General features: G+C 62.1%; 94 protein-coding genes and 1 pseudogene (2 of these 95 cut by a window edge). 50 read left to right on the forward strand and 45 right to left on the reverse strand.

The genetic code is table 11. From position 1 onward, the window contains the following. From MKD38_RS06000 to MKD38_RS06025, 6 genes are all read left to right on the forward strand, one after another. Positions 1-611 carry the 3' end of a TonB-dependent siderophore receptor gene (locus MKD38_RS06000; protein ID WP_252675217.1) on the forward strand. It extends 1,552 nt beyond the left edge of the window, so 611 of the gene's 2,163 nt are visible here — the last part of the coding sequence; the start codon falls outside the window, past its left edge; it ends in the stop codon at positions 609-611. 769 nt (positions 612-1,380) lie between these two features. Beyond that, complete coding sequence (locus MKD38_RS06005; protein ID WP_252675218.1) at positions 1,381-2,904, forward strand: NCS1 family nucleobase:cation symporter-1; 1,524 nt, start codon at positions 1,381-1,383, stop codon at positions 2,902-2,904. 56 nt (positions 2,905-2,960) lie between these two features. Then, the gene (locus MKD38_RS06010) at positions 2,961-3,695 is read left to right on the forward strand and encodes an aspartate/glutamate racemase family protein (protein WP_252675219.1); all 735 of its coding nucleotides are present in this window, start codon (positions 2,961-2,963) and stop codon (positions 3,693-3,695) included. A gap of 38 nt (positions 3,696-3,733) precedes the next feature. Beyond that, positions 3,734-4,723 carry an allantoinase PuuE gene (gene puuE, locus MKD38_RS06015; protein ID WP_252675336.1) on the forward strand — a complete coding sequence of 330 codons (990 nt, stop codon included), beginning with the start codon at positions 3,734-3,736 and terminating at the stop codon, positions 4,721-4,723. A 90-nt stretch (positions 4,724-4,813) separates the two neighbouring features. Next, the gene (locus tag MKD38_RS06020; RefSeq protein ID WP_256504690.1) at positions 4,814-5,632 is read left to right on the forward strand and encodes a GntR family transcriptional regulator; all 819 of its coding nucleotides are present in this window, start codon (positions 4,814-4,816) and stop codon (positions 5,630-5,632) included. Positions 5,633-5,677: 45 nt separating this feature from the next. Beyond that, positions 5,678-6,055 carry a hypothetical protein gene (locus MKD38_RS06025; RefSeq protein ID WP_252675220.1) on the forward strand — a complete coding sequence of 126 codons (378 nt, stop codon included), beginning with the start codon at positions 5,678-5,680 and terminating at the stop codon, positions 6,053-6,055. Here MKD38_RS06025 and MKD38_RS06030 read toward each other — a convergent pair. The 4 genes from MKD38_RS06030 to MKD38_RS06045 all read right to left on the reverse strand — a co-directional run bounded on the left by MKD38_RS06030 (position 6,052) and on the right by MKD38_RS06045 (position 9,682). After that, positions 6,052-6,432, reverse strand: coding sequence for a DUF427 domain-containing protein (locus MKD38_RS06030; protein WP_252675221.1), 381 nt, complete (start codon positions 6,430-6,432; stop codon positions 6,052-6,054). The genes MKD38_RS06025 and MKD38_RS06030 overlap by 4 nt on opposite strands. A 77-nt stretch (positions 6,433-6,509) precedes the next feature. Continuing rightward, positions 6,510-7,499: a tripartite tricarboxylate transporter substrate binding protein gene (locus tag MKD38_RS06035; protein ID WP_252675222.1), complete on the reverse strand. Its 990-nt coding sequence runs from the start codon at positions 7,497-7,499 to the stop codon at positions 6,510-6,512. Positions 7,500-7,559: 60 nt separating this feature from the next. Further along, positions 7,560-8,726, reverse strand: a complete 1,167-nt coding sequence (locus MKD38_RS06040) for a CaiB/BaiF CoA transferase family protein (RefSeq protein WP_252675223.1) — start codon at positions 8,724-8,726, stop codon at positions 7,560-7,562. A gap of 8 nt (positions 8,727-8,734) precedes the next feature. Further along, the gene (locus MKD38_RS06045; RefSeq protein ID WP_252675224.1) at positions 8,735-9,682 is read right to left on the reverse strand and encodes a hydroxymethylglutaryl-CoA lyase; all 948 of its coding nucleotides are present in this window, start codon (positions 9,680-9,682) and stop codon (positions 8,735-8,737) included. Positions 9,683-9,899: 217 nt separating this feature from the next. Here MKD38_RS06045 and MKD38_RS06050 point away from each other — a divergent pair, with 217 nt between their 5' ends. Both MKD38_RS06050 and MKD38_RS06055 read left to right on the forward strand, forming a co-directional pair. Further along, positions 9,900-10,850, forward strand: a complete 951-nt coding sequence (locus MKD38_RS06050; protein WP_252675225.1) for a LysR family transcriptional regulator — start codon at positions 9,900-9,902, stop codon at positions 10,848-10,850. Positions 10,851-11,031: 181 nt separating this feature from the next. Further along, entirely contained in the window at positions 11,032-11,724 is a 693-nt protein-coding gene (locus MKD38_RS06055) for an SDR family NAD(P)-dependent oxidoreductase (RefSeq protein WP_252675226.1), read from the forward strand. On the opposite strand, the gene MKD38_RS06060 is transcribed toward MKD38_RS06055, so the two are convergent. Continuing rightward, on the reverse strand, positions 11,711-12,685 hold the full coding sequence (locus tag MKD38_RS06060) for a LysR family transcriptional regulator (RefSeq protein ID WP_252675227.1): 975 nt from the start codon (positions 12,683-12,685) through the stop codon (positions 11,711-11,713). The two genes, MKD38_RS06055 and MKD38_RS06060, sit on opposite strands and share 14 nt — an antisense overlap. A gap of 97 nt (positions 12,686-12,782) precedes the next feature. Between MKD38_RS06060 and MKD38_RS06065 the strand changes: the two genes are divergently transcribed. Next, the gene (locus MKD38_RS06065) at positions 12,783-13,460 is read left to right on the forward strand and encodes a type 1 glutamine amidotransferase domain-containing protein (RefSeq protein WP_252675228.1); all 678 of its coding nucleotides are present in this window, start codon (positions 12,783-12,785) and stop codon (positions 13,458-13,460) included. A gap of 219 nt (positions 13,461-13,679) precedes the next feature. On the opposite strand, the gene MKD38_RS06070 is transcribed toward MKD38_RS06065, so the two are convergent. The 6 genes from MKD38_RS06070 to MKD38_RS06095 all read right to left on the reverse strand — a co-directional run bounded on the left by MKD38_RS06070 (position 13,680) and on the right by MKD38_RS06095 (position 20,951). Then, the gene (locus MKD38_RS06070; protein ID WP_252675229.1) at positions 13,680-16,103 is read right to left on the reverse strand and encodes a penicillin acylase family protein; all 2,424 of its coding nucleotides are present in this window, start codon (positions 16,101-16,103) and stop codon (positions 13,680-13,682) included. A 135-nt stretch (positions 16,104-16,238) separates the two neighbouring features. Continuing rightward, a complete protein-coding gene (locus tag MKD38_RS06075; protein ID WP_252675230.1) occupies positions 16,239-17,837 on the reverse strand; it encodes a sulfite reductase subunit alpha in 1,599 nt (532 codons plus the stop codon). Further along, the gene (locus MKD38_RS06080; RefSeq protein WP_252675231.1) at positions 17,834-18,841 is read right to left on the reverse strand and encodes an FAD:protein FMN transferase; all 1,008 of its coding nucleotides are present in this window, start codon (positions 18,839-18,841) and stop codon (positions 17,834-17,836) included. Before MKD38_RS06080 ends, MKD38_RS06075 begins: the two co-directional genes overlap by 4 nt. A 14-nt stretch (positions 18,842-18,855) precedes the next feature. After that, on the reverse strand, positions 18,856-19,695 hold the full coding sequence (locus MKD38_RS06085; protein WP_252675232.1) for a DUF4198 domain-containing protein: 840 nt from the start codon (positions 19,693-19,695) through the stop codon (positions 18,856-18,858). An 18-nt stretch (positions 19,696-19,713) separates the two neighbouring features. Then, entirely contained in the window at positions 19,714-20,238 is a 525-nt protein-coding gene (locus tag MKD38_RS06090; RefSeq protein WP_252675233.1) for a DUF2271 domain-containing protein, read from the reverse strand. A 56-nt stretch (positions 20,239-20,294) separates the two neighbouring features. After that, positions 20,295-20,951: a PepSY-associated TM helix domain-containing protein gene (locus tag MKD38_RS06095; RefSeq protein WP_252675234.1), complete on the reverse strand. Its 657-nt coding sequence runs from the start codon at positions 20,949-20,951 to the stop codon at positions 20,295-20,297. A gap of 572 nt (positions 20,952-21,523) precedes the next feature. Here MKD38_RS06095 and MKD38_RS06100 point away from each other — a divergent pair. The 5 genes from MKD38_RS06100 (at position 21,524) to MKD38_RS06120 (ending at position 29,065) form a co-directional block, all read left to right on the forward strand. Next, on the forward strand, positions 21,524-22,387 hold the full coding sequence (locus MKD38_RS06100; protein WP_252675235.1) for a metallophosphoesterase: 864 nt from the start codon (positions 21,524-21,526) through the stop codon (positions 22,385-22,387). Between the two features lie 88 nt (positions 22,388-22,475). Continuing rightward, positions 22,476-23,480 carry a TnsA endonuclease N-terminal domain-containing protein gene (locus MKD38_RS06105; RefSeq protein ID WP_252675236.1) on the forward strand — a complete coding sequence of 335 codons (1,005 nt, stop codon included), beginning with the start codon at positions 22,476-22,478 and terminating at the stop codon, positions 23,478-23,480. Continuing rightward, the gene (locus MKD38_RS06110; protein WP_252675237.1) at positions 23,480-25,738 is read left to right on the forward strand and encodes a TnsB C-terminal domain-containing protein; all 2,259 of its coding nucleotides are present in this window, start codon (positions 23,480-23,482) and stop codon (positions 25,736-25,738) included. Before MKD38_RS06105 ends, MKD38_RS06110 begins: the two co-directional genes overlap by 1 nt. Beyond that, positions 25,725-27,386, forward strand: a complete 1,662-nt coding sequence (locus tag MKD38_RS06115) for an ATP-binding protein (RefSeq protein ID WP_252675238.1) — start codon at positions 25,725-25,727, stop codon at positions 27,384-27,386. Before MKD38_RS06110 ends, MKD38_RS06115 begins: the two co-directional genes overlap by 14 nt. An 8-nt stretch (positions 27,387-27,394) precedes the next feature. After that, positions 27,395-29,065 (forward strand): TnsD family Tn7-like transposition protein, encoded by a 1,671-nt coding sequence (locus tag MKD38_RS06120; RefSeq protein WP_252675239.1) that lies wholly within the window; start codon positions 27,395-27,397, stop codon positions 29,063-29,065. A gap of 34 nt (positions 29,066-29,099) precedes the next feature. Here the strand turns inward: MKD38_RS06120 and MKD38_RS31100 are convergent, their stop codons facing one another. Then, positions 29,100-29,600: an HAD domain-containing protein gene (locus tag MKD38_RS31100; RefSeq protein ID WP_371925635.1), complete on the reverse strand. Its 501-nt coding sequence runs from the start codon at positions 29,598-29,600 to the stop codon at positions 29,100-29,102. Between the two features lie 32 nt (positions 29,601-29,632). Then, positions 29,633-30,175 (reverse strand): HAD domain-containing protein, encoded by a 543-nt coding sequence (locus MKD38_RS31105; protein ID WP_371925636.1) that lies wholly within the window; start codon positions 30,173-30,175, stop codon positions 29,633-29,635. A 156-nt stretch (positions 30,176-30,331) separates the two neighbouring features. Between MKD38_RS31105 and MKD38_RS06125 the strand changes: the two genes are divergently transcribed. Further along, positions 30,332-30,871, forward strand: a complete 540-nt coding sequence (locus MKD38_RS06125; RefSeq protein WP_252675240.1) for a DUF6471 domain-containing protein — start codon at positions 30,332-30,334, stop codon at positions 30,869-30,871. A gap of 532 nt (positions 30,872-31,403) precedes the next feature. Here MKD38_RS06125 and MKD38_RS06130 read toward each other — a convergent pair. From MKD38_RS06130 to MKD38_RS06150, 4 genes are all read right to left on the reverse strand, one after another. Continuing rightward, the gene (locus MKD38_RS06130; RefSeq protein WP_252675241.1) at positions 31,404-32,222 is read right to left on the reverse strand and encodes a hypothetical protein; all 819 of its coding nucleotides are present in this window, start codon (positions 32,220-32,222) and stop codon (positions 31,404-31,406) included. Continuing rightward, positions 32,223-35,876: a DEAD/DEAH box helicase gene (locus tag MKD38_RS31110; protein ID WP_371925637.1), complete on the reverse strand. Its 3,654-nt coding sequence runs from the start codon at positions 35,874-35,876 to the stop codon at positions 32,223-32,225. Positions 35,877-35,984: 108 nt separating this feature from the next. Beyond that, on the reverse strand, positions 35,985-37,682 hold the full coding sequence (locus MKD38_RS06145; RefSeq protein ID WP_252675242.1) for a hypothetical protein: 1,698 nt from the start codon (positions 37,680-37,682) through the stop codon (positions 35,985-35,987). Positions 37,683-37,686: 4 nt separating this feature from the next. Continuing rightward, positions 37,687-40,233 carry a phospholipase D-like domain-containing protein gene (locus MKD38_RS06150; protein WP_252675243.1) on the reverse strand — a complete coding sequence of 849 codons (2,547 nt, stop codon included), beginning with the start codon at positions 40,231-40,233 and terminating at the stop codon, positions 37,687-37,689. 212 nt (positions 40,234-40,445) lie between these two features. Between MKD38_RS06150 and MKD38_RS06155 the strand changes: the two genes are divergently transcribed. The 7 genes and pseudogenes from MKD38_RS06155 to MKD38_RS06185 all read left to right on the forward strand — a co-directional run bounded on the left by MKD38_RS06155 (position 40,446) and on the right by MKD38_RS06185 (position 43,716). Next, positions 40,446-40,805 carry an H-NS histone family protein gene (locus tag MKD38_RS06155; RefSeq protein ID WP_252675244.1) on the forward strand — a complete coding sequence of 120 codons (360 nt, stop codon included), beginning with the start codon at positions 40,446-40,448 and terminating at the stop codon, positions 40,803-40,805. Between the two features lie 667 nt (positions 40,806-41,472). Next, positions 41,473-42,153 carry a hypothetical protein gene (locus tag MKD38_RS06160; RefSeq protein ID WP_252675245.1) on the forward strand — a complete coding sequence of 227 codons (681 nt, stop codon included), beginning with the start codon at positions 41,473-41,475 and terminating at the stop codon, positions 42,151-42,153. Positions 42,154-42,155: 2 nt separating this feature from the next. Next, entirely contained in the window at positions 42,156-42,470 is a 315-nt protein-coding gene (locus MKD38_RS06165; RefSeq protein WP_252675246.1) for a hypothetical protein, read from the forward strand. Positions 42,471-42,538: 68 nt separating this feature from the next. Continuing rightward, positions 42,539-42,883, forward strand: a complete 345-nt coding sequence (locus MKD38_RS06170; RefSeq protein WP_252675247.1) for a hypothetical protein — start codon at positions 42,539-42,541, stop codon at positions 42,881-42,883. Positions 42,884-43,028: 145 nt separating this feature from the next. Then, positions 43,029-43,140 (forward strand): annotated as a pseudogene (locus tag MKD38_RS06175) (H-NS family nucleoid-associated regulatory protein); the annotation flags it as partial. A 74-nt stretch (positions 43,141-43,214) separates the two neighbouring features. Then, on the forward strand, positions 43,215-43,556 hold the full coding sequence (locus tag MKD38_RS06180; protein WP_252675248.1) for a tripartite tricarboxylate transporter substrate-binding protein: 342 nt from the start codon (positions 43,215-43,217) through the stop codon (positions 43,554-43,556). Next, positions 43,507-43,716: a tripartite tricarboxylate transporter substrate-binding protein gene (locus MKD38_RS06185; protein WP_252675337.1), complete on the forward strand. Its 210-nt coding sequence runs from the start codon at positions 43,507-43,509 to the stop codon at positions 43,714-43,716. Before MKD38_RS06180 ends, MKD38_RS06185 begins: the two co-directional genes overlap by 50 nt. Positions 43,717-45,257: 1,541 nt before the next feature. On the opposite strand, the gene MKD38_RS06190 is transcribed toward MKD38_RS06185, so the two are convergent. The 3 genes from MKD38_RS06190 to MKD38_RS06200 all read right to left on the reverse strand — a co-directional run bounded on the left by MKD38_RS06190 (position 45,258) and on the right by MKD38_RS06200 (position 50,059). Beyond that, entirely contained in the window at positions 45,258-45,602 is a 345-nt protein-coding gene (locus tag MKD38_RS06190; RefSeq protein WP_252675249.1) for a hypothetical protein, read from the reverse strand. Between the two features lie 1,054 nt (positions 45,603-46,656). Beyond that, positions 46,657-49,212, reverse strand: a complete 2,556-nt coding sequence (locus MKD38_RS06195; RefSeq protein WP_252675250.1) for a DEAD/DEAH box helicase — start codon at positions 49,210-49,212, stop codon at positions 46,657-46,659. After that, positions 49,205-50,059 carry a HamA C-terminal domain-containing protein gene (locus MKD38_RS06200; protein ID WP_252675251.1) on the reverse strand — a complete coding sequence of 285 codons (855 nt, stop codon included), beginning with the start codon at positions 50,057-50,059 and terminating at the stop codon, positions 49,205-49,207. The genes MKD38_RS06195 and MKD38_RS06200 overlap by 8 nt, the downstream gene beginning before the upstream one ends. A 1,627-nt stretch (positions 50,060-51,686) precedes the next feature. Here MKD38_RS06200 and MKD38_RS06205 point away from each other — a divergent pair. From MKD38_RS06205 to MKD38_RS31115, 5 genes are all read left to right on the forward strand, one after another. Beyond that, a complete protein-coding gene (locus MKD38_RS06205) occupies positions 51,687-53,204 on the forward strand; it encodes a hypothetical protein (protein ID WP_252675252.1) in 1,518 nt (505 codons plus the stop codon). 3 nt (positions 53,205-53,207) lie between these two features. Beyond that, positions 53,208-54,014: a hypothetical protein gene (locus MKD38_RS06210; protein ID WP_252675253.1), complete on the forward strand. Its 807-nt coding sequence runs from the start codon at positions 53,208-53,210 to the stop codon at positions 54,012-54,014. A 3-nt stretch (positions 54,015-54,017) separates the two neighbouring features. Then, a complete protein-coding gene (locus MKD38_RS06215) occupies positions 54,018-55,646 on the forward strand; it encodes a hypothetical protein (RefSeq protein WP_252675254.1) in 1,629 nt (542 codons plus the stop codon). Next, on the forward strand, positions 55,643-56,740 hold the full coding sequence (locus tag MKD38_RS06220; RefSeq protein WP_252675255.1) for a hypothetical protein: 1,098 nt from the start codon (positions 55,643-55,645) through the stop codon (positions 56,738-56,740). The genes MKD38_RS06215 and MKD38_RS06220 overlap by 4 nt, the downstream gene beginning before the upstream one ends. 83 nt (positions 56,741-56,823) lie before the next feature. After that, positions 56,824-57,267 (forward strand): thermonuclease family protein, encoded by a 444-nt coding sequence (locus MKD38_RS31115; protein ID WP_371925645.1) that lies wholly within the window; start codon positions 56,824-56,826, stop codon positions 57,265-57,267. Between the two features lie 46 nt (positions 57,268-57,313). Here MKD38_RS31115 and MKD38_RS06225 read toward each other — a convergent pair whose 3' ends face one another. From MKD38_RS06225 to MKD38_RS06250, 6 genes are all read right to left on the reverse strand, one after another. Then, on the reverse strand, positions 57,314-57,982 hold the full coding sequence (locus MKD38_RS06225; RefSeq protein WP_252675256.1) for a DUF429 domain-containing protein: 669 nt from the start codon (positions 57,980-57,982) through the stop codon (positions 57,314-57,316). Positions 57,983-58,224: 242 nt separating this feature from the next. Then, the gene (locus tag MKD38_RS06230; protein ID WP_252675257.1) at positions 58,225-61,350 is read right to left on the reverse strand and encodes an AAA family ATPase; all 3,126 of its coding nucleotides are present in this window, start codon (positions 61,348-61,350) and stop codon (positions 58,225-58,227) included. Between the two features lie 12 nt (positions 61,351-61,362). Continuing rightward, positions 61,363-63,108 carry a hypothetical protein gene (locus MKD38_RS06235; RefSeq protein ID WP_252675258.1) on the reverse strand — a complete coding sequence of 582 codons (1,746 nt, stop codon included), beginning with the start codon at positions 63,106-63,108 and terminating at the stop codon, positions 61,363-61,365. A gap of 183 nt (positions 63,109-63,291) precedes the next feature. Further along, positions 63,292-66,378: a type I restriction endonuclease subunit R gene (locus MKD38_RS06240; RefSeq protein ID WP_252675259.1), complete on the reverse strand. Its 3,087-nt coding sequence runs from the start codon at positions 66,376-66,378 to the stop codon at positions 63,292-63,294. A gap of 7 nt (positions 66,379-66,385) precedes the next feature. Then, entirely contained in the window at positions 66,386-67,648 is a 1,263-nt protein-coding gene (locus tag MKD38_RS06245) for a restriction endonuclease subunit S (RefSeq protein WP_252675260.1), read from the reverse strand. Beyond that, positions 67,638-69,197, reverse strand: coding sequence for a class I SAM-dependent DNA methyltransferase (locus MKD38_RS06250; protein WP_252675261.1), 1,560 nt, complete (start codon positions 69,195-69,197; stop codon positions 67,638-67,640). Before MKD38_RS06250 ends, MKD38_RS06245 begins: the two co-directional genes overlap by 11 nt. Before the next feature lie 153 nt (positions 69,198-69,350). Here MKD38_RS06250 and MKD38_RS31120 point away from each other — a divergent pair, with 153 nt between their 5' ends. The 3 genes from MKD38_RS31120 (at position 69,351) to MKD38_RS06260 (ending at position 71,502) form a co-directional block, all read left to right on the forward strand. Next, the gene (locus tag MKD38_RS31120; protein WP_371925646.1) at positions 69,351-69,575 is read left to right on the forward strand and encodes a helix-turn-helix domain-containing protein; all 225 of its coding nucleotides are present in this window, start codon (positions 69,351-69,353) and stop codon (positions 69,573-69,575) included. A 487-nt stretch (positions 69,576-70,062) separates the two neighbouring features. Further along, on the forward strand, positions 70,063-70,752 hold the full coding sequence (locus MKD38_RS06255) for a hypothetical protein (protein ID WP_252675262.1): 690 nt from the start codon (positions 70,063-70,065) through the stop codon (positions 70,750-70,752). 45 nt (positions 70,753-70,797) lie between these two features. Then, positions 70,798-71,502, forward strand: coding sequence for a hypothetical protein (locus tag MKD38_RS06260; protein ID WP_252675263.1), 705 nt, complete (start codon positions 70,798-70,800; stop codon positions 71,500-71,502). Positions 71,503-72,080: 578 nt separating this feature from the next. Here MKD38_RS06260 and MKD38_RS06265 read toward each other — a convergent pair. Both MKD38_RS06265 and MKD38_RS06270 read right to left on the reverse strand, forming a co-directional pair. Continuing rightward, positions 72,081-73,298, reverse strand: a complete 1,218-nt coding sequence (locus MKD38_RS06265; protein ID WP_252675264.1) for a hypothetical protein — start codon at positions 73,296-73,298, stop codon at positions 72,081-72,083. 574 nt (positions 73,299-73,872) lie between these two features. Beyond that, positions 73,873-74,751 (reverse strand): OST-HTH/LOTUS domain-containing protein, encoded by an 879-nt coding sequence (locus MKD38_RS06270; RefSeq protein ID WP_252675265.1) that lies wholly within the window; start codon positions 74,749-74,751, stop codon positions 73,873-73,875. A 682-nt stretch (positions 74,752-75,433) separates the two neighbouring features. Between MKD38_RS06270 and MKD38_RS06275 the strand changes: the two genes are divergently transcribed. The 8 genes from MKD38_RS06275 to MKD38_RS06310 all read left to right on the forward strand — a co-directional run bounded on the left by MKD38_RS06275 (position 75,434) and on the right by MKD38_RS06310 (position 83,169). Then, positions 75,434-76,123: a TetR/AcrR family transcriptional regulator gene (locus tag MKD38_RS06275; protein WP_252675266.1), complete on the forward strand. Its 690-nt coding sequence runs from the start codon at positions 75,434-75,436 to the stop codon at positions 76,121-76,123. 95 nt (positions 76,124-76,218) lie between these two features. Beyond that, positions 76,219-76,623 carry a hypothetical protein gene (locus tag MKD38_RS06280; RefSeq protein ID WP_252675267.1) on the forward strand — a complete coding sequence of 135 codons (405 nt, stop codon included), beginning with the start codon at positions 76,219-76,221 and terminating at the stop codon, positions 76,621-76,623. After that, positions 76,620-77,765, forward strand: a complete 1,146-nt coding sequence (locus MKD38_RS06285) for a thiolase family protein (protein WP_252675268.1) — start codon at positions 76,620-76,622, stop codon at positions 77,763-77,765. Before MKD38_RS06280 ends, MKD38_RS06285 begins: the two co-directional genes overlap by 4 nt. Positions 77,766-77,791: 26 nt before the next feature. Further along, positions 77,792-78,583, forward strand: a complete 792-nt coding sequence (locus tag MKD38_RS06290; protein WP_252675269.1) for an enoyl-CoA hydratase/isomerase family protein — start codon at positions 77,792-77,794, stop codon at positions 78,581-78,583. 50 nt (positions 78,584-78,633) lie between these two features. Beyond that, positions 78,634-79,446, forward strand: a complete 813-nt coding sequence (locus tag MKD38_RS06295; protein ID WP_252675270.1) for an SDR family NAD(P)-dependent oxidoreductase — start codon at positions 78,634-78,636, stop codon at positions 79,444-79,446. Positions 79,447-79,499: 53 nt separating this feature from the next. Further along, positions 79,500-80,537: an NAD(P)H-dependent flavin oxidoreductase gene (locus MKD38_RS06300; protein WP_371925638.1), complete on the forward strand. Its 1,038-nt coding sequence runs from the start codon at positions 79,500-79,502 to the stop codon at positions 80,535-80,537. Beyond that, complete coding sequence (locus MKD38_RS06305) at positions 80,534-82,072, forward strand: AMP-binding protein (protein WP_252675272.1); 1,539 nt, start codon at positions 80,534-80,536, stop codon at positions 82,070-82,072. Before MKD38_RS06300 ends, MKD38_RS06305 begins: the two co-directional genes overlap by 4 nt. 131 nt (positions 82,073-82,203) lie before the next feature. After that, on the forward strand, positions 82,204-83,169 hold the full coding sequence (locus tag MKD38_RS06310; RefSeq protein ID WP_252675273.1) for a Bug family tripartite tricarboxylate transporter substrate binding protein: 966 nt from the start codon (positions 82,204-82,206) through the stop codon (positions 83,167-83,169). Here the strand turns inward: MKD38_RS06310 and chrA are convergent. Then, on the reverse strand, positions 83,156-84,373 hold the full coding sequence (chrA, locus tag MKD38_RS06315) for a chromate efflux transporter (RefSeq protein ID WP_252675274.1): 1,218 nt from the start codon (positions 84,371-84,373) through the stop codon (positions 83,156-83,158). The two genes, MKD38_RS06310 and chrA, sit on opposite strands and share 14 nt — an antisense overlap. A gap of 367 nt (positions 84,374-84,740) precedes the next feature. Between chrA and MKD38_RS06320 the strand changes: the two genes are divergently transcribed. Together MKD38_RS06320 and MKD38_RS06325 are read left to right on the forward strand one after the other, a co-directional pair. Beyond that, positions 84,741-86,294 (forward strand): methyl-accepting chemotaxis protein, encoded by a 1,554-nt coding sequence (locus MKD38_RS06320; protein ID WP_252675275.1) that lies wholly within the window; start codon positions 84,741-84,743, stop codon positions 86,292-86,294. 133 nt (positions 86,295-86,427) lie between these two features. Further along, positions 86,428-86,679: a GlsB/YeaQ/YmgE family stress response membrane protein gene (locus MKD38_RS06325; RefSeq protein WP_092315066.1), complete on the forward strand. Its 252-nt coding sequence runs from the start codon at positions 86,428-86,430 to the stop codon at positions 86,677-86,679. On the opposite strand, the gene MKD38_RS06330 is transcribed toward MKD38_RS06325, so the two are convergent. From MKD38_RS06330 to cyoA, 7 genes are all read right to left on the reverse strand, one after another. Next, positions 86,652-89,927 (reverse strand): transglycosylase domain-containing protein, encoded by a 3,276-nt coding sequence (locus tag MKD38_RS06330; RefSeq protein WP_252675276.1) that lies wholly within the window; start codon positions 89,925-89,927, stop codon positions 86,652-86,654. The two genes, MKD38_RS06325 and MKD38_RS06330, sit on opposite strands and share 28 nt — an antisense overlap. Before the next feature lie 227 nt (positions 89,928-90,154). Further along, positions 90,155-91,192 carry an aldo/keto reductase gene (locus MKD38_RS06335; RefSeq protein ID WP_252675277.1) on the reverse strand — a complete coding sequence of 346 codons (1,038 nt, stop codon included), beginning with the start codon at positions 91,190-91,192 and terminating at the stop codon, positions 90,155-90,157. A 64-nt stretch (positions 91,193-91,256) separates the two neighbouring features. Then, positions 91,257-92,111, reverse strand: a complete 855-nt coding sequence (locus MKD38_RS06340) for an SURF1 family protein (RefSeq protein WP_252675278.1) — start codon at positions 92,109-92,111, stop codon at positions 91,257-91,259. Further along, positions 92,108-92,503 carry a cytochrome o ubiquinol oxidase subunit IV gene (cyoD, locus tag MKD38_RS06345; RefSeq protein ID WP_252675279.1) on the reverse strand — a complete coding sequence of 132 codons (396 nt, stop codon included), beginning with the start codon at positions 92,501-92,503 and terminating at the stop codon, positions 92,108-92,110. The genes MKD38_RS06340 and cyoD overlap by 4 nt, the downstream gene beginning before the upstream one ends. Next, the gene (gene cyoC, locus MKD38_RS06350) at positions 92,500-93,180 is read right to left on the reverse strand and encodes a cytochrome o ubiquinol oxidase subunit III (RefSeq protein ID WP_371925639.1); all 681 of its coding nucleotides are present in this window, start codon (positions 93,178-93,180) and stop codon (positions 92,500-92,502) included. The genes cyoD and cyoC overlap by 4 nt, the downstream gene beginning before the upstream one ends. Beyond that, entirely contained in the window at positions 93,173-95,176 is a 2,004-nt protein-coding gene (gene cyoB / locus MKD38_RS06355; RefSeq protein ID WP_252675280.1) for a cytochrome o ubiquinol oxidase subunit I, read from the reverse strand. The genes cyoC and cyoB overlap by 8 nt, the downstream gene beginning before the upstream one ends. A gap of 93 nt (positions 95,177-95,269) precedes the next feature. Further along, positions 95,270-96,274: a ubiquinol oxidase subunit II gene (gene cyoA, locus MKD38_RS06360; RefSeq protein ID WP_252675281.1), complete on the reverse strand. Its 1,005-nt coding sequence runs from the start codon at positions 96,272-96,274 to the stop codon at positions 95,270-95,272. A 163-nt stretch (positions 96,275-96,437) separates the two neighbouring features. On the opposite strand from cyoA, the gene MKD38_RS06365 reads away from it, so the two are divergent. The 3 genes from MKD38_RS06365 to fabG all read left to right on the forward strand — a co-directional run bounded on the left by MKD38_RS06365 (position 96,438) and on the right by fabG (position 99,917). Then, positions 96,438-97,754 carry an MFS transporter gene (locus MKD38_RS06365; RefSeq protein WP_252675282.1) on the forward strand — a complete coding sequence of 439 codons (1,317 nt, stop codon included), beginning with the start codon at positions 96,438-96,440 and terminating at the stop codon, positions 97,752-97,754. Between the two features lie 143 nt (positions 97,755-97,897). After that, positions 97,898-99,127 (forward strand): NAD(P)/FAD-dependent oxidoreductase, encoded by a 1,230-nt coding sequence (locus MKD38_RS06370; RefSeq protein WP_252675283.1) that lies wholly within the window; start codon positions 97,898-97,900, stop codon positions 99,125-99,127. Positions 99,128-99,185: 58 nt separating this feature from the next. Beyond that, positions 99,186-99,917 (forward strand): 3-oxoacyl-ACP reductase FabG, encoded by a 732-nt coding sequence (gene fabG, locus MKD38_RS06375; RefSeq protein WP_252675284.1) that lies wholly within the window; start codon positions 99,186-99,188, stop codon positions 99,915-99,917. 43 nt (positions 99,918-99,960) lie between these two features. Here the strand turns inward: fabG and MKD38_RS06380 are convergent, their stop codons facing one another. Beyond that, positions 99,961-100,866 (reverse strand): LysR family transcriptional regulator, encoded by a 906-nt coding sequence (locus tag MKD38_RS06380; RefSeq protein WP_252675285.1) that lies wholly within the window; start codon positions 100,864-100,866, stop codon positions 99,961-99,963. A 133-nt stretch (positions 100,867-100,999) separates the two neighbouring features. On the opposite strand from MKD38_RS06380, the gene MKD38_RS06385 reads away from it, so the two are divergent. Then, the gene (locus tag MKD38_RS06385; protein ID WP_252675286.1) at positions 101,000-102,316 is read left to right on the forward strand and encodes an SGNH/GDSL hydrolase family protein; all 1,317 of its coding nucleotides are present in this window, start codon (positions 101,000-101,002) and stop codon (positions 102,314-102,316) included. On the opposite strand, the gene MKD38_RS06390 is transcribed toward MKD38_RS06385, so the two are convergent. The 3 genes from MKD38_RS06390 to MKD38_RS06400 all read right to left on the reverse strand — a co-directional run bounded on the left by MKD38_RS06390 (position 102,274) and on the right by MKD38_RS06400 (position 104,867). Further along, positions 102,274-102,927: a glutathione S-transferase family protein gene (locus MKD38_RS06390; RefSeq protein ID WP_252675287.1), complete on the reverse strand. Its 654-nt coding sequence runs from the start codon at positions 102,925-102,927 to the stop codon at positions 102,274-102,276. The two genes, MKD38_RS06385 and MKD38_RS06390, sit on opposite strands and share 43 nt — an antisense overlap. 30 nt (positions 102,928-102,957) lie before the next feature. Beyond that, positions 102,958-103,914, reverse strand: coding sequence for a prolyl aminopeptidase (gene pip, locus MKD38_RS06395; RefSeq protein WP_252675288.1), 957 nt, complete (start codon positions 103,912-103,914; stop codon positions 102,958-102,960). A gap of 65 nt (positions 103,915-103,979) precedes the next feature. Continuing rightward, entirely contained in the window at positions 103,980-104,867 is an 888-nt protein-coding gene (locus MKD38_RS06400; RefSeq protein WP_252675289.1) for a LysR substrate-binding domain-containing protein, read from the reverse strand. Positions 104,868-105,021: 154 nt separating this feature from the next. On the opposite strand from MKD38_RS06400, the gene MKD38_RS06405 reads away from it, so the two are divergent. Together MKD38_RS06405 and MKD38_RS06410 are read left to right on the forward strand one after the other, a co-directional pair. Further along, positions 105,022-105,420, forward strand: coding sequence for a RidA family protein (locus MKD38_RS06405; RefSeq protein ID WP_116297100.1), 399 nt, complete (start codon positions 105,022-105,024; stop codon positions 105,418-105,420). Continuing rightward, positions 105,417-106,547, forward strand: coding sequence for an oxidoreductase (locus MKD38_RS06410; protein ID WP_252675290.1), 1,131 nt, complete (start codon positions 105,417-105,419; stop codon positions 106,545-106,547). Before MKD38_RS06405 ends, MKD38_RS06410 begins: the two co-directional genes overlap by 4 nt. A 12-nt stretch (positions 106,548-106,559) precedes the next feature. On the opposite strand, the gene MKD38_RS06415 is transcribed toward MKD38_RS06410, so the two are convergent. After that, complete coding sequence (locus MKD38_RS06415) at positions 106,560-107,558, reverse strand: AraC family transcriptional regulator (protein ID WP_252675291.1); 999 nt, start codon at positions 107,556-107,558, stop codon at positions 106,560-106,562. Between the two features lie 202 nt (positions 107,559-107,760). Between MKD38_RS06415 and MKD38_RS06420 the strand changes: the two genes are divergently transcribed. Genes MKD38_RS06420 through MKD38_RS06430 form a run of 3 tightly spaced genes read left to right on the forward strand, consistent with a single transcriptional unit; the run spans position 107,761 to position 111,278 of the window. Further along, entirely contained in the window at positions 107,761-108,741 is a 981-nt protein-coding gene (locus tag MKD38_RS06420) for a quinone oxidoreductase family protein (RefSeq protein WP_252675292.1), read from the forward strand. A 26-nt stretch (positions 108,742-108,767) separates the two neighbouring features. Further along, positions 108,768-109,616, forward strand: a complete 849-nt coding sequence (locus MKD38_RS06425; RefSeq protein WP_012357038.1) for a TauD/TfdA dioxygenase family protein — start codon at positions 108,768-108,770, stop codon at positions 109,614-109,616. Positions 109,617-109,631: 15 nt separating this feature from the next. Further along, on the forward strand, positions 109,632-111,278 hold the full coding sequence (locus tag MKD38_RS06430; protein ID WP_252675293.1) for a fatty acid--CoA ligase: 1,647 nt from the start codon (positions 109,632-109,634) through the stop codon (positions 111,276-111,278). Between the two features lie 69 nt (positions 111,279-111,347). Here MKD38_RS06430 and MKD38_RS06435 read toward each other — a convergent pair whose 3' ends face one another. From MKD38_RS06435 to MKD38_RS06445, 3 genes are read right to left on the reverse strand one after another with little or no spacing between them, the layout of a single operon-like run. Continuing rightward, a complete protein-coding gene (locus tag MKD38_RS06435) occupies positions 111,348-112,322 on the reverse strand; it encodes a tripartite tricarboxylate transporter substrate binding protein (protein WP_252675294.1) in 975 nt (324 codons plus the stop codon). Between the two features lie 10 nt (positions 112,323-112,332). Then, entirely contained in the window at positions 112,333-112,524 is a 192-nt protein-coding gene (locus tag MKD38_RS06440) for a DUF1289 domain-containing protein (protein WP_252675295.1), read from the reverse strand. A gap of 56 nt (positions 112,525-112,580) precedes the next feature. Beyond that, on the reverse strand, positions 112,581-113,639 hold the full coding sequence (locus MKD38_RS06445) for a beta-keto acid cleavage family enzyme (protein ID WP_252675296.1): 1,059 nt from the start codon (positions 113,637-113,639) through the stop codon (positions 112,581-112,583). Positions 113,640-113,756: 117 nt separating this feature from the next. Here MKD38_RS06445 and MKD38_RS06450 point away from each other — a divergent pair, with 117 nt between their 5' ends. Beyond that, the gene (locus MKD38_RS06450) at positions 113,757-114,761 is read left to right on the forward strand and encodes an AraC family transcriptional regulator (RefSeq protein ID WP_252675297.1); all 1,005 of its coding nucleotides are present in this window, start codon (positions 113,757-113,759) and stop codon (positions 114,759-114,761) included. A 65-nt stretch (positions 114,762-114,826) separates the two neighbouring features. Here MKD38_RS06450 and MKD38_RS06455 read toward each other — a convergent pair whose 3' ends face one another. After that, positions 114,827-115,343, reverse strand: the 3' portion of a protein-coding gene (locus MKD38_RS06455; protein WP_252675298.1) for a porin. 647 nt of this gene lie beyond the right edge of the window; the window shows 517 of its 1,164 coding nt (coding positions 648-1,164); the start codon falls outside the window, past its right edge; its stop codon occupies positions 114,827-114,829.

The raw sequence follows: 115,343 nt of genomic DNA on the forward strand, positions 1-115,343 counted from the left end.
ACACCAACGCGCGTCAGCTGCTCAGCCCGATCCGCAGCAAGCAGTATGAGATCGGCGTGAAGGCCGACCAGGCTGCGTGGAGCGCGACCGCGGCCGCCTTCCGCATCGAGCGTGGCGCGGAGTACGACAGCATCAGCGGCGGCGTGCCGACGCGCCAGCAGGATGGCACCTCGATCTACCAGGGCCTGGAACTGGCGGGCGTGTACCGCCTGGGCTCGCAATGGGAGTTCGGCGCCAGCGCGATGTATCTGGATTCGTACTACGACAAGGGCGTGGCCAACAGCGGCAACCGCGTCGCCGGCGCGCCCGGCTTCATCATGGCCGGCCGCGTCAGCTACCGCGTGCCGTTCGTGCCCGGCCTGCGCCTTGGCGTCGATGGCAAATACACCGGCAGCACCAAGCTCAATGCCGGCAATACGCTCGACGCCGGCGGCTACACGGTATTCAATCTCGGCGCCAGCTACAGCACCCGTGTCGCCGGCAAGGACCTGACACTGCGCGCCGCGCTGAACAACGTGACCAACAAGCGCTACTGGGGCTTCCAGTACGAGAACTACATCCAGCCGGCGGACCCGCGCAGCATCAGTTTGACGGCGAAGATCGCGTATTGAAGTTTGCCGCACGCGCGCAATGACACCCGCTCTCTGGAGCGGGTTTTTTGTTGGTTCATGCTGTGCTTGGGGTGCGACGGTTGGTTGGTTTGTCGTGCTTGGCGGGCGTGGCTGTTTCGCCGGCGCAGCCGGCGACCTACTTCTTGGCCGAGCGCCAAGAAGTAGGCAAGAAACGCGTCGCCTATGCGGCTGGCAATCCATTCCGCGGCGTGGGTGGTTCAGGGGGTGGTGATTTCCGTTTGGCGTGGGTGCCCGTTCGAACCTGCTAACGCTATGTGAGTCAGGGGCGGTGCCTTCGATCACCCACTTTTGAACGATCCCAACAGGGTGTAGGCAGCCTGCTGCTGGCGCTATTGGTGGGACGCCTTCGGCTGCGCTGCGCGCGCTCCCTATCTCAGGTCTATTGCTCGGGCACGGAGTGCGTCGCTGCGCTCGCACGGCGCTATCGCGGGCGAACCCAAAGGCTTCTCGCATCCCGCTTGTTTTCTCCCCTCTCCCGCTTGCGGGAGAGGGGCGGGGGAGAGGGCCGGCGCATCAACGAAGTCACCCGCATCAAATCCCCACCCCCTCACATCCCCCGCCTCCCACCTTCAGGGAAAACGAATGTTGACAATCACAAATCCGTGATCTACAACATCGTCTACACACTCAATCAATTTTGTAGACAATTTAGTAGACACATAAACACCCTCCCCTGGGCGCGCCGCACAGAGCCCCGAAGGGCCGCACGTCGCCTATCGTCAAGACACACATCTGCCAGGAGACTCAGATGATGCAAACCACCGCAACACCCGCCGACGCAGCGCAGGCGCAGGGCGGGCATGCCGCACACGGCAATGCCCTGATCAAGCCCAGCTATGACGAACGCCTGACCAATGAGGACCTGGCCCCGTTGCGCAAGCAGACCTGGGGCACCTACAACATCTTTGCGTTCTGGATGTCCGACGTGCACAGCGTCGGCGGCTATATCACCGCCGGCAGCCTGTTCGCGCTGGGGCTGACCAGCTGGCAGGTGCTGGTGTCGCTGCTGGTGGGGATCGTGATCGTGCAGTATTTCTGCAACCTGGTGGCCAAGCCCAGCCAGGTGACCGGCACGCCTTATCCGGTAATCTGCCGGGCCTCGTTCGGCGTGCTCGGCGCCAATATCCCGGCCATCATCCGCGGGCTGATCGCGGTGGCGTGGTACGGCATCCAGACCTATCTCGCGTCGAGCGCCTTCCTGGTGCTGGCGCTGCACTTCTTCCCGGCACTGGCGCCATACGCCGACGTCAAGCTGCATGGCTTCGCCGGCTTGTCGACGCTCGGCTGGGCCGCCTTCATGGTGCTGTGGGTGCTGCAGGCGCTGGTGTTCTGGACCGGCATGGAGACCATCCGCAAGTTCATCGACTGGGCCGGCCCGGCGGTGTACGTGGTGATGATCGCGCTGGCGATCTGGCTGGTGAACAAGGCCGGCTGGGAGAACGTCAACTTCACCCTGAGCTTCGTCAAGTACACCGGCTGGGAAGCGGTGCCGGTGATGCTGAGCGCGATTGCGCTGGTGGTGTCGTACTTCTCCGGCCCGATGCTGAATTTCGGCGACTTCTCGCGCTATGCCAAGGATTTCAAGTCGGTCAAGCGCGGCAACTTCTGGGGCCTGCCGGTCAACTTCCTGGGCTTCTCGCTGCTGACCGTGATCACTACGTCGGCCACGCTGCCGGTGTTCGGCAAGCTGATCACCGATCCGGTCGAAACCGTCAGCCATATCGACAGCACCTTCGCCATGCTGCTGGGCGCCTTCACCTTCATGACCGCGACCATCGGCATCAATATCGTCGCCAACTTCGTCTCGCCGGCGTTCGATTTCTCCAACGTGTCGCCCAAGCACATCAGCTGGCGCACCGGCGGCATGATCGCCGCGGTGGCTTCGATCTTCATCACGCCGTGGAACCTGTACAACAACCCGCAGGTGATCCACTACACGCTGGACGTGCTGGGCGCCTTCATCGGCCCGCTGTTCGGCATCCTGATCGCCGACTACTACCTGGTGCGGCGCCAGCATGTCGAGGTCGACGACCTGTACACGCTGAACCCGCGTGGCCGCTACTGGTACCGCAACGGCTTCAACCCGGCGGCGGTGGCCACCATGATTCCCGCGGCCATCATCCCGATCCTGTGCGTGGTGGTGCCGGCCTGGCAGGCGGCGGCCAACTACAGCTGGTTTATCGGCATGGGCATCGCGCTGGTGCTGTACCGGCAGCTGGCACCGCGCATAATGCCCGGCCACTTCGGCAACCACGCCGCCAGCCAGGCGTGATCCCGACCCCCTGTTTCCACTGCACGATTCCGAGCGCACCGAACCGAGCCGCGTCCATGAAGCTGAAGATCATCAACCCCAATACTACCCAGAGCATGACCGACAAGATCGGACAGTGCGCCGCCGCCGTGGCGGCGCCCGGCACGCGCATCAGCGCGGTCAGCCCGCGCATGGGACCGGCTTCGATCGAAAGCCACTATGACGAGGCCCTGTCGGTGCCGGGCATCCTCGACGAGATCCTGGCCGGCGAGCAGGAAGGCGTGGATGGCTACGTCATCGCCTGCTTCGGCGACCCGGGCCTGTACGCCGCGCGCGAAGTGGCGCGCGGGCCGGTGATCGGCATCGCCGAGGCCGCCATGCACATGGCCAGCGTGGTCGGCAGCAGCTTCAGCGTGGTCACCACGCTGGCGCGCACCTGCAATATCGCCTGGCACCTGGCCGAGCGCTACGGCATGAAGCGCTTCTGCAACAACGTGCGCGCCTGCGACCTGCCGGTGCTGGAGCTGGAGCGCCCCGGCTCCGATGCGCGCCGCATCATCACCGAGGCCTGCCGGGTGGCTTTGGCCGAAGACCGCAGCGAGTGCATCGTGCTGGGCTGCGCCGGCATGACCGACCTGTGCGACGAGATCGCCGACGCCATCGGCGCGCCGGTGATCGACGGCGTGTCGTGCGCGGTCAAGCTGGCCGAGGCGCTGGTATCGGTACGACTGGGCACCAGCAAGCGCGGCGATTGGGCGCGGCCGCTGCCCAAGCCCTATGCCGGCATGCTGGCCCCCTATGCCCTGAACTGAACCCCATGTCTTCCCGCACTTTGTCCGCTTCCACCACCATGCTCCAGTCCCGCTATCCCCGCGACCTGATCGGTTACGGCGCCCGCCCACCGCACGCCCGCTGGCCGGGTGGCGCGCGCGTGGCGCTGCAGTTCGTGCTCAACTACGAAGAAGGCGGCGAGAACTGCGTGCTGCATGGCGACGCCGCCTCCGAGCAGTTCCTGTCCGAGATCGTCGGCGCCGCGGCCTACCCCGAGCGCCACATGAGCATGGAGGGCATCTACGAATACGGCTCGCGCGCCGGCGTCTGGCGCATCCTGCGCGAGTTCGAAAGGCGCGGCCTGCCGCTGACCATCTTCGGCGTGTCGATGGCGCTGCAGCGCCATCCGGAACTGACCCGCGCCTTCGTCGAACTGGGCCACGAGATCGCCTGCCACGGCTGGCGCTGGATCCACTACCAGAACATCGACGAAGCCACCGAGCGCAAACACATGCGCATCGGCATGCAGATCATCAAGGACCTGACCGGCGAGCTGCCGCTGGGCTGGTACACCGGCCGCGACAGTCCCAACACGCGCCGCCTGGTGGTCGAGCATGGCGGCTTCCTGTACGACTCCGATTACTACGGCGACGACCTGCCGTTCTGGACCGAGGTCGAAGTCACCGGCGGCGAGAAGAAGCCGCACCTGGTGGTGCCGTACACGCTGGATTCGAACGACATGCGCTTCGCCACGCCGCAGGGCTTCAATACCGGCGAGCAGTTCTTCCAGTACCTGAAGGACGCGTTCGACGTGCTGTACGACGAAGGCGACCCCGGCGGCCAGGACAGTCCCAAGATGCTGTCGATCGGCATGCACTGCCGCCTGCTCGGCCGTCCGGGCCGCTTCCGCGCGCTGCAGCGCTTTCTCGACTACGTGCAGGGGCACGACCAGGTGTGGATCTGCCGCCGTGTCGATATCGCCCGGCACTGGGCGCAGGTGCATCCGTTCCAGGTGGGCGACGCCGCTGCCGAAGCGCGCGCTGCCTGCAGAGAAACCGCCCCGGCCTGACCCCGCGCCGTCGCTGTCGCCATAGTTGTGTACGATATAGCCGTGTTTCGTCGCCAGTTCCGGCGACAGGCTGAATGTCCGTACCCTGATATGGCAACCACATCGAAAAAGGCGGCGCCCGGCGCCGCCGCGAAAGCCCCGCGCCGGGCGGCCACCAAGGCCGCCCCCAAAACCGTGCCCAAAGCCGCAGCGAATGCCGCCCCGGACGACGAGACCGGCCAGGAAGGCGCCGCCAGCGAGGCTTCGGCCACCGAGGCGATCTACCTGAGCCTGCTCTACGCCATCATGGAGCACCGCCTGCTGGCGGGCACCAAGCTGGTCGAGGAACGGCTGTGCGAAGTGACCGGCGCCAGCCGGGCGCGCATCCGCCAGGTGTTTGCGCGCCTGGCGCACGAGAAGCTGGTAACGCTGGTGCCCAACCGCGGCGCCTTTGTCTCCAGCCCGAGCGTGGACGAAGCGCGCGAGGTGTTCCAGGCGCGCCGCGTGGTCGAGCCCGCGCTGGCCGCCGAACTGGCACAACGCGCCACGCCCGCCAAGGTGCGCAGCCTGCGCCGCCATGCCATGGAAGAAGACAACGCGCGCGCCCGCGGCGACCGCGCGGCGATGATCCGCCTGTCGGGCGAGTTCCATATCCTGCTGGCCGAGATGGCCGGCAACGCCATCCTGGAAAAGCTGATCCGCGAGATGGTGTCGCTGACCTGCCTGATCATCACGCTGTACGACCGCCCCGGCGCGCCCGCCTGCGCCGAGCACGAGCACCGGCAGCTGATCGACGCCATCGAGCAGCGCGATGCCGCGCGTGCCAGCGCGCTGATGGCGGAACACCTGGAACACATCGAAGGCTCGCTCGACCTGAGCATGCCGGACAGCGGCGCGCCGGACTTCTACAGCATCTTCAGCAAGGGCTGATCGGGACTAGACTGCATCCAGGCCATCGCCAACCGGAGACGTGCCATGAATGCAGGCAAGCCTGCCGCCCCGCCTACCCCTCCCGCCGTGGCTCCCGCAGCGCCGCCAACGCCGCAGTTGGTGCCCACCGGCTACCGCCAGGGCATCATCACCGCCATCACCGTGCTGCTGGGCTTTTCGCTGGGGTTCTGGCGCTTCTGGGGCTTCGAAAGCCCGGGCGAATGGGACTGGCGCTCGCTGCTGGCAGCGGTGGCGCTGCTGGCCGCGGTGGTGCTGCAGATCGTCGCGCTGTTCCGCGCGCTGCGCGTCGAGGACGATGCGGTGCCGGAGTATCGCAAGACGGTGCGCTGCTTTATCGCCTCGGCCATCGCGCTGGTGATCGGCCTGGCCGCGGCGATGATCGATGCGGCGCTCGAAACCTAGGGCCCGATGATTTCGATGCTGTCGACGCGGTCCGGATAGAACGCCAGGTACGCGCCGATGGCGGCAACGGCGGCATACGGCGCCTCATAGCTCCACACCGCGTTGCGCCCGCGCTCGCCGCCGGCCGGAATGGAGAAGTAGCTGCAGTCGCCCTTGTACGGGCAGTAGGTGGCATGCGCGCTGCGCTCGAGCCGCGCCATGTCGACATGTTGGCGCGGGAGGTACTGCACCGGCGCATAGGCCGCCTCCTGCAGGGTCAGCGCCGCATCGCTGTCGGCAATCGTGAGGCCGGCCACCTTGACCACCACCCTGCCGGCGGTCGGCGTGATGGTGATGGGATGGTCGGGGCCGGGGATCCTGACGGGCTTGCCTGGCATCATCGTGCTCCTGCATGGCGGGATGCAGGACATTCTAGGCGCTTGCCGGTCAATGTGCTGCGGGTGTGGTCGCCGGCCTATTCGACCTTGACGTTGGCCTTCTTCACCAGCTCGGCGTAGCGTGCGGCTTCGCTCCGGAAGAAGGCGGCGGCGGCCTCGGGCGTGCCGGGCTCGATCACCGTGCCCTGCTTCTTCATCGCTTCCAGCACTTCGGGAGACGTGAAGGCTTTGGCAAAGGCATCGTGCGTGCGTTTGACCTCTGCCGCCGGCATGCCGGCCGGGCCGATGACGGCGAACCAGCCGGCGACGTTGTAGCGCGGCAGGCCTTGTTCGGCGATGGTGGCAAGGTCCGGCGCGGCGGCGCTGCGCTTGTCGCCGCACAGGCCGATGGCGCGCAGCGTGCCCGCCTTCAGGTGCGGCGCCACCGCGTTGAGCGCCACCACGCCCATTTCCACCTGTCCGGCCAGCAGGTCGTTGACCATCGGGCCGGTGCCCTTGTACGGCACGTGACGTGCCGTGACGCCCGCTTCGTCCAGGAACATCTCGCCCGCCAGGTGGATGATGGTGCCGTTACCCGACGATGCATAGTTGTAGGAGTCGGGCCTGGCCTTGAGCAGCGCCACCAGTTCCTTCACGTTCTTCGCCGGCACCTTGGGATTGACCACCAGCACCAGCGGCGTGGTGCCGATCACGCTGATCGGGGTCACGTCCCGGATCGCGTCGAACGGCATGGTGCGGAACACGCTGGGGTTGATCACGTGGTTATTCGACACCAGCCCGAGCGTGCTGCCGTCAGGCTGCGCCTTGACCACCGCGGCGGCGCCGGTGATGCCGCCGGCGCCCGGCAGGTTCTCGATCACCACCGGCTGGCCGAAGGCCTTGCCCAGCGCCGGGCCGGCCGCGCGCGCGATGTTGTCGACGCCCGAGCCGGCGCTGATCGGCAGGATCAGGCGCACGGGCTTGCCCGATCCGCCCTGGGCCAGCGCTTCGAGGCCGGGGACGGCGAGGGCGGCGGCGAGCGTGGCGGAAAGTGCCAGCGCGGCCTTGAGCAGGATGCGACGTTGCATGCTTTGTCTCCGTATCGTTATCGTAGGGCGTCGATGGTGCTACTGTGGCGTGGCTGGCCCTCAGGCGCTTGCGCCGCGGTCCTTGCCGAGCCGCGCCAGGATCTCTTCGTTGTGCTCGCCGGCACGGGGCAGCGGGCCGCGTACACCCGGGCGGCGGCCGCCCATCAGCAGCGGCAGCAGCACCGTGGGCGTGGTCGAGCCGTCGTCGGCCTGCATTGGCACCAGCCCGCCGCTGGCGAGCAGGTGCGGATCGTCGAGCAGCTGATCCGGGCGCACGATCGGCGCGTAGGGAATGCCGGCGGCTTCGAGCTTCGGCGCCAGTTCCGCGGAGCGATGGTGGCGCAGGATCGCGCCCAGTTCTTCCAGCAGTTGCGGGCGCACCGCGACGCGCGCGGCGTTGCTGGCGTACTCGGGCCGGTCGATCAATTCCGGATGCTCCAGCACGCGGCACAGCGTGACGAACTGCTTGTCGCTGACCGCGCCGATAAAGAGCTGCTCGTCCTGTGCCAGCGTGAACACGTCATACACGCTCCACGCCGACACGCGCGACGGCATCGGCGGCGGCGGCTCGCCGGTCATCGCGTATTGCTGCATGTGCTGCGAGGCCAGGAACACGCAGTTCTCGAACAGCGCGCTCTGGATCTCCTGCCCCTTGCCCGTGCGATCGCGCTCGCGCAGCGCGGCCAGCACGCCGATGGCGCCGAACATGCCGCCCATGATGTCGTTGACCGAGGTGCCGGCGCGCAACGGCCGACCGCTCGGGCCGGTCATGTAGGACAGGCCGCCCATCATCTGCACCACTTCATCGAGCGCCAGCCGGTTCTCATACGGGCCGAGCAGGAAGCCCTTGTGCGAGACGTAGATCAGGTGCGGGTAGTCGCGCGACAGCGTGGCGTAGTCCAGCCCCAGCTTCTGCATCAGGCCGGGACGGAAGTTCTCCAGCAGGATGTCGCTCTGGCCCGCCAGTTCGGCGGCGGCGGCGCGGCCTGCGCCGGTGGTGATGTCGAGCACCACGCTTTTCTTGTTGCGGTTGAAGGCGCGGAAGAAGCCGATGCCCAGGCCTGGCAGGTTGCGCGTCTTGTCGCCGCCGGGCGGCTCGACCTTGATGACTTCGGCGCCGAGGTCGGCCAGGATCATGCCGCAGGTGGGACCCATCACCATGTGCGTGAATTCGACCACGCGCACGCCGGCGAGCGGCAGGGAGTTGCTGTTGCTGTCTTGGGGCATATTCATTCTCAAGCGGTGGCCGCGACGCGCTGCGCCGCGAAAGTCTTGGGCAGGCCGGCGCGCCACAGCGTGCCGTGCAGGGTTTCGTCGCGCAGCCAGCCGGCCACGTCTTCACGCAGCGCCAGCAGGCGCCCGATATCGATGCCGGTGTCGATGCCCATGCTGCCGAGCAGGTAGGCCAGGTCTTCGGTGGCCACGTTGCCGCTGGCGCCGGGCGCATGCGGGCAGCCGCCGATGCCGGCCAGGCAGGCGTCGAAGCGGGTCACGCCGGCGTCGAGCGCGGCACAGACATTGGCCAGCCCGAGCCCGCGCGTGTCGTGGAAATGGCCGCACCAGAAGCGGTCGCCGGCGATAGCGACGGCGCGCGCGAACAGATCGCGCACCATGCGCGGATCGGCATAGCCTACGGTGTCGGCCAGGCTGACGCGGTCGGCGCCGGCATCGAGCAGCGCCTGCATCAGCCGCAGCACTTCATCGGCATCGACACGGCCCTGCAGCGTGCAGCCGAACGCAGTACCGACGCCGCCTTCGATCAGCGTCTTCGCGCCGCTGGCATCGCGCGCGGCGCGGATCCGCGCCACTTCGGCAACGACTTCATCCGGCGTCTTGCGCAGGTTGGCCAGGCTGTGCGCATGGCTGGCCGACAACGGCACGATCATCAGGTCGGCGCCGCTGTCGAGCGCGTCCTGCGCGCCGCGCAGGTTGGGCACCAGCACCGACGTGAACAGGCCTGGCAGCGTGCGCGCGAACGCGACCAGCTCGGCGGTATCGGCCAGTTGCGGCAGCAAGCGCGCGGGCACGAACGAGCCGACTTCCAACTCGCGCAGGCCGGCGGCGTGGGCGCCGCGGATCCATGCGAGCTTGCTGGCGGTGGGCAGGATGGTGCGGATGCTCTGCAGGCCGTCGCGCAGACCAACTTCGCGGATCACGGCTTGGCTGGGGAAGGGGCGATTCATGGTTCTCCGGGACGTCTGGCGTCCCGCGGCGGGGGCGATGGAAGAACTCTATGAGTTTCTGGGGGCAAGCTGAAGCGGTGATTTAAGAAGCCAAGGATGCTGAAATGGAAAGTCACGCAGACGCCGCCGCGCGGCCTACGGAGTTTCCCGGAGACGATGCCGAGGCCACGATCACGCGTATAACATTCCCGTCTGGAAACGCCGCCCCCGTTATCCCATGCGAGACCTCGACCTCACCACGCTGCGCCTGTTCGTCGCCGTCTGCGAAACCCGCAACATGGCGCGCGCCGGCGAGCAGGAACACATCGTCGCTTCCGCCATCAGCAAGCGCCTGGCGCAGCTGGAGGAAACCGTCGGCGCCACGCTGCTGGAACGCCGCCGCCGCGGCGTCATCCCCACCCCCGCCGGCGAGATCGTGCTGGGGCATGCGCGCGCCATGCTTGCCGCGGCCGACCGCGTCGCGCGCGACATGGTCGACTACGGCTCCGGCGTGCGCGGGCAAGTGCGGCTGCTTGCCACGGTGTCGACCATGGCGGAATCGCTGCCGGACGACATCGCCGCCTTCATGCAGTTGCCGGCACACCGCGACGTGCGCGTGACCATCGAGGAGAGCCTGAGCAGCGAAGTGGTCAGCGCGCTGCGCGACGGCACCGCGCCGCTGGGCATCTGCTGGGACGCGGCCGACCTGGAAGGCTTCCAGACCCGCCCCTACCGCAGCGACCACCTCGCCGCCGTGGTCTACACGGGGCATCCGCTGGCGCAGGCGGATACCTGCCGGTTCGAGGACACGCTGGACTACGACCAGATCGCCATGCCGGCGCAGACCGCGGTGCAGATCATGCTGACGCGCTACGCCGCCATCCAGGGGCGGCGCATCGCGCATCGCGCCGTGGTGTCGACCTTCGACGCCGCGCTGCGCTGCGTGCGCGCGCAACTCGGCATCGTCATCATCCCGGCCGAGATCGCCACGCTCGTCGCCACGGCCTTCGGCCTGCGCGTGATCCCGCTGCGCGACGACTGGGCGCGCCGGCGCTTTGCCATCTGCTGCCGCGACTTCTCGCTGCTGTCGCCCGCGGCGCAGTTGCTGGTGCAGTTCCTGGAAGACGCCGCGGCGAAGGAAGCGACGGGCGCCGTGCCTGCGCCGGCCCGGGCACGGCGCAGGCGGTAAGCCGGCGCGCAACTTCCTGTGCGTTTCGAGGGTTAGCCCGAGGCGTTTTCGCAAGCTTATGTTGCGTGCCGTTGCGTAGACTGGCTTGCGTTTTTCGCCGCCGGCCACGATGGTTGGATAGAAAGGCCGGGCGAAGCCTGAATCACGACAATGCGCGCCGCCACGGCGCAGGAGCACGCAAATGAACTTCAACGGCAAGAACGTACTGGTCACCGGCGCCCGCGGCAACCTCGGGCGCGCGGTCGCGCATGCCTTCGCGCAGGCCGGTGCGCGCGTGGTGCTGCTGGACCGCCATGACGCACCGTTGCCCGAGACCGGCAGCGGCCACCTGGCACTGCAGGCCGACCTGCTCGATGCGGACAGCCTGGGGCAGGCCATCGGCGAAGCCGTGCAGGCGTGCGGGCGCATCGACGTGGTGTGCAACCTCGCCGGCGGCTTTGCCATGGGCACGGGCATCCACGAGACCAGCGCGGCCGACTGGAACCGCCTGTTCGACATGAACGTGGGCACGGTGCTGAACATGGCGCGTGCGGTGGTGCCGCACATGCTGGCCGCGGGCGGCGGCGCCATCGTCAACGTCGGCGCGAATTCGGCGGCGCGCGGGCTGGCGCAGATGGGCGCCTACTGCGCCTCGAAGGATGCGCTGGCGCGCGTGACCGAATCGATGGCGGCCGAGCTGCGCGACCAGGGCATTCGCGTCAACGCGGTGCTGCCCAGCATCCTCGACACGCCCGAGAATCGCCAGGCCATGCCGGATGCAGACAGCTCGCGCTGGGTCGGCCTCGACGCGCTGGCCGACGTGATCGTGTTCCTGGCCTCGGACGCGGCGCGCGCCGTGCACGGCGCGCTGCTGCCGGTGGTCAACCGCGCCTGACGCGCGGCCGGCGCGCCGCGGGTGCGGCCGCGCCGATGGCGCTGGCCGCTTCCTGGATCTGCTGGCGCAGCCAGCGCCGCAGCCGGTCGGCATCGGTGCGCGCGTGCCAGATCTGCATCATGTCGACCCGCGGCAGCGCGAACGGCACCGGCAGCATCAACAGGTCCGGATCGCGCGCCACCGCTTCCTGCGCGACCGAGCGCAGGCAGGTCAGCAACAGCGCCGAGCCCCGCACCAGCCGGCTCGGCGCCAGAAAGCTCGACAAACCCGCCACCACCGTGCGCCGGTGTCCCAGCCGCGCCAGCGCGCGATCCACCACGCCGTTGAGGTCGCCGGTCAGCGTGGTCAGCAGGTGCTCGCACGCCAGGAACGCATCCAGGTCCAGGCCGTGCGCGATGCGTGGATTGGTGCGCGAGGCCAGCACCACGAAGTCCTCGCTGCCCAGCCGCTGCTGGTGGAAGGTGTCGGGCAGGTTCTCGTAAAAGCCGGCGATCGCCAGGTCGCAGGTGCCCTTCTCCAGTTCCTCGCGCGGCAGCTCGCCGCGCGTGTTGTGCGTGACCAGCACCACGCCGGGCGCGTCGCGGCGCAGCCGCGGCAACAGCGCCGGCAGCAGCAGCTGCTCCATGTAGTCGGTGGTGTAGATGTGGACGGCCTCGCTGCGTGCCAGGAAATCGCGGCCGTCGCAGGCGTCGTAGAACGCATCCAGGTCCGCCACCAGCCGCTGCACCTGCGGTGCCAGCGCATGCGCGCGCGGCGTCGGCGTCAGGCCGCGTGGCGCGCGCACGAACAGCGGGTCGCCCAGTTCGTCGCGCAGCCGGTTGAGCTTGTGGCTCAGCGCCGGCTGGCTCAGCGCCATGCGCGCCGCCGCGCGCGAGGCGTTGCCTTCCTGGTACAGCACATGGAAGACGTAGAGCAGGTTCAGGTCCTTGCCGGCGATATTCATTTTTTGGATGGCAGGCATCGAAGATTCGAAGTTTTCGAATCATAGCCAGCTGCGTAGGATGTTGCCAATGCCGGGGCTGCCCCGGCCGACCGTGGACGCAAACCGGAGAACCCACATGAACATCCTGATGGTGCTGACCTCGCACGACCAGCTCGGCAATACCGGCAAGAAGACCGGCTTCTGGCTGGAGGAATTCGCCGCGCCCTACTACGTCTTCAGGGACGCCGGCGCCGACATCACGCTGGCCTCGCCCAAGGGCGGGCAGCCGCCGATCGATCCCAAGAGCGACGACCCGGATGCGCAGACCGATACGACGCGGCGCTTTCGCAGCGACAGTGCCGCGCAGCAGGCGCTGGCCAGCACGCTGACGCTGGACCAGGTGAAGGCCGAGGACTTCGACGCGGTGTTCTATCCCGGCGGCCATGGTCCGCTGTGGGACCTGGCGGAAGACAAACGCTCGATCGCGCTGATCGAGCAGTTCGATAGGCTGGGCAAGCCGGTGGGTGCGGTGTGCCATGCCCCGGGAGTGCTGCGACATGTGAAGGGCGCGGATGGTCAGCCGCTGGTGAAGGGCAAGGAAGTCACGGGCTTTACCAACAGCGAAGAAGATGCGGTGCAGTTGACCGAGGTGGTGCCGTTCCTGGTGGAGGATGTGCTCAAGGCCAGCGGCGGGCGGTTTACCCGCGGGGAAGACTGGGCCAGCCACGTGGCGGTGGCCGGGCGGCTGGTGACGGGGCAGAACCCGGCGTCGTCGGAGGCGGGGGCGGAGGCGGTGTTGGGGTTGTTGAAGTAAGACCGACGGGTTCCCACTCCTGCCGGTTTGCTCCCTCGCCCGCTTGCGGGAGAGGGGCCGGGGGAGAGGGCAGGCGCTGGCAATACGGACGCGCGCAACTTCGTGGAGGCTCTGGCCCTCTCCCCCACCCCTCTCCCGCGCGCGGGAGAGGGGAGCCTTTGCCCAGTGGTGTCGGCTGTGGCAAGCGGCTAAAGGTGCAATGCGTCGATCAGGCTCTCATCACTGAGGCACCAGCTCCACCCTCTCCCGGCTGGCCTTTTCCACCGCCTTGCGCGTATAGACCAGCGGGAAGTACTCCCCCTTGGCCCACAGCGGCGCCAGGTCGCGGTAATGCGGGCTGGCGGGATTGCCCGACTGCCCCGGCGTGTTGATCACGCGCGAGGCGTCCCAGTTGCCGACGTCCAGCACCATGCGGAACGACGCACCGGCGGTCAGCCGGAAATCCGTATTGCGGTAGCTGGTGTTCATCGGCGTGAAGGCCGAGCCGCCGATCGGGCCAGCGTTGACGTTGAACTGCAGGCGTTCGGCATCGCTCAGGATCGGGTCCATCGGATGCGTGAACACGGCAGTGTGGAGCTTGCCCCATTGCCAGGCGCGCGGGTCCGGGCCGAGTTTGGCTTCGACCTCGGCCATGGCGGCCTTCAGCGATTCGAGCATCACCGCGTTGCGGCGCTCCAGTGGCATCCACGGCCCCGGCTGCTCCAGCACCGCCACCACGCGCGCGGCATCGCCGGCGCCGACCAGGCGGGCAGCTTCGGGCGGCAGTGCGGCGCGCACCACGGCCTGGCGCAGGTGCTTGCTGAACCAGACCTCGAACAGCGCCGCGGCGGCGCTGTCGGCGCGCTCGTTGCCGTTCCAGCCACGCAGCAACTCCAGGCCGCGGGCCAGTTGCGGGTCATCGCTGCGCACCTGCTGCAGCAGTGCGACCACGCGCTGCGCCGGCAGCGACACGGTGTCGTTCTGCCACGCCATCGAATCCTGCACCGAGCTGCGCGGATTGGCGCCAACCACGGCCTTGAGCCGGCGCGCGCGCGAGCTGTCGCTCCATTCATAGCCCACGCCCAGCCTGGCCGCCGGGTGCTCGGGCGGGATGTTGTTTTCATTGGCGGTGACGATATAGCCCGGCGCGGGGTTGTAGGCCCACGGCAGCTCATCCATGTTGCGATAGCCGGCCCATTCATAGCGGCCGTCGCCGGCCACCGGCGTCAGGCCGTCCCAGTTGGGACGCTTGACGGTCAGCCCGCCCGGGATCCAGCCGATATTGCCGCCGGTGTCGGCATAGACCTGGTTCTCGCCCGGCGCGCCCCAGCGGTTCATGGCGGCACGGAACTGGTCCCAGTTGCGCGCGCGCATGTAGTCCATCGAACCGAAGTACGGCGCCATGCCGTAGTCTAGCCACGCGGCGCGCAGCGCCCACGCATGCCCGGACCCGGACACCAGCACCGGGCCGTGGCGGGTGAAGTCGAGCGTGATCTTGCGCGGCGCGGGCTCGCCCTTGACCGCGATCTCTTCGGTGATGGTCTCGATCGGCTCCCAGCGGCCCTTGTACTTGTATTCGCGCGGGTTGGCCGGGTTCAGCTCGTAGCCGTACAGGTCTTCCTGGTCCATGTAGAACCGCGTCAGGCCAAAGGCGATGGTGCCGTTGTGCCCGATCGAGATGCCCGGCAGGAACGGCTCGCCCGCGCCGATCACCGACATTCCCGGCGCATTCAGGTGGCTGATGTAGCGCAGGCTGGGCGCGCCGTGCGAGCGGTGCGGATCGTTGGCCAGGATCGGCCGGCCGGTGGTGGTGCGCTTGCCGCCGATGACCCAGTTGTTCGAGCCCAGGCTGCGGCCGGTATCGCTGTTGGCATCGACCACGGCATAGAGCTGGTCGAGCGGGATGCCGGCGGCCTGCGCGCCGCTCCAGGCTTCCTTGGGAAAGCGCGCGGCGGCGGTGGCCAGTTCGTAGGCGCGGCGCAGTTCGGCCGCCGGCACGGTGCAGGGATCGATGCCGGGGTTGAGCTTCGGCTCGATCTGCGGGTCGAGCTCGCGGCGCAGCCAGTCGGCGCGCGCGGCCTGGGTCTTGGCCTCGCAGTAGAGGCGAGCGCGGTCGACCTCGCCGGTGAAGTTCAGGGTCAGGCCGTGGTGGCGGATGCGCACGATGTCTTCGGCCTGCCAGCGCGCCGGCTTGTAGTCGAGCTTGCGGAATTCCGGCGGCAGCAGCTCTGGCTTCTGCTCGGTCAGCGCGACGTAGGCGTTCACCCCCGCGACAAAGGCCTCGGCCACGCGCTTGGCGTCGCTGCCATAGGCCAGCCATTCGCGGTACATGTCGCCGCGGAACAGCACCGCGCGCGCCATGCGGTCGCCATCGGCATAGGCCGGACCGAAGTCCCTGGCCATCTCGCCGAGCCCGCGCTTGCGCCACAGGTCGATCTGCCACAGGCGGTCGCGCGCGGCCATGAAGCCCTGCGCATAGAAGGCGTCGTAGAGCGTGCCGGCATAGATATGCGGCACGCCCCAGCGGTCGACCAGCACGCTGGCGGGTTTTTCCAGGCCGGGTACGGCAAAGGCCTGCTGGCGGGCGGGCGCTTCGGCCATGGCGGCCGGGACGGTGGCGAGCAGGGCCAGCGCAGCGGCCAGGCGGCGGGGGGTGCGTAACATCAGGTCTCCTCGTGTTGTGATGGCTGCAGATGTCTTGCAGTTCACACCGAAGATAGTGCATGGCCGGCCGCGGCGCGAGTGCCGCGGCCGATCTCCGCACGCCGCGTGGCGTGCCGGTACCGGCGGCCCGGATGCTTAGTAGACGTCGCGCCGGTAGCGGCCGTCGTCGGCCAGGCGGCGCAGCGCATCCTCGCCCAGGATTTCGGCCAGCGCGCCATGGACGCCGCCGGCCATGCCCTGCAGGCTGCCGCAGACATAGATGGCCGCGCCGTCGGCCACCCATTGCCGCACGCCATCCGCCTGCAGGCGCAGGGCGTCCTGCACGTAGCGCGGCGCGCCGCCGTCGCGCGACCAGGCGTGGTCCACGCGTGCCAGCGTGCCGTCCGCCAGCCAGCCTGCCAGTTCCCCGGCAAAGAAGGCGTCATGCCGCGCCGAGCGCTCGCCGAACAGCAGCCAGTTGCGCCGCCGCCCGGCCGCGGCGCGGGCCTTGAGCTGGGCCCGCAGCCCGGCCAGCCCGGTGCCGTTGCCGACCAGGATCAGCGGCCGCGCATCGGCCGGCGGATGGAAACTGCGATTGGTGCGGATGCGCAGCGCGATGCGGCCGCCCGGCGGGGCGTGCTCGGTCAGCCAGCCGGAGGCCAGGCCGAGGCGTCCATCGTCGTGGCGGGTCTGGCGCACCAGCAGCTCGAGCCGGCCGTCGCGCGGCAGCGAGGCGATCGAATATTCGCGATGCGGCAGCGGCGCCAGCGCATCCACCAGCTGCTGCGGCGCGACGCCCTGCAGCGCGGCAAGGTGCGGTGCGGGCAGCGGCAGGCGCGTGGCCATGGCCGCGGCCAGGGTAGTGTCGGCGCCATCGCAGCGCACCGGGGTGGCGCCGTCCAGGCCAAGCTGCGCCAGCAGCCGGTCGACTTCGGCCGGCGCGTGGCACGGGCCGATCTCGGCAATGTCGCCGGCCTGCCAGTCCGGCGCCGCGCCGTCCGGGGGCGCCAGCACCAGATGGAAGGCCGGCGCACCCTGGCTGCCGGGGTTCAGGTGATGGCGCTGCGCCAGCCGCCAGTGCTCATAGCGCGGACGTTCCCAGTCGGCGATCTCGGCGCCGCCGCTCAGCGCCGACAGGTGGTTCTGCCAGTGGCGCAGCGCGCCGGCATCGCCGTTGTCGACTTCGATCAGGTCGAACAGCGGCTGCGCGCGCTGGCGCTGCAGCCAGCCCTGCAGCGCATGGCCGAAGGCACAGAAGCGCGCGTAACTGCTGTCGCCAAGCGCAAGGATGCCGTAGCGCAGCCGGTGCAGGCCATCGGCGCCCGCCAGCAGGCGGCGGGCAAAGCCCGACGCGCTGTCGGGGGCGTCGCCCTCGCCGGTGGTGCTGACTACAAACAACGCCTGACGGCACGCTTGCAGGCGCCGGCCATCAACCTCGGCCAGCGACAGCAGCTGCACCGGCATGCCCGCGCCCTGCAGCGCGGTGGCGGTCTGCAGCGCCAGCTGTTCGGCAAACCCGGTCTGGCTGGCGTAGACCACCAGCGTCGCGCCGGCGTCCGTGCCTGCCAGCGCCGCCACCCGCGCGCGCCGCTGGCGATGATGCGCCACCACCGTGCCGCAGAACCCCGCGTACGCGGCGACCACGCCGGCGGCCATGGCCATGCGCGATGGCCCGAGCACGGACAACGCCACGCCGCCGGCCACGGCCAGCCAGCCAGCGCCGGCGATGGCGGATGACACAGTGCTGCCGCTCATGCCAGCATCGCGGCAAAGGCCGGTGAAAGATGTTCGAGAAAACCGTTTGCGGTGCGCACCAGGAAGCGCGCGGCAATGCCATGGCGGCGCGCGTGCGCCATGCCGGCATCGGGGCCCAGCACCGTCAGCGCGGTGGACAGCGCATCGGCCAGCATGCACTGCGGATGGATCACCGTGACCGAGGCGAGCGCGTGGCTGGCCGGATAGCCGGTGCGCGGATCGATGGTATGGGCAAAGCGGCGGCCATCGCTGTCGAAGTAGCGCCGGTAGTCGCCGGAGGTGGCCACCGACAGCCCGTGCAGCGCGACCAGCGTTTGCTGCGCGGCATCGCTGCCCGGCCCCGGCGGTGCTTCCAGCGCGACCCACCAAGGCATGCCGTCGGGCTTGACGCCATGGCCGCGCAGTTCGCCGCCGATCTCGGTGAGGTGATGGTCCAGCCCCTGTTCGCACAGGTAGCGCGCCACCGCGTCGACGGCGAAGCCCTTGGCGATGGCGCAAAAGTCCAGCGCCACGCCGCCCGGCTGGCGGGCGCGCCCGCCGGCGGCATCGATATCGATGCGGGCCCAGCCGCAACGGCCGCGCGCGGCCTGCACGTCATCTGGCGGCGGCGGCGCATGGCGCGCCGGGGCCGGGCCGAAGCCCCACAGGTCGACCAGCGGCCCCGCGCTCGGGTCATAGGCGCCGCCGCTGTCGCGTGCCACCTGCAAGGCGGTTTGCAGCACCGCGAAGCAGTCTGCCGGCAAGGCGTGCCAGCTGCCCGCCGGCGCACGGTTGAACCGGCTCAGGTCGGATTCCGCTTCCCAGTTGCTCATCTGCGCGATCACGCGCTCGAGCACGGCCCGGATGCCGGCGGCGATGGCGTCGGCATCCGCTTCCGGCGGCAGCAGCGCCGCCACCGACCAGCTCGTGCCCATGGTGGGCCCGCCCCAGCGCTGCAGGCGCGCCCCGGCGGGCGGCGGCTCGGGCGGCGCGCTCAGCGCGATGGGTAGCAGGACGCGGTTCACACCCGGCAACCCGCTTATTGCGGCAGCACTTCCACCGTCACCGCATAGACGGCGCGGCGCGACCTGGCCTGCTTGAAGGTGGTCTTGTCGTCCTTGACCTCGGCTTCCATCCAGTACATGCCCGCGGCCGGCCACTTGACGCTGAACTTGCCGTCGGCGTCGGTGATGGCGCTGAATTCCTGCAGCTGGTCGCGGTAGCGGATGCCGCCCGGCACCACCGCCACCTTCAGGTTGCTGGCGGGCTTGCCGTCGAGCAGCAGGCGGAAGCTGGCGGTGTCGCCGGCGACCAGGTCGTTCGGGTGCGTGATCGGCGCCAGCTCCAGGCCGCGACCGACGGTGCGCAGGCCCTTGTCGCTGGGCTTGCCGGCGGTGACGAAGGATTCGATGCGGCCCTCGGCCTGCGTGACCTGCAGGTCCTGCGCGTTGGCCGGGACTTCCCTGGCGAAGTTCTCGGCGCTGCCGCGCCAGCGCTTGGGCTGGCCGTCGACCTTGTAGCTGGCGAACAGGCCGTTGTTGACCACCGCCACGCGGTACGTGCCGGGCTGGGTCAGGTGGAGGTCGAAGGTGCTGCGGTACTTGCCGGTGGCCGCGTTCTGGGCCTTGACCGCGCTGCCGTCGGGGGCGGTCACCTGCAGATTGTCGAGCCGCATCGGCACGTGCTCGAAGTAGAACAGGTCGTTGGAGACCGCGGCGTCGACGGTCACCCACGGATCGCTGCCGGACAGCACCGTGGCCGACGGCAGCAGCCACTGGCGATGCGCGTGCGCGGCCAGCGGCGCGAGCGCGGCCAGAGCCAGCACGGCGGCGCGCACTGCCAGGCGGGAAGTAGCGGCGGACATCAGGGAAGATTTCATGGTCGGGCTCCGGGATGGTTAAGGCTTCAGGTCGACGGTGACGCCGCCGAGTTCGTGTTCGCCCTTGGCGCGGGCGCTCTGTGCCGATTGCGGCGGCCACGTGAACGGCACGCGCAGCAACTCGCGCCCGCCCACTTCACGCGCGGCCTCCACCACCAGCTGGTAGTTGCCCGCGGGCAGCTTGCCCAGCGGCGCCTTGCCGTCGCTGAAGCTGACGCTGTGCTCGCCCGGCGCGCGCGTGGCGCCGGAGACGCCGTCGGCCGGCATGTGCAGGTCGCGGCCGGCCTTGCGCCACCACTGGCGCATGTCCTTGAGCCACTTGGTGCCCTCGCCGTCCTTGAGCTTGCCGTCGTACCAGACCGCCAGGGTCTGCACCGGGCTCTGGTCGGCGCGCTCGACCCACATCGCCACATAGGGCCGGTGGTACTCGGCCACGCTCAGGCGCGGGATGTCGACCTTGACGTTCAGGTCCGCGGCCAGCGCGGGGCCGGCCAGCGGCACGGCGGCGATGCCGGTCAGGGAGACGGAGAGCAGTCGGCGCATATCGGAGAAACCTCGTCAGTGAGATGCAGGAAGAAGATCGGCGCGAGCGCGACCGATCAGTGGATAAACAGGATCGCCAGCAGCACCGGCACCACCAGCCCCAGGCCCACCAGCGGCCAGGTCGCCACGCGCCCGCCTGCATGCAGCTTGAGCAGGAACAGGCCGGTCACGCAGAACACCAGGCATGCCAGCGCGAACGCGTCCAGGACCAGGCTCCACGCCGCGCCGGTGTGGCGGCCCTTGTGCAGGTCGTTCAGGTACGAGACGGCACCGCGCGAGGTGCTCTCGTACTGCGCCTCGCCGCTGTCGAGCGCGATACTGACCCAGGCGTCGCCGCCCGGACGCGGCAGCGCCACGTAGATTTCGTCGGCGGACCATTCCGCCTCGCGCCCGCTGGCGTGGATATCCAGCGACTGCGCCAGCCAGTCGGCCAGCACCGCGGGCACCGGCGCCGTGGTCTCGCCTGACTGCGACCCGGCGGCCGGGGCCGCGGCCCGGACCTTGTCGAGCACGCGCGTGGGCAGCGTGGCGTGCCGCGTCTGCACGGCTGGCCTGGCTTCGATCTGGCCGGCGTGGTTCAGCGTGAAGCCGGTGACCGCGAACAGCAGCATCCCGACCAGGCAGATCGCGGAACTGATCCAGTGCCATTGGTGGAGATGCTTGAGCCAGAAGGCGCGGCGCTGCTGGCTGGACGCCGGCTCGGTTTCGGTCATTACTGTGGACGGGCGGGAAGGCGCGGATGTTGTGATACCTACATCACAAATGAATCGCAAGCGAAAAGAATAATCGTTCTCATTTAAAATCGCAACGAGGCGATGCCGGCGACCGTTTACAGCCTGTTACAGCAAGGGATCGTTGTTGTCCCTAGACAATAAAGTCGTTACCTAGACAAAAGGTTGTTACGAGGACGCGCATTGTGCGCAACAAAGCATATTTTCATTAGCATTGGCGGTTCCATCGACCTATAGTGAAGACGCACTTCTCTGAGCGCTTCTTCTAACTGTGAGGCGCCTCCAAACGCCTGGCCTGAGACAGGCTCTATGTCAGGCTGTGACTACTCACCGAAAAAGCTTGCCAAGCAAGCCAATTAAGGTCCACATCTCACAGCCCTCGTACCCAGACCGACGCCTGCGCGCCTGCTACGGACTAGTGGTCACTTCCGAAGGTGAGCCATCGCCTTGAATTCCTTGTTCCAGCGCATGCACGTTCAAGCAGCCACCTCGAACTCCTCCTTGGTCTCCGGGGCCGCGTCGGCGTCCGCCTATGCCGCCGCAAGGAGAGTCAAATGAAAATTCAAGTGGCCTCAGACCTGCACTTGGAGTTCCTTGACCGAATGCATCCCAGCTTTATCGGTCTTGCCCCAGCCGAGGATGCAGAAGTCTTGGTACTAGCGGGCGACATCCATAATGGCTGTCGCGGTATGGAGCTCTTCGCAACTTGGCCCGTCCCCGTCGTCTATGTGCCAGGGAACCATGAGTACTACGGAAGGGAATTTCGCGCTCAGCGAGATACCTTTTGCCATGCGGACGAAGATAATTACCCCAGTGTCATTGCGCTTGAACGGGGCATCTTTGAGTACAAGCGGGTACGGTTCCTCGGTGCAACTCTCTGGACAGACTTTAATCTCTATGGTCAGCCCATCAGTTCAAGGCGCCTGTCGGCTACAAGAATCTTTGACTACAGGACCATCCGATTAGCCCACAGCCCATTTCAGACGCGCGACTCCCTCCGTGAGCACATCAAATCTGTAAGCTGGCTTGACAGCGTACTAGCGGAACCTTTCCCCGGGCTTACCGTGGTAGTCACTCACCACGCACCACACCACCTCAGCCTGGAAGCTGACTTGGTTGGACATCCGCTGAATCCGGCATTTGCCTCCAATCTTCAATGGATGCTAGGTCGTTGTGCCCTATGGATTCATGGTCACGTACATGGCAGTTGTGACTATGCTCTCGAAGGAACCAGAATTATTGCGAACCCGCGAGGCTATCCCGATATGCTCGGTGAAATATCTTCGGCTGACATGGTGCAGTGGGAGAATCGCCAGTTCGACCCGGGTCTGGTTGTTGAAATAGAGCACTCTGTCTCCCTTCATCAGTACTCCATCGACGGGGACCGCAGGACATACGTAAGCGTTCCCAATGTGTGAACATGCGAGCCGCTTCCAAAACCGTGAACAACTTAAGAGTAGAGTCGATTTAGCTGCTGAATGATTTCTTGAGAGTCGGAGTGTCACGATGAACATCCGTACACGAAAAATCATCATTGAAACGCTTTTAGGGATACCACCGATTGTCGTGCCTCCTGAATATTACAGGTACGCAATGAGCGAGTGGAAGATACAGAAATTTCTGACAGAGGGACGCGGATTAGGGGAACGCGAAACTTACAAACCATGGTTCACAATTGCTGATGTGCCGTCACGCGGCAAGTCCACCCGCGCTTCCGGGGATGATAGATTCGGTCACCGTACCATGCACTTTCTTTCCACGAATGAATGGTATAAGTATTTGCACCTTGAGGCAGACCCCACTTGCATCGGGATTAAGGAACAGTACCCCCATCGGGACCGCTTGGAAACCATCGCAGTGGCAATTCGTCTCGGAATCAAACACCCCGAAGACCCAATCTACCGCGTCCCTATCGTCCTCACCACCGACTTAGTCGCCAAATTCCGCGTCGATGGCAGAACCTTGGAAAAGGCATTTGCCGTCAAAGACGCAGATGCACTCGAAAACAAGCGTACCATCGAAAAGCTACAACTCGAGCATACAATTTGCAGCATATACGGGCTTTCGTGGGAATGCTCTACAAACCGCGACCTCCGAACACGGTATGGAGACAATCTTGAGCGTCTGCATGGATATGACCGGACGCTCATACTGACATCCGCACAGACTGACCTTATTGTTGCCATATTTCTAAAATACCCGGGCGCCACCGCTTCCGATGCGTGTTTGGAATGCGACCGCATTTCTGGAACCGAGCAGGGGACATACTTGGCGATGTTGAAATTCTTGCTGGCGACAAGACAAATTATCACTGATTTACATATCAAGCCGTTTGAGTCGCAGACCTGCAATGCATTCTTCCCGATGGGAGAACTGGCGACCCGGGCGACATATCTTCAACGATATGTTGGAAAGCCGACGCGCTTCTTAGTTCCCCCCCCACTGGCGCCAATGCCGGGGGGGCCAACATCCTCGAACCCTTATAGGATTTGCGGCTATATCAAAGGGTAATGGCCATCATGGAATCCACATTTGATGAGGGCGTCGCCATCGCGGAGAACCTCGTCCTTCACGAGAAAGCGACCGGCGCGCGCTACGCTGTAGTGGTCCGAGGATGGTCGGGTGAACTGCCCACCGCCTTGGAAAGGATAGACATACCGGACCAGTGGCCCATCTTAATTCGACGCGAAAAGCTCGCCGAAGCGATTAAGGCTAAAGAGTACGTCATTGACTATTCCTACTCGGAAAGTCGAACCTCATATCTTCCTCCGAGCGCTGGACCAGAGCCTAAGGAACGGAAGGCTTCGAAAAGCCAGCGATTGATAACGCCTCACGTAACGCCTGGAAAGGCGGTGGCCGACGACAGGAGATGGAAATTACTCAAAGACGTTCTTGAAACTCCAGAGTATCCACAAATCGTTTATGGAATCAACAGAACGAAAAATCTCGAAGCGCTCGCGTCGCGGTTCAAGGTGTCACGCCCTCACCTGAGGACCGTGCTCATGCTTTACTGGAGGAACGGGCTGAGTAAGGCTGCAACTCAGACTGACCTCGATAAATGTGGCAATAAGGGTCAATGCCGCAATTCAAAGAACAATGAGAGGCTGGGCGGACCACGCAAATTCGCGGCTGATGAAGGTCTCGGCGCGCTCGCTAACGAGCAAACCAGAAAACATCTTCAAATCGCAGCGGATTACTATTTCGGAAGCAAAAACGCCACATACCAAAAGGCAATCGATTACATTACCGCCTTATATTGCACAACAATCACGAAGGCGGAAAACGGCATAATTCGAACCATCGAACTGCGAAAAAAATTTCGCCCAACCGTTCGACAACTTCGTCATTTCATATACAAAAACTATCCAAACGGAACTCGCAAACGGACCCGCGCCACTCCGAAGGAGTGGGACCTCTTATTCCGTGGTCTTGAAGGACGCGCCACTGATATTGCGCACGGACCCGGCGAGCGGTTTCAAATTGATGCCACCATTGCAGACGTCTACATAGTGAGTCGCTTAGACCGGCGGTTTGTAATCGCGCGTCCCACGATATACTTCGTAATCGACACGTGGAGTCGTCTCATTGTCGGGATGTACGTCGGGCTCGAGCCGCCATCATGGGCTGCCGCAATGATGGCGCTCATCAACTGCGTTGAGAACAAGGTCGAATACTGTGCACGCTATGGCATTTCCATAGAGCAATGGCAATGGCCGGCTGCACATTTGCCAGCGTGCCTTTTGGGTGACAAGGGTGAGCTTTTGAGCATCAGGCTTGCAAGGGATGTAGTAGACGTCCTAGGGGTCAGAATCGACAACGCCCCTGGTGGCCGCCCGGATTTGAAGGCGATAATCGAGAGAAGATTCGGCATCTATCCTTCCTCTTTTGGACCTTGGATGCCAGGACACGTAGAACGTGATTGGGTGAAGAAGGGCCTACCGGACGGGCGCGAAACCGCAGCCTACGACCTCGAACAATTTACCACTGCAGTCATTCTCGCAGTCATAGACCACAATACTAATCGCGTGATAATGGATTTTGACGCACCGCCTAAAATGGTGGGTGATGGAATTCCTCCGATTCCCTACCTCCTCTGGCAGTGGGGCATCGCAAACCTGGGGGGAGTTCTAACCAAACGCCCTGTTGAGGAAGTACGTATGTGTGTCTATCCGGAAGTTAACGTCGCGGTGACCGAGCATGGCATTAAGTACGAGCACGTGTTCTACAACAGCCCGACCTGCCATGCACAAGGGTGGAAAGCGAGAGCTCGAAACAAAGGAGTCTGGCACATCCTGGGCCGCGCCAACCCCAACCGATTAGGGGACCTTTACATTCCGATTGGCGGTCGCAAGTTCGAAAAATGCGTACTGGCAGAACCTGTGCTTGATGATATCACCTGGTGCGAACGAGAAGACCTATATCTTCGAGGTCGTGAAAATGAAGAGGTAGGCCACGCACAGGGTCAAGCAGGTCGAGTTGATGAAATTCTCGCTCAACAAACCGTACAAGATGACGCGACAGCACAAACCGAGGCAGTCTTGTACGCCTCAGATTTAAGACACCCCATTAAGAAGCACATAAAGCGAGCGACCAAAGCAGAACGCGAACTCCGAAAAAAATTTGGCGCACCATCTGCCCCCAAGCCGAAGTTGGAGGCTCAACCTCTTAATGATACATCCTTAACAGATGCGTCTCGTCAGCAAAAGGCCGAAGCCATTCAACGCCAAATTGATGCACGGAATACGCAGCATAATTATGACAAGAGCTAAGCGAGACAGCCGAGCGACTGGGGACTTACCCAGCACCCCCAATAGGGCGATTGTAATCAAGTCAGAAGAAGAACTCCTTGAGTATCTAGAGGGATTACTCGATGTCGAGCGACACAGCGAGACCCTTTGCAATCTTCCGGAGTATTCCCCGAAGGAGCGGCAACTGCCTAAGGCCATGCGTATGCGCCGCGTCGGTAGGCTCGAAACGTTTTACCAAACGCTGGTCCGTGATTACGAGGTATTGAATGCGCTTATCAGGTGCATTATCAACGGATACGAGTATCGCCCGCGTCGTCCGCGTCCAGATATAACCGAAACGACGCCTCGCAATGTCGAGAAACTTGTTAAGCGCAGCATTGAAAGAGTACACCACCGGCCCATTCGCTTCCGAGACTTAGGCCCCACTAGCGCTCCAATGGCCAGTCTACTCGGTTTATCAGGTCTAGGCAAAACGCACACTATTCATAATGCGCTGACGTTCATCCCTCAAAAGGTCGAATGTCCCGATGGCGTCATTCAGGTAGTGTGGATTTATGTTCAGTGCTCTCCGTACGGTCAATTAAAAGAGACGCTCCGGGACATCATTCTCGCAATCGACAACGTAGCAGGCACCGAACACATGAAAGAAGTAGGTAAGAGAGCTAGCACTGATGAATTAGGACTGAAGGTTCGCGAGCTGTGTAAACATCATCGCGTAGGAATTATAGTATTCGACGAAATACAAAATGCTTTGGCCCAAAGAGGTGTTACTCAGCACGCCGTCTTGAACTTTTTCGTGAAATTAAATAACCGCGACATTAATTCCAATAATGCTTCCGACGTCAGCTCCGATAATGGCTCTCTGATACCTGTTTTTTTCCTCGGCACCTCCAATGCAAAACAACTACTGAAAGAAACAGTGTACTCGTTGCGGCGGGCGGAAAAGTATGGTGAATATGATTGGACTCCCTGCGGGTTGAACGCTGAGTGGAATATCTTCTTCAGCGCCTTATGGAAGTACCAATGGACAAAAAAATTTGCCAAGCCCACTCCACAGTTGAGCGTGACCATGCATGACTTGTCCCAAGGAATTTTTGGAATCGCGACTTGCTTGTTTCAACTCGCCCAAATTCATGCTATTGAGCACGATATAGAGGAACTGACACCGAAGCTTCTTCATGAGGTCTTTGAACAAAGGATGGGCATGTTGATACCAGTTGTTGATGGAATACGAAACGGTGATGTGGAACAAATGTCGCTGTATGAGGACATCATAGCTAATGAACTCAAGAAACTCAGAGGTGCCATCTCTTCCATTACTGGCAAAGGGACAACGACAGAAGCATATCCAAAAGAGATGACGAAAGAAGCGGCAGAAGGCTCAACTAATTACAGTGAAGCCAAAGCCTTCCTAGAAGAACTTTTTTCGGGAAAAGAAAAAGAAATAGCGCTACGCGAGCTACTCGACATCTGGAAAGAATCGAAAGGACGTCTCGCAGCCTCCGCCTTAGTTCAGAAGGTTAACGAAAGAATACTGAAGGAAAGACGTCAATGCCTGAAGCACCGCTCGCCAGGACATTCGACGACCGTCGAGAGGCCAACGCCCACGTTCGAGAAAGTAATAAAGCGTGCTAAAGATTCCGCGCAAAACACACAAAAAGGCCGCTGAGAGCAACTGTGACACGAGTAGCCCTTTCCTATCCATACCCGGGCGAGTTGCTATACAGCGTTATTAGCCAATACCTTTCTAGCGTTGGCCCTACTAGCCGAACAGAGTTGATGAAGGCGCTAACTGGCCGTCAAGGAAAGCCGGTTGTTGACTTGCCTAAATATTTGAACCATGTCAGCGAGGTGACTTTTCAATCCTGGGGGCTAACTGGTCTTGAGATATCCAACCGATTGACCCTTGCCCCACTTTACACTTGGCCTCTTTCTTTGGCTGACGCAAACGAATGTCTCGATAAGCTCGTCGGGTCAGAACCTGCCGCGGTCCATAAGGATTTGAAGGCGACGGGAGAATACGTCACCCGCCCAGCGTACCTCCGAATTTGCCCACTATGTCTAAAAAAGGATATGGGCACGTATCGCTGTACGTATTGGCATCGAGTTCATCAAATCCCCGGACTGTTGATTTGTCCGGACCATAACATCCCGCTGGTGAATACATCGGCTACATATGACAACCAAAGTATTCGCACATGGGAGGATGCGAACAAGATTTCGCTACTGCCGGGGCCACTTGCCACCGAGAACTTTACAACCATGCAAATGGCGCAAGCATATGCCATTTCGGTGGCACTCGATGCTATGCTGAAAGGGCTACTACCGAAGCCAAAGTCGTCGTTTAAGGACTATTACACTTTGCGCGCGTTCGATGCCGGCATTATAAATAGCACATTACACGTAGACAGACGCGCCATCATTACCTCGTTTCTCGACTTTTATCAGCAAAATTTTCTTCACGCACTCGGGCTGCCAGAAGTAACAGAACGAAGGCATTGCTGGCTTACACAAGCACTAGTCAATCGCAAATATAAGATTACCCCGCTGCATCATGCAGTGTTACTGGTATTCTTTGATGCACTAGATGGACTACCTTCTAGACCGGAAAATTTTTCGCACGGTCCATATCATTGCCTTAATGTGGAATGCACGAAATCACCTTTGCCGACAGCAATTGCGGAGGCATTTCATCGGACTTCTACAGGACTACGCATAACGGCCAAATGTTCATGCGGCTTCATAATTGAATTTTCTGATAGCAAGGACGCTGTTCCGATTGAGCCAACCATAATAGCTTTCAGCCCCAAATGGCTCGAAGAGGTGCAACGCCTAAACAATGCCGGCTCCACCGTCCTACAGATTTCCGAAATAATGTCGACAACGAGCCAAATAATACGGCGAGTTATTAGTGGCAATGCGGATTTTTTGGGACTAGCGTTCGATGAACGACGAATTGAAGCACTAGAGGAACAATGGAGAAAGGTGACTGCGAAAAATTCAGTATTGGAAGCCAAACAAAATTATTCGGAACTGTACCGGCTGCTTTTTTCATACCATAGGAAATGGATAATTAACTATAATCTCTCCCTTAACCGAAGAGTGGCGCCTCCAGTACGGGCACCCAAAGCGTTCACGCCCGAGCGCGACTTAGAGTGGAGTAAGCGTGCAACGTTAGCCGTAGAGAGGGAACTGAAGGCACGAAGCACCAAATACCCGTATACGGTTGGCATTCTTGCAATGTCCGCTGGACTCAACTCCCAGGTAGTTTCCGAAAATGCAGAAAGACTTCCGCTAACCATGCTTGCACTTGAATATGGCGTTCGTATGCTAAATCAAAAAGATTAGATTTCATCTATTTGTCAAAATTTGACTTTATTTTTTAGCATTTGGATTGAAGCGTTTCGAGTACTTTCCGCAATTGAGATAAAAGCGAATCATCGCTTAGGCCCAATTCCGGATTAGCCCTTATCAAGCGCCATGCATTATCGCGACTCCATCCTTCCTCTCTGTCGTCGAGCACGCACCAACACTTGAATCGTTTGGCTTGGACGTAGCGCGATATGACCTCATATTGAGTAGCAGTCCTCAGTAAGCCGGACATTCGTGGCTTCCCAATCGGTTCCGTGGCGCCTTCGACTCTCCTCGCGAGTTCAATCGGCATTCTGGAAGTGAAACCATCAAGCGGGAGCAGGAGTAGCAAACTCGTTCTCAGTACTATAGCCGAGTCGAACCTGTTCACGAGGTCAATTAACAACGGTGACCAGCGCCAGTAGCGTCGTCCTTCATCGCTTTCCGCGTCAATAGGCGGTAGGCCTGCACCGCAAGGCACCAGAACACCCTCGATGTTGAGGAATATGCGGATTCGCTCACAGTTTTTCATGGCGCTTCACTCGCGACACGCCACGCTCCACCTCATCCCGCAATTCCCACCGTGCGCAACAGCCGAACGAGCGCTGCATAGACCTGAGGCTCTGTTAGTCCTTCCTCGCTTGTCGCAATCAGACTTACGTCTTCAGTCTCCGGAAGGACCTGGTTCCAATCCGAATCCAAGACGATAGGGGCGGAGGGCGAACGCCGTCTCAGGTCGCATCGGAGCCATTCCCTCCTCACGCTGGAATTCTTCAAATGGAATCGCAGCAGGCGATTTCCTGGAAGGGTTGAACCGACTACGCGCGCTCGCAGCGCCGGCGGTAGGTGTTGAACAGCATGCTGATAGCCGATGAAGAATGGCCACCAGCTATGCAGAACGATACGTGTGTCGGGATAAGGAAGAAGGAGTTCTTCCAAGCGTTCGGCGTTCTCGAATAGGCGATGGCCAGGACTACGCAGGTGGGGCGTGCGTCCGCTCTCGAATGTCACAGGGCGCGGGTGAAGAACTCCATCCGGATTCAGATAGAGAGTAACCGGCACGACGAACCCCCGGAGGCAGAGGGCTGGCAGGACGCGATTCGCCACAATTGGGTTACATGTGGCTAGAATGGCGATGCCATGCCGTTGGGGAAGGGTCGACGCTACCTTGACGGTTCGAGTTCTACTTCTTCACGTCGACCATACATCCGTTTTCGCAATGCGAAATGACGGAGGGACGGCTATTGCAAACGGAAAGCTCACGTGCCTCACACTGACTCTGCGTGGACCCGCCTAGCGGGCCGGACTGCGCGCGGGGTTTTGGCGCGCAAGGACTGCTCATTTGAGGAGCTTGCCGCACTGATGTCGGCGATTGGCATCCCAGAATCCTTCAGAAGCGTTGAAAGCAAGATTCGGAGAGGAAGTTTCAGCTTCGCATTCTTCCTGGCAATGCTTTCGGCCGTCAGTGCCGAATGCCCCGCCCAATGGCGGCGGTTCGTTCATTCCGAGCAAACCTGGGAGGACGCCGCGCACCATATCTTCCTTCATGAAACCGCCGCTCACCGACTGAACCTGGACGACTTACCTAGGCGGTTGAAAGCCTTCGCCAGTGTTCGTAGGCGAGGCACACTGACAGCCCAGGTTTCGGCCGGCACGTTTCCTTTCACACTCCTGCTGCAACTAGCCTCCGTTGTTAGCATTCCAGACTTTTCAAGGTTTGTAGACGACATCGACCTGGCTGCCGCCGCAGCCGATGACGCCGTCACGGCCGCCAGCAAGCAACCCCCACCGCCCCGGCCTTAGAGCGACTGCTAGGGTTCGATGCTGGTTAGCAGCGTTCCTGTTCCTACTTGACGCCCGTAGCCCCGCAATCGTGGGCCAGCTCCGTGCGCCCTGCGTTGATTTGGTGCGTATATTTACGCACCATATTATACCGATGCGACCGGAATGCCAAGCGAAATCTGCGCCCAACGCCAAGGAGGCTTTGGGTACGCCGGTTGGAATCTACAATCGTACATACGGGTTCCCAAGGACCACCCGGCAACTTGGAAGGCCGACAGTGGATTCCGCTTGCTGCCGCTCAGTGCAGCCCTCAGTGCAGCCCTTTCCATCGGGATGAGCGAGGAGTACGAGCCCCAAAGCCACTCTTGCAACCCTCCCTGGACCGCGTTGTCCGCGGTCCAAGCCGAGGCGAGTCCGTTACAAGAATGGATTGCAGCCCCTGCAGCCCTTCGGAGCGGGGCGGACATTGACCTGTACCGTTGACGAAAGGCTGTTGCTTCGAATCTGTGGAAAGCAATCTGGACCTACTTGAAGTCGTCCGCGTCGCTAACGCCTAGGAGAACCATCCCTTCTTCCTCTTGGACATCTCGTCGAGCAATGCACCTTGGCGTTGTATGGTTTCGTTTTGCTCGGACAAGGTTTTCAGCGCGGAGCCGAACTGCTCCTTTAACAACGACATCTCATGCAGCATCTTACCCGCGTAGCCGGTCATACTTTCTGCAGACCGACTAGTATCCTTCTGCAATTGACCTACCGAATTACTGAGTTCGCGTAGCGAGCTCTGATTTGAAGTAACCTTAGGCGAAAGGTCCTCGCAAAACGCAGTGTTTAAAGCGAGTAGAGCTTGAGCGCCTGCCGACGTCGAATCGCGGAGTATATGCACTTCAGATGCGAGATTACCGAGCGCTTCAAGGCCGATGTCAACGCGCTCGTGCAATTGACGAATTGTCGTGGCCTGGGAAGCTAGCTCCGCAGTAAATCGGATGGCGACCTCATCAAGTGACTTTTTGTGGTCAAGAAGCATAATTCCCAACGAATCCATTGCGTCAGAGAGGGATTGAGCTGTAGCAGCTGCATCTGATGCCTCTATTCGTTCCACGATGCTAGGAATTGAACCTACCAGCTCTTCGACAGATTCTTTGCTGCTCCTTGCATGCGCATGAGTCAATTCCACATGTTCGAGTGCGCTGGAAAAGGCGCCATGGATTCTTCCGACGTTATCATTCAACTTGTTAAGAAGACCCCCTACGTCGCTGAGGCGCTCCGATGCATCTCCGTACTGTTTTATCTTATCGCGAAGTTGTTTCAGTTCCCCCGCAACAGCGTTGAGCTCATCAACGGCATTTTCAATAGCTTCATCACCTGTGCTCACTTACAGCCTCCCCACCTCTGGAATCGTTTTCCGAACATCTCGTAACACATCGTTAACCCAATGGTCCCGTACTCGCTTCTTAGTCACAAAGCGGCGAATCGCCTCATCTTTCATATCCCTATTAATCAACCACACTCCAAAGGCAGTTTGAATGGCATTGGCCAATACCTCATCAACGCCGGCCGCATAATTTGCAATGGAATTTCCTAACTCCTTCGCCTCTGCAACCCCACCAACTTCAGCTGCGTAACGGAGCGCCGCATTGAATTCTTCTTCACTTCGCTTAAGGTCATCACTCGTCGGCTTCAATCGCGTGGCAGCGCTTATCGAGAGCAGACCCGGGTGGGTTGGATAGCTCTCGAGTACCCGCTGACAAGCACCATGCAACTCCGCAAGCTCATCTCGACTTCCAACGGACTCAAGCAGTTCCTGCCACGACTGAACAGAACCCTCTTGCGCCACTACCTCCAGCTCACGGGTAAATTTTTCTGATACTTGCAGGTAGTGGTTCAGTCGTTCTCTGAATAGCTCTTGGTCATCTGCACCTATCCGGGCGAGCTCAAGCATCTGTCGAGATGCCTGACGACGCTTGCGCTCAATTTGCTCATATACAAAGCTAACTAAGGCATCAGCCGTTGCTGACTCAATCTCCTGGACAGTTTCCCCCGAGAGAATTTCCTCTTCGCCCTTCACCTTCAAATAGGTCTGATAGCGGTGCGAATATTCCCTGAAGCGCTCAGCATAATAAGATGCCAATCGTATCGGGTTGTTGTGCAACTCTTGCCAGCTCGGCTCTAAAGATAGCGAGAACTGGTGGCTGTTATAATCTTTCGTGTAGTCCCGAACCACGCCCAATATTATTAAGCGGACAATAGCGTACTCGAGGCTCTTCTCCTCACGCCAATCAGTTTGTTGCGGGCCCCTAACTTTTGGGTTTTCCGGAAAATACTCTAAAATCAAAGTTTCGCCAGATTCAATTAGGCAGCGAATTGCGTGAAACACGTTCTTGACGATAGTCGCTTCTTCTTCGGGGCCAGAGAAAGTATTCTGATGAAAGAAGAAAGTCCGAATGAAGTCACCTCCTCCAAAACGTTGCCTAGCGACGAATTCGTTGTAAATCTTTCTTGCCTCGGCAATAGAGGCGCCCGGGTCTAATATTCGGTCAGTGATTCCGGGGTCTTCATCGGAGAAGAACAGAACAGCATTCGAGGCCCGTTTGTCTCTGCCCGCTCGGCCGACCTCTTGGTAGTATGCCTCCGGTGACTGAGGGGTCATATAATGCACTACTCGCCTTATCGATGGTTTGTCGATTCCCATTCCAAAAGCGTTTGTCGCAACTAACACTTGATAACTGCCAGGTAGTCCACTTATGAAATCTGACTGAGTCTTGGCTTTCACTTGCTCCCATTCCAGGGGGCTGCCTTCGGGGCTTAGCGCCCAAAGAGGCATCGCTTGCAACACCTCTTCCTCGCTAATGGAATTTGCTTTTCGTTTGGTCGCAAAGGCAGCAAATTGATTCCAATTTGGTTCACTGCCTGAATAGAACCGGAGATTCTCGTGCGGGATGACAGTCATCATCGAAGAAGAAACACCGATGACTCCATCCAGCCCTCCAACGAATCGGGAGAACACCAGCATTCCATCTGTTCGACTGGTCGAGTTGATGATGAAGTCTTGCGTATTCTGCTGAAGCGCTCCGACTTTCTCGGTATTACGCAGCTTTACGCAGGACATCGTAATTTCAGGTCTGTCTAACCGTTTTGCTCGGACGGACGCATCGCCTTCAAAAATACCCAGCTCCCGCTTAACATCTGACAGCACGATTGAAGAAGCGGTACCTGTCAATGCCACCAACGGCGCGGAAACACCGAGCCGCTTCGTTCTCTCCTTCGCAATTCTGCTCAGGCTGAGATATGACGGGCGAAAGTCATGACCCCATTCGCTAACGCAATGGCACTCATCGATTACAACTTGCGAAACCTCTCCGAACTGGGCCCGAAATTGGTCGAGTTGCCGGCGAAAGCCACCGATGAGCAAGCGCTCCGGGGCAATCAACAAGAAGCGAACGCCGCCTACGCTAAGTAGCTGGCCGGCCTGATTCTTTGCCTGTTGCGTGAGCGCGCTGGAGATTTCTTGAGCGCGTTCTACACCTAGAGCGAAGAATCGTTCCCTCTGGTCCTGCAGAAGCGACTTCAAGGGCGATATATAGATGGTTAGCCCACCTAGAAGTAGGCCGCAAAGCTGATAGGTTAGGCTCTTCCCACCGCCAGTGGGCAGTAGGCCAATGACGTCTTTTCCCGTCAGGATTCGGGCAATGATTTCAAATTGACCTTCCCGAAGACCGGACTTACGCAACAAATCCTGCACGAAGGAGTCCACGAGAAAGTGGGATGGCTCTTCGGGAGTCCGCATTGGGTGAGCGAATTTTCTCTTCGGAACCGGACCCACATAGTTTGCGGGTCTAGACCAAGCTACCGGAACGTTGGTGTCCGGCGCTGACCGATGAGGCTGAATGACCGAAATATCGATGACAAGTTGCACGTCCGCGTTCAAAGACGTCTTCGCGTCCTGAATTGTGGGCGCTGCAGTTTCTCCGAATAATTCGCGAAGCCGGCCAAACCAATCCTGGAAGTCCTCTAGCGCCTCTGCCCCAATCGAAGTGTCTGCTTCAATGACAGACACGTTCCATGGCTCGTTCCATCCGAGCACTCCCCGCTTTAGGGCTTCCAATAGCAAAAACTGAATCCTTGACGCTGCTGTAGCGCCCCAGACACACGTCAGTAGTTGTATTGAGCGAGGAGACTCAATACGCGGTGCCACCCCCCAATCGGTCGCTCCTTTTTTAGAATTGAGGATGCCTCTGAGGTGCTGCCGGAGGTTCTCGGGACGGTCCAGCTGGGAGGTCGGTACACGCCAAACTATCCACCCCTCCTCCTTCAGCGCTTGATTGCGCTTCTTGTCCAGAGCATGTTGACTTGATTCTTGATGCTGTCCCCCATCAACCTCAATCAGAAGCTTCAAGCCACGGCCGGTATCAAGACTGAAATCAGCACGTTGGCCCGTGAAGACCAACGGGTCCAATCCAAGGGTCAACAACGCGGGCTGTAGCCGCAGAAAATCAAGCAGCGGGAAGCCGAGCACTGGAACAAGAACATCGTCAAAGAACCGACGCTCTGCCTCACTGCCTGGCTCATCGCCTTCGTAGTTGCTCCAGATTTCGTCAGCGGCCTTCGAGGCCACTTCGCAAGGCCAGCGCCCCGTAACCAATGAGTTCTGGAAGTGATTGTCGGGGTTGGCTAAGTCAACGCTATAAGAGAGATTTCCGCTTCTAGGGTCGTTGGCGACGAGCGTCCAACCGAGCTCCTCCGTAAACCTCTCGCTAAGGTGCTGCTCAATGCGCCAAGTGGGAAGCGTCCACACTCCTCGTTCAAGGAGACTTTGGGCTACGTCTATAAGGCCCAACTGAAACCGTGAAAGCCCGTTAACCTCGACGCCCTTGTCATCTAGAGACCAGCGGTGCGTAGCAGCAGCTAGTCTTAATGGCTTAAATCGAGAGTTTTTTCCCGACTGGGCAAGTGGGTCGAGGAGGCGGTTCCAGAAATTCTGGTTCCGAAGAAACAGAGGCATCGCGGAAAGTTGGGATACAGTCGCCATCTTTTTTGGAAATTCTCAGTAATCCGGATACCTTTAGAGCGGTTTGAAGTCGAAGTTAACGAGGCTTCTGATAACACCCAACGCCAAATTACGCGGACATCGTACTTATCAGGCGGCAGCTGTCTGCAATCGTCGCAGGCCCTCTGCTGTGAGCGAGAACGCCCCAGCTCCCTCGTTGTGGACCAATAGACCACACTGTGCGGCAAGAAGCAGGGCATGCCGCAATCGGTCCATCAGAAGGTCGATGCCGACAAAATCTTCGCCGTCGCCCGTTCGCTCGAGGCCATGGTCCCCCTTGAGCAGTACGTAGCGGCTGCGGCCGTCCCGGGCGGCGCGCTCCTGTACGATGCCGAAATGCTGGAGCAACACGTAGTGCTGGATGATGTGCGCCATGAACGCCGCCGGCGAATCGTGCATGTGCACCAGCATGACGTCGGTGAGCTTCCCGAGCGTAAGCTGTTCATTCTCCAGCGCCTGGTCGAAATACGGGTCCGTTCGGAAGTTCCTCGCTTCGCTCGCGCAGTAGAGCAGGGCGACGTAGGCGCAACGCAATGCCTGGTCTTCCTCCTCCGAATTATGCGCAAAGTACCGCACGCTCTGCAGATACTCCAGCTGGGATTCGATACGTTGCGCGTATTCAAGATTCGGCCCGGCCGCAAAGAGCGTCGGCTCGTTGCCGCGCCAGTCTTCCAGCATCTTGACGAGACTTGCCACGTCCTTGCTGGAGTTCTCAGGCAGGAGCGTGAGCAGCTTCTCGCCCAGACCCTGCGCGCAGTCCAGAATCTCACGGGGCTTGTTGGTGACAACCGCCCGGTGTACCCAGGACTCGCACACTCGCAGGAGGACGCCTTGGGCAATCCGGACGTACTGTCGCAACTGCAAGCTGGCCCACCAACTCTGGGCCTGGACACAATCATCGAGCGCCAGCTCGTAGCTACCGTCGTGCGTGAGGCCACGGGCCATCGCAAAGCGGATGACGTTTTCCGGCACGCCGTCCTTGTACGCGCTCGTCTTCTGCTCGGCATAGATGGCCCGCAGCGCGAGGGTCAAGCCTTGCTGTCGGTACTCCCAGTTCGGCCCCAAAGTGAGTCCGTCCGGGGATTCCGGGTAGTACTGCTCGGTGAACGCGTCAATTTCGGCCTGAGACGGACTGAGCAGGTCGAGCATCCCGCCCATTTCCGCGACTTCCTCATCCGACACGTGTTGCTTGTCGATATCGGCGAGCCAGTCCCGACGGGGGTGTTTTGCAATGGCTTTCTCGTAGGCATCCGCCAACTTCTCGCCCGCATCCGTGAGCAGGTAAGCACCCCGGACACCCGTCACCTTCAGGCAGGGCATGCCATTGAAGATGCTGGGGCCGTACTGCACAGCTTGCAGGAAGTTGGCACCTGGGCTGGGCTCGTAGTCCGGGTCGCGCTCCATTGCCTTCTGGTCCTGAGGACCCACGATGACCTTCGTGCTCAGCTTCACCTTCGTGCGCCCCTCCGGGTAGATGCGCCCGCCGCCGGCGAGCCCCCGGATTTTCTGCCGCACGTTGTACCATCCCAGCAGCAGCTGGATTTTCTCAAGGCCATCCAGGGAAAGTGCCTCGATGTCCGGGTCGCGCTTGCGCCGGGCCGTCTCATCAATCTGGCGCACCATCCAGCAGATGGCGGAATACACCCGGATGAAGGCCACCACGTTGTTGATGCCCGGAAATACCGAGCGATAGAGCGCCTCCACGGCCGCATTCGTGCCCAGGGGGTCGAGCACGAAGTTGTCGGTGAGCGGGTCGGTGAAGTACGGCTTGTCGAGGTGCTGGAGCATGGTCTCAGTTCTTTTTGTAGCGGCCAGCGAGGCCGTGCAGGTCTAGGGCTGCGGTGTCGAGAGCGTAAAAGACGGGCCGCTGGCAATTTATGCACAGGCAGACCTGGTCAGAGCGCAGCCGGGAAGCGTCCTCCGACTGCAGTCGCCCGTAGCAACACGGGCAGGCCACCGGGCCAACGCTTCGCGCGAGCACACCGAATGCACCGCGTGTGCTCTTGCGGTGTTGCCATAGCGCCTCGAATGCCTTCTGGAAGCGCGGCGGGACCTTCGGCGCCAATTTCGTGCTCGGGTTCGTGACCAGTTCAATCAGAGCAACTAGCCGCTGGGACTGGGTCTGCTCGGCCTCGATGGCACCGGCGGCCTCCAGTGCGGCGCGCTTCATCTCCTCCGGGATGCGGTCGAACCGGTTCGTGCGCAGGGCCAGGCGCGCGCCCGCCGCAATCTCTCCCGGCTCCAGCGAGCGGCCGGCAAGTAACTCCATGGCCTCTTTGAGAGACGGCAGCGAAACCTGAGCGTTTGCGGCGACGGCACAGCACGCCATGGCCGAGAAGAAGGGCATCAAAATTCCCCGGTTATCCTCACCGTATTCGAAGGCGGCAAAGCGGGTCAGCCAACCCTGCAGCATCAACGCGAGATGGTCGGCTTCAAGCCCGCCACGGGCACCCTGCGCAAGGGCATGCTTGAGCTGTGCGCAGCCCGAGAGCTCGACCAGCAACGGGGCGACGGACGACCGGGCTTCCAGGGCGAGGCCTCTTGGAATGGCTTCCAGAAGTGCCTGATACAGTGCCTCAGTACGCTGGCGGCGCTCTTCGTCAGCCGAGTTGCCACCCGTGGTGAACTCAGACTTTTCCGTGGTCAGCAGCGCGCGCTTTACCGGCGGTGATGCCTTGCTGGCGGGTGCACCCGCCGAAGGTGGGGTATTGGCCTTACCCGGAGGGGTAGTCGGGGATTCTGTAGCAACGTCACGGTTCAGCCAGCGGAGTACGGCTTCGACCGTATTCCGGGTGAGGCCCGCCGGCGTTTTGGCCACGTGGGGCGCCTCGACGCTCGCGCGCCACTCGTCGTAGCTCATCTTGCGGACAGGCGCTGGCGCTGTTCCACTCCGGGGAGACGGCGGCAGCCGAACCGAGCCACCCGGTTCCCGCTTTTCGTGTGACTGGACATGGTTTTGCAGCCGCGAAAGCCAGCCAAAAATGGTGTCCAGGTCTTCCAGCCGGAATTCGTTGGCCATCACGCGGCTGGATGCCTTGGCGAGGTTGCGCTGGTTCTCATCGCCGGCCAAGTCGAGTTCGACGTTAATCCAGCCTTCGGCGTGCAAGTCCGGCCCTTCAACAATGAGTCGCAGTGCTCCGCGCGCATTGACCGACTGGCCCATTTTGACCGAGAACTTGCCGTTCTCCAGCCGGACGTCGTCCACCAGGGCCGCGCGCTCGTCGCCGTCCCAGATGGACAGCGTGACAAGCTTGGTGTCTCCGGCGGGTTCAATTTGGCCAACCAGCTCGTTGACTACAGTCCACGTGGCCTGGAGGGCCGGATTGCGGGCTGTCATCGATTCGACCTTAAACTCGCAAGGCGTGAACTCAACCGGCTCGGCCTTTGTCCATTTGAACGGCGACTTCGGCAGCCAGCGGATGAGGGACACCTCGACATTGTCCGTAGAGCTCAGGCTCTGGCCCGTTGCATTGACCGAGCCCGTCATGACGAGGGTGCCATTACTGCCCTCGAGCTCAAAGCACTTAGCGTGCAGCAGTCGCGGGTCTTCATCCTCACACTTTGCGATGACGTAGTCGGGTGTCTTGTCGAACACTTCCTCGTTCCTGAACGGCGCGATGAGTGAGCGCGCGTCCAAGCCGATACGAAGGGATTCGACTCCGATTTCCCCGGCGAGCTTCTGCACAGGCTCCCCGCTGGGCGAATGAAAGGGCGAAAGCACCGTCAGTCGGTTGGCATCGTCAACGCGCGCTGCATGGTCCAGGAACTGTTCGTCAGCAGGGGCGCTGAGCGTGTGCACGAGCCACGCGCGGCGAGCCGCTTCGTCGACCGTTCCGGCGCGCAAAAGCTGGCGAGCGGCCCGGCGTCGGTAGGCTTGAAGCACCTCGAGACTCTCTGTGGAAAATGCGTATTTTGCAGTGAGGTCCTGCAGAAAGTCGCCAAATTCGCCAAACACCGCAGGCTCCATATTGGAGCTCAAGGCGTCGATGACTTCCAGATTGCGACCGTGACCGGACATTGTCAGATTGGCGCTGGCCACCACGAGATGGTCAAGGTCTTCCCAGCCTTCCAAATAGGCGAGCTTGGGGTGAAAGACCGTGCTCTTCTCCATGTAGACCGGGATGACGCGGTAGGCGCTACCGGCGTAAAGGCTGGCGGCTTCATCGGTGGACTTGCAGGCCTGCCGCGCATCAACCACCACGTCAATCTGCTCGCAGTTGCCCTGCCGCAGCGCCGGCAGGATGAGAGCCTCGAACCAGGACAGACTGAACGTGAATGTCGTGAAGAGGGCTCGGCGCGGACGCGCCATCTTGATAACGGAAACAAGCGTATTGGACATGACCTCGGTAGCGGCAACCAGCGTCGTTTTTCTTTCTGTACCCCTGCGCACCACGGGTGGTGTTCTCTCGTTTGCAGGGCTCTCTTACTGCCAAATCCCGTGTGCATTTTCGCATAGGGTATGCGAAGTCAACTCCAGCCTTTAGAGTGGTAAATCCGAGACTGGACCGCCGAGTATATATTGATGGAGTTTGAATGCCTTAGAATGCCCTGATGCAGCAGCTAGTGACGCCTCTGTTCAACAAAGGTGAGCGAATCCTAACGATGCTCAGTTTCAACGCCCCCAACTCGCCCCTTGTTAATCGCCTCTCGGACACGCAACTACTACGGGAACGGTCTGCTGCGATTCTCTGGGTGAAGTCTCAAATGGCCAAGCACGGCATTGCAATTGATGACCTGGTTGCCAGTGGATGCTTTGCGGAAGCGACTCCGACCACCAATCGCCAGAAAGTCCATCTCGTTCGCTACAGAGACGCGTACGGCCATACCTGGGATGGCAACGGCGACTTACCCGAATGGCTTCAGCGCGCAGTGAATGCCGGCCAATCAGCTGACCATTTCAGGGCTTCGTAAGCACAGCGGTCTGGCTAGCAACCACCTTAGTTTTTACGACCGTTCGCGGTAGTCGTGCATTTTTCACCCACCAGTTCCCGACGTCCCGTAGGTCTCGGAACTTGGACACTTCCTGCGCCTATAAACGCGGACAGAGGGGATGGAGCCTCCCTCATGTCGGAGGGTCGTACTGATTTTCAAGAAGGGTCAACCTTCCGCAGCTTCTCGGTCCCTGTTTCGAAAACAGCTGGGCGAGGCATCACAGCCGCCGCATTTGCGGATGCAGAATGCACCGACTATTGGGGCAGAGAGTCAACTGCACAGTCCCCCTCTCATCAACATCTAGGCGGTGGAGGGCCTGACGCTGTAGTCGGCTTGACGGTCCCCAAGCGCATGTGTAGAGTGACTCTTGTCATGCACGGGAGTTGCGTCCCTGGAACCATCAACTACCGGTTGATTGGGCGAGCTTAGCCAGCCGAATCCGGAACGTCCGCATGATGAGGGGTGCAACCTGAGTAGGGTAAGGTGGCCGTTGTAGCCCTCCCGCTGGAACCACGGTTCCGAGCCAAGTCGTATGGCAGCGGATACAGCAACCGAGAACCTCGGGTCCCGATGACCCGTACTCGTATGCGCTTTCTGACCCTCAGAATGCGTGCTGTGTCACGTCCTTGTGAAAGGGAACTGTCATATGACTTCGAACATCAACGAATCCTCCACCACGATGGATGTCTGTTTCGACATCCTGCGCAAGCTGCGCAAGCGTGATGTGGTCGCGCCGACCGTAGAGGAAACCAAGCTTATTGCGGCCAATATCACCGACAAGGAAGAGGGGGAGAGCCTCGCCTTGGGCTCACGTGAGGTGGCTGAGCGCTTGTGTAAGCAGAAGGACCGCAACTTGCGTGAAGCGGGCATCTTTTTGCTCAAGGAGCTTAGCAGGCACGGAGACCCGTACGCCAAGTTGGCCCATGCTTGGCTACGCTGGAAGAAAGGGCCGCTCAAGAACCATCCCCATGCACTGGAGCTGATTGACGAGTTACTCGAGTACCCCTGGCTTGAACGTGAGTGGCCGTATTGCCAGTATGTGCGTGCCAAAGTCGGAGAAGTGTACCTTCTGAAAGGTTTGCTGCTATTCCGAGGCGACAAGGTCAAGCGTAACTATGGCGTAGCGCTCGACCATTTCTATTTTGCTGGCTTTCACTGCCCGAGCGGCGAGGCCGCATGGTTGTTCGCACAGTTCCATGCACAGAATGCCAAAGGAGATTTTGCGGGCAAGGCCAAACCGCAGGCGGCTCTGTACCAGGCAGCCATGGCCAGGGCTGAAGCGTTGGGTTATGTCGTCGAGACGCACGTTGAAGGCGAGGAGGCGTGAACATGGACAAAAGCACATATGGTCCGTGCGGCCCAACGCAGTTCGACCTGGGATTTGCTCATGGCGCGGATGCTGACGAGGCCCCCTCGGACCTGAAGTTTCAGTCCCGCGTTCCGGCGTACCAGGTCGGTTTCATCGTGGGTCGCAGCTTCTGCACCGCAGTCAAGCAAGGTAACCATCACGCAATGGTTGCCACGGCTGCCAGGCTGGGCTCTCGCTATGGGGTTCCGCCGGAAGACATCCTTGATGTGCTCGGCTTGTCGCAGGCGCATCAGGAGGCTTTCCGTAAGGCCTACGCGAAACCGAATACCTACTGACCGCATCTGGGCATCTCACCTGCTGGTTGATGTGCCCGCACCCTACTGAATCCAAGGAGCCCACCATCATGGCAACCGTAACCGGACAAATTACCTTCGTCATCACCGACGTCGCTACGGGGGAAGAGGAGTACCAGACTCTCGGCGCGAGTGAGTTCGATATCGAGTGTGAGGCAATCGAGCGGGAGGACGACAAGCAACGCGAGCATGTTTTCATGAAGTACCGGGGTGACGCCTTCGAGGGAAATGCTTGCTTTACGGCCGTCCTGTACTACGAGGTTTTTGGCTGGAACATTTTCGAGCACTGGGTAAGCTACGAGAACGTTACGTCTGGCTACAAGGTCACGATTGCTGACGATGAACCGGATGACGGGTTTTCGGTCACGGCGATTGTGGATTTGAACGAGGACTAAGGTTCTGGGCCGCGTACGGTGATTGAACAAGGGCTCTCGAGCGTTACGAGAGCCCAATTCATTTGTTCCTATAGTCCAGACTTTACTGGGATGCTAAGTTGGCTCACCACTCTCGCCACTCAACCATCCAATGGTCCGTCCCGTTCGCTACAGAGACGCAGAAGGCAATAGCTGGGATGGCCGTAGTGACCCGCCCCGAATGGCTTCAGCGCGCTGTGAATGCCGGCCAATCAGTTGACCATTTCAGGGTTGCATGACCGCTCCCTCCGCTGCATCGCTCCTGCAATTTCCTCAGCGCACCACGCGGGTCAGCCAGTGACAACAGCGATTGATGAACGAAATGGGCATCGAGGTCTTGGGGGACGCCGCAGGTGCCGTTGCCCGTCTGGTGTCTACGCAAATGTCCAAGACGCTGGGGCAGTCCATCGTCATCGACAACCGGGCTGGCGCGGGAGGCAACATCGGCACGGATATCGCCTCTCGCACGAAACCGGATGCCAGCACCATCATGCTTGCTACGGTAGCCTCGCACGGCCTGAATTCTGCGCTTTACAGCCGGTTGAACCACGACCCGATTAAAGGACTTTGCTCCAATTGGGCTGATTACGACCTCGCCAGGCGTGATGCTCGTTCCCAAAGACTCTCCATATCGTTCTGTACGGGAGCTGATTGAAAAGGCGCGTACCCTTGGTCAGCTGAACTATGGTTCAGGCGGTGTGGGCTCAAGCCAGCATCTCGCGGGCGCGGTAATCAAGAAGCTGGCCAACGTGGATGTAGTACACATCCCGTTCAAAGGCACCGCCCCTGCAATGACCGACCAGATGGCCGGCTGAGTCGACTTCGTCATTACGACAGGAGCTCTCGGAGCAAGGTTCACTGCCGGTCAAGCCGATAGGGGTGGATGAGTTCTGGACATTCGTCAAGAAGCAAATGCCCATCGCTGCCGAACAAGTTCGTATTTCCAGGGCAAAAAGCGGATTAGAGACTATGTGCCACTGCGCATTATATGCACGGGACATGAGTTGTCGACGTCGTGCGCGAGTCTTCGACACCGCACGACGCACCCCTATTACAAGGGGACGAAGCAGCAGACTGACGGCTCTTGCAAGGCCTAGGGGCGCGCCCGAGAAGGCAATCAAATCGCCCCACGAATGGAATGCATGCTACGCGTGTGGCGTGACAGTATTGTCCAAATCTGCTGTCCGCTGGGCTACTTGGACGAAAACCCAGTTCTTGGTCGGAACGACCCGGTGAAAGCCTTTAACGATGACGCAGAGACATTCCTTCGCATCCAACGTGTGTGCACCGCGCAGCGTACCCGTTTCTGCGCGCACTTGGTAGCGAGCTCGTACCTCCCCTGCAAGAAGCCTCCAAGGGCCGGCGTGGCAGCCAGGATTCGAGACAGGAAGAAAGACTCGTCCACATCGCCAAGCACCCAAGGGCGTGCATCGGACGCCCGGCACCCAGCCGACACTCTGACACAAGGCGATAACCGACCACCAAGCTTCTTAACACTTCGGAGCTATGGTTCTTGCCACAGCTCAATTCTCAACCAAAACTTTTTTTGGTAAACGTAGCGAAGCAGTTTAGCCTTGGAGTCCATGTAGCTAGAGCGGAACGGGGTAGCTGGGGTTTTCTTGGAGCGGAGTCCCTCTTGAACCAGTTGCCTGCGCACATGCAGCGCCGCCTGTTCGAAGGCTCTCAGATTGAACGGCTCCGACATTCTGAAAACTTCGCTGTGACGTCCCTTGTTGTCAGGAGGCGTTCGTCAAATGCCGCACATAGGGAGATGAAGTTAGCGGCGGCAGCTGCAGCACCTGGCTCCCCAAGCAGCAGGAACCGGTTTCCGCCACGAGTGAGGACCGTGCGCGCGGTGAAATCCAGTCGAACGATTGGAGGGGTTGCCCAATACTTGCCAGTACCAATGAACCTCCCAACGACGTGCCAGTCACCACGGTAGGTCTCCAACAATCGCCATTCTTCAATTTGGCTCTCGTTGGCCAGGGTCGCTGGTGTTGCGGTCACAATCGACATAGTCTGGCACTACATCCACTGATACTCGCCTGTGATGTCTTTTGAGCCAGTGACCTTGTTATCCCATGTCGCAATCAACCAGAAGAGCCGCCACAGCCCATTGTCGCGACTTGGAGGACCAGACAGGACAAAGCGCACACCCCGCTCAGTCACACCTGTCCGCGTATCCGGGGTGAAAGACGTGATGGGAGGACTGACACAGTACAGACCGGTACGCGTGCATATACCCACGAAGTGTTTGGTGCCACTGTAGGTCAGCAGTACTCGCCAGTTCCTCAGGACGGAATCGCCAGCGATATCTCTTGGCTCCGACAGCCACACAGGCATAAATTCCTCCTTACTAGCCCTGAACGCGAGGGGAGTCCTCCTCTGGCTGCCCTGAGTACTCGCTGCTGACATCTCTTTTCTCAGTCACGCCATTGCGTAGCGACCAGAAGCTCCACACATGCAAGGCATCCTGGTCGAAGCCAGGCTCCCCAGAAAGCACGTATCGCCTGCCGCTGCGCGTGATGCCTGCCCGCAATTTGACATCATAGGAAACAATGGCCGAGCTCACGCGTCCTGAATGGTTCTCCACACAGTAGCCGACGAAGTGATGTTCGCCTCGTTCCGTCTCATAGACTCTCCAGTGTTGGAGTGTGATGTCGGGCTGCTCATCGACACCCATGACGGACCAGATTGGCATGAGTAATCCCCGCCACGACAACGCGGCATGCCGCTGTTTGCTGCGCGAAGACAGCCCAATGTCGCCTCAGTCGTCGGCAAACCACCCCACACCGGCATTGACAAGGGAATGTTCAGCCGCAATACGGACGTGCAGCAAGGGTCCGGCTCACGTGTGAGCAAGGCAATGGAAAGCCGTCTTGCGATGGCGCGCCTGCAAACAAGATTGGGAGATTTGTTGCCAGGATGTAGTTCTGCTTGTAGCGGCAACATTGAGGCGCCACTGGGGCGCGTGACTGGAGTGTAGGACGTTCCGCGGCAGATGCAAGTTCGCAGTTCGCATGCCCTGGAGCAGGGCGCCAATTGTGACGCGGTCCTTATCTCCCTGCGCCGGGCATGTCGATGGGCTTCCGACTACCACTTGCCATCAAGAAAGTCCTCCCACAAACTCAGGCGAATGCACTCACCTGCCTTATCCACACCTGCAATCAAAGTACGAGTCAAGGATTTGAGATTGCGCTCAAAAAGTGCACGGGCCGGCTGAGGAATCTCACTTAGGCGAACGTACGAGAGAGAGCCAGTGCGGTGAATGGGAGCGTCGGGTAGCGTCGGTCTGGGCGGCATATCCTCGCGACCAGTCATCGCAACGATGGTACACCTGGCGACAAGGTCCCCAGACGGATTCGCCGAAACGCGGATAGTTGACGAGTTCGCCGCGGGCAATCATCCCGAAGGGCTCCTCGTGAAGGACCATGGAGTAGGTACCCAACCGGCCGCCCGCAACACGAGCGATGTCTCCAGTCGCGAGAATTTTCTGGCCGTCCTCGTGGCCGCCTGGCAGCAGTCCAACTGCGAAGCATTGCAGTCTCCATCCATATTCGACTCACACATCCGCGGGGATGGTGGCGAAAATTACGCGCAGCAATACTCCCCCTTTCGCAGAAAGGAACCGTAGTCATCGAGTGAGCGTGAGCATTACGGATGGCCACGCCAGCGGCTAACGAGCGTCGTAACGCGATATGGCGTATGTAGTTCGGCGCGCGTCGGCACCTCACTGACGTCTGGCGATGGCAGCCTCAATCCAACAATCCAAGTCGTTCGAGTTCGCGAACAACAAAGGACGACAGCTCTGCGCGCCAGAACCATTTTGCTTTCAGTTCCTGTCGAACGAACGCTGCATCCTTATCCTTGGGTAAGAACTTGGACACTTCCAGGGCAGCAATCCGAGACATGCCAAGCTCCATCGCTGAGACCAGTGTTCTATCCGATGCACCGAACTCCAAGAACAATGGAATGGGCGGCATTTCCGATTCGTCACCGCGGCCCACTTCTATGAGCTTGTGCGTGAGGATATCCATATAGCACCGTAGGTACTTGACGTAGTGGTAGCGCAACTTCGTCTCGACCTGCTCCATTACCTTTCTTGCGAGTGACCCAATCTTCTTCGGCTCAAGCTCATCAAGATTCCCTTGCCGACGTTCCCAGTCCACTCGGTTATCAATCAAGGAACGGAGCGATTCACCGCGCATCCAAGCAAGCGCGAACCAGCCGTAATAGGCCTCCTCGTTTGTCAGTCGGCCTTCGAGATGTGCATGAATCGCCCGAAAGGCCGCTTCGAGTCGAGTTTTTGGGTCTGGGTACTTGCTCCTAGGATGCACAAGTATCATGCCGCTTAGGAAGCCTTCCGACGCACGACTTGTAAGGTGGTCGTACAGTTCTTGCTGGCGCAATGGCGATATGAGGTTGTTGCGTTTAAGGAGAGACGTGGGCAAAGACACACGGTCTTGCGCAGCCATGACGGCGTCCTTCAAGGCGGTCGTGCTTACGCTTGGATACCGGGCGAGAGCGCGCTCTATGGTCTGGTCGATTGTGCCGTCACGGGCATCCAAGAACAACCGCGTGAATACGCTTTCAGCGAGCGCCTCCTTCTTTACGCCAGACTTATGATAAGCGTCTTGCGCATAAGTCAGCACCAAGTCTTGTTTGACGCCAAGAGCGTCGCAAATTGATGGCTCTACGTCGGTCGTCTGTTGGTCGGAAACGGGCTGGGATTCCCAATCCTCGTAGTCGACCAAGAACACATTTCCGTGCGTATCGCGCTTCAATCTCCCCGCACGTCCCGCGAGATTCCAGAACTCATTGGCCTCCAGCGGCCCAAGCGGGCCCTTCCTCGGATTCTTTAGAAAGATGTTGCGAGCCGGGAGATTCACGCCTTGGAGCAGCGTCGATGTGCAGACCAAATATTTGATATGGCCGGCGTCGAAGTACTCCTCGACCGCCTTCGATATCGTCGTCGGCAGGCGACCGTAGTGCACGCCGACACCCTTCCTCAGTACCTGTGCGAGCTTAAACTCTGGATGGATGTGCTCCGCTACGAAGCTGGAAAGCTCCTCCAACGGAGAATCAGCAAAGTTGTCAGGCTCTGGCAACCCATCGGCCAAATCTGAGGCAGTACCGTCTGCAGACGACGGCGCCCACGCATAGACGATACTCTGTCCTTCCTTGCCAAGCTCCAACGCGGCTGTCACCAGCCTATCGTCCTTGGCGATACTTCGCGTGGTCAGTACGCTTCCGACGCTCAGCTTCTCCTGACCTTGCCGATGCAGTTGGACAGAAATCATCCGCTTCGGCTTCCGGCCGCTGCAAGTCACGAACAGCAAATTCTGGCGTACAGGTCGAACCGCGCTCCGGACCGTCTGCACAGCCTTCGCTCCGAGCAACGGCGCGATGGTTCGCGCGTCCTTGGAGCTTGGGGTGATGAACAGCATTTTGGTCTCTGGACGCCGCGCAAGAGCATCCTCCAAGCATCCAAGGAGCAAGATTCCCCTGTCAGCATCACCGATTTGCTGCGCTTCATCCACGATTACTACATCGAACTCAATCGTGGACTCGTTCAGAATGGTCTGGAGACGCTCTTGAGTTAGCACGAACACGAGGCTCTTTCCCGCGTGCAAGTCGTCATGAACTTGCGGAACGCTGCTGACGACAACCCTGTCTGCCAATGGCTTCAGCGCGTGCGTGAGACTGGCCTGCACCTCAAATATGAGAGAACGCGACGGTACGAGGTAGACGATGTTTCTGGCCACCTCGGTGTTAGCCAGCTCGTCCAGCAAGTACATCTGGACCAAGAAAGACTTTCCCGCGGAAGTAGGCGCGGACACATTCACGAACTGGTGCCCGTGCAACTGCCACCAGACGTCTGCTTGGAAGTCCGTGAACACAATTTCTTGGTTGAGAACGGTGACCGTGTTTTGGTCCCGCCGAGCGGCTTCGCGGACCTTCAGAGTCCACGGCAGTTCCTGTTCTATGAGGGGTCGGTCGGAGACATAGTCACCGGCAGGGAAGTTTCCCGTTTCCGCCAGAATGTGGCGCCACACGCCGCGGAGCCTGGAGTCTGCATGACAGGCGGCCAAGGAGTACGCAATGTCCTGAGCGAGGCCTTGGTGTCTTGGCTCTGTCGAGCGCGCCAATGCAATTGCTGCCTCACTCAACCTGGCTGCCCGAACCGATTCGAGGCTAGGCAGACCGCCAAGCAGCGGCACAAGACTTTGCTGCTGCAGGTCCGCAAGTGCTTCTTGGAATAGTGGGCTGGATTCAATGCGCTCTGCAAGCCTGAATGAGAACTCAGCCATTCATCGCCTCCTGGAACTTCGCTCGGAACAACTCCACCGATGGCACGGGGAAAATGAACAAATCTACGTTCTCAATCTCAATACCATTGTTCTTGAGGTGGCTCCGAGCTGTACCGATTTTTTGCTTCATCGCCGCCTTGTAGAAGGCGAGGAACGTTTCCTCGACTTCGGCCAGAGGTACGTCAGCAAGCTTTGCGTAAGCGTGATAGTCGAAGCCGACGAGTATCGCGAAGCGGTCAATTCGTCGATTCCCTTCCTCGGTCTCGAACGGATTGAGGAAGCGAAGCAAATATTCGATACCTTTCTCGGGGAAGGTCCCCAAGTCGTGAAAGTTCGACACCAGTTCGAGCTCTCGCTCCAGGCGCCCATCAGCGTTCGCCACAAGTGCCGCCACCGACTCCGCCGCATCTTGCATGGCACTCGAGAACGATTGATGCATCTTTGACTCTCCAAAATAAAGAATCAGTGCATCGGTCTTCTCGCACCATGCAGCGTGAAGACCGTCAGCGCCATGCACCGGCATGTTGCTGCTGGTTTTCAACCGCATTTTCGACACAATCAAAGGAGCCCGGAGGTAGTGCTCGATGAGCGCATATAGGAGGAGCTCTCCTGCCTCCCCCGACCTGGCGTCCGCGTCCGGCGCCATGAACAAACTCCTTGCCTTCGCGGCAAGCTCCTCGACGGCGCCCGTCTCCAATTCTCCGGCTTCGTTATCTAGGCGTTTGGCTTTACGTCGGTCCGCACGCGTAGCGCAGAATTTCGTTATCTCCTTAACCAACATCCTCGCCAACGCTTCCATCGTCGGTTGGCGCCCTTTGAAGACGGGATAAAGGAAATGCGCGTTCACGCAGGGCAGAGTCGGAGAAGTGAACTCGACGCGCCTGATGCGTACATCGACAGCGTGGGACTCGACAATGGCACTGATTCTGTCCGCTAGGGACCCCGTCGGGAAAGCCTCATCTTGCATTAGATAACACACCTCTGAACCGGCGCCAGACGACCTTATGCCTCCGGCATAACGGAACTTAGACCAGATGTAATTGATATTTATATCTTGCTTGCCGCTCGGACGCAGTTTACATCGGCATATTGCGATGCGGAGCCTCCCCCCTTAGGAGGGGCTTCCAATTGAGGCCATCATCCGTGGTCTCAACGGGTCTTGGAAGCGCCTGCACCTATTCGGACCAATTACTGGCTAAGCCAGCGCCCCTGTGTATCCCTGGCCACCGTACTTTTTTGTCCGGGTCCAATGCTGCTGCGATAACAGTTCTGCTTCTTTAACTTGCAAGGAAAAATCTTCGAGAGTCATTGCGACGGACTGGTCCTCACACCCCGCGATATTGGCTACCGTCAACCGCTTGCACTTGATAGTCAAACCTGACGTCATCGCTTCCAGTGAATGAGTGCGCGAGAGCAATGGCTCTACTGGAGAAGGTGTGCACTCGGTCGTATCGCCGATTCGTTGCGCGTCCTAATCGAGGTTACCAGCAAAGCACGGCCTCCCTACCAGCACCCTAAATCCACCGTCACGGACTTCGCCAGCTTGCACATTCTGACGATGTGGAATTGGAAGACGTCAACTGTTCTTCCAATCAAGACGAGCCAAGCAGCTGCCGGCCACACTCCTGCGAGTCGGCCGCCCGGCGAGCCGGCTGGCCGCCATCAATAGCAGGTGTCGCGGTGCCCATTATTTGACCCAGACCCAGCGGCATTAAGTATGTGCACACTTACTTTTACGGGCAGTGCGGGTGGCCAGCGGCGAAGGCCATGGCGTTGGTGTTTATGAGGGAAGAAATCCTTACGTCGTGCGGTACCCGACCGTTCTGGCACATACCAAAGTCGTCACTGAGAAGTCTGGGGTGAGGGGGAAAAAGGCTCTTGGCCCGTCTCATCGAATGAACCAGAAGTGCCTTATGAGGCGGCAACAACTTTAGGCAGGCGTCACTGGAGGTCGCTCCATGGCAGCAAAAGGTTAAGCGGTCAAATCTAGCGGGGAAGTCCCTTTCATTCCTTATTTGTCTCGGACACGTGTCGCTTCGCCGTAACAAAGCGCCTCAATCGCCATAAACATGACGACGTCTCCACCCACCTTTTGGCGTATTGTAACTTTTCGTAACCCGTGATGTAATAAAGTATTGCAAAGCGCAATACAAATCACAAATATGGGCGCCGAAAAAAATATCGGACTTAGTTTCCGGGTCACACCCTCCTTCAAAAAGCTCTTGGAAACAGCAGCGGGACGCGAGAGACGAAGCCTGACAAATATGCTGGAAGTTGCACTGGAGGATTACTGCCAGCGAAAGGGCATTCTGGTCAATGACCAGGCCGGCTCCGAGGAGAGCCAATGAAATCGCCCGACTGCTCCAGCGACCCTACGCAGCGCGAGGCTCTCCTCATGGGCGAACACCAAGCAACAAGAAATCACCCTCACTTCCCAAACTGAAGCGAGTTTTAATCCCAGCAGAGAACCTGCGATGACTCTCGACACTCGCCTTGGAATTCTGATTCGTCTGTACGAAAAACTGAAAGGCTGGATTTTTCGTGCGCCAAAGCCCTCATATGAGGCTGCGCACCCAACTCTTAATCCCATCGACATCGAACAGTTGACCATCGAACTGCGGCTGCGGGAGGAAGGCGAACGTCTTGGGCATCAAGGAGTCCCCAACCAAACTTCAACGGTTCTTTCCGGTCCTGAAATGGCCGTAGTGCACCGCGTGGAAAAGCAGCGTCAGGAGTACATGCAGTGGGGAGCTATCCGACTTTCAAACGTCAACAACGACATTCACTCGTGCAACCTTATCCAGCGCATCAACAGTGCCCTGGCCGCAGGTGAGTCATTTGAAAGCAACGTCAATGCGATTATCACGCGCAAAGACACCCAGCTAGAGAGCCTTGCTCAAGCAAAGCATCAAAAACATGTCCAACTGGAGCGGTTTAGAGCGACGAACGGACTTACTCGCGATGCCATAGTGCCGAGTGGGCTTAGCAAATGGTCAAAGCGGATAGGTCTGCTTGTGTGCGTATTGTTCGAGGGAGTGCTCAACGCCAAATTCTTTGCGCAAGGCCTCGACGACGGTCTACTTGGAGGATTCTTCTATGCCTTCGCGCTCGCCTTCGTAAACGTCTTATTTGCCTTTGGAATCGGGCGTTATCTTCTACCCAATTTATGGCATCAGCGTTTCGAGTGGAAGCTGATGGGGATGGTTGGTCTCGTCTTCATCGTAGCGTCCGTTGGCGGCGTCGGCCTTGCCATTGCGCACTTTCGTGACACTCTCACGGCCGGCATACCTGACGCCGAGGCGGCCGCGCTGCACGCCTTGAAGGAGAGCCCCTTTAAGCTCCGCGACATCATGTCTTGGCTACTGTTTCTTCTTAGCGCCTGCTTCGGTCTCAGCGCGGGGTACGCTGGTTTGTCATTTCTAGACCGCTACCCAGGTTATACCGCAATCACGGAGGAAGCAGACAAGGCTTCGGATGAGTACGAGGAAGAACTCGAAGACTTGAGGGACGAACTAGATAGAGAGCGCGATGACGCAGTTGCCGCTCTCGAATCTACGCTACACGATTCGCAGGAGGCCCTTCGCGGCCTTTCCGCTGCGATTCGAACAAAGCGGGATTCGGGAATCGATTTTCTTCATGTAATGCAGGAGGCTGAGCGCGCACTTGCGTCTCTGCTAATGACGTTCCGGACCGAGAACACTGTCGCACGTGGGGGCGTTCCTGCTCCCGCATACTTCAACGAAATTCCCAGATTGCAAGAATTGCCCCTTCCAGACTTCACTGTGGAGCAAGATAAAGCCATCCTGACGCAACAAGAGGCGCTTGTAGCTGACCTTCTAAAGGGAGAACAGGGCATTCGGTCGCGAATCCAAAACGCCTTCAACCAAAAGTATCAACTTGTGCGCCCCTTGAAAGCGCAATTTCCGCAGGCTTCAGTAGGCCCCACCTCCGAGACGCCAGCTTCCGCTTCTGGCACAGTCTTAGGGAGCTAAAACATGGCACGAGCTAGCCGGCGTAAACAACGCGAACAACAATTCGACCTACTAAAAATCTTCGGAGGCCTCTTTTTAGTAGCCGCCGCTCTGATTGGGGTTGTATACGTCACTCTCACGAAGGAAAAGGGCGTCGACAAGGCAACCCTTTGCCCCGCCAACGGTCCCACCGGACACGTGGTCCTTCTTGTTGACCAGACAGACCCGTTCAACTTCGTACAGAAACGCGCTTTTGAAGCCGAGTTGCAGACCCTCGTACTTCGGCGGACTCCCAAGGGCTCACTACTATCGGTGTACGTGCTTGGTGAAGATTTCACCTTGAATGCGGAGCCTTTGGTAGAGCTTTGCAATCCCGGCTCCGGAGAGGACAAAAGTGCGCTTACGTCCAACCTAACCCGCCTTCGCAAGCAGTACGAGGAACGCTTCGTACAGCCACTGATGCAGCAGTCCGAAAAACTGGTTTCCGCGACGCCCGCCAAGAAGTCTCCGATTTTCGAGATGTTGCAACTCATTGGAATCAATGCCTTCAGAAAACATGACATCCAAGGCGAGCGGCGTCTCATCGTAGTGTCTGACATGCTCCACAACACCCCTGAGTTCAGTATGTACAAGGGGCTACCAGATTTCGACGCCTTTACTGACACGGCCTATGGTCGCAAAGCGCAGGCGGACCTTTCAGGCGTCGAGGTGGAGCTCGACTATCTCGTCAACGACCCGAAGATTCAAACTCGCCGCAATCTAAGCTTCTGGGAAGCCTATTTCAACAAGGCCCGCGCACGCGTGGTGTCGGCCCGACCGCTGGAGGGCTAATACATGAACAAGACAGCCTACATCCCCACTAAGAATCTTTTCTTCCTTGCCGTCGTGCTGAAGGTGCTTTTTGCGGGCATTAGCGTACGGCTCCAGGATGCTTGGGTACTAGGTTTCGGGTTGCCGCTGGTGGTGATGAGTGCCTACATGGCCCTCGGCTACCGCCGTCGCGACAAGGCCGAAGTTCCTGACGAGAAGTTCGCCGACAGCTGTTACTACTTGGGATTCATCTTTACGATTGCCTCCATTTGCGCTTGTCTCCTCGACATTCCAAACATTGGAACCAATATGAGCGCCATCGCGGTTCGCTTCGGTGCCGCAATGGTGAGTACGGTTCTTGGCCTCTTCGTTCGTGTTTGGCTCGTAACCTTCCGCAAGGACTCGAGCGACGCCGTTGTCGACGCCGGGGAGGCGGTAGTAAAGGCGTCCTATGCGCTTGCCGACCAGCTAACCGTGTCGCTCAATCACTTCAAGGGCTTTGACGAAGGACTTTTCCGGGCTACTCAGTCCAGCGCGGACAGGGTCAACCAGCAGATTGAAGCCATCGCCAAGAACTATGCCGCATCACTTGACGGCCTCTTCGAACAGCTTTCTAGCAAACAGAAAGAGCAGGTTGACACTGCGCTGGCACGGGCAGAGCAGGCAAGCAAGGCACTGGAGAACATCGTCGAGCGGGTCGGTCAAGGGGCAGCAAAGAGCGTGCTCACTGTCCAGCAACGTGCAGTGGACCTCGTCGGGGAGCTCGAGAATCGTCTGCGCTCCAGCCAATTTCCTGGGGATTACTTTGTAAAGACTCTCGCAGCACCGATGCAAGACTTCCAGGTAGCTGCCACCGCGCTCAGCACTCAGGTCCAATCGGCCTCCTCCGGCATTGAAAAGTCTACAGGCAAGGTGACTCAGGCATTTAAACGCCTGGAGCAACGGTCCGATGAGATTGACCAAGCAATCAACTCTGTTGTAACCCTTTCCAAGAGCCAGCATGAAGTCCTCCAGGCTACCCAAGGTCAGATGGACGCCCTCACTGTGATGGGCCAACAGCTCTGCACAATGGCAGAAGCACTAGCTGAAGTGATGAGACGTCTGGAGTCTTCCAACGGTGAAACCCGCGAACTCACTGGCGCGGTATCAGAATTTGCCCGCACCAGCGAGACTACAAGGGCGACCCTCGCGGATTCGTTGCATGGCATCACGCGCCAACTTGCCGTTCACGCTGCATCCAACGATGCCTTGTCAAAGCAAATGGCCGACAACGTCCTGAATACACGAGAGACTGTCTCAGCGCTGCGAGATGGAGCCTCGGCGAACATCCAAGCTATAACAGAGATGAAGACGACGGCCGCAACGCACGAAGAGGTTGCCAGACAGTTGCAGGCGTCCGTCGCCAAGCAGGAAACGGTCGCTGCAGCTCTTTGGGAAGCTGGTGGGCAATCCATTCGCGTGTCCGAGCAACTCGCCGAGGTTACCTCTCATCTCCAAAGCATCTCAAAGGGACTCCATGCGCCCGTTACGACCGCACCTCATGTCGGTGCGGCGCCCACAGCCAGTCCCGTTGGTCAAGATATGCGCCCAATAGGGATGGTCATCCAATCCGTGGACGGCCGTGAAGCGATGGCAAGCAAGGACTATCCATGACACCGAAGCGTCAGGACCAGGTCTTTCAACTATCGCTGACCGAAATTGCATTCACAATCACATTCATCTTGCTGCTCTTGCTGGGCTACATGCTTTTCAAGAGCCAGAAAGACATTGAGGACATGCGCAAGCAACTGGACGAGTTTCCCTTGCTTACGGATGTTCAGCAAGGGTTGACCGACGCGAAAAATCAGCTTGCCCACGTACTGCAAGGGGCCGGTCTACGAAATCCTGATGAGGCTATTTCCAAGCTGATGGCAGCCGAACAGGCAAAGGCAGAGAATGCTCGACTTCGGAAACGACTTGAAGAGTTGGACAAGGAGCTAACGGCACTCGCCGAAGTAAAGGCAAAGATTGAAGCCACCGCGAAGGAAAAACGACCTGATGTCACAGCTGCTGAGGTGATGTCTGCATTGACCATGCAAGATGCGGTTATCAAGGCAGTAGAGGGGCATCAAGGCCCCGGTAATGCACAGAGCAGTACCGCAAAGAAGCCGGACACATCGCGCATCCTTGCCGAGGTTCAACAAGCACTGAAGACGTCCTCAGAGCTTAGGAGGGAACTGAAAGACAAGCTCGACAAAGAGCTTCCAAAAGGTAAGGAACGGGAGACTGTTCAAGACGTTGTCGACGCTGCGAGCAACTTCATCTCCATGACAAATTCCGGGGCAAATATCAAGGTGCTGCAGAAGGACAACGCGGACCTTCGCGGCCAGGTGGCGTTCCTCCAAAATCGACTCAATGCCAATGGAGGTCGCGACTATCCCCCATGCTGGCTTAACACCGCCGGGAAGATTGAGTTCTTGTTTGCGGTCGAGTTACGTCCAGACGGTGTGGCTGTTGCGCCTGCATGGCCGTCCAGTCGCGACGCCGATGCCAAAGCACTCCCCGGCATCGATGCCATGCTTGCGGGAAGCTTCTCCTATGCCGAGTTCGAGTCGAGAGTTCGACCTATATTTGACTGGAGCCGTAAGCAGAGCCCTGAGTGCAGACACTACGTCCAACTCAAAAGCACGCTTACCGACGCTGTCCAGTCTGACCGCATGCGTTTGCGGGTCGAGAACTTTTTCTACAAATCGGAGATACGTCGATAGTGGCCTCCATCCGATTGTTTGTGCAGAAAGTGACGTTGCCCTTGCAACGGTACGTCGTCGCCTCCGCAGCGGTGCTGGCTTTGGTGAGCACCACAAATGCGGCCACTTTTACGGGTAGGGTCGTCCGGATTGTCGATGGGGACACCCTCACTGTACTCAATGATGAAAAGCGCGAGATACGGGTTCGCCTAGCAGGCATAGACGCCCCTGAACACAGCCAAGCATGGGGAGAGCGTTCTCGCCAATATCTCGCCAGCCTTGCATTCGCAAAGCGCGTTTCAGTGGAGTGGTACAAGACCAGCTACAACCGAGTCATTGGAGTCGTCATTGCGGACGGCGTCGACATATCGCTCGCTCAAGTCAAGGTCGGCTTAGCGTGGCATTACAAGAGATATGAAGCAGAGCAAGCTCCCAAGGATAGGCAAGCCTACGCCGCAGCCGAGCTTGAAGCGCGGAAAGAGCGGCGCGGCCTTTGGCAGGACCCAGAACCGATACCCCCGTGGGACTTCCGACGTCGGAGATACTGAGTGTTCGGTAGTTGCATTCTCGCTGATGTCGTTTTCCCGGCGAATCTCAAAGGAATGAGCGAACTTCTTGCAAGTCGGCGCCCGGTACGAAGATGTATCCACCATGGCTGTCCCCGTAAGCTCGCGTTCTTCCCAAGAGCAAAAGCTTTGCTGTCAGGGCACATAACGCAGCATCCACGGCGTCAATGGAGGTTAGAGAGCTGGCGTTGATGCCGGCATCTTCTAGCACCTTGCGTCGCTGAACGCGCTTTAGTTTTGCCGAAGCGACGTCCCTACCGATAAGGGAACAGGTGATGGCGTGCGGAAACGTCTCAAAGCTGACCGGCCCTTCGACGTAGCGTTTCTCGAGGAGCAAAGGATACGTAGGCGCGAATGTCTGGAAGACCTTCTCGCCGCTGAACATCCAACCATAGAATCCGCTGGTGTTTGCTAAGGCCCGCTCTTGTGTCGGTGTCGAGAAGCAAAATATCTTCTCTTTGGCGAGCTCCTTTTCCGCGAGTCTTCCGGCGCCATCCAAACTCCATCGGCATGGTGAGTCGACGCCAACGGCGACTACCTCGTGCTGAAGACAGTCTTGGTACAAGTCTTCCGGATTACTGCTTTTTGCGACACGGCAAACTTCGCGGCCTCGCAAGATAACAAGGTGACATCCCTTTCTTGCCCCGCCGATGTCGATGCCGGCTACGGCGACTGTGCCTGAAGCGCTCGTCTTCACTGATGTCTCCACTCGTACTATCGTGGCCGATGGCGCAGTAGCATAACAAACCGGCTGCCGGCATTTGCGCCGAATCTACAGAAGGGAGGCTCGTCATGCCCCGTCGCTCGCCCTGTAGCAAGCGGGCTGCGTAGGCAAATTGTAGGCGCGACTTCTTTGCTCAAACTCGAAGGCTCGCAGACTGTACCGTCCTTCAACTTTTTTGGGCAACTGAGCCGCGCCTGCTCCCCAAGACGGCCCACTCAACCCATTTGCCGGGAGAGTGAAATCTTTTTGAAACGCGGAGCTCCTAGAAACATAAATTTCTTTTCGAAAAGTGCCGCGACCTTCGCGTCGGCCGTTGCAAAGAATACCTGACGGTGCGAGTTCAGAACGAGGTCGCGCAAGTAATCCAGAAACGAAAGAGCATTCATATCATCTATATGAGCAATTGGGTCATCGATGAGAAGAACAGGAGGTGCAGAGCGCGCTGTCGAGTTAAGCGATAGAAACACTGACAACGCAAATGCCGCACGTTGGCCGGTGCTCACCTGGTCGAGCCCTCTTGTGGAGTTCGTTCCTCGCAAGCGGAGAAGGTGCTCTGATGACGATACTGCGAACTCGTACTCTCTGGGCGAGTGGATACGCCCGAACACGTCGTCTATTTGCACCTTTATGTTCGACAAGATGCCTTCCATTGCGGAGTCCAGAGAATGGCTCGCGGCGAGTTCCGCCAGTACTGCGTCCGCACTCACCAACCGCGCGCTCTGAGCCTTCTTCTCTTCCAGTCTCGTGCTGGCTTCTTCATAGTTTTTCTTTAAGCGATTTACCAGCGTCAGCGCCTCTTTCTCGGCATTCAATGCATGCAAGGCCTTATCAAATGCCTCAGCTGCTGCATTGACGTCACTTTCCATATCAGCCATTGGAAGCTCGTTGGGCCAATCAGAAAATTCTCTGATATTTCCCACAAACTTCAACGCCGATTCAAAGCGCTCCAGGTTCCGCTCAAGCGCTGGCCATATCTCTTGATGCTCCAGGTTTCGCTCTTGAGAGGGCATCAAATCACTGTCTATAAGCCAACGCAACTCAGCGGAAATCTCTGCCATCTCTCCGGTAAGGTGTTCAATGATTGCCCTCAGGTCTTCCTGTTCACCAGAAATTTGGAGCAATGCGTTCTGTATGAAGCCGACGTCCTCTACGTCGTCTCCTTCCTCGAAGGCATCCCGTACTTGCGGGTAAAGTGTCTCCATCCGGGCAGAGCTTAGACCCGAACGCTTCACAGCATTCATTTTCTCTTGGGTCGCGGTCTGCCCATCGGTAGCCCGCTTGAGTGCTAGCTCAGCATTACGAAGCGTGGTAAGTATTTGCTCCGCTGTCGCTAGCGCAGGATTCAAATTTAGATTTTTGGCAACCGACAGAAGGTGCTTAAGGTCTTTTTGAATACGCCGCGCCTCGATTTCTCGCTCCTTGCTACGCTGAACATGGCTTACGAGCTGCTCAACGCCCGCGGAGGCATGCTTGATATTCAGCTTCTCAATCTTCGCGTGCAGAATTTCTGGCTCATGGGGCGTCTCGCACACTGGACAGAGCTCTGGAGACCCTCCCTCTTTGGCTACAACTCGAGCGGCCGCCTGCAACTGTGCAATTGCCACCGCTAGCGAATCACGAATAGACTGGATTTCGCCCAGTGTGGATTCCGCCCTCATTACCTCCGTCTGGGCATCAAATACACGACTCTGGCACCGCTCCAGCGCTGTCTGCAAAGGACTATGCGCCAGCTCGTCGGGGAGCGGGCTAAGCACAATGCCTGCAAGTTGGCCTAACCGGTGTCGGCATTCTTTGACTTCGACGTCCCAGTGCCTTGCCTCTCGAACTAAACCTGGAAGACCAGCCTTGCAATAGGAAAGCCACTCATCTAAAAGCCCCCCAATCTCACTGAAATTTGAAAGCCTCTCGCGGTTCTCCTTGATGACAGCATTAAGATGCTTTCGTTTAGCCTCGACGGGACTTGCCCGCTGGTGGATTGCCGCAAGCGCCTCGGTATAATCTCGCAAGGCAAGAGGCGTAACATCCACTCCGGATATTAGGCTTCGAATTTTTGTGATAAACAACAAAACAAGTTCGAGAGGCTTGCGCTCTTCCGGGACCAATGCTTCCCCAGTCCGCATCTCCGGTACTTTCCATCCCAGAGCTCGAAGTTGAGCACGGAAATTCATTGCTAGCGATGTCGCCTCGGTAGGCGCCCGTTTAGCTTGGTCAACCTCTCTCTTTAATGCGCTACATCGAACGGCTTCAGTTTCCACCTCCCGTTGAATCTCTCGACGCCGCGTCGCTATATCGGCCTTCAATTTCTCGAAATAGTCCCACAGCGTCGAAGCCTCCATACCAACGAGGAGTCGTCGAAGGTCGTCATGTAGTGAAGAGTGGTCGAGTTCACGTGCAATTCGATGTGCCGCGTCAGTGTCGAGGAAGTTATAGCGGGTAAAATTATCCAGAATTCCCTTCGACTGATGAGCTTCCGTTCGGTACCAGGCTAAATTTCTACTTTTTAATCTCCCAGCTTCGCTGGTCGATGCCACAGCAAACTCACTGTCCGACCCCGGTAGTTGCACGGTACCACGAAGAATATGAGTCCCAACGTCCGTTCCACGCCTATTGTGTCCGCAATAGAGGTATTCAATAGCTTCTAAGAGCGATGTCTTGCCAACACCATTCGGCCCAACAATGAGATTGACGTCTCCGAAGCGAAAGCTTCGACCATTGTGAACCGGTCGGAAAGTAACAATTTCCAGCTGACGCAGAAAACCTTCGCTTAGCGCTTGGTCCTTCGCAGAAAGGCTGGAGGGGGCCTTTTTGGCGATGGGCTTTACCGCATGCCCATTCTCAATCCGGTCAATTGCGCGGGCGCGGGGAGGCCTGTCCAAGAGTAGATTCAATTGTCGCTGCTCAAGCAGCGAAATCCATGCATCAACTACACCACTGGTGTCAAAATCGGACTGGGGTGCAAAGAGCGGCGACTCGGCCAGAACGTCCAGCAGTTCATTTGCCGAAAGTACATACTTACGCGCGTAATCCTTATTCGCTTCGATACGAGCCTTGATGTTTGCGTACTCAGAACTGCTCTGCGAATTCAATCCAGCGATAAAGTAGAGGTAATTGTTCCAACGAAGCGTCTCGCTGGTATCGAAGTAGTCTGGACCTATCAAGGTCTCTTGATATGACCGCAAGTCTTCGACGCGCTCAAGCAAGTTATCGTTGAAGTCAAAGTAGAGCACCGCAAATGCTTTTTCAGCGTATGTACGTTCGACACGAAGGACGCCCTCTTGGACCTCCGTGACATTATGGAAGTGGGACTTTACTGCTTCTTGTATTTCAATCAAATCAGCCATTTCGAAATATCCCTAATCCTGCTCACTTGGCTCAATGACGCGAGAAATGTCTGCAAGACCGTTGTCGACCATATCAAAGCGTGTTAGCGCAGGAATTTGAGCGAAAACTAACTGTCCGTGTCGTCTGAAGCAAATCGCGATGCGGTGACTGTAAGTTCGCCCCTCCTTCCGAAGAAGCTCATACAGACCATCGGCAGCAGCACGAACCGTTTTACCCTCGGGATGCTCTCCCAAATAGACCACCAATGCGGGCTCCATATTGTCGCGGCGGAGATTGTAGTTTGGGTCGTTCGCAACCCACGACAGACTTGCACCCTTAATGTCCCTGACCTGTGGTGGCCAGTCGACGTGGTGCTCAATTATCTTCCCCAGAGCGGCTGTGCGTTGGATAGCGGTATTACGGTATTCTGACGCTCTCGGATGAGAGTCGGCAGCGAACGTCACTCGTCGAACAATTTCATCCGCATCCAGTCGACAAGCTTCGAGTAAATCGAGCTTGAACCATCGCTCTTGGTGACGACTGCGCCCAGCGGCAAGGCTTACCACCCGCTCAACGGCTAAATCATCGCCCGCACCGTGGACATTTCTTAGCGCGAAAGCGACGTCTTCATCCTCTTCAAGAATCGTCGCAAGACCCGTTTCCGGACATTCGACGTCTTCGCTCCACACCTCTGCCTCAGCATCCCACCGGTACCGCGCCACCATCAGTGGTCCAAGCGAGTTGACTAATACACTATCGACATCTGCAACCGGTTTAGAAATCGACAGCTTGAAAACCGCTTCGTCGTAGTGAAAGAGGAGCGCATGACGCCGCTCTTCCATGAAGCAATAATAAAGTCCCTTTTTATGATTTCGCAGAATCTCGACATCGGATGTTGAGCACCGACCATGCGGCAAGTACCATGCGGAACCCCCAATGTTCTTCCAGTCCGTTGGTTCTGCTCCACCTTGGTCATACTGCTTTACATTCTTCGCCCAATTCAGACACACAATATCGCAGTTGGTTAGCTCTTTGTTTCCTCTGAACGTCAGGGTGCGATATGCGCGGTAGTCCGGATGTCTCGGATTAGGGTTGAGTTGGATGTGTATTAGCGTTGCTCGGTCCGTCAGCCTTCTCAGAACTCCTGCAGCGGTAGCAAGCGCAAACGCATCGGAACAAATGATGACACCGAGACTAAGTAACTCGTCTGGACTTTGGAAGCGGTAGATAGTTGTACCGCGAATCAGGTGCTCGTTCTCAAGAAAGTGGTCGTCACGAGAAGGGGCTGTTTTGAACTGAATCAAAACGACGCGAGTCCAATCTCCACTGTCCGTTTGTGTTTGAAAGCAAAGCGCCACGGGGTCCAAATATGTGCCATGTGGCGGAACTGGCTCATGGATGACAATGGCTTGCACCGCTGTAGCAAAAGCCTCGAGCTCCGCGCCAGTAATGCTCTCGCAGCCAAGCACCCAAAGACGCCCAGGGGTAGGAAAAGCTTCGCTTTCCACCGCCTTCTGTAAGACAGACCACGGCACACAATACTCCGGCGCAATCGCTATGTCTGCTTCAGTGGCAACGGCGAGCTTCAAAAAGCTCGAGCACTTTTGAGTTGCTATCGTCTGGTCGTACGCGCCAATGCGGTCGTCACCGGCATAGATAGACCAGCTTGGTTGCAGCAAAAGACCGTTGTAGTTCTGATTGTCTGGCGACAACGCGAATAACACAGGGGGCTGAAGTCCCTTCTTGGCCAGTACAACGTTAACCGACTCACATTTCACAGTTAAGCCTCAACCTTTACTCCAAGCGGGACATGTCGCACCGCTTACTCTCCAGTGCAGCAGCACTCTGGCGACGCAGTTCTATTTTTGATAACGGTCCTTGGCTCTTTTCCGTTAATCAAATATTTGAACAAAAAAATGACATAACGCAACAAGCGCGATATGGTGAACATCTGCGTAAGCCTAAGACCATGCTTCCCCCAACGCTTCGGCCTGTTGCAGCACTAGTTCCACGGCGCCTTCCTGTTGGTCCGGCGGATACCTGTACTTTCGCAATATCCGCTTCACCATCAACCGCAGCTTGGCCCGAACGCTTTCTCGAGCTGACCAGTCCACGGTGATGTTTTCGCGCAAATTTGCAGTAAGCTCATGGGCAATCTTTTTCAAGGTCTCATCGCTAAGCTCGCGAACGGCAGACTCGTTGTTTGCTAACGCATCGTAGAAACGAACCTCGTCCTCAGTCAGCCCCAGCTCTTCGCCCCGGCTAGCGGCCGCTCGGAACTTCTTGGCCATGTCGATGAGCTCTTCGATTACTTGGGCCGTCTCAATGGCCCGATTCTGGTAGCGCTTCACCACGTTGGACAACAGCTCGGAAAACTTCTTCTCCTGGACAACGTTCCCAGCGAATCGACTCTTGATTTCGCCCTCGAGCAGTCGCTCTAGCAGTTCCACGGCGAGATTGCGCTCTGGCAGGTTGCGCACTTCCGCCAAGAAAGCGTCGTCAAGAATGCCGATATTCGGTTTGTCGAGGCCGACCGCCTCAAACACATCCACCACCTCTTCGGAAACTACCGCCGAACCAATGATTTGTCGGATGGCCAGCTCTCGCTCCTCGTCGGTGCGCTTTTTTTCGCTGAGTTCCCGTTTGGTCAGGATGACCTTGACGGCCTGCATAAAGGCCACTTCCTCTCTTACGGCCTTGGCCTCGTCCAGCGTGCAGCAAAGCGTAAAGGCCTTGCTCATTGCAAGCGCCGTGTCCGCAAAGCGCTTCTTGCCCTCCTTGACGCCCAGTACATGGTTGGCGGCACCGGCTAGCCGCCTGTGGCCTGCTGTCAGGAAGTCGCTGTAGTCGTAGCCGTGGAGCATGCCACGCAGGACGTCCAGTTTCTCCTCCAGGATGGAGTACGCCTCGGCAGCATCTACGGTCGGCCTACCGCGTCCGTTGCTAGCCGTATATTCCTTTAGCGCGCTCTTGAGCTCATTGGCAATGCCGATGTAGTCAACTACCAAGCCGCCTTGCTTGTCCTTGAAGACACGGTTGACGCGCGCAATGGCCTGCATCAAATTGTGGCCCTTCATGGGCTTGTCCACGTACAGGGTGTGGACGCATGGCGCATCGAAGCCCGTTAGCCACATGTCGCGCACGATGACGATGCGCAACGGGTCGACAGGGTCCTTGAAGCGTTTTTCCAAGCGTTTCTTGACCTGGCCGCTGTAAATGTGGGGCCGTAGCAGCGCCTTGTCGCTAGCTGAACCCGTCATCACGATTTTGATGGCACCTTTCTCCGGGTCGGGGTCATGCCAGTCGGGGCGCAGCTTGATGATTTCGTTGTAGAGATGAACGCAAATCTCGCGGCTCATGGCAACCACCATGGCCTTACCGCTCTGCGCATTGTTCCGTTCCTCGAAGTGAGCCACCAAATCGGCCGCGACGGCCGCTACCCGAGGCTCCGCGCCCACCACCTTTTCCAGGGCGGCCCAGCGGCTCTTCAGTTTCGCCTGCTGACTTTCTTCTTCATCCTCGGCGAGTTCGTCCACTTCCTCGTCTATCTGAGGTAGTTCCTCAGCCTTGAGCGACAGCTTGGCCAAGCGGGACTCGAAGTAGATGGCAACCGTGGCGCCATCCTCCTTGGCCTGCTGCATGTCGTAGACGTGGATGTAGTCTCCGAACACGGCGCGCGTATCACGGTCCTCGCTCGATACCGGCGTGCCAGTGAAGGCCACGAAGGTGGCATTGGGTAGTGCATCACGCAGATGCTGTGCATAGCCGACCTGATATTTCTCCTGCCCGGGCTTGCCTTTCAGTTGTGCTTCGAAACCGTACTGCGTCCGGTGGGCTTCGTCGGCGATGACCACGACGTTGCGCCTGTCCGACAGCATGGGGAAGATATCTTCATCTTCTCCTGGCATGAACTTCTGGATGGTCGCGAATACGATGCCGCCCGAAGGCCGATTCGCCAGCTTTGCGCGCAAGTCCTGCCGTGTTGAAGCCTGGACAGGTTGCTCGCGTAACAAATCCTGCGCCAGAGAAAACACGCCAAACAGTTGCCCGTCGAGGTCGTTACGGTCAGTGATGACAACGATGGTTGGGTTCTCCATCGCCGCTTCTTGCATCACGCGTGCGGCAAAGCACGTCATGGTGATGCTTTTGCCACTGCCCTGCGTGTGCCAGACTACCCCGCCTTTGTGGCTACCGCCGGGCAGGGAAGCCGACACTACTTGCTGTATGGCGGCGCGAACGGCGTGGAACTGGTGATAGCCGGCGATTTTTTTTACCAGGGTACCGTCGTCCTCGAACAGCACGAAGAAGCGCAGGTAGTCCAGCAGATAGGCCGGCGCCAGCACGCCCCGGACGAGGGTCTCCAGCTCATTGAACTGGCCGAGCGGGTCAAGAGTGAGGCCATCGACCGTCCGCCACTGCATGTAGCGCTCGCCGTTGGCCGAGAGCGAGCCCATGCGCGCTTGCGAGCCGTCGCTGATGACCAGGATTTCGTTGTACTGGAAAACGTCGGGAATCTGCTCCTTGTAAGTCTGAATCTGGTCGTATGCCTTCCAGATATCGGCGTTCTCGTCGGCAGGATTCTTGAGCTCAAGCAGTACCAGCGGCAGGCCATTGACGAACAGGATTATGTCAGGCCGCCTAGGGTGATGCGGCCCCTGGATGCGGTATTGATTTATTGCCAACCACTCGTTGGCCGACGGGTTGGCCCAGTCGATGAGGCGGACGAAATCGCCTCGGGTTTCGCCGTCCTTTTGGTATTCGACCGACACACCACCGAGCAGCAATTGATGAAAGCGCCGGTTGGCTGAAAGTTGGACCGGGATACCAAGGTCTCGGACGTGACGGAGAGCATCTTCCCGGGCGGCCAGTGGGATGCTCGGATTCAGGCGACCAATGGCGCCGCGCAGACGTTCGACCAACAGGACTTGACGGTAGTCGGTACGCTCAACGTTGGCTCCGTCGGGAGCGAGGTCAGGTCCGAAGAGGCAGTCATAGCCGACTTCGGAGAGCCAGCCGAGCGTTTCCTGTTCCAGTTGGTCTTCTGTCATCGTGGATTCAGGCTGCGATGACTTCTTCGGCCTCGACGAGGCGGAGTTGGCCGGATATCAGGCGCGGAAGAAGACGGTCGCGGATGGAACTTAGAGTCTCTATCCGATTTCTGTTGATTACGACTGTATCATGCAGTGAGGCCGTGACATCAGAGAATCGACGTAGGATTTTTAGCGGGGGCAAAACAAACTTAATAGAACGTAGATAGCTCACAGGTTTCGCAATGGACGGAACACCAACCTGCGAGGCATTAGCCAGTAATAAGTGCTGCCCAGTCGCGCTTCGTAGGAAATAGGTAATCCATTCGGGCGTCATCCTATTTTTATCGCACCGAAGAAAAAACTGACTCTGTGACGTCATGTATGACGGGTGCTTAGAGTTTTGGGGGATAAGAGAAACCTGACCAAGCGTACCCCGGTGTGTGATAACTACATCCCCTGAATACACGGATGAGTTCTTGAGCCGTTCTGCATGAGCTTCAGTAATGCAGTTGGCGGCATGGTCTTCCAACAACGTTTCCTGCAGATGCTTTCCACTTAACACCGGAACGCCATTAGGGACAAACGTAGAAACCTTTATGTTGGAGCCAAATGGGCCCATTCCAACTTTTTCCGCAATATCTTCGATTCGAGTTATCTGCCATCCCGCTGGAATCTCCCCCAAGGGTGAATCCTCGAAGCTATCCGGAAACATTTCGGCGGCGGCTTCATCCACACCGTCTAAAGCCAAACCGTTTCGTTTGGCGTGGACCGGGTCAAAGTCGACGAACCAGGACTTAAAGAGAGCTTGAGCAATTGCTTCGAGCGTGGCGTTGGTTTCGCGCAGGAGAGTTATACGGTCGTCGAAAGACTGAAGGAGAGCAACGATAGCGTCCTGCTCGCCTCGTTCCGCGACCCGAATAGGAATCGTATAGAGGAAATTGCGATTCAAGGACGGCTGCGCGCTACCGGAGTTGAAGGCGGCTAGGTCAAGGGTCTGCAACAGATAGTACGCGAATCTCGGGTTGTTCCCCAAGAAATCAGTCACATAGAGACATGTGTTGTGAGGCCAGTAATCGACCTCACAAAAGTGGACACGTCCTGCGGAGGCTCCACTACGACCCACGACAACGCCGGGGCCCTTTGCAAGCGCTACATTGTGTGTTCCGTTCGGACCTGCGGACCCCATGATTGGCACGTTGCCGGGCTGCTGCTCGGACGCCGTCAGGTCGTGCCCCCGTTGAAGACGCACAAATTTGCCGAGGGTACAGGCGCGCCACTCAGAACTCATAGCCCAGCCCTCCCAACTTCAGCCGAATCAACTGGTCCAGTTCTGCACCCTTTGCCATCTGCTCACCCAATTTCTCAGTGAGCTTCTGCATCTTCTCTGCAAAAGCCTCATCGTCTTCCTCGACCTCCTCGGCGCCCACATAGCGCCCTGGGGTCAACACATGCCCGTGCTCGGCAATCTCTGCGAGGTTCACGCTACGGCAATAGCCGGGAATGTCCTCGTACTCGCCGACGCCCTCGCCAACCTCGCCCCGCCAAGCGGCGACGGTGTTGGCAATCCTATCGATGGTGTCATCGGTCAATTCAGCCTGAACCCGGCTAATCATGGTTCCAAGCTTGCGCGCATCGATGAACAGCACTTCACCCGTTCGGGTGATTTTCTGCTTTGCCAGGAACCACAGGCAGGCTGGAATCTGGGTGTTGAAGAAGAGCTGCCCCGGAAGGGCCACCATGACTTCCACCGCATCGGCGTCCACCATCGCGCGGCGAATATCACCTTCGCTGTTCTGGCTTGAACTCATGGAACCGTTTGCCAGCACAATGCCCGCCCGGCCATTGGACTTCAGGTGATACAGCATGTGCTGTAGCCAGGCATAGTTCGCATTGCCCTGGGGGGGGGTGCCGTAGACCCAACGGGGGTCGCCCTCCAGGCTGCCGTGCCACCAGTCGCTGACATTGAAAGGTGGATTGGCTAGGACGAAGTCGGCGCGCAAGTCCGGATGCTGGTCGCGCACAAACGTGTCCGCAGGTTCTCGACCCAGGTTGTAGTCAATGCCCCGGATGGCCAAGTTCATGGCCGCCAGTCGCCAAGTGGTGGGATTGGACTCCTGCCCGTAGATGGACACATCCCCCAGCTTACCGCCATGAGCCTCGATGAACTTCTCCGATTGGACAAACATGCCACCGGAACCGCAACAGGGGTCGTAGACCTTGCCATGGTGGGGCGCCAAGACGGCCACGAGCGTCTTGACAATCGAGGCCGGCGTGTAGAACTGGCCGCCTTTTTTACCTTCCGCGCTAGCAAACTGACCAAGGAAGTACTCATAGACCTGGCCAAGAACATCGCGAGCCTGGCTAGCGTCCGAACCGAAACCGATGGTCGATATCAGGTCAACCAGTTCCCCCAGCTTGCCGTCGGGCAGCTGTGCCCGTGCATAGCGCTTGTCTAGGATGCCCTTGAGCTTCGGGTTCTCCCCCTCGATTTCGGCAAGGGCCTCATCTACGCGCTTGCCAATGTCGGTCTGCTTGGCAGCGCTGCGGAGATTCTCCCAGCGGGCAGACTCGGGGACCCAGAAAACATTGACTTCCTTGTAGTAGTCCCGGTCTTCCAGCTCCCCAGTGAGCATCTCCTCGTCGCATTCGTGCAGGAAATACTCGTCGTTTTCGTCGGCGAATCGGCGTGTCAGCTCGGCGCGGCGGGCAGCGAATGTGTCAGAGACATATTTGAGGAAGATGAGGCCGAGGACGAGATGCTTGTATTCAGCGGCGTCCATGTTGGCCCGCAGCTTGTCAGCGGCAGCCCAGAGTGTTTTCTTGATATCGTCCAGCATTGAGGCGTTTCGGGAGCATTTCGAGCGAAACCGCCATTATGAAGCCAGAACCTAGGCCTCGCCGCAACCACACTCCCGTCTGGCAACGCAAGTGCTTGCAAACAACAGCACGGTTGAATATGCATCCCGACCAAGAGAGGGGACCCGGCTCATCTGCAAGAGACCCTTAACGCGAGTCAGTCGGCAAGGATGGCCTTGGCTCTGGAGGAATTGGGTTCGGTTTCCACGTATGAATGCCGGCAGCCCCTAGCCATCTACTGCCCACCTGCCAGCAAGTTTGACCTCCTCCAGCAGGACCACCGCATCGAGACCCACTGGCAGTCCATCGAAACTGATTGCGGTCAAGTCCATCGTGTCGGTTTGTACGTTCTGCGCTAGCCAGGCAAAGGCGCCTTATCTTCCGGGCACGGAATCACATCACATCCGAGGTGCAAACGAGCAACTCCGCAGCCAGAACGCGTTCGGACCGGAAAGATTCCAGGCTTTTCGACCAAGGCGGCGATGGTCGTCTGTGCCCCGACATCCCACGCGGCACATTCTTCGCTGCACATGTGACGTCTGGCTGTCCTCACAAGCTTTGACTCGGCGGCAGCTGAGAAACAGCCAGTAATGCTACGAATTATCAGAACTGTTACATCTCCATCGCAGAAGGATTATTTCAAATTTGTGTAAATCGACAAATACCCTTAATAATCATGGAGCTAACCACGGTTGGCGTGAACCTTGCGGTAATCGCCACCGCGGGAGACGGCCCATCGACCGAGCCGCATTTCTAACGTTCTACCAGAGGCGGAAACCATGGTTGCACGTTGCAGCGTCGTAGTTCAACAGAAGCCGGGGGCTAAGTATTGGAAAGGAGAACGCCATGCTCGCCATCTCAAAATCAAGAAAAAGCATAGAGGGCATCGCTCACACTAGGTTAGGAATCAAAGAAACAACGCTGGCTATCGCTAGCACACTTTGCTTAATCCCTATTTGCGCCAATGCCGGCACTTCGATGGCTGGGATTGCCGGAATCTATCAGACCTCGGTCGCTCTCGACGCCTGCACGTCAGTAAATCTGACAATTAATGTCAGCGAAGACGGCGGCCCCAGTGTCAATGCATCGAGCAACAATGGACCTAGCCCATTTGCCAGTGCATTGCTCTCAGGCTTCAACAGTTGCACCGACACTTCCTTCCTTGCCATTGGCGACACAACTGCTATTCAATTTTCTGCAACCAGAGGGAATCCGGGACAACCTCCAAAGACAGTCTCCGCATCAGGTACTATCCCGCTGACCGATTTATTTTCAAACGCAGCTGATAGCTTGAATTTCCACTTGACGCTAACTCAATTCGGCGGAGTATTTTCACAGCAAGCTCATTCGCACGACACTGTTACTAACGGAACCTCGTCCGTGACAACACATCTTCGTGCAGATTTTCAAGCCAGCTTTGCTAACGCTTCAGTTTCTGCGGTCAGCCAAATATTTGGTCAAATTCCAGCAAGCGGGGGAAATACCTTTGCATCAGTCGCGTATTTGAAGAGCCACGAGGTGACGATTTCCAAATAATCGTGCGACCTGCTCCGTGACTAACAAGTTTTGATGGAGAAAGCCATGCTTCGCGTTCTAGGAATAGTTAAAGAGACTGTTGTTAAAAATAGCCCCGTACTGAGGAATATCGGCCGAATGTGGGTAATGACCGGCCTTTTGGGCTTCGCCTCCATCTCCGCCCATGCGGACCCAGATAGAACGTTTACGTCAGCTGGAATGGCGGGTGTTTACCAAGGAGCTGTTGCCATTGACAGCTGCACAACAGTAATGTTGACGATTGGCGTTGCCGAAGATGGTAGACCTAGTGTAAATGCCTCCGGCAACAATGCTCCAACTCCCTCCGCAAACGCCGCACTCAGGTCCTTTAACAGTTGCACAAATGCGAGCACATTTGCGTTCGGTAATACTCAGGCATTTCAGTTCTCGGCAGTAAAGGGCGGTCCTGCGCAGCCACCGCGAAGTATCACTGCATCAGGCACAATCCCGCTAACCGATGCGTCAACAAACATAACGGACAACCTAACTTTCCAGCTGACGCTAACCCAATTCGGCGGCATAATTTCACATCGGGCCGGAATCCATGACACCACGCCCAGCGGAAATTCTTCCGTGACCACGCACCTGCAAGAGGATTCGCAGTTTAGCTTTGCCAATCCGTCACTCTACGCAGTAAGTCAAATCTTCGGACAAATTCCACTGGGTACCAGCAGCAACACCGTCGGTACAGTCACTTATTTCCGATTACACACTGTGACGATTTCGCAGTAGGCTCTATCGCGTGTTTGAGCGTCCTGGTCACACATTTGGCGCGGTGGGAGACCGCCGCGCCAACTTCGTCTCTTTCGATTCCTGGCACCAATCGCTGCCGTTCATATTTCGCGTTATTGGCTTGTCCTTGGAGGGCATGATGGTCGCTGCAACCGCACAAGCAGAGTGACTTTTCACAATACGGGATTGTTCTCGGCAGATTGCGAAAATTGGTGGAGTTGCTGGCAGCTCGACGCGCGAAAAATAGCTAGGTGGTACAGCTTGCTTTCCGGGTGTCGTTATGGACCTTTCCGGGGTCGTATTATGGAACGGGTTATAAAGCCGGAATCATCATCACCGTAAATAGGCCAACGGTAGGGAACCATCGTCAAAATTGAATTCCCCTGTTTCCCCTAGCAGTAGTGGTCTCGCCCGCGAGGGGCCCTTTACCAGACCGCTGCCACGGTTCTTGGCACGACGCGAATCGGTGAGTCCACTCACCTTAATATGCGCTAGAGGCTTTGCCTTCCATCCGGACCACCTCAGCCGTGCAAACGCGGGGTTCGGCCCCAGCCTCGGTACCCCGCAGGCGTTCGGCTCTACTGTGCGTCAAATAGCAACGTGGCTTGGACCGATTGCACAGGCGCAGCCTCGAACTCGCGGAAGGGCTTGTCCCAATCCTCATACGGAAACGCCGCTCTGACGCGCTCTTGGAAGACCGGGTTGTTCAGGGTCTCATAAGTCACTCCCTTTGGCACCCAATCGAGCCGCATATCGCTGACCAGCGAATTGGCCGACGGAAAGACCCGGCCCAACTCGTCATCAATGTACCGCTTCAGGACATCCACGGTAGGCTTGTTGGTGAGCTGTGCGGTCAGTGCTTCGGGAGGCGACTTCCTGACTGCCGGCAGCAATCCGTCGACCAGCTTCTTGCGTGAATCGACAAGTTCTTTCTCGAGTCGTTCATGGACTTGCTGTTGGAATTTCGTGATGGCCGCCCTTATGGCCTCCACGTCAGCGGCAAAAGCCTCGCGCTTGGAGCGCAGCATCACGCTGCCCAGGCCGTCCCCCAGCGAACGGGTGTACTTGTCCCTGAGTGAGCGCACACGCCGGTCGATTTCACCGGCCTCTTTGGCAACCTTGCTTTGGTCGCTGACGAGCTTGAACGTGGTGAGAAGACGCTTGGTCGTGGCGTCATCCTTCGTTGCCAGAACGAGGTCCTTCGGCAATTTGACGGTATGGTGGGCGATATGCAGTCCAGTCAATCGCAGCTCGACAAACTCGATGAACGCGTTGAAGACATTGACCTTACGCGCCAGGTCGAATCTTTGCGGCGGATTCGCTTCGAGCGATGCCTTGACCTGCTGCATCTGCTCCGCTGAAACCGGCTTTCTGCCGATTTCGGGCGGTGGTGCCGGTTGGTCCGGCAATGAAGGAGTCGGGAAAAATGAGGCCGCTATCGCCGTGGTCTGCGCGGGAAGCAGCGCAATGGCGTTGGGGCCGACATGCTTGTCGTCCTGCGTTTCGACGAGCATGGGCGGCGTGAAGAAGGCAAAGCCGGTATCGTCGCAGACGAGCACGCAGGTCCGCAGACCGGGCTCGTTCCGGATGTCGACATTCCCTTCCTGAAGCAACTCCACGGCATCGAATTCGCCGTAGCCCATGCGCGCCGTTGTATCGACGACATCAAGTACGACCCGCACCGCGTCGCGCCCCAGCTTTCGGCGCGCGTTCACCAGCGCAGCAGCTAGCGATTGCTGCAGTCCTGGCGCCGAGTAGACAACGTGCCGTCTGGCATCGTGGATGAGGTCGGCCAACTGGGCGCTGCTGAGGTGTACGAAGCAAGGCAAATGCATTGTCGGTGTGCTCTGTTCTAGTAGCCGGTTGCTTGTTAATAAATTTCGCGCATCGGGTGGGGTGCCCAGCAACTAGGGTCGAGCCTCCCGTGCATCGCGCACGGGTACTTTTGCCATCGCCGTCAACGCCGGGGATTATTGTGCTCGCACGCTGTCCAATCCGAGTGGATTGCTGCAAGCCGGTCAGATGATTGGCCGCCGGTCCCGGCCCCTGCCTCGTCCGGCAAGCCTGCCGCACCATCGACCGGTGAACCGGGCTTCTACTGAACGGGAGGCAAGGGCATGGGCATGGAATTGCCACCACCGGAGTTGGAATCGAGCGAAGGCCGTTAGCGTGAAGAACACACGACACGAATCTTACGCGGCTTCGATTGGGTATGAACAGACCATGTTGCGGGGGTAAGCAAATAGTTTCGTCAACGCGGTGCTGAGCCCAAACGCAAGGAGCATCGAGTGATAGTTTATTGCTTACGCGATTTCCAGCTTGTCGGCATTTGTTCGGACTGCTGGCTCGTGAAGGCCGCTCTTTGCCCTCTTATACCGCTGTTTCTGCTAGCCGACTGCGATACCAGACCTCATTGCAGCCGCTGTCCTTATCCACCTGCTTGCGAATCTCGAACTGACGCGATTCGTGGATAACCTGCCGCCAGCTACTACAGCCATACCGTACCGGCTGCTGGTCCGGATGCTGCTCGCGTATCCATGCCGTGGCGGCATTGAGCTTCGTCCAACCATTGGTGGCGAATCTGGACTCCCCTTCTCGGAGACAGGAGACGGCCCTGCTTGTTGGCCAATCCACTGACCCATCCGGCCAGATACCATTCACTAGGAAGTCCTTAAAGGCCGTAGTCGCTGTGAACGACGCCGTCTGCGCCCATATTTCCTGCATGGACTTCGCCCAACCACGAAGGGTGAGGAAGTGGCCATCGATGGTCTCGAAACTTGCATCGAGGTGAGCGTCGGCTGCGGTGCAATCATCTACTTCCCAGATGTTGAATCGTTGCAGGAAGTGATGGACTAGCTCATTGCGCAGGTCCACCAGTTCCTTTAGCGCCGTCTTCATGGACTCATAGCGTTCCGGCTCCAACTCAATCTGAGAACGGAATCGGACCCAAAGGCCGCCATCGCCTGACTCGTCTTCGCAAGCTGCATCCTCGGCCTGGCTTGGCGTGAGATAGCCGTCAGTAAGCATGCCCACCAGAGTACCCAGGGTCTGTTTCCGCACACTCGCCACCTGCGCCTCACGGATGGCCTCCAACCGGGCAGGTGGCCCGGCAATGTCGTGGTTGGCGACGAGCGATTTGAGAAGAATTTCGTACTGCTGGAGACGAAGCAGGCAGCGTCCGAGCTTGCGCTGCACGGTGCGCTGCAAGTCGAGCAGGGCATCGGGATTGGCGGATGTTCCTGAGTCCATACAATCATTAACCTCGCACCGGTTGGCGCGCAATCACGTTGGATTGCACTCTACCAAGCGAATGATAGAGCACTCATGAATGGCGTCGTCAAAAACTGCTAGAACTGTTGCCGTCGACTGGTGCAAGGAAAAGAGGTTTGAGGACTTCGCCGGCGCAGGAGCGCGAAATCAGCATTGCCCGCAATGTTTGCTGCCGCAGATGGCTAAGGCCTTGGTTCCATAAGCCACCGCAGGACGTCCGACCGTCGCCATCGCAACGGGAAACATGGTCCCAAATGAGCGATTGGGGGCAAAGTCCAAGGGGCAAGCAGCGCACGACGACGGATGGTCGAGGGTGTGACGCTTAGGAGCGACGCTAGCTCGTGAGGGTCGAGGTACTCGTATTTTGAGTCATGCTTTGTATAGCAACAAAACATGTGCCTTATTCGGCAGTAACGACTTTACTTGCCGGAAGCCCGGTGACACGACGGTGGGAAAAGGGTTTTCGGGCGGTTTCGGTAATGACTTTATTGTCTCCTGACAGTTGTTGTTGTTGTTGATTGAGCGGCCTGCGCCGCTATGGCGGCGAACAGAAGCCCCGAACTCAGCCGCAAGATATTTACGGTACAACCCGCAAGTATCTTGGTTTACCCCTATGCGCGTTAACTTGCGGTACGTACCGCTTGTAAATAGAATGCGTTGCATGATGACCAAACTAGCCGCCACCCCTTTGGATCCGGACGAGGCCGCCAACTCGGGCGCTCAGACAAAGCGCCCGCGTCGAACACAGGCCGAACGCGTTGCGGAGTCTGATCGCCGCCTCCTGGAAGCCGCAACCCGCCTGGTTGCCGAGCGTGGCTACACCCATACGACACTCGAGGCTACAGGCATTGAAGCTGGCTATAGCCGCGGCCTGGTGCAGCACCGCTTTGGTACCAAGGACCGTCTGCTCGAAGAGCTCATCAAGCACATTGCAGACACCCACCGCGAGCGCTTGCTGGCGCGCACGCGTGGGCTGAGGGGTCTGGATGCCATCTTTTGCGAAATTGACTGCTATCTGGAAGGAATGGACAACCCGTCCGTCAATTCCCGCGCCTTCTTTGTGCTGATGCTCGAATCCATCGGGCCGGCGCCCCATATCCGACCGACGTTCGCAGCCATCAGTGCACGCTGGCACCGCGCCATGACGCGGCACATCGAAGCCGGTCAGCGAGCCGGCGAGATTCGCCCTGACATCAACGCAGCAAATGAAGCGCAGTTGCTGATCGCCACCGTACGCGGTCTGCGCACGCAATCCATGCTGAGTCCGACGACCAGCAATGTCGCGGTCGCTATCCAGGCGCTGAAGAACAGCCTGAGCGCCCGGCTGCGCGTGCCGCCACAACAAGCCTAGCCCCCGGTTTTTTGATTCCGCCCCCCCACACGGACGTTGCAACGCCCGGTGGGGCAGCGTTCGTCCATTCGATTCGAAAGTTGGAGGAAACACCGGTGCAACCACGCTCCATCGCAGAAAACGGAACCCGCATCCTGCAGGCCGCGTATTGCAGCGAGTGCAGCGGCTATAGCTTTCCGGCAAGCGTGCCCGGGTGCGGTCATTGCGGCGCAGTCCCCGAAGCACTCACTACAGTGGATTGCAACCGACCTGTGCAACTACTCAACGTCATCACGGTCCACGCAGCCCTGGCGCCCGGCCTGAGCGTGCCCGCTATCATCGGCGAAATCGAGCTGTGCCCGCGTCTTGTCGAGGAAGTCCGGATCGAAGCCGAGAGCGAAGCCGCAGTACCTCCCGGCACGTGGCTGGTGCCGACCTGGTGCGAAGACGCGGACGGAGGCAGCTGGGTGTTCCATCCCATGCCGGAAAAAGCGGCCCCGTCTCAGGGAGACCCAGCATGAACGGCTCACTGCTTAAGCAGCGCGCGGTCTATGTCATTGGCATTGGCCTGCATCCCTACCAGTTTCCCAGCGAGACACCGTATCTCCAGCTTGGCCTTGCCGCTGTCCGCGAGGCGCTGCGAGATGCCGGACTTGCCTGGCCTCAAGTGCAGAGCGCTTTCGTCGGCACCGCTGCATTGGGCATGGCAGCCGGCCGCGTGATGCTGCGCCACCTTGGCTCGACGGGGCTGGAAGTGGCGCAGGTCGAAAACGCTTCGGCATCCGGCTCGACGGCCTTCAGACTGGCCTGCCTCCAGGTTGCCAGCGGAGAACGCGATGTCGTGCTGGCGGCAGGCGTGGACAAATTTGGCGACGGCCGGCGCGCGGTGCTGAAAGATGGCCTGCCGCCCCTGAGTCCCAGCGCCAATGTTCCGCTGGTGAAATTTGCCCTGCTGGCACGCCGCTGCATGCGCGAACGAGGCCTGAAGCAGCAAGACCTCGCCGCGGTAGCAGTCAAGAACCATGGCAACGCGTCCCGCAATCCCAATGCGCAGTTCCGCAAACCACGCACGATAGAGCAGGTATTGAGTTCGCCGAAAATTGCCGGCGACCTGACCGCGATGCAGTGCTGTCCGCGCGGCGAAGGTGCCGCGGCCGTCATCGTGGTCTCGGATGAAGCCATCCGGCGCCTGGGCCTGGCGCGCTCTCGCGCCGTGCGAGTCCTCTCGTCCGTGGCCAGCAGCGAGGAGCTGGCACAAGACGCACCGGCGCTGGTCGAGCTGGTACGCAAGTCTTCGGCCGAAGCGCTCGCTCAGGCAGGTGTCGGTGCCAGCGAGCTCGACATCGTCGAGTTGCATGACGCCTTCACCATTGAAGAACTGCTGTACAGCGAGGCCATCGGGGTCTGCGCTCCCGGCGAAAGCGCTGCCTTCCTGGCGCGTGGCGCGTCGGGGGTCGGGGGCGAATGCGCAATCAATCCGTCGGGCGGCCTGATCGGCATGGGTCATCCGCTGGGCCCGACGGGAGTCGGACAAGTGGCGGAAATCACCCGCCAGCTACGTGGCGAAGCGCAAGGCCGCCAGCATCAGGGCGCCCGGCTTGGCCTGGCGCACATGATCGGCCTCGGATCCGTAGCGGTCGCGCACGTTCTCGCCCGCCAGTAAGGCAAATACCTGATCTCCGAACTCACATGGACTACTCAACCGTACTCTACGAACTTGTCGATGGCGTAGCGCTGATCCGGCTGAATCGCCCCGAGCGCATGAACGCAATCGGCGGCAGCATGAAGGCCGACCTGTCGCATGCGTTGTTCGAGCGGGCGCGCAGCGACGACGCGGTCCGCTGCGTGGTGATCACTGGCGCCGGGGACAGGGCTTTCTGCGCGGGTGCCGACATCAAGGAGCGCGCCGGGCGGGTCGTGCCACAGGCGCAGTACCACCTCGAGCAGAAGGCCACCCACGACCTGTTCCGCGCCATCGAGCAGTTCGAGAAGCCCGTCATCGCCGCGATCAATGGTGTGGCGCTGGGCGGCGGCCTGGAGATTGCGCTTTGCTGTGACGTGCGTATCGCGGCCCGCGGCGCCAGGCTTGGCCTGCCCGAAGCCCGGATCGGCGTGCTGCCCGCCGCCGGCGGCACGCAACGTCTGCCGCGTCTGGTCGGGCCAGGCATCGCAAAAGAACTGATGCTCACCGGTGACCACATCGATGCTGAACGCGCGCTCTCGATCGGACTGGTCAATCAAGTGGTCGCTGCAGCGCAGCTTCTGCCAACAGCATTGGCCATGGCCGGGCGGATGGCGGCCAACGCACCGCTGGCACTGCGCTATGCCAAGCATGCGATCGATCTCGGCCTGCAGGTCGGCATGGATGCCGGCCTGGAATACGAACGCTACGCCGCGGCGCTCGTGGTCTCCAGCGAGGACCGTAAGGAAGGCATGCGCGCTTTCGTGGAGAAGCGCACGCCCGTATTCCGCGGGCTGTGAACCTTGACCGGCATCGACACGCGCACCACTGAATCAACAGGAGGAATTTCATGGATCTGAACCTGAAAGACAAAGTTGCCTTCGTCACCGGCGCAGGGCAAGGCGTGGGCCGGCGCATTTGCCTGGACCTGGCCGCGGAGGGCGTCAAGGTGGCCGTGAATGATCTGTTTGCCAAGCGGGCCAATGCCGTGGTCGCCGAGATCGAGGCCGCCGGCGGCAGGGCTTTCGCCGCCGTTGCGGACATCACATCCGAAGCCGAGATCGATACCGCGATTGCTGCCTCGCGCGAAGCGCTCGGTGAAATCGACATCCTGGTCAACAACGCCGGGGTGCCGGTGGAGCGCCGCGAGAAAGGCGGCGCCGCCCCCCTCTTCCTCGACACCACCACGCAGGAATGGGAGCGCGTCATCCATCTCAACGTCTTCGGCATGATGCATTGCTGCAGGGCCGTGCTGCCGGGCATGAAGACGCGGCGCCACGGCAAGATCATCAACATCATGTCGGAAGCAGGCCGCGCGGGTGAAGCCCGCCTGGCGGTGTATTCCGGCGCCAAGGCGGCGATGCTGGGCTTCGCCAAGGCCATCGCGCAGGAGCACGGCCGCGACTGCATCAATGTCAACGTCATCGCCCTGGGCGCCATATCCCACGAAGGCATCGCTGAAGGCGCCCTTCATCCGTCGGCCACGCCCGAAACCAATGAGCGCCTTGGCAAGATGCTCAAGGCCTATCCGATCGCCCGCGGCCTGCAACGCCTGGCCCGCCCCGAGGATGTATCCGGCATGGTCTGCCTGCTCGCCTCTGACCGTGCCGCCTACATCACGGGACAGAGCATCGGCATCAGCGGCGGCCTGGTAATGATCTGAAGCCGCGAGGAGCCATGTTTCGCCATCAAGACGCTACGCGCGCGGCACCGCCATTGCGCACCCGCATCACCGAACTGCTGGGCATCGACCACCCGATCCTCGCGGGCGGCTTGATGTGGCTGTCCGATGCCCGCTACGTGGCGGCACTGGCCAGGGCGGGAGCCATGGCCTTTATCACGCCTCGCTCGTTCGATGGTCCCGACGCCTATCGCGCAGCACTGCGAGATTGCAGCCGCATGGCCGGCGGACGCCCGTTCGGCGTCAACATCACGCAATCCCGTCGCGCCGCCGAGAATGCGATGGTTCCCGCCTGGATCGACATGGCGCTCGAGCATGGTGTCCGATGCTTCGAAACCGTCGGTCCGTCTCCCGGACGCCTGATCGAACGAATCCATGCCGGCGGAGCCAAGGCCATCCACAAGTCGGCGTTCGTCGAGCACGCACTGAAGGCGGAGCACGCTGGCGCCGACGCCGTGGCACTGGTGGGTGCCGAGGCCGGCGGGCATCCCGGTACCAACGAGCTTTCCGCCTTCGTCTGCGGCGCCTTGGCGCTGCAACGGCTGACGGTTCCCCTGGCGCTCGGAGGCGGCATCGGTGACGGCCGCCAGATCGCCGCCGCGCTGGCGCTTGGCGCCGACGCCGTGGTCATGGGCACGCGCTTTCTGGTATCGGAGGAAATCTGGGCGCATGAGAACTACAAGCGCCATCTGGTCCGGCAGCCTGCCGAGGCTTCAACGCTGGCGATGCGTGCCTCCGGCAACCCGTGGCGCGTGCTGGATAACGCCACCGTGCGCGACATCGAGCGCCTTGAACAACAGGGCGCACGCCAGTACGCCGAGTTCGGAGCGCTGGCAACTGGCCGGCTCGGCCGCGATTACTGCTATCGGCAAGGTGACTGGAACACCGGCCTGCTGTCGATGGGCCCAGCCATCGGCTTTGCCGACGCGATTGAACCGGCGGCAAGCATTGTGACGCGCCTGATGACGCAGGCAATGCAGGCCGCCAGCCGGCTTGCGTCGATGTCCGGGCCGGTGCCGGCTCATGGTGCCGGCGCTGTCTTTGCTTCGCGAACACGGGAGACCACCGCATGAACCCAGACCTTGCCATTCAATTCGGCAACCGCCGGATCAGCGCTCAGGCGCTGCGGCAGGACGCCGACCGGGCCGCTACAGGCTTTGCCGAACTCGGCCTTCAGCCAGGCGACGCGGTCGCTGTCTTGCTGCGCAACGACGTGCCCTACCTCGAAGCCATGCTGGCGCTCGACCGCCTGGGGGTGCACCTTGTGGCCATCAACTGGCATTTCAATGCGGAGGAAGCCGGCTATATCCTGCGAGATTGCGAGGCCAAGGTTCTGGTCGTCCATGCCGACCTCCTTGCCGGCATAGCGAGTACTGTTCCGGAAGGGGTGCAGGTGCTGGTCGTGCCGACCCCGGCCGAGATCGTGGATGCCTATGGGCTTGCGGAGACCGCGCTCGAGTTGCCCGAAGGTGCCCGCGCCTGGCCCGCATGGCGCGACAGCTTCCCACCTTCAACCGCGGCTCGTGTGCGCTCGGTGGGCAGCATGCTCTATACATCGGGCACCACCGGACGACCCAAAGGCGTCATGCGCCTGCCTGGCGCGCCACGCCAGCATGACGGCTCGCTGCGCGTGCGCGCCATGGCAAGCCAGGCGCGACCGGGAATGCATTGCGCCATCGTCGGGCCGCTGTACCATGCCGGCCCCAACTCGGCGGCGCGCATGGCGCTGGAGTTCGCTGCGCAAATCGTGGTGCTGCCGCGCTTTGACCCCGAGCAGTTGTTGCAGACCATCGAGCAATACCGGATCACCCATCTGTCGCTGGTGCCGATCATGCTGGTGCGGCTACTGAAGCTTCCTGAAGCCGTCCGCCGGCGCTACGACACGTCTTCGCTTGAGAATGTGACCCACGGCGGCTCTCCCTGCGCGCCCGAAGTCCGTCGCGCCATGATCGAATGGTGGGGGCCCATCGTGAATGAAACCTACGGCTCGACCGAAGCCGGCCTGGTGACGTTCGCCACCTCGGCGGAGTGGCTGGCGCGCCCCGGCACGGCAGGCCGTCCGTTCCCCGGCACCTCGATCCGCATTCTTGACGCAGAAGGCAAGGCGTTGCCCGCGGGCGAAGTGGGCGAGATCTACGTGAACACCGGGGACAACGCCCTGCCGTTCACCTATCGCAACAACGACGCGCAGCGGCGCGCCATCGAGCGGGACGGCTATATCACAAACGGCGATGTCGGCTGCCTGGATGCCGACGGCTATCTGTACATCACGGACCGCAAGCGCGACATGGTGATCTCCGGCGGCGTGAACATCTACCCGGCCGAGATCGAACATGCTCTGGTGGCAAACCCGCTGGTTGCTGACTGCGCCGTGTTCGGCATACCCGATGCCGAGTTTGGTGAAGCCGTCGCCGCCGCCGTCGTGCCGGCCCCTGGCAGCGCGATCAGCGAGACCGACGTGCGCGACTGGCTGCGCCAGCGCGTCGCCGGCTACAAGGTGCCCCGGCTGGTGGAGTTCCACGATGCCCTGCCCCGCGACAGCATGGGCAAGGTCTTCAAGAACCAGCTGCGCGCACCGCACTGGGAACGCGCCGGCCGGGCCATCTGATGGTTCAACGGCGCATATCGCCTCGAGGCACGTCGAACCCGGGGCATTCCGAATGACGAAGTGAGCCAGCTTGGCGGAAGTCCCTGCCCGCGAGCCGGCGCCGCGAAATTCATATCAGAAGGAGACGACAGGTGAAGGTCATCGCAACCATGCTACTTGCGGCGGCAAGTCTCGGCGCTACGGCGACATCTGCAGAGCCGGCCTATCCATCCAGGCCGATCCGTTTGATGGTGGGCTTCGCCGCCGGCAGCATCACCGACATTACGGCGCGGCAGATTGCCGCCGGAATGGGCAAAGAGCTGGGCCAGCCTGTCGTGGTGGACAACCGCACCGGCGCCGGCGGCAATATCGCCAGCGCCGAGCTTGCCCGGGCTCGCCCCGACGGCTATACGCTGATGGCGACCACACCGGGGCAGTTGGTGGTGAATCCCCTGACCCAGAAAGCCATCGGCTTCGACCCTGAAACCAGGTTCACGCTCATCAGCCTCGTCAATGAGGGTCCCTTCGTCTTTGTGGTGCCGGCAAACTCCAGGTTCAAAAGCGTGCCGCAGCTGGTAGCCTGGGGCAAGGCCAATGGGGGAAAGCTCACCTATGCCTCGGCCGGCATCGGCACAACTTCGCACATCGCTGCCGAGATGTTGCAGGTATTCGGCGGCATCAAGGCTGTGCATGTGCCCTATCGCGGAGGTTCGCAGGCGACCAACGACCTCATTGCGAGGCGTGTCGATTTCATGATCGACAGTCTCGGTTCCGTCGGGCAGCAAGTGCAGGCAGGTCAGATCCGGATTCTGGCAACGGGTGGCCCCAGCCGCCTGCCTCAGTTTCCAGACATACCGACGCTATCGGAAACGTACCCGGACTTCATCGCTTCGTCCTGGCTCGGTGTGATAGGGCCGCCGGGTCTTGCGCCGGCTGTAGTCGCCGCCCTGGCCAGGGCGGTCGAACGCAGCGCACGCGATCCGCATTTCGTGGCAAGCCTCGAACAGCGCGGCGGCCGTGTGGCCAAGCCAGGACCGGACGCATTCTCGTCGCTGGTGGACAAAGAACGCGCTCGCGTCGAGCGCACGATCGTGAGCGCGGGAATCACGCTTGAATGAGCCATCCCGCCACAGCCGCCACCAACACCACCAGCCACGGCGGCAGCTTCCAGCGCATCAGCGCCACCAGCGCCAGCGCCACCAGCACGATGTCCAGCGGGCCCTGCACCGCGCTGGTCCACACCGGATGCCACAGCGCCGCCAGCAGCAGCCCGACCACGCCGGCGTTGATGCCGGCCAGCGCCGCCTGGGCGCGCTGGTTGCGGCGCAGGCTTTCCCAGAACGGCAGCGCGCCCAGCACCAGCAGCGCGCCGGGCAGGAAGATGGCCAGCGTGCACAGCAGCCCGCCGGCCAGGCCCGTGGGCGGGTTCTGCATGGCCGCGCCGAGGAACGCGGCGAAGGAAAACAGCGGCCCCGGCATGGCCTGCGCCGCGCCGTAGCCAGCCAGGAAGGCTTCCTTGCCGACCCAGCCGGGCGCGACCACGGCCGCATCCAGTAGCGGCAGCACCACATGCCCGCCGCCGAACACCAGCGCGCCGGCGCGGTAAAAGGCATCGAACACGCGCACGGCCGGGTCGGCGGCCCACTGCGCCAGCAGCGGCAGGCCGGCCAGCAGCGCGGCAAACAGCGCCAGCGCCAGCACGCCGCCGCGATGCGTTACCGGCAGGCGCAGCGGTTCATGCGCACCGCCCAGCGCCGGCCGCAACAGGGCCATGCCGGCAACCGCGGCGGCGGCCATCAGTGCCACCTGCGCCCACGGCCCCGGCCAAGCCAGCACGGTGCCGGCCGCCACCAGCATGATGGCGATGCGCACCGGGCCGACGCACAGCGTCCGCGCCATGCCCCACACCGCCTGCGCCACCACCGCCACCGCCACCAGCTTCAGCCCGTGCAGCGCGCCCGGCGCCGCGGCCATGCCGTAATGGGTCACCCCCAGCGCGAACACGATCATGGCCAGCGCCGACGGCAGCGTGAAGCCCACCCATGCCGCCAGCGCGCCGCCATAGCCGGCGCGCGCCAGCCCCAGTGCGATGCCGGTCTGGCTGCTGGCCGGTCCGGGCAGGCACTGGCACAGCGCGACCACGTCGGCATAGGCCGCCTCGCTGAGCCAGCCGCGCCGGCGCACCAGTTCCTCGCGGAAATACGCCAGGTGGGCCACCGGGCCGCCGAACGAGGTCAGGCCGAGCCGCAGGAAGATCAGGAACACGGCAAGCGGCCCGTCGTGGCCGCGGGTGTCGTCGGAAGGGCTGGGCAAGGAAGCCATGGGGCGGTTTGCGGGCAAACGGAAGCGTGTGGAGGCGTGCGGAGGACAGCGCAGATTCTGACCGATTTTGCCGGCCCGGAGGTGACAAAGCGAAGGCAGAAGCACGCGCACGCGCCGAACGGCGCAAGCGAAGCGTTGCATAGCGCACAGGGTCGAGCCCGGCTTTTGAAACCAATCAACCACACCGTCAGTGTGGCGTAGCTACCTCAATCAAGTTACGTCCGTTTTGCGCCGTTATGCCGCTGACGCATGCGCCGTTTGGCCCTTGTCCCCCAGCAGGCGGTCAACCGCGCCCACCGGCGTGGCACGGCGATGCGCATCACCGACGAGAAGCGTAAAGCGCGAAGAAGATGGAGGAGTGGAAGCGATGCTGCACAACCTGAGCCTGAAGAAAAAACTGCTGTTGCCGCTGGTGCTGAGCTGGGTCTGCCTGCTCGGCATCACGCTGTGGAACGCGTGGCACATCCGCACGCTGCGCATGGAGGAGCGCCGGCTCGACCTGGCCCACGTCACCGACACCGCGGTCTCGGTGGTGGCCGAGTACGAGGCCCTGGCCAAGGCCGGCAAGCTGCCCGCCGAGGAAGCGAAGCAGCAGGCGATCGAGCGCGTGCGCGCGATGCGCTTCGGCGCCGACGGCTATTTCACGCTGATGCGCTCCGACACCGTGGTGCTGATGCACCCGTTCAAGCCGGAGATGAACGGCAAGGCGATGGAGGGCATGAAGGACCCCAACGGGGTCTACCTGTTCCGCGACATCGCGGCGATCGGCAAGGGCCCGGGCAAAGGCTTCGTCGAATACCTGTGGCCCAAGCCGGGCGCGCAGGCGCCGCAGCCCAAGCTGAGCTACGTGGCCAACTTCCGTCCGTGGGACTGGAACTTCATCGCCGGACTGTACCTGGACGACATCGAGGCGGCGTTCCGCCAGGAGCTGTGGAAGGCGCTGGGGCTGCTGCTGGCGGTCGGCGCGCTGATGTCGCTGGTGATGGTGCGGGTCGCGGCCAGCCTGCAGCGTCAGCTGGGCGGCGAGCCGGCCACCACCGCGCAGATCGCCGGGCGCATTGCCGAAGGCGACCTGGCCGGCCAGGTCGAGCTGCGCGCCGGCGACCAGCACAGCGTGCTCCATGCCATGCACCGCATGCAGTCGCGCCTGACCGGCGCGATCGGCAGCATCCGCGGCTCGGCTGATTCGATTGCGGGCGCGGCCAAGCAGATTGCCGCGGGCAATGCCGACCTGTCGCGCCGCAGCGAGGAGCAGGCCGCGTCGCTGCAGGAAACCGCCGCGAGCATGGAGCAGCTTACCAGCACCGTGCGCCAGAGCGCCGAGAACGCGCGCCAGGCCAGCCACCTGGCCGAGGGCGCGTCGGACATCGCCGTGCGCGGCGGCGCCATCGTCAGCCAGGTGGTCGACACCATGGGCGAGATCAAGAGCGCCTCGGGCAAGGTGGTCGACATCATCGGCGTGATCGAGGGCATCGCCTTCCAGACCAATATCCTGGCGCTCAACGCCGCGGTCGAGGCGGCCCGCGCCGGCGACCAGGGCCGCGGCTTCGCGGTGGTGGCCGGCGAGGTGCGCACGCTGGCCCAGCGCAGCGCCACCGCGGCCAAGGAGATCAAGGCGCTGATCGGCAATTCGGCGCAGCGCGTCGAAGACGGCGCGGTGCTGGTCGAGAACGCCGGCAAGGCGATGGACGAGATCGTCGACGCGGTCAAGCGCGTGACCGACCTGATGGGCGAAATGCGCGCCGCCACCGAGGAGCAGACCGGCGGCATCGAGCAGGTCAACCAGGCGGTGTCGCAGATGGACCAGATGGCGCAGCAGAACGCGGCGCTGGTGGAACAGGCCGCGGCCGCCGCCGCGTCGCTGGAAGACCAGGCCGAGGCGCTGCACCGCGCCGTGGGCCAGTTCCGCCTGGCGGCCTGAACCGGGCGGCCCGGGACGATCGCCCCGCCATCCGCCTGCCGCGCCCTGCGTGTATGATGAAGCGAAGCCGGCCGCACAGTTGGCCGGCCCAGTGCATCAGACCGTTACCGCAGACCACTGACAGGAGCGCACCATGATGGCATTCATTGGCACCGTGTTCGTTGGCCTTATCGTCGGCCTGATCGCCAGGGCGGTAAAGCCCGGCGACGACAAGCTGGGCTGGATCATGACCATCATCCTGGGCATCCTGGGCTCGGTGGTCGCGGGCTACGTCGGCCGCGCGCTGGGCTGGTACCAGCCGGGCGAGCCCGCCGGCTGGGTCGCCTCGGTGCTCGGCGCGATCGTGCTGCTGGTGATCTACGGCATGGTGCGCCGCAAGGCCTGACTGGCGCGGCGCACGCCGGCCGCGTCGTTGTCGGCGAGGCCCGGCGCCTGGGGCGCGGGCGGCGGCGGCATCGCGGCCACCTCCTGCCGCGCCGGCGGCTGCAGCGCGGCTTCCAGTCCCGCTCCCAACCCGTCGGCCAGCACCGTGCCGGGTATGCCGTCGGCGGGTGACGCCATGGTCGGCGCGAGCGGGGGGCGCAGGCCCGGGGCCGCGTCGCGGCAGCGCAGCAGCGCGCGGTCGCCGCCCGGCGCCATCGCCGACACCTGCGGCGCGATCGCGCGCAGCACCCGCACCGCGAGCGCGCTGGTAAAGCTGTAGCGCGCCGCGTACGGTTCACGCACATTGACCACCACGGTGCCGAAGAAGCGCTCGCCCAGCGTGAACACGAAGGTCGCCGAACGGTTCACCGAGCGCGACGAGATCAGCCGCCCGCCCGGCCCGTAGACCTGGAAGCGCTGGTCGCCGGTGCCGGTCTTGCCGGCCACGGTCAGGGTGGCGCCATCGCGCCCCGGCACCGTGAAAGCACCGCGGATCGACTTGGCGGTACCGCGCTCCACCACATCCAGCATCGAACGGCGCGCCAGCTCGGCCACCTCGGCCGGCAGCACGCGCTTGCCCGGGCCGGGCTGCAGCACGTAGCGGGTGGCGTACGGGGTGCCGTCGGCGAACGCCAGGCTGCGCACCGCCGCGTTCTGCGTGACCACGCCGCCCGACAGCAGGATGCCGGCCAGCTCGGCCAGCGCCGCGGGGCGATCGCCGGCGGCGCCGATGGCGCTGGCATACGACGGCGTCAGCGAGTCGAACGGATAGCCCAGCCGCTGCCAGCGCCGCGCGATGCGCACGAAGGCGTCCTGCTCCAGCAGGGTGCGGATGCGGTTGTCCTGGCCGGCCTTGCTGCGCGTCTTGAACAGCCACTTGTACACCTCCTGGCGCTCGGCGGTGCTGGCGCGCAGGATCTCCGCCAGCGTCGCATCGGGATGCTGGTCCAGGTATTCCACCATCCACAGTTCCAGCGGATGCACCCGCGACAGGTAGCCGCGGTCGTTCAGGTTGAACTTGTCCTTGCCGTACTTGCGGTACAGCGCCGGCAGGTCTTCCTTGGCCAGCTGCTTGTCGCCCAGGCGCGCGCGCATGATGCGGATATAGCTGTCTTCGTCCAGCGCGGGCCGCGCGCTCAGCAGCGTCACCGACATGCGCACCGCGTTCAGGTGCGGCGTGGTCATGCGCACCCGCCCCAGCAGCGTGGCCAGGCGCTGCTCGGAAGTCTTGCCGCGGTAGCGCTGGTAGAAGTTGGTCATGTAGGCACTGCCTTCCTGGTCGGCAAAGCGCTCCAGGTAGGCGCGCCGGCCGGGCGCGTCGCGGTCTTCGAACAGGTTGCCGATATCCGGGCTGGCGTGGAAGGTCTCGTAGCGCACGATGTCGCGCATCATGCGGATGAAGACCAGGTTGACCGAATGCTGGAACGCGGTGCGCACGGTCAGGTTGCGCAGGCCCGAGTCGCGCTCGAAGTTGGTGAAGCTCTGCAGGCCGCCGCCGGTGTAGAAGGCTTCGCCGGCACCGCCGGCATACTTGCGCTCCATCGCCGCCTCGAGCATCGGCATCAGCTCGCGCTCGGCCGGCTTGCGCGCCTTGGCCAGGTAGTCGACCGCCCAGCGGCTGAGCGCGTCCTGGCGCGCCAGCGGCAGCGCGGCCAGTTCGGCGCTGGTCATGCCGGCATAGCGCGCGTGCAGTTCGCTGATGATCTCCAGGTAGGTCACCAGCGTGCGCAGCTTGGCGGTCGAGCCCAGGTTCAGGCGCGCGCCGCTGTTGATATCGAACGGCTGGTCGATATTGTCGGCCTGGATCCGCACCACGCTGGCGTTGCCGACGCGCTCGTACAGCGTGAAGCTCGCCATCAGCCGGGACGGATCGTCGTGGTCGCGCAGCAGGTTGTGGCCGTACAGGCCCATGGCGCGCGCGTCGGCCTTGTTGTTCACGCGCTGCAGCGTGTCGACGACGCTGCGCTGGGCTTCGCGGTTGATGGTGCTGTCCACGGTCAGGTCGAGCCGGTCCATGTCATAGCGGCTCTCGACCCCGGTCAGCCGGGTGATGTCGGCGCGCACGCGGTTGACGGCCTTGCGCGTGACAAAGGGCTCCTGCGGCGGGCGCTGCGGCGCCGACGCCTTGTCCAGCGGCTGCGCCAGCGCGGCGTCGCGCAGCTCGGCGGTGATGATGCCGTTGGCCGCCATCAGGCGCAGGTAGCTGCCGGTCAGCGCATCCAGGTTGGTGTCGTCGCGGCGCAGGTGGTACGACGGGCGGCGCTGCGAGATGACCAGCGACAGCGCCCGCTTGAACGCCTGCGCCTGGCGCGGGTCCGGCGCGCGCTGGTCCATCTCCTTGAGCAGCCGGTTGACCTCGCCGAAATCCTCGCCGTACCAGACCCACAGCGCATCGCCGATGCCGTTGATCTCGCCGAAGCCGGCGCGCGCCGACAGCGGCACCGTATTCAGGTAGTCGACCACGATGCGCTCGCGCGCGCGCTGGGTGTCCGGGCCGTCCAGGTAGGCGCGCAGCGATGCCGACGCCATCTGCCGGAATTTTTCCGGGATCGAGGTGGTACGGCCCTCAGGCGAGTGCCGGTATTTCTCGATCTGCGTCGCCAGCGTGCTGCCGCCGGGCGCGTCGTGCGACTTGTCGGCCAGCCGGATCATCTGGTCCAGCACCGCGCGCGACAGCCGGCGCCAGTCCAGCGCCGGGTTCATGTTGGGATATTCCGGATTGAGCAGGCCCTGGTTCTCGACGTACAGCAACGCGCTCACCAGCACCGGCGGCACCGCGCCGAAATCTGCGTACTGGCGCTGCGGGTAGCGCTCGAACGCCAGCGTCAGACCATTGCAGTCGCGCAGCAGCAGGCCCGCCTGGTTCTTTTCGCGATAGGGCGTGAACAGGCCCTCGTCGATCAGCCGCACCATGTCGGGCGACATGCGCGCCTGTTCGGCGGGCACGTAGCCGCGCTGCTCCAGCCGCTGCGCGAACAGCGGCAGCCTGCCGTAGCCCATGCGGGCGTCATAGGGTCCGGAATGCGGGAAGCGGATGCTGTCGCTGGCACCCGGCTGGATCTCGAACGTCAGCCGCTGGCCCAGGCTGCCGATCAGCCGCGCCTGCCAGTGCGAGTTGCGCACCTCGCTTGCGACAACGCTATACACGACATAGGCGCCGCCGGTGAGGGCGACCGCCAAGCCAGCGAAAATCCAGCCACGACGCGACACGTTTGGGCTTCCCTGGTGGGCCGGCGCAGCGCGCAAACTCTCCTTGCGCCGGCTCGAAGCGCGATGTTTTCGCGGTGCGCGCCTTACGCGCGCCCGCCTGTCTTGATATTAGTAGGAGTCGCGCCCGGGTGCATCAAGCACGCGTGGGCGTCGCGTGCCGTTGCTGGCGGGCGTCACTCCAGGCAGCGCCCGCGCCACTTGCGACGCGTCCGAAAGGCGGCGCCGGATTATCGGCCAGCCGACGCGCGCACCACGGGCCGTCCGATCAGCGGATAGCCCGGATCGTTGTAACCGGGCGTCGAGGCATGGCCCGGCGACACCAGCGCATCGATCATCGCCTCTTCGTCCGGCGTGATCGCGGCCCCGAGCGCGCCGAAGTAATCCTCGAACTGGGCCAGCGTGCGCGGGCCGGCGATCACCGACGAGATGATCGGGTTGGCCAGCACCCAGGCGGTGGCGAACTGGCCCGGGGTCAGCCCGCGCGCCTCGGCATGGGTCTTGAGCTGCTGCGCGATGACCAGCGATTCCTCGCGGAACTCGGTCTCCATCATGCGGCGGTCGGCGCGGCCCGCGCGCGTGCCCCCGGCCGGCGCCTGGCCGGGCGCGTACTTGCCGGTCAGCACGCCGCGCGCCACCGGGCTGTAGGGCACCACGCCCAGGCCGTAGTGCTCGCACGCGGGCAGGATCTCCACCTCCGGCAGCCGGTTCAGCAGGTTGTAGTACGGCTGGCACGCCACCGGGCGCGGCACGCCCAGCTCGCCGCACAGCCGCGCGATCTCGGCGATGCGCCAGCCGCGGAAGTTCGACACCGCCCAGTAGCGGATCTTGCCGCTGCGCACCAGGTCGCCCATGGCGCGCACCGGCTCTTCCAGGTTGGCGCCGGGGTAGTCGCGATGCAGGTAGAGGATGTCGATGTAATCGGTCGCCAGCCGGTGCAGGCTGTCCTCGACCGCGCGCGTGATCCACGCGCGCGAGTAGTGGCCGTGGTTGGGCGCGGCCTGCATGGCGTTGCCGAGCTTGGTGGCCAGCACCCAGTCGTGGCGGTCGGCCGTCAACAGGCGCCCGACCATCTGCTCGGACGCGCCCTTGCTGTACACGTCGGCGGTATCGATGAAGTTCACGCCGTGGTCACGCGCGCTGGCGACGATGCGGCCGGCCTCGGCCTCGTCGGTCTGGTCGGCGAACATCATGGTGCCCAGGCACAGCGCCGAGACGCGCAGGTTGCTGGCGCCGAGGCGGCGGTACGGCATGGAGAGGTCTGGCATGGCGGCTCCTTGGTTGGGACAGCCCACATTGTGCCGCCAGCCGGCCAGGCTTGCCGGCGTGGCCTCAGGCGCGCGGATCGGAACGCGCCGCGGCGCTGGCGCCGCGGCGCTTGCGGTATTCCTCGCGCCCCACGTAGGCTGCGGCGGCCGCCACCATCAGCGCCAGCCCGTACCAGGTGAGCGCGTAGCCGAGGTGGTTGTTGGTAAAGGCCGTCACCGTCAGCCCGCCCACGGGCCAGGCCTTGGGGTCCGCCCCGGCCGGCGGCGGCACCGCCGCGGCGTCGATGAAATACGGCGCGACCTGCCCCAGGCCGCGGTGCGCGGCGATCGCCGCGACGTCGCGCGAGAACCACTGGTCGCGCGTCGCGTCATTGTGGCGCAGCAGGCCGGTGCCCGGCTCGCTCATGCGCAGCAGGCCGACCACTTCGCTGGGGCCGCTGCCGGCGGGGGCCACGCGCGCGCGGAAAGGCTCGGCGACGAAACCGCGGTTGACCAGCACGGTGCTGCCATCGGCCAGCCGCAGCGGCGTCATCACCCAGTAGCCGCCGCCCTGCTCGGTCACCGCCTGCACCATGGTCTGGCGCTCGTCGAGGAAGGTGCCGCTGGCGCGCACGCGCCGGTACTCGGCATTGGCCTTGGTCAGTCCCGCCCACTGCGCGCGCGCGGGCGCCGCGACCGGCGGCGCATGGACACGCTCGGCCACCTGGGCGATCAGGCCAAGCTTCCAGGCGCGGCGCTCGACCTGCCAGTTGCCAAGCGCCACCAGGCCGGCGATGGCCGCCGCGGCAAACAGCGCCAGCGCCGTCAGCCAGACTGTCGACAGTGGGCGGCGGGATTCGGAAGCGCCTTTGGTGGCGTTGGTGGCGTTGGTGGTGCGCGGATTTCCGACCGGCGCGCGGTCGTCGGTGGAACCGGTCAAGGCAGGGTCTTGGTGGTATGCATGCCCGGCATCATATTGGAATTCAGGTGGAACATCACCCACAGGGTGCCGGTCAGCGTGATCACCACCAGCACCAGCGTGAAGATCAGCGCCAGCATGTTCCATCCGCCTTCGGACCGGGCGTTCAGGTGCAGGAAGTAGATCATGTGCACCACGATCTGCACCGCGCCCAGCGCCAGCAGCACCATCGCGGTGGTGCCGGACTGCTCGAACACCTTGCCCATCACCAGCCAGAACGGGATCGCGGTCAGGATCACCGACAGCACGAAACCGGTCACGTAGCCGCCGAGCGAGATGTGGATCTCGCTTTCGCCGTGGCTGTGGTCGTGCCCATGGCCGTGGGCCGGCAGCGTGTCGTCATGCGCGCTCATGGCAGCACTCCCATCAGGTAGACAAAGGTAAAGACGCCGATCCAGACCACGTCCAGGAAGTGCCAGAACATCGACAGGCACATCAGGCGGCGCTTGTTTTCAGGGATCAGCCCGTGGCGGCGCAGCTGCACCACCAGCGTGACCAGCCACACGATGCCGAAGGTCACATGCAGGCCGTGGGTGCCGACCAGTGCGAAGAACGAGGTCAGGAAGCCGCTGCGCTGCGGCCCGGCGCCCTCGCCGACCAGGTGCGCGAACTCGTAGATCTCGACCGCGAGGAAGGCCGCGCCCAGCAGGCCGGTCACGGCGAGCCAGCCCTGGGTCGGCCCCAGCCGGCCGCGCTGCGTCTCCAGCATGGCAAAGCCATAGGTGATCGACGACAGCAGCAGGAACGAAGTATTCAGCGCCACCAGCGGCAGGTCGAACAGCTCGGCGCCGGACGGCCCGCCCGCGTAGTTGCGGCCCAGCACGCCGTAGGCGGCGAACAGGCACGCAAAGATCAGGCAGTCGCTCATCAGGTAGAGCCAGAAACCGAGCAGCGTGCCGTTGGGCACGTGATATTCCTCGGTCATGTAGAAGCGCAGCTCGGCTGGCTGCGCCGGCGCTGGCGCGCGTTGCGGCGGGGCCTCGTGCGGGCGCGTGCCTTCGGCGGTAAAGGGAGCGAAGGTATCAGCCATGGCTGGCCAGCAGCGCGCTGCGCTCTGCCTCGGTGCGGTGGACCGTGTCTGCCGGGATGTAGAAATCGCGCTGGTAGTTGAAGGTATGGCCGATCGCCGTGACCAGCGTGGCGGCGAAGGCCAGTACCACCAGCCACCAGATGTGCCAGATCAGCGCGAAGCCACATAGCGTGCTCAGGCCGGCCAGGATGATGCCGGCACCGGTGTTCTTGGGCATATGGATCGGGATAAAGCCTTGCGCGGGGCGCTGGTAGCCGTGCGCCTTCATCTGCCACCAGGCATCGTTGTCATGCACCAGCGGCGTGAAGGCAAAGTTGTACGGCGGCGGCGGCGACGAGGTCGACCACTCCAGCGTGCGGCCGTCCCACGGATCGCCGGTGACATCGCGCAGCGACTCGCGGCGCAGGAAGCTCACCACCAGCTGCACCAGGAAGCAGCCAATACCCAGCGCGATCAGCAGCGCGCCTACGCCGGCCAGCTGGAACCAGATCTGCAGCGAGTGGTCCTCGAAATGGCTGACGCGCCGGGTCACCCCCATCAGCCCCAGCACGTAGAGCGGCATGAACGCCACGTAGAAGCCGACCAGCCAGAACCAGAACGAGCACTTGCCCCAGAACGGATCCAGCTGGTAGCCGAAGGCCTTGGGGAACCAGTAGGTGATGCCGGCCATCAGCCCGAACAGCACGCCGCCGATGATCACGTTATGGAAATGGGCGACCAGGAACAGGCTGTTGTGCAGCGAGAAATCCGCCGGCGGCACCGCCAGCAGCACGCCGGTCATGCCTCCGATCACGAACGTCACCATGAAGCCCACGGTCCACAGCATCGGCACATCGAAGCGGATGCGCCCGTGGTACATGGTGAAGAGCCAGTTAAACAGCTTGGCCCCGGTGGGGATCGAGATGATCATGGTGGTGATGCCGAAGAACGAGTTCACGCTGGCGCCCGAGCCCATCGTGAAGAAGTGATGCAGCCACACCAGGTATGACAGCACCGTAATCACCACCGTGGCATAGACCATCGAGGCATAGCCGAACAGGCGCTTGCGGCAGAAGGTGGCGACCACCTCGGAGAACACGCCGAACACCGGCAGGATCAGGATGTAGACCTCGGGGTGGCCCCAGATCCAGATCAGGTTCACGTACATCATGGCGCTGCCGCCGAGGTCGCTGGTGAAGAAGTTCATGCCCAGGTAGCGGTCGACCGCCAGCATCGCCAGCGCCGCGGTCAGCACCGGGAACGCGGCGATGATCAGCACGTTGGTGCACAGCGCGGTCCAGGTGAAGATCGGCATGCGCATCAGCGTCATGCCGGGCGCGCGCATCTTGACGATGGTGACCAGCAGGTTGATGCCTGACAGCAGCGTGCCCACCCCCGCCACCTGCAACGACCACAGGTAATAGTCCACCCCCACGTCCGGACTCTGCAGGATGCCGGACAGCGGCGGATAGGCCAGCCAGCCGGTGCGCGCGAACTCGCCGACGAACAGCGACATCATCACCAGCACCGCGCCGCCCACAGTCATCCAGAAGCTGAAGTTGTTCAGGAACGGGAACGCCACGTCGCGCGCGCCGATCTGCAGCGGCACGACAAAGTTCATCAGGCCGGTGACCAGCGGCATGGCGACGAAGAAGATCATGATCACGCCGTGCGCGGTGAAGATCTGGTCATAGTGGTGCGGCGGCAGGTAGCCCAGGTTGTCGCCGAAGGCAATGGCTTGCTGGATGCGCATCATGATGGCATCGGCAAAGCCGCGCAGCAGCATCACGATGCCGAGGATCATGTACATGATGCCGATGCGCTTGTGGTCGATGCTGGTGAACCACTCGCGCCACAGGTAGCCCCACTTGCCGTAGTACGTGACCGCGCCGGCCACGGCCAGCCCGCCGAAGGCCACCACCGCGAAGGTGGCGATCAGGATGGGTTCATGCAGCGGGATTGCCTCCCAGCTCAGTCGACCGAAGAGTTGCGTGGCGAGTTCGGATCGCTCCGGCATGTGGTTCTCCAGGACAACAACGGCGTACTAGGTCACGGTCATTCGCACGGTCTTGCACGGCCCTGCGCAGCGCCTGCCACCGACGCAGGCGCGCTAGCGCAGCAGCTCGCGGGCACCGGCCGCGCCGGTCCCGAACAGCGGTTCGGCCAGCGTGTTGCTGGCGGTGCAGACGGCGGCGCCCAGGCCCGCGGCGCGTTGCGCATCGCGCGCCATCAGGTCCTTCTGGCAGACCTGCCCGGCCTGCACGCAACGGTTCACGATGGCATCGAACAGGTTCGCGTCGACGCTGCCGTAGCGCCGCACCGGCTCGCGTTCGCTGGGCTGCGCCAGCTGCGTGTAGGTGGCCCGGCTCAGCGGCGCGCCGGCGGCCCGCACGGTCTGCACCCAGCGGCCGAAGTCATCGTCGCTCAGGCCATGGAAGCGGAAGCGCATGTGCGAAAAGCCCGCGCCGCTGTAGTTGGCGGAGAAGCCCTCGTAGACGCCCGGCCGGTTGACCACCGCATGCAGGCGCGTTTCCATGCCCGGCATGGCGTAGACCTGACCGGCCAGCGCGGGGATGAAGAACGAATTCATCATGGTGGTGGACGTGATCTTGAAGCGGATCGGCCGGTCGACCGGGGCGGCCAGCTCGTTGACGGTGGCGATGCCCTGCTCCGGGTAGACGAACAACCACTTCCAGTCCAGCGCCACCACCTCCACCGTCAGCGGCTGCGTGCCCGGAGGCAGCGGGCGGCTTTCATCGAGCCGGGTCAGCGGGTGGTAGGGATCGAGCTTGTGGGTGCTGACCCAGGTGATGGCCCCGAGCGCAATGATGATCAGCAGCGGCGCCGACCAGATCAGCAGCTCCAGCACCGTGGAGTGGTCCCAGTCGGGGTTGTAGTGCGCATCGGCGTTGGCGGCGCGGTAGCGCCACGCGAACACCAGCGTCAGCACGATCACCGGCACGATGATCAGCAGCATCAGCCCGGTGGAAATGATGATCAGGTCACGTTGCCGGACCGCAAGATCGCCGGCCGGCGACAGCAGCACGGCGTTGCAGCCTCCCAGCGACAGCAGCACTGGCAGCAGCAACCAGCGCATCGGGCGGTGCATGGACATGGTCTGACCGGAAGATCGCATAGCTTTCGGGTCGCGCCATTTGTACGCCGCGGCGCAAGTGACTTAGACTGGTCTGAGCAACTATGGCAGTGTAGGCGCTCAAGTGCCATTCTTCATGGTGCAATTTGCAGCGCCCTCGCTCACAGACACGGGAGGTATGCCGATGACCACCGCGACCCACCAGCACCGGGCGTCTCCTACAGCACCTCCCGCACCCGGCGCCGCGCATGTCGCGCCCGCGGAAATCGCCACCGGCGTGGTGATCGGCCGCGCCTCGGAGTACTTCGATTTCTTCGTCTACGGCATTGCCTCGGTACTGGTGTTCCCGGCGGTGTTCTTTCCGTTCGCCGACCGGCTCGACGCGCTGCTCTACGCCTTCGCCATCTTCGCGCTGGCCTTTATCGGCCGGCCCTTCGGCACGGCGCTGTTCATGCGCATCCAGCGCCGCTGGGGCCGGGGCGTCAAGCTGACCGCGTCGCTGTTCCTGCTCGGCACCGCCACCGTCGGCATCGCCTTCCTGCCCGGCTACGCCGCGCTCGGCCCGGCCGCCATCGTGCTGCTGGCGGTGTTCCGCACGCTGCAGGGCGTGGCCTTCGGCGGCTCGTGGGACGGGCTGCCCTCATTGCTGGCGCTGAACGCGCCCGCGCAGCGGCGCGGCTGGTACGCGATGCTGGGGCAACTGGGCGCGCCCACCGGCTTTATCGTCGCCGGGGCGCTGTTCCTGTTCCTCAACCTCAGCCTCGAGCCGCACGAATTCCTGGCATGGGGCTGGCGCTATCCGTTCTATGTCGCGTTCGCGATCAACGTGGTGGCGCTGTTCGCGCGCCTGCGCCTGGTGGTGACGTACGAATACACCCAGCTGCTGGACGAGGACGAGCTCGAGCCCATCAGCACCACCGAGATCGTCAGGAAGCAGGGCTACAACCTGCTGCTGGGCGCGTTCGCCGCGCTGGCCAGCTTTGCGCTGTTCCACCTGGTGACGGTGTTTCCGCTCTCGTGGGTCGCGCTCAACGGCTCGCAGCCGGTCACCGACGTGCTGGCGGTGCAGATCGCCGGCGCCTTCATCGGCATCCTCGGCACCATCGCCTCGGGCGTGATCGCGGACCGGATCGGGCGACGCACCACGCTGGCGCTGATGGCCATCCTGATCGGCATCTTCAGCCTGTTCGCTCCCTGGCTGATGGGCGGGGGCCCGCTGGCGCAGGATCTGTTCATCCTGCTCGGCTTCGGCCTGCTGGGCCTGTCCTACGGCCAGGCCGCCGGTGCCGTCACCTCCAACTTCGAGCGGCGCTTCCGCTACACCGGCGCGGCGCTGACCACCGACATGGCGTGGCTGTTCGGCGCGGGTTTCGCGCCGCTGGTGGCGCTGGGGCTATCGGCGGAATTCGGCCTGGTCGCGGTCAGCGGCTACCTGCTTTCCGGCGTCGCCTGCACGCTGCTGGCGCTGCGGATCAACCGGGCGCTGGGCACGCATGTCTGACGGGCGCGCTGCGCCCGCGCAGCGATCGCCGTGAGTCCCGAACAGTGCCGGGGCCGGTTTTGCCGGTGCCAGGCAGTGTTCTGAGTACAATTGACGCCCGCCAAATTCCCGTCGTTCCGGATGTGATTCCGGAGCCGAAGCTTATGAAAACGGAAACCACGGACGTCGTCATCATCGGCGCAGGGCCTGCGGGCTCGGTCGCTGCCGGCCTGCTGCGCAAGCACGGCATTCCGGTGCTGGTGATCGAGAAAGAAACCTTCCCGCGCTTCTCCATCGGCGAAAGCCTGCTGCCGCAAAGCATGGCCTATCTCGAGGAAGCCGGCATGCTGCGCGCGGTGGTGGAAGCCGGCTTCCAGTACAAGAACGGCGCCGCGTTCGCGCGCGGCACGCAGCGCACCGCCTTCGACTTCCGCCAGAAGTACTCGCCCGGCTGGGGCACCACCTACCAGGTGCAGCGCGCGCAGTTCGACCACGTGCTGATCCGCGAGGCCGAGCGCCAGGGCGCCGAGGTGCGTTTCTCGCATGTGGTCGAGAACGTCGATGTCAGCGGCGCGCAGCCGGAAGTCACCGTGCGCGCCCCTGATGGCAGCCAGTACACCGTGCGTGCGAAGTTCCTGCTCGATGCCTCCGGCTTCGGCCGCATCCTGCCGCGCCTGCTGCAACTGGAAACGCCGTCGGGCTTTCCGGTACGCAGTGCGATCTTCACGCATGTGGAAGACCGCATCCCGACCGGCACCTTCGACCGCAACAAGATCCTGATCAGCGTGCATCCGCAGCACCAGGACGTCTGGTACTGGACCATCCCGTTCTCCGACGGGCGCTGCTCGCAGGGCGTGGTGGCCGAGAAGGCGTTCCTGGACCGCTACACCGGCACCGAGACCGAGCGACTGCAAGCGCTGGTCGCGGAAGAGCCGGGCCTGGCCACGTTGCTGGCCGACGCGCAATGGGACACGCCGGCGCGCCAGATCGCCGGCTATTCGGCCAACGTGAAGTCGCTGTGGGGCAACGGCTATGCGCTGCTCGGCAATGCCGGCGAGTTCCTCGACCCGGTGTTCTCGTCCGGCGTGACCATCGCCTTCAAGTCGGCCAGCCTGGCGGCGCAGTGCCTGGTGCGCCAGCTGCGCGGCGAGCCGGTGGACTGGGAGCAGGACTTCGCGCGACCGCTCAAGGCCGGCGTCGATTGCTTCCGCGTCTTTGTCGAAGCCTGGTACGAAGGGCGTTTCCAGAAACTGATCTTCCATCCCAACGCCACCTCGGAAATCCGCGACATGATCGCGGCGATCCTGGCCGGCTATGCGTGGGACCGCAACAATCCCTTCGTCACCGAGCCGCGCCGCCGGCTGGCGGTGCTGGAAGCGTTCTGCAAGGTCTGATGCGCCTCACCGTATGCCAGCCTGCCTTGGCGCAGGCGGTTCTGCAAGGACAACAACCATGAGTCACCCGACCGTGCTGGTCACGGGTTCGTCGCGCGGCATCGGCCGCGCCATTGCCCTGCGGCTGGCCCGCGACGGCTATGACGTGGTGGTGCATTGCCGCTCGCGTCGCGACGAGGCCGACTCGGTCGCCGACGCCGTGCGCGCGTGCGGGCGCAAGTCGCGCGTGCTGTGCTTCGATGTGTCCCGCCGCGAAGACGCCGCCGGCGCGCTGCTGACCGATATTGCCGCGCATGGCTGCTACTACGGCGTGGTCTGCAACGCCGGCCTGGCACGCGATGCCGCCTTCCCGGCCATGACCGGCGCCGAATGGGACGAGGTGGTGCACACCAACCTCGATGCCTTCTACAACGTGCTCAACCCGGTGGTGATGCCGATGGTGCAGCGCCGCCAGCCGGGCCGCATCGTCACGCTGTCGTCGGTGTCGGGGCTGGTGGGCAATCGCGGCCAGGCCAACTACAGCGCGGCCAAGGCCGGCATCATCGGCGCCACCAAGGCGCTGGCGATCGAGCTGGCCAAGCGCGCCATCACCGTCAACTGCGTCGCGCCGGGTCTCATCGACACCGCCATGGTCGAGCCGCACGTGCGCGACGAAGCGCTGCGCCTGATCCCGGCGCGGCGCATGGGCACGCCCGAGGAAGTCGCCGCCACCGTGGCCTTCCTGCTGTCGCCCGATGCGGGCTATATCACGCGCCAGGTGATCTCGGTCAACGGCGGGATGTTCGGCTGACGCACCGGCTGACGCACCGGCTGATGCACCGGCTGATGCACCATCAGGCCGCCGTGAATCCCGGCAGCGCCGCGATTTCGCTGGCCAGGAACTCCAGCAGCAGCCGCACCGGCGCCGGCTGGTAGCGCCGCGTCGGGCAGACCAGGAAGGCTTCCTGCGCCGGACCCTGCCAGCGCGGCAGCACCCGTCGCAGCGCGCCGCTGTCTAGCAGGTCCTGCACCAGCCACGCCGGCGTCATGCCGAAGCCGGCGCCGGCAAGAAAACTCTCGCGCAGCGCCAGCGAATTGTTGACGCGGTAGCGGCACGGCGCGCTCACCAGCGCCTGTCCGCCCGGACCGTCGAGCACGATGTCGTCGCCGCTGGCGAGCCAGGTAAAGCGCAGGATCTGGTGGCGCGCCAGGTCCGCCGGCTGCCGGATCCTCGGATGCCGCGCCAGGTAGTCCGGCGATGCCACCAGCAGGCGCTGCGACACGGCGATACGGCGCGCCACCACATGCGGCGGCAGCGTGGCGCCAAGGCGCACCGCCACGTCGACCCCCGCTTCGACCAGGTCGACGAAGCGGTCGTCGAACAGCAATTCCACCTCGACTTGCGGATAGCGCTGCTGGAACGCCAGCACCAGCGCGTTGAGCCGCAGCACGCCGAAGCTGGCGGGCGCGCTCACGCGCACGCGGCCCGCGGGCTGGCCGGACGCGCCACGCGCGTCGCTGACGGCCTCGCCATATTCGTCCAGCACGCGCCGCGCGCGCTCGTAGAAGCGCCGCCCGGCCTCGGTCGGCAACAGGCTGGTGGTGCTGCGCGCCAGCAGCCGCACGCCCAGCTCGCGCTCCAGCGCGGCCACGATCTTGCTGATGGTCGGCTGCGTCGACTGCTGCTCGCGCGCCACCGCCGACAGGCTGCCCAGCTCCACTGCGCGCACGAAGACCTGCATTGCCCGGATGGTGTCCATGCCGCTCCCTGTCTTCCCTCATTCCGGATTGGAATGAGCAATATGCCATTTTGCCCGCTACCTGGCATGAGTGGAATGGCCTAACTTTGGCCCATGCCGGCAACGTTGCCGGTCCACCTGACAGGACCAATCGATGATTTCCAATCTACGTTTCCTGCGCCGCGTCGCGGCAGCGACCCTCGCCGCCGCCGTCGCCGCCGTCGCCAGCGGCGCAGCGCTTGCCAGCCCGTTGCAAGACCAGGGCTGGCTGACCAGCTGGATGGCCAGCCAGCAGCCGGTGTGGCAACCGGACGCCTTGCCGCTGCCTGCCGGTGTGCCCGCGGTGCTGACGGACCAGACGGTGCGCCAGGTCGTGCGGCTGAGCGTGGGCGGGCAACGGCTGCGCGTGGTGCTGTCGAACCCCCATGGCCGGCAACCGCTTTTGGTCGGCGCGGCGCAGTTGGCACCCCATGCCGGCGGCGGCCGCATCGACCTCGCCGGCAACCGCGCCGTGACCTTCGGCGGCAGCGCGACGGTGACCATCCCGGCAGGCCAGTCGGTGGCAAGCGATGCCATCGCGCTCGATACGCCGGCGCTGGGAGAACTTGCACTCAGCCTCTACCTGCCGCAGCGCACCGCGATCGAATCGTTCCATTGGGATGGCCGCCAGACCGCATGGCTGGCTGCAGGCAACGCGACCGCGCAAGCCACGCTGGCTGCGCCACAGGGGTTCAGCGCGCGAGTCCTGGTAAGCGAGGTGCAGGTCGCAGCGCCGGCCGGCGCGGGTGCCGTGGTCGCGCTCGGCGATTCGATCACCGAAGGCAACGGCTCCACGCCCGACACCAACCGGCGCTGGCCGGATTTCCTGGCGCAGCGGCTGGCTGCCGATGGCGTAGCGGTGCTCAACGCCGGCATCTCCGGCGGCCGGCTGCTGCGCGACGGCATGGGCGTGTCCGCGCTGGCGCGGCTGGACCGCGACGTGCTGAGCCAAGCGCATGTCCGCACCGTGATCGCGGCCATCGGCATCAACGATATCGCCTGGCCGGGCTCGACCTTCGCGCCGCACGACGCCGTGCCGCAGGCCGGCGAACTGATCGAGGGCTACCGGCGCCTGATCGCCCGCGCGCATGCACGCGGCGTTCGTGTGATCGGTGCCACCATCACGCCCTTTGCCGGCGCGTTGCGCGATACGCCAATCCGCGGTTATGACGGCCCGGGCAAGGAAGCCGTGCGGCTGGCAGTCAACGACTGGATCCGCCATGGCGGCGCGTTCGATGCGGTGGTGGATTTCGACGCCGCGGTGCGTGATCCGGCGCAGCCGCAGGCGCTGCTGCCGGCATTCGACAGCGGCGACCACCTGCATCCCGGCGATGCCGGCTATCGCGCCATGGCGGCGCAGTTCGATCTGACCCAGCCCGCCCTTGCCGGTCAGTCGCGGTCCGGCGCGCCCGGGGGGAACAGCGGGCGATAGGGCCGCGCCTCGTCCACCGCGCGCGCAAACGACGGCCGCGCCAGCAGCCGCTTGCGATAGGCGCGCACGTTGCCGCATGACTCGGGAATCGGCTGCACCCAGTCCGCGTAGAACAGCGACGGCGCGCCGGCGCAGTCCGCCAGCGTGAAGGCCTCGCCCGCGGCCCATTGCCGTGCCGCCAGCTCGGTCTCGAGCCACGCGTAGGCCGAGTCCAGCTGCTTGCGGTACTCGGCCACGCCATAGGGATCGCGGTTCGCCACGGGGCGCAGGTAATCGGCCACGATGCGCTGCATCGGCGTCATCACGTACTGGTCGAAAAAGCGGTCGAGCAGGCGCACCTTCAGCGCGGCATCGGGCGATTCCGGCAGCCAGCGCACCGGGCCGCGGTGATACTGGTCCAGGTATTCGACGATGATGCTGGACTCGAACACCGAACGGCCGTCATCGACCAGCAGCGGCATGCGCCGCAGCGGCCAGCGCTTGCCGAGTTCGTCCATGTGCTGCGCGTGGTCGGGCGACAGCATGCGGAATGCGAAGGGAATCGAGTTCTCGTACAGCGCGACGAGAACCTTCTGGCAATAGGACGAAAACGGGTGGGCGTATAGCTCCATCGCTGCTCTCCGATGATGATCCACGCGCGGCTAGCGCTGCGCCGCAAACCGATCGGTTGCGGCAATCAACTGGTCCATGATGCCCGGCTCGGTCCACGCATGGCCGGCACCTTCGATCAGGTGGAACTCCGCTTGCGGCCACGCCTGGTGCAGCGCGTAGGCATAGCGCGCCGGGCACGGCATGTCATAGCGGCCATGCACGATCACCCCGGGGATCTCGGCCAGCTGGTGCGCGTCGCGCAGCAGCTGCCCGTCTTCCAGCCAGCAGCGGTGCGTGAAGTAATGGTTTTCCAGCCGCGCGAAGGCCAGGGCGAAGTGCCCGTCGTCATGCCTGGCGCTGTTCCCTGCATCTGGCAGCAGCGTGATGGTCTCGCCTTCCCACACGCTCCAGGCGCGGGCCGCCTCCACCTGCTTGTCGCGGTCGGGGCCGGTGAGCAGCTTGCGGTACGCCGCCATCATGTTGCCGCGCTCGGCCTCGGGCACCGGCGCCTGGAAGCGCGCCCACTTGTCGGGGAACATCTCGGACACGCCGTACTGGTAGTACCAGTCCAGCTCCGCCTGCGACACCGTGTAGATGCCGCGCAGCACCAGCTCGCTCACGCGCTGCGGGTGCTTCTGGGCATAGGCCAGCGCCAGCGTCGAGCCCCACGAGCCGCCGAACACCAGCCAGCGCTCCACCCCCGCCAGCACGCGCAACCGCTCGATATCGTCGACCAGGTGCCAGGTGGTGTTGGCCTCCAGCCCCGCATGCGGTGTCGAGCGCCCGCAGCCGCGCTGGTCGAACAGCAGCACGTCATAGCGCGCCGGATCGAACAGCCGCCGGTGGTCTGGCGAAATGCCGCCGCCAGGCCCGCCATGCAGAAACACCGCGGGCTTGGCGCCGGGCGTGCCGACGCGCTCGTAGTAGACGACATGCCCGTCGCCGACATCCAGCGTGCCGGTTTCGTAGGGCTCGATTTCGGGGTACAGAGTGCGCAGGGCGGGCATGGGCGGGCTCCGGATTCGGGAGGCACAGTGTACGCCGGCGGTGATCACCTTGGTCTGTGCCAAGGCTACCCCGCAAATACCCCCATCACCCAATCCCGCAGCAACCGCGTGGCCGGACGCTGCGCCGCCCGCTCGCTGTACACCAGGTCATACCGAAAGCTCTCCAGCGCCAGTTCAAAGGGCTGCACCAGCGCCCCCGACGCGAGTTCTTCCGCCACCAGCGTCAGGCTGAGCAGGCCCACGCCCTGTCCGGCGATGGTGGCCTGCACCGCGTGGATCTCGTCGGTAAAGCGCAGGCCAGCGTGCGGATCGGTTACCTCGACGCCGGCCTGCGCCAGCCAGTGGCGCCAGACCGGGGCGCGCGCGTCATCGCGCGCGGCGGCGCCCCACTCGAAGTGGACCAGCGTGGCGTGCTTCAGGTCCTGCATGGATGCCAGTTTCAGGGCGGGGCTGCAGACCGGCGCAAAGCGGTCGCGGAACAACGGCTCGGTCACCAGCCCCGGATAGCTGCCGCTGCCGTAGCGGATCGCCGCGTCCGCATCGTGGTCCAGGTCGACGATCTGGTCCGAGGCATCGAGCCGCAAGGTCCAGTCGGGATGCGCGGCGCGGAACTGGCCGGCAAGCGGCGCGAGCCGCCTGGCCATGAACGCCACCGTCGACGTCAGCGTGGCCACGTGCGGGCGGCCGCTGCGCTGCACCGCCTGCACAGCGCGCTCCATGCCGTCGAGGCCATCCCGCACGGCGGGAAACAGCTGATGCCCGGCCGCCGTCAGGCGCACCTTGCGGGTCTGCCGTTCAAACAGCTTCACGCCCAGGCTCTCTTCCAGCGCGCGGATCTGGTGGCTGATGGCCGTCGGCGTGACGTGCAGTTCATCGGCGGCGTGCTTGAAGCTGGCGCGGCGGGCAGCGGCTTCGAAGGCGCGCAGGGCGCCGAGGGGCGGCAGATTGCGCAAGGTGGCTCCAATGGATGAGTCTGTCTCATGCGTCGACTGAGAAGCGACCATTTGTCGCCGTCGAGGTCGGCTCCCATACTTGTCATGTCGACGGGTCTGCAGGGCGACCGTTGATAACAAGATGAATTTTACTAAATCATTACCGGAGTCAGCGATGCACCTCGAACAAGTCCACACCCAGCCCGATCCCTATGCCCCCTACCTGTTGTCGCAAGCCATCCGGGCCGGCGGCCTGCTGTTCGTTTCCGGCCAGGCCGGCGTCGGCGACGATGGCGCCATCGTCGGCCGCGGCGACTTCGACGCGCAGGCCGAGCAGGCCTTCCGCAACCTCAGGCGCGCGCTGCAGGCGGGCGGCTCCGGGCTGGACCGCGTGGCCAAGGTGACGATCTTCCTGACATCGATGGAATACTTCCCGAAGATCGTCGCGCTGCGGCGCAAGTGGTTTTCCGCGCCGTATCCGGCCGACACCATCGTCGAGGTCTCGGCACTGTATTCGCCGGACGCGATGATCGAGATCGAAGCCATCGCGCTGACCACGGAGGGCGCGCAATGACCACGCCCGCCGCGCCTTCGCTGTTCGATACGCCGGCGCTGAGCGGCGTGCCGCTGCGCAACCGCCTGGTGGTGGCCCCGATGACGCGCATCAGCGCCACCGACACCGGCGTCCCCACCGAAGCCATGCGCCGCTATTACGAGGGCTTTGCCCGCGGCGGCTTTGGCCTGATCGTCAGCGAGGGCATCTATACCGACCGCGCCTATGCGCAAGGTTATGCCGGCCAGCCGGGACTGACCGACGCGCAGCAGGCGCAGGGCTGGCGCGGGATCGTGGACGCGGTCCACCAGGCCGGCGGCCGCATGGTCGCGCAACTGATGCATGCTGGGGCGCTGTCGCAGGCCAACCGCTTCCGCGACGATACGGCCGGGCCCTCGGCCGTGCAGCCCAGGGGCCGGCAGCTGACCGCGTATGGCGGCACGGGCGCCTTCCGCATGCCGCGCGCGATGGACGAGGCCGAGATCCTGCAGGCCATCGATGGCTTCGCGCAGGCGGCGCGGCTGGCCCGCGAGACCGGCTTCGACGGCGTGGAAATTCACGGCGCCAACGGCTATCTGCTCGACCAGTTCCTCAACGGACATACCAACTTGCGCCAGGACGCCTGGGGCGGCGGCATCGCGCAGCGCATGCGGCTGCTGCTGGAGACGATCCGCGCGGTGCGCGCCGCGGTGGGAACCGATGTCATCATCGGCGTGCGCATCTCGCAGGCCAAGGTCAATGACTTCACCTACCAGTGGCCCGAAGGCGCAGAGGGCGCGGCCGCGGTGTTTGCCGGCATTGCGGCAAGCGGCGTCGACTACCTTCATGTGACCGAGCACGAAGCCTGGCAGCCCGCCTTCGCCGGCAGCGATGCGTCGCTGGTGCAGCACGCCCGGCGCGCGGCGCCGGGGCTGGCCATCGTCGCCAACGGCAGCCTGGCGGAGCCGGTGCGCGCGGCCGGCATGCTCGAACAAGGCGCGACGCTGGTCGCGCTCGGACGCGGCGCGCTGGCGAATCCGGACTGGCCGGCGCGGGTGCGCGCGGGACAACCGGTGCGGCCGTTCGATGCCGCCGTGCTGGCGCCGCTGGCCGGCATCAAGGAGGCGGAACTGGCGTTGCGCGAAGCGCCGGCAGAGTTGGCGGGCTGATGGCTTGCCGCCTTACTGCCCTGCGCGATCCCTGCGCCAGTTGGCCGGCGCCGTGCCGAACTGCGCCGAGAACCAGCGCGTGAAGGCGCTGGCCGAGCCGTAGCCGAGCAGCTGCGACACGCGCAGCAGCGAATAGCGCGGGTTCTCGACATAGCGCCGCGCCAGCTCGCGCCGCACGTCGTTGAGGATGCCCGTGAAGGTCTCGCCCGCGTCGTCGAGCTGGCGCTGCATGGTGCGCAGGCTCAGGCCCAGCCCTTCGGCCACGGCCTCGCAAGTGGCGCGGCCCATCGGCAGCATCAGGTAGATGGCGGCGCGCACTTCGTGGTCGATCGATTGGGGATTGGCGCGCGGCAGGGTGTCGATGAACTGCTGCGCATAACGCGCCATGACGGGATCCGCACCCGGGTTGGGCGCGTCGAGGTCGGCGGCGCGGCAGACAATGCCATTGCAGTCCGCATTGAACTCCAGCGGACAGCCGAACAGGCGGCGATGGACGCGCAGGTCGGCGGGCGCCGCATGCGTGAAGCTCACCCCGATCGGCTGCCAGCGCGGGCCCAGCAGCAGCGCGCACATGCGGAACACGACGCCGATGGCCAGCTCGGTGGCCTGCCGCGAGGGCGCGTCGCTCAGCACCTCCTGCCGGATCACCACGGCGCTGCCGGCATCCTCCAGCAACAGCGCCACCGAATCGTTGACCAGGTGCCGATAGCGGATGGTGGTGGCCAGCGCGGCGCGCAGCGTGGGCTGCTGGCTGATCAGCAGGCTCATCACGCCAAAGTCCGACAGCTGGCGCGACTCCGCCATGCGCAGCCCGAATGTGATGCAGTCCGAGGCCTGAGCCGCGGCTTCCAGCAGCGCCACGCAGGCGCCGAGCGGCACCCGCTGGTCGGGATCGTCCAGCCAGGCGCGGCGCAACCGTGCCTGGCGCAGCAGCGGCTGCGGGTCCAGGCCGAGGTCGCGCGCTACCTCCAGGAAGTTGGTCAGTGCGGCGGCACGTATGAGCGTTTCCAAACCGTTCTTGCCTTGCGATGGGTTGCGATGTCCTGCGCCGTGGCGGGGGCCTGCCTGCCCGCCGCAGCAGGATCATAGGCCTCCTGGCATGAAATGCAAAGTCAGCGGTAGCCAATGCAAAGCCGGCCCGGGCCGCGCTGCCTACAGTTGCAGGCATGTGCAGTGAACCCTGTACCAACGCAAGATCCAGGAGACCAGAATCATGGCAAATGTCGTCCGCATGTACGAAACCGGCGGCCCCGAAGTGCTGCGCTACGAACACATGGAAGTCGGCGAGCCCGGGCCGGGACAGGTCCGCATCCGCCACGTCGCGGTAGGCCTGAACTACGCCGACACCTATTTCCGCAACGGCACCTATCCCGTGCCGCTGCCCAGCGGCATGGGCGTGGAAGCCGCCGGCGTGGTGGTATCGGTGGGGGCGGGCGTGACCAACGTGGCGCCAGGCGACCGCGTCACCTACACCGGCTTCGTCAACACGCTGGGCGCGTACAGCACCGAGCGCCTGGTCCCCGCCGCGCCGCTGATCCGCCTGCCCGACAGCATCGCCTTTGAAACCGCGGCGGCGATGACCATGCGCGGACTGACCTCGGCCTACCTGATGCGCCGCATCCATCCGTTCCAGGCGGGCGACACCATCCTGCTGCACGCGGCGGCAGGCGGGGTCGGGCTGATCGTGTCGCAGTGGGCCAGGCTGCTGGGGCTGACCGTGATCGGAACGGTGTCGACCGAGGCCAAGGCCGAGGTGGCGCGCGCGCACGGCTGCGACCACATCATCTATTACACCCGCGAGGACGTGGCCAAACGCGTGCGCGAGCTGACCGATGGCGTCGGCGTGGCGGTGGTATTCGACAGCGTCGGCAAGACCACCTTCATGGGCTCGCTGGATTCGCTGCGCCGCCGCGGCACCATGGTCTGCGTGGGCACCGCCTCCGGCCCGGTGCCGCCATTCGATCCGGCGCTGCTGGCGATGAAGGGCTCGCTGTTCCTGACCCGGCCCGCGCTGGCCGACTACATCGCCGATCCCGCGGAAAAGCAGGCGCTGGCCGACGAAATCTTCGGCCATGTCGCCGCGGGCCGCATCCATATCGGCATCAACCAGCGCTATGCACTGGAAGACGCGGTCCAGGCGCACCATGACCTGGAAGCGCGCCGCACCACCGGATCATCGATCTTCGTCATCTGAAACAACCAAGAAGGAGGAGACACCTCATGCATGCGGAACCACTGACTTGCACCATCGGCGCCGAACTGACCGGGGTCAGCCTGGCCGATGCCTCGCGCGACGCCGGCCTGTTCGCCGAAATCAAGGCGCTGCTGCTGCAGTACAAGGTCTTGTTCCTGCGCGACCAGGACATCACCCGCGCCGAACACGTTGCCTTTGCCCGCCAGTTCGGTGAACTGGAAGACCATCCCGTAGTGGGCAGCGACCCGGAACATCCGGGTCTGGTGCAGATCTACAAGTCGCCCGACAGCAAGGTCGAGCACTACGAGAATGCATTCCATTGCGATGCCACCTGGCGCCAGGCGCCGCCGATGGGCTGCGTGCTGCGCTGCGTGGAAACGCCGGCGGTCGGCGGCGACACCATCTGGGTCAACATGGGCGAAGCCTACCGGCGCCTGCCGCAGGACATCAAGGCACGCATCGAAGGGCTGCGCGCCAAGCACAGCATCGAACACACCTTTGGCGCCAACATGGCGCCGGAGAAGCGCGCCGCGCTGGCGGCGCAATTCCCGATGGTGGAGCACCCAGTGGTGCGCACCCATCCGGAAACGGGCGAGAAGATCCTGTTCGTCAACGCCTTCACCTCGCATTTCGCCAACTACCATCGCGGCGACGTGATCCGCTTCGGCAAGGATTTCATGCCGGGCGCGGGCGACCTGCTGCACTACCTGTGCGCGCAGGCCGAGATTCCTGAGTACCAGGTGCGCTGGCGCTGGAAGAAGCACAGCGTGGCGATCTGGGACAACCGCTGCACGCAGCATTACGCGGTGCAAGACTATGCGCCCACGGTGCGCAAGATGGAGCGCGCCGGCATCATCGGCGACGTGCCGTTCTGACGGAGGAACGCAAACATGCAATCACATCTTGTGCCTGCGGCACCGCAGGCCTATGCCTATCCCCTGCTGGTCAGGCAACTGCTGCTCAATTCGCTGTCGCTGTACGGCGACCAGCAGATCACGTACCGCGGACAGCTGCGCCACAGCTATCGCGACTTTCGCCAGCGCGTTGGCCGGCTGGCCTCCGCGCTGGCTGCGCAGGGCGTGGCGCACGGCACCACCGTGGCGGTGATGGACTGGGATAGTCATCGCTACCTGGAGTGCTATTTCGGCGTGCCGATGATGGGCGCGACGCTGTTCACGGTCAACGTGCGGCTGTCGGCGCAGCAGATCCTGTACACGCTGAACGATTCCGGCGCCGAGGTGGTGCTGCTCCATCCGGACTTCCTGCCGGTGATGGAAGAGATCCGCGGCGAGCTGACCAGCGTGCGCAGCTTTGTCCTGCTGGCCGACGGCCAGCCGATGCCGCCGACCTCGCTGCCGTTTTGCGGGGAGTACGAGACGCTGCTGCAAGCGGCCTCACCCGACTTCGACTTCCCCGAATTCGACGAGAACACCCGCGCCGCCACCTTCTACACCACCGGCACCACCGGCGATCCCAAGGGCGTGTGCTACAGCCATCGCGACATCGTGCTGCATGCGCTGGCGTCGGCCACCAGCCTGTGCGCGCCGCGCGAAGGGCAGCGCCTGCACCGGGAAGACGTCTACATGCCGATCACGCCGATGTTCCACGTGCTGGCCTGGGGCATCCCCTATGTCGCGGTCATGCTCGGCCTGCGCATCGTGCTGCCCGGGCGCTACGCGCCGGACGTCCTGCTGCGGTTGCGCGAGACCGAGCGGGTCACGTTCTCGCACTGCGTGCCGACCTTGCTGCAGATGCTGTTGCAGGCGGCGCAGGCAAGCGGCCAGGATTTGTCGGGCTGGAAGCTCATCATCGGCGGCTCGGCGCTGCCGCCGGCGTTGTGCGAGGCCGCGCTCGAGCGCGGCATGGATGTGTTTGCCGGCTATGGCATGTCGGAGACCGGTCCCATCGTGGCGCTGGCGCAATTGCCTCCGGGCCCTGCCAGTGCCGATCGCGAGACCGAAGTGCGCATGCGCTGCTCGACCGGCCGTCCGGTGGCCATGGTCGACTTCCGCCTGGTGGACGAGTCCATGCACGACGTACCGCGCGACGGCAAGGCGCGCGGCGAGATCGTGCTGCGCGCGCCGTTCCTGACCCGGGCCTACCACGGCAAACCCGAGGCGTCGGCCGAACTGTGGGCCGGCGGCTACCTGCATACGCAGGACATCGCGGTGATGGGCGCCGACGGCTTCGTGCAGATCGTTGACCGGATCAAGGACGTGATCAAGACCGGCGGCGAATGGGTCTCGTCGATCGAGGTCGAGAGCCTGGTCACGCAGGTGCCGGGCGTGCAAGAGTGCGCGGTCATCGGCGTGCCGGACGCCCGGTGGGGCGAGCGGCCGGTGGCATACGTGGTGCGCAAGCCTGGCGCCACGGTCACCGCGGATGCGATTCGCGCGTCGCTGCTGGCGCGGGTCGAGGCCAACCGGCTCAGCAAGTATGCGGTGCCGGAACCTGAGCGGATCGTGTTCGTCGACGAGATCCCGAAGACCAGCGTCGGCAAGATCGACAAGAAGCGCTTGCGCAGCACCGGAGCCTGAACGGGCACCAGGAAAGCAAAAGGGCAGCCTCGTTCGAGGCTGCCCTTTTTTTGCGTTGGCTGGTACGGATCAGGGCTGGATATTGAAGGCCTTGACGATGCCGGCATTGCGCTCGAACTCCGTCCGCACCGACTCGCCCAGCTGCGGCAGAGGCTGCGCCGGCAGCGGCTCATAGCCGAGCGCCTCCATGCGCTCGCGCACCCTGGCCGCAGCCGCGGCCTTGTAGGCCGCCGCGTGGATCTTCTCGGCCAGCTCGGGCGACAGCCGCGCCGAGGCGATCACGCCGACCCAGTTGCTGAACTCCATCTCCGGGTAGCCCATTTCGGCGAAGGTCGGCACCTGCGGCAGCAGCGCCGAGCGGCTCTTCGACGCCACGGCATAGACCTGCACCTTGCCGGCGCGGATCATCGGCAGCGAGGTCACCATGCCGTCGTACATCACCGCGATCTGGTTGCCCATCACCTGCGCCAGCGCCGGCGCCGAGCCGGCGAAGGGCACATGCTGCAGGTCCAGCCCGGCCTTCTGGTTCATGATCATGCCGGCGTAGTGCGAGGCGGTGCCAGCGCTGTACGAGGCAAAGCTGAGCTTGCCCGGATTGGAGCGCGCGTAGCTCACCAGGCCCTTCAGGTCCTTGGCCGGCAGGCCGGGCGCGCCGATCATCACCATGCGCGAACGCGCCACCGCGGCGATGGGCCGGACATCCTTGAGCGGGTCGAACGCGGGCTTGAGCACGTGCGGCACCTCGGTCAGCACATTGCTGGCGGTGACCATGATGGTCTGGCCATCGGCGGGCGCCGCCAGCATGGTGGTGATGGCGATGCCGCCGCCCGCGCCGGGCTTGTTGTCGACCACCACGGGGTGGCCGAGGTCCGCCGACAGCTGGTCGGCCAGCAGCCGCGCGAGTACGTCCATGGTGCCGCCGGCCGGCGCCGGCACCAGCATCCGGACCGGCTTGCTGGTCCAGGCCATGGCAGAGGGGGCGGCCAGCGCGAGGCTGGCCGCGGCGGCGGCGATGCGCAGCAGGAAGGCGGGGCGGGTAGTCATGTTGTCTCCGTTATGTAGTATGGCTGCTGCTGGTCCGGCGTGCCGGCACCTCGGCCAGCACTTGCGCGCGTTCGACCTCGCTCATGCGCAGCCAGCGGCCGATTTCAAGCCTGGTCCGGCCGCAACCCTGGCAATAGCGGTTGGCAAGATCCATCCGGCAGATGTTGATGCAGGGATTGGCGAGGGTGTCGGGGTGATGCATCGCGGACTCCGGTCATGCCAGACGCGGGACCGGCGCGCCGGCCCCGCGCACAGCCGTCAGGCCGCCGCGCGCCGCGGCAGGTTCTTCTGCCCCGACTTGCGGTTGGGGGCCATGCCGTTGGCCTGCAACGTGGCCTCGGCGCTGTCGTACCAGGTGCCGATGCGATAGATCTCGCGCGCTTCCTGGCCCGAGGCGATCTCGCGGCCCAGCTCGCGCGCCACGCGCACGCATTGCTCGATCTGCTGCACCGATGTCATGCGATTGCCGTGCTGGTCGATGATGGTGTCCTCGATGCCGCAGCGCGGATGCAGGCCCATCGCCATCGCCATCATGTTGAACGGCAGCACGTTCTTCAGCAGCGACTCGGCGGTCAGCGTGCAGCCGTCCGGGGCGCGGTGCACGAAGTTGAAGAAGTTGAACGGGTTGGGGCCGTCGAAGCCACCGCCGATGCCGATCCAGGTCAGGTTCAGCGGCCCGGTGTAGACGCCCGCGCGCACCAGCCGCTCCAGCGTTTCCAGCGCATGCATGCCGGTCAGCTGGAAATGCGGCTGGATGCCCGACGCCTGCAGCCGGCGCAGGTGCTCTTCGACCCAGCCCGGGCCGGCCGGCACGGTCATCTCGCGGTAGGCGGCCTGGTAGGCCGGGTGCTCCAGCGAGGTCCCCTTCAGGTACTCGGGATAGAGCAGCTCCATGATGTTCATCTGCGTGGTGTTGATGGCCACGGTGACCTGGTCCGGCTTGGGCTGCAGTTCCGCCAGCATGTGCCGGGTGTCGTCGGACAGCCACTTGGCCTCCTGGCCGTCGTCTTCCGGCGCGAACGAGATCGAGCCGCCGACCTGGATGATCATGTCCGGCACCGCGGCGCGCACGCCGGCGATCAGCTCGTTGAACTTGGACAGGCGCTTGGAGCCCTTGCCGTCGAGCTCGCGCACGTGCAGGTGCAGCACGGTGGCGCCGGCGTTGTAGCAATCGACCGCTTTCTGCACCTGTTCTTCCATGGTCACCGGGATATCCTCGGGGAAGTCCTGCGGCATCCACTCGGGTCCATACGGGGCCACGGTGATCACCACCTTGTCCATGTTCTCGGGGTGCAGGGAATCGTCGAGGAATTGCATAGGTTGCTCCGGTTGGTTGGTGACTGGAGTATCGATCAACGGACCGCGGCGATTTGACGATCCGGGACAACCGATTTACATTTCGGGACACTCAGGGAAAGCCCGGAAGCCGCTGTCATGTCCTACTACCTGCGCAGTGCCAGCCTGACCAACTACGTCGAAGTCGCGCGTGCGCTGGGGCTGGATCCGTACCAGCAGCTCAGGTCCGCCAGGATCAACCGCTCGGTGCTGCTGGACCCCGATATCCGCATCCCGGCGGCAGCGGTGGGCCGCCTGCTCGATGCGTCGGCGCGCGCCGCCGGGGCCGAGGATTTCGGCCTGCGCATGGCCGAGCTGCGCGAATTCTCCAACCTCGGCCCGCTGGCGTTCGTAGTGCGCGAGGAACCGACGCTGCGCCGCGCGCTGGAGTCGATGGTCCGCTACATGGGACTGCAGAATGAATCGCTGGCGATGCGCGTCGAGGACAGCGATGACCTGGTGATGATCCGGCTGCAGGTGCTCAGCGAAGCGCCGGGCACCTTGCGCCAGGCGACCGACCTGGCGGTGGGCGTGATGTTCCGCATGCTGAAGCTGTTCCTGGGCCCATCGTGGCGCCCGCGCAGCATCTGCTTCACGCATCCGACGCCGGCCAGCACCGCGACGTACGCGCGCGTGTTCGGCATGGCCGGCTCGTTCAACCAGGATTTCGACGGCATCGTCTGCCAGGCCGCAGACCTGGAGGCACCGTTGCCGTCGTACGACCCGGTGATGGCGCAGCAGGTGAAGCAATATCTCGGCACGCTGCTGGCGCAATCGACCGCGGCCACCATGCCGGACATGGTGCGCAAGCTGGTATACGCGTTGCTGCCGACCGGGCTGTGCTCGGTGGAGCGCGTGGCCCAGCATCTCAGCGTCGACCGCCGCACCGTGCACCGGCGCCTGGAGCAGGCGCATACCTCCTACTCCGACATCCTGGCCGAGGCCCGCGCCGACCTGGTGATCCGCTACCTGGAAAACCGCGAGCGGCCGCTGTCGGAAGTGGCGGCGCTGCTGGGGTTTTCGTCGCTGAGCGCGTTCTCGCGCTGGTTCAGCGCACGCTTCGGACGCAGCGTGTCGGCTTGGCGGACGCAGTCCGGACAGTAAAAAAAGCCGCCGGCGCAACCACGCGCGGCGGCCATAACGAGCCCCGTCTGGCAGCAAGGCCCGGATCAGAACTTGTGCCGGATCCCCAGCGCCACGCCCACCATGCTGCGTTGCCCGTTGGCCGCGGCATAGCTGTTGCCCAGCGACAGGCTGTTGGCATAGACCGTGGCCAGCGATTCCAGCATCAGCCCGGCATTGCGCGCATAAGCGGTGGACACGTACACGTCGGTGCGTTTCGAGAATGCATAGTTGGCGATAAAGGCCACCTGCCACGGATTGGCCACCTGCGTGTCGCCGAACAGGCTCCTGACGTTGTCGTAGTTGTACTCGAGCGTCAGCCCCACGGCCGGGCTGACCTGGTAGGTGGCGCCGATCCAGTAAAAGTCGTCGCGCTGGATCACCACGTCGGCGGCGTTCTTGTTCTGGCCCCAGCGATAGCCGCCCATGACCTTGGCCGGGCCGAAGGTGTAGCTGGCGCCGACCACGGCCTTGCGCAGGGTGCCGCTGCTGGTGCCGATGGTCGGATTCCACTGGTCATAGCCCACGGTGGCGCCGAAGGGTCCGGCGGCATACGCCAGCGAG

The sequence above is a fragment of the Cupriavidus sp. WGlv3 genome (assembly GCF_023952475.1).
Classification (GTDB): Bacteria; Pseudomonadota; Gammaproteobacteria; order Burkholderiales; family Burkholderiaceae; genus Cupriavidus; species Cupriavidus phytorum.

Bases quoted from the DNA above. Each gene is read 5' to 3' on its own strand.
- MKD38_RS06005 (WP_252675218.1), top strand. From the start codon at position 1,381: ATGATGCAAACCACCGCAACACCCGCCGACGCAGCGCAGGCGCAGGGC.
- MKD38_RS06010 (WP_252675219.1), top strand. From the start codon at position 2,961: ATGAAGCTGAAGATCATCAACCCCAATACTACCCAGAGCATGACCGAC.
- puuE (WP_252675336.1), top strand. From the start codon at position 3,734: ATGCTCCAGTCCCGCTATCCCCGCGACCTGATCGGTTACGGCGCCCGC.
- MKD38_RS06020 (WP_256504690.1), top strand. From the start codon at position 4,814: ATGGCAACCACATCGAAAAAGGCGGCGCCCGGCGCCGCCGCGAAAGCC.
- MKD38_RS06025 (WP_252675220.1), top strand. From the start codon at position 5,678: ATGAATGCAGGCAAGCCTGCCGCCCCGCCTACCCCTCCCGCCGTGGCT.
- MKD38_RS06030 (WP_252675221.1), bottom strand. From the start codon at position 6,432: ATGCCAGGCAAGCCCGTCAGGATCCCCGGCCCCGACCATCCCATCACC.
- MKD38_RS06035 (WP_252675222.1), bottom strand. From the start codon at position 7,499: ATGCAACGTCGCATCCTGCTCAAGGCCGCGCTGGCACTTTCCGCCACG.
- MKD38_RS06040 (WP_252675223.1), bottom strand. From the start codon at position 8,726: ATGCCCCAAGACAGCAACAGCAACTCCCTGCCGCTCGCCGGCGTGCGC.
- MKD38_RS06045 (WP_252675224.1), bottom strand. From the start codon at position 9,682: ATGAATCGCCCCTTCCCCAGCCAAGCCGTGATCCGCGAAGTTGGTCTG.
- MKD38_RS06050 (WP_252675225.1), top strand. From the start codon at position 9,900: ATGCGAGACCTCGACCTCACCACGCTGCGCCTGTTCGTCGCCGTCTGC.
- MKD38_RS06055 (WP_252675226.1), top strand. From the start codon at position 11,032: ATGAACTTCAACGGCAAGAACGTACTGGTCACCGGCGCCCGCGGCAAC.
- MKD38_RS06060 (WP_252675227.1), bottom strand. From the start codon at position 12,685: ATGCCTGCCATCCAAAAAATGAATATCGCCGGCAAGGACCTGAACCTG.
- MKD38_RS06065 (WP_252675228.1), top strand. From the start codon at position 12,783: ATGAACATCCTGATGGTGCTGACCTCGCACGACCAGCTCGGCAATACC.
- MKD38_RS06070 (WP_252675229.1), bottom strand. From the start codon at position 16,103: ATGTTACGCACCCCCCGCCGCCTGGCCGCTGCGCTGGCCCTGCTCGCC.
- MKD38_RS06075 (WP_252675230.1), bottom strand. From the start codon at position 17,837: ATGAGCGGCAGCACTGTGTCATCCGCCATCGCCGGCGCTGGCTGGCTG.
- MKD38_RS06085 (WP_252675232.1), bottom strand. From the start codon at position 19,695: ATGAAATCTTCCCTGATGTCCGCCGCTACTTCCCGCCTGGCAGTGCGC.
- MKD38_RS06090 (WP_252675233.1), bottom strand. From the start codon at position 20,238: ATGCGCCGACTGCTCTCCGTCTCCCTGACCGGCATCGCCGCCGTGCCG.
- MKD38_RS06095 (WP_252675234.1), bottom strand. From the start codon at position 20,951: ATGACCGAAACCGAGCCGGCGTCCAGCCAGCAGCGCCGCGCCTTCTGG.
- MKD38_RS06100 (WP_252675235.1), top strand. From the start codon at position 21,524: ATGAAAATTCAAGTGGCCTCAGACCTGCACTTGGAGTTCCTTGACCGA.
- MKD38_RS06105 (WP_252675236.1), top strand. From the start codon at position 22,476: ATGAACATCCGTACACGAAAAATCATCATTGAAACGCTTTTAGGGATA.
- MKD38_RS06110 (WP_252675237.1), top strand. From the start codon at position 23,480: ATGGCCATCATGGAATCCACATTTGATGAGGGCGTCGCCATCGCGGAG.
- MKD38_RS06115 (WP_252675238.1), top strand. From the start codon at position 25,725: ATGACAAGAGCTAAGCGAGACAGCCGAGCGACTGGGGACTTACCCAGC.
- MKD38_RS31100 (WP_371925635.1), bottom strand. From the start codon at position 29,600: ATGAAAAACTGTGAGCGAATCCGCATATTCCTCAACATCGAGGGTGTT.
- MKD38_RS31110 (WP_371925637.1), bottom strand. From the start codon at position 35,876: ATGGCGACTGTATCCCAACTTTCCGCGATGCCTCTGTTTCTTCGGAAC.
- MKD38_RS06145 (WP_252675242.1), bottom strand. From the start codon at position 37,682: ATGCTCCAGCACCTCGACAAGCCGTACTTCACCGACCCGCTCACCGAC.
- MKD38_RS06150 (WP_252675243.1), bottom strand. From the start codon at position 40,233: ATGTCCAATACGCTTGTTTCCGTTATCAAGATGGCGCGTCCGCGCCGA.
- MKD38_RS06155 (WP_252675244.1), top strand. From the start codon at position 40,446: ATGCAGCAGCTAGTGACGCCTCTGTTCAACAAAGGTGAGCGAATCCTA.
- MKD38_RS06160 (WP_252675245.1), top strand. From the start codon at position 41,473: ATGACTTCGAACATCAACGAATCCTCCACCACGATGGATGTCTGTTTC.
- MKD38_RS06165 (WP_252675246.1), top strand. From the start codon at position 42,156: ATGGACAAAAGCACATATGGTCCGTGCGGCCCAACGCAGTTCGACCTG.
- MKD38_RS06170 (WP_252675247.1), top strand. From the start codon at position 42,539: ATGGCAACCGTAACCGGACAAATTACCTTCGTCATCACCGACGTCGCT.
- MKD38_RS06180 (WP_252675248.1), top strand. From the start codon at position 43,215: ATGAACGAAATGGGCATCGAGGTCTTGGGGGACGCCGCAGGTGCCGTT.
- MKD38_RS06185 (WP_252675337.1), top strand. From the start codon at position 43,507: ATGCTCGTTCCCAAAGACTCTCCATATCGTTCTGTACGGGAGCTGATT.
- MKD38_RS06190 (WP_252675249.1), bottom strand. From the start codon at position 45,602: ATGCCAATCTGGTCCGTCATGGGTGTCGATGAGCAGCCCGACATCACA.
- MKD38_RS06195 (WP_252675250.1), bottom strand. From the start codon at position 49,212: ATGGCTGAGTTCTCATTCAGGCTTGCAGAGCGCATTGAATCCAGCCCA.
- MKD38_RS06205 (WP_252675252.1), top strand. From the start codon at position 51,687: ATGACTCTCGACACTCGCCTTGGAATTCTGATTCGTCTGTACGAAAAA.
- MKD38_RS06210 (WP_252675253.1), top strand. From the start codon at position 53,208: ATGGCACGAGCTAGCCGGCGTAAACAACGCGAACAACAATTCGACCTA.
- MKD38_RS06215 (WP_252675254.1), top strand. From the start codon at position 54,018: ATGAACAAGACAGCCTACATCCCCACTAAGAATCTTTTCTTCCTTGCC.
- MKD38_RS06220 (WP_252675255.1), top strand. From the start codon at position 55,643: ATGACACCGAAGCGTCAGGACCAGGTCTTTCAACTATCGCTGACCGAA.
- MKD38_RS06230 (WP_252675257.1), bottom strand. From the start codon at position 61,350: ATGGCTGATTTGATTGAAATACAAGAAGCAGTAAAGTCCCACTTCCAT.
- MKD38_RS06240 (WP_252675259.1), bottom strand. From the start codon at position 66,378: ATGACAGAAGACCAACTGGAACAGGAAACGCTCGGCTGGCTCTCCGAA.
- MKD38_RS06245 (WP_252675260.1), bottom strand. From the start codon at position 67,648: ATGAGTTCTGAGTGGCGCGCCTGTACCCTCGGCAAATTTGTGCGTCTT.
- MKD38_RS06250 (WP_252675261.1), bottom strand. From the start codon at position 69,197: ATGCTGGACGATATCAAGAAAACACTCTGGGCTGCCGCTGACAAGCTG.
- MKD38_RS06255 (WP_252675262.1), top strand. From the start codon at position 70,063: ATGCTCGCCATCTCAAAATCAAGAAAAAGCATAGAGGGCATCGCTCAC.
- MKD38_RS06260 (WP_252675263.1), top strand. From the start codon at position 70,798: ATGCTTCGCGTTCTAGGAATAGTTAAAGAGACTGTTGTTAAAAATAGC.
- MKD38_RS06270 (WP_252675265.1), bottom strand. From the start codon at position 74,751: ATGGACTCAGGAACATCCGCCAATCCCGATGCCCTGCTCGACTTGCAG.
- MKD38_RS06275 (WP_252675266.1), top strand. From the start codon at position 75,434: ATGATGACCAAACTAGCCGCCACCCCTTTGGATCCGGACGAGGCCGCC.
- MKD38_RS06285 (WP_252675268.1), top strand. From the start codon at position 76,620: ATGAACGGCTCACTGCTTAAGCAGCGCGCGGTCTATGTCATTGGCATT.
- MKD38_RS06290 (WP_252675269.1), top strand. From the start codon at position 77,792: ATGGACTACTCAACCGTACTCTACGAACTTGTCGATGGCGTAGCGCTG.
- MKD38_RS06295 (WP_252675270.1), top strand. From the start codon at position 78,634: ATGGATCTGAACCTGAAAGACAAAGTTGCCTTCGTCACCGGCGCAGGG.
- MKD38_RS06305 (WP_252675272.1), top strand. From the start codon at position 80,534: ATGAACCCAGACCTTGCCATTCAATTCGGCAACCGCCGGATCAGCGCT.
- chrA (WP_252675274.1), bottom strand. From the start codon at position 84,373: ATGGCTTCCTTGCCCAGCCCTTCCGACGACACCCGCGGCCACGACGGG.
- MKD38_RS06320 (WP_252675275.1), top strand. From the start codon at position 84,741: ATGCTGCACAACCTGAGCCTGAAGAAAAAACTGCTGTTGCCGCTGGTG.
- MKD38_RS06325 (WP_092315066.1), top strand. From the start codon at position 86,428: ATGATGGCATTCATTGGCACCGTGTTCGTTGGCCTTATCGTCGGCCTG.
- MKD38_RS06335 (WP_252675277.1), bottom strand. From the start codon at position 91,192: ATGCCAGACCTCTCCATGCCGTACCGCCGCCTCGGCGCCAGCAACCTG.
- cyoD (WP_252675279.1), bottom strand. From the start codon at position 92,503: ATGAGCGCGCATGACGACACGCTGCCGGCCCACGGCCATGGGCACGAC.
- cyoC (WP_371925639.1), bottom strand. From the start codon at position 93,180: ATGGCTGATACCTTCGCTCCCTTTACCGCCGAAGGCACGCGCCCGCAC.
- cyoB (WP_252675280.1), bottom strand. From the start codon at position 95,176: ATGCCGGAGCGATCCGAACTCGCCACGCAACTCTTCGGTCGACTGAGC.
- cyoA (WP_252675281.1), bottom strand. From the start codon at position 96,274: ATGTCCATGCACCGCCCGATGCGCTGGTTGCTGCTGCCAGTGCTGCTG.
- MKD38_RS06365 (WP_252675282.1), top strand. From the start codon at position 96,438: ATGACCACCGCGACCCACCAGCACCGGGCGTCTCCTACAGCACCTCCC.
- MKD38_RS06370 (WP_252675283.1), top strand. From the start codon at position 97,898: ATGAAAACGGAAACCACGGACGTCGTCATCATCGGCGCAGGGCCTGCG.
- fabG (WP_252675284.1), top strand. From the start codon at position 99,186: ATGAGTCACCCGACCGTGCTGGTCACGGGTTCGTCGCGCGGCATCGGC.
- MKD38_RS06380 (WP_252675285.1), bottom strand. From the start codon at position 100,866: ATGGACACCATCCGGGCAATGCAGGTCTTCGTGCGCGCAGTGGAGCTG.
- MKD38_RS06385 (WP_252675286.1), top strand. From the start codon at position 101,000: ATGATTTCCAATCTACGTTTCCTGCGCCGCGTCGCGGCAGCGACCCTC.
- MKD38_RS06390 (WP_252675287.1), bottom strand. From the start codon at position 102,927: ATGGAGCTATACGCCCACCCGTTTTCGTCCTATTGCCAGAAGGTTCTC.
- pip (WP_252675288.1), bottom strand. From the start codon at position 103,914: ATGCCCGCCCTGCGCACTCTGTACCCCGAAATCGAGCCCTACGAAACC.
- MKD38_RS06405 (WP_116297100.1), top strand. From the start codon at position 105,022: ATGCACCTCGAACAAGTCCACACCCAGCCCGATCCCTATGCCCCCTAC.
- MKD38_RS06410 (WP_252675290.1), top strand. From the start codon at position 105,417: ATGACCACGCCCGCCGCGCCTTCGCTGTTCGATACGCCGGCGCTGAGC.
- MKD38_RS06420 (WP_252675292.1), top strand. From the start codon at position 107,761: ATGGCAAATGTCGTCCGCATGTACGAAACCGGCGGCCCCGAAGTGCTG.
- MKD38_RS06425 (WP_012357038.1), top strand. From the start codon at position 108,768: ATGCATGCGGAACCACTGACTTGCACCATCGGCGCCGAACTGACCGGG.
- MKD38_RS06430 (WP_252675293.1), top strand. From the start codon at position 109,632: ATGCAATCACATCTTGTGCCTGCGGCACCGCAGGCCTATGCCTATCCC.
- MKD38_RS06435 (WP_252675294.1), bottom strand. From the start codon at position 112,322: ATGACTACCCGCCCCGCCTTCCTGCTGCGCATCGCCGCCGCCGCGGCC.
- MKD38_RS06440 (WP_252675295.1), bottom strand. From the start codon at position 112,524: ATGCATCACCCCGACACCCTCGCCAATCCCTGCATCAACATCTGCCGG.
- MKD38_RS06445 (WP_252675296.1), bottom strand. From the start codon at position 113,639: ATGCAATTCCTCGACGATTCCCTGCACCCCGAGAACATGGACAAGGTG.
- MKD38_RS06450 (WP_252675297.1), top strand. From the start codon at position 113,757: ATGTCCTACTACCTGCGCAGTGCCAGCCTGACCAACTACGTCGAAGTC.